Origin of the sequence: Ensifer adhaerens (assembly GCF_013283195.1) — a bacterium.
Taxonomy (GTDB): domain Bacteria; phylum Pseudomonadota; class Alphaproteobacteria; order Rhizobiales; family Rhizobiaceae; genus Ensifer; species Ensifer adhaerens_G.
Genome location: NZ_JABEKT010000001.1, coordinates 2376955 through 2490231 on the forward strand (window position 1 = coordinate 2376955; position 113277 = coordinate 2490231).

102 protein-coding genes and 1 riboswitch (2 of these 103 cut by a window edge) are annotated in these 113277 nt (G+C 61.5%); of the genes, 54 read left to right on the plus strand and 48 right to left on the minus strand.

Translation table 11 applies throughout. The features are described from left to right. From LPJGGPFB_RS11335 to LPJGGPFB_RS11345, 3 genes are all read right to left on the minus strand, one after another. Positions 1-885: the 5' portion of a glycosyltransferase gene (locus LPJGGPFB_RS11335; RefSeq protein WP_173419998.1), read on the minus strand. It extends 138 nt beyond the left edge of the window; 885 of the gene's 1023 nt are visible here — the first part of the coding sequence; its start codon is at positions 883-885; its stop codon lies off the left edge, out of view. Positions 886-892: 7 nt separating this feature from the next. Beyond that, positions 893-1714 carry a glycosyltransferase family 2 protein gene (locus tag LPJGGPFB_RS11340; protein WP_173419999.1) on the minus strand — a complete coding sequence of 274 codons (822 nt, stop codon included), beginning with the start codon at positions 1712-1714 and terminating at the stop codon, positions 893-895. A gap of 83 nt (positions 1715-1797) precedes the next feature. Beyond that, positions 1798-2268 (minus strand): Lrp/AsnC family transcriptional regulator, encoded by a 471-nt coding sequence (locus LPJGGPFB_RS11345; RefSeq protein ID WP_053247447.1) that lies wholly within the window; start codon positions 2266-2268, stop codon positions 1798-1800. 904 nt (positions 2269-3172) lie between these two features. Between LPJGGPFB_RS11345 and LPJGGPFB_RS11350 the strand changes: the two genes are divergently transcribed. Further along, positions 3173-3766 carry a methyltransferase domain-containing protein gene (locus tag LPJGGPFB_RS11350; protein WP_173420000.1) on the plus strand — a complete coding sequence of 198 codons (594 nt, stop codon included), beginning with the start codon at positions 3173-3175 and terminating at the stop codon, positions 3764-3766. An 11-nt stretch (positions 3767-3777) separates the two neighbouring features. On the opposite strand, the gene LPJGGPFB_RS11355 is transcribed toward LPJGGPFB_RS11350, so the two are convergent. Continuing rightward, positions 3778-4602 (minus strand): polysaccharide pyruvyl transferase family protein, encoded by an 825-nt coding sequence (locus LPJGGPFB_RS11355; RefSeq protein ID WP_345791007.1) that lies wholly within the window; start codon positions 4600-4602, stop codon positions 3778-3780. A 376-nt stretch (positions 4603-4978) separates the two neighbouring features. Here LPJGGPFB_RS11355 and trxB point away from each other — a divergent pair, with 376 nt between their 5' ends. The 4 genes from trxB to LPJGGPFB_RS11375 all read left to right on the plus strand — a co-directional run bounded on the left by trxB (position 4979) and on the right by LPJGGPFB_RS11375 (position 9040). Continuing rightward, positions 4979-5953, plus strand: coding sequence for a thioredoxin-disulfide reductase (trxB, locus tag LPJGGPFB_RS11360; protein WP_173420002.1), 975 nt, complete (start codon positions 4979-4981; stop codon positions 5951-5953). Positions 5954-6069: 116 nt separating this feature from the next. Then, positions 6070-6966: a LysR family transcriptional regulator VtlR gene (locus tag LPJGGPFB_RS11365; protein ID WP_038577011.1), complete on the plus strand. Its 897-nt coding sequence runs from the start codon at positions 6070-6072 to the stop codon at positions 6964-6966. A 618-nt stretch (positions 6967-7584) separates the two neighbouring features. Beyond that, a complete protein-coding gene (locus tag LPJGGPFB_RS11370; protein WP_173420003.1) occupies positions 7585-7875 on the plus strand; it encodes an ArsR/SmtB family transcription factor in 291 nt (96 codons plus the stop codon). Positions 7876-7918: 43 nt separating this feature from the next. Further along, positions 7919-9040, plus strand: a complete 1122-nt coding sequence (locus LPJGGPFB_RS11375) for an alkene reductase (RefSeq protein ID WP_173420004.1) — start codon at positions 7919-7921, stop codon at positions 9038-9040. Between the two features lie 149 nt (positions 9041-9189). Here the strand turns inward: LPJGGPFB_RS11375 and LPJGGPFB_RS11380 are convergent, their stop codons facing one another. After that, the gene (locus tag LPJGGPFB_RS11380; protein WP_173421018.1) at positions 9190-9759 is read right to left on the minus strand and encodes a helix-turn-helix domain-containing protein; all 570 of its coding nucleotides are present in this window, start codon (positions 9757-9759) and stop codon (positions 9190-9192) included. A gap of 36 nt (positions 9760-9795) precedes the next feature. Between LPJGGPFB_RS11380 and LPJGGPFB_RS11385 the strand changes: the two genes are divergently transcribed. Beyond that, the gene (locus tag LPJGGPFB_RS11385) at positions 9796-10305 is read left to right on the plus strand and encodes a GNAT family N-acetyltransferase (RefSeq protein WP_173420005.1); all 510 of its coding nucleotides are present in this window, start codon (positions 9796-9798) and stop codon (positions 10303-10305) included. 139 nt (positions 10306-10444) lie between these two features. Further along, positions 10445-11338, plus strand: coding sequence for a lytic transglycosylase domain-containing protein (locus tag LPJGGPFB_RS11390; RefSeq protein ID WP_234902795.1), 894 nt, complete (start codon positions 10445-10447; stop codon positions 11336-11338). Here LPJGGPFB_RS11390 and LPJGGPFB_RS11395 read toward each other — a convergent pair. Beyond that, on the minus strand, positions 11328-12362 hold the full coding sequence (locus LPJGGPFB_RS11395; protein ID WP_173420007.1) for an SDR family NAD(P)-dependent oxidoreductase: 1035 nt from the start codon (positions 12360-12362) through the stop codon (positions 11328-11330). The two genes, LPJGGPFB_RS11390 and LPJGGPFB_RS11395, sit on opposite strands and share 11 nt — an antisense overlap. A gap of 93 nt (positions 12363-12455) precedes the next feature. On the opposite strand from LPJGGPFB_RS11395, the gene LPJGGPFB_RS11400 reads away from it, so the two are divergent. Next, complete coding sequence (locus tag LPJGGPFB_RS11400; protein ID WP_173420008.1) at positions 12456-13352, plus strand: LysR family transcriptional regulator; 897 nt, start codon at positions 12456-12458, stop codon at positions 13350-13352. Positions 13353-13416: 64 nt separating this feature from the next. Here the strand turns inward: LPJGGPFB_RS11400 and gyrA are convergent, their stop codons facing one another. Further along, positions 13417-16194, minus strand: coding sequence for a DNA gyrase subunit A (gyrA, locus tag LPJGGPFB_RS11405; protein WP_173420009.1), 2778 nt, complete (start codon positions 16192-16194; stop codon positions 13417-13419). Between the two features lie 324 nt (positions 16195-16518). Between gyrA and LPJGGPFB_RS11410 the strand changes: the two genes are divergently transcribed. After that, positions 16519-17148: a MarC family protein gene (locus LPJGGPFB_RS11410; RefSeq protein WP_173420010.1), complete on the plus strand. Its 630-nt coding sequence runs from the start codon at positions 16519-16521 to the stop codon at positions 17146-17148. Between the two features lie 196 nt (positions 17149-17344). Here LPJGGPFB_RS11410 and LPJGGPFB_RS11415 read toward each other — a convergent pair whose 3' ends face one another. Continuing rightward, positions 17345-17896, minus strand: coding sequence for a single-stranded DNA-binding protein (locus tag LPJGGPFB_RS11415; RefSeq protein WP_077503570.1), 552 nt, complete (start codon positions 17894-17896; stop codon positions 17345-17347). Between the two features lie 280 nt (positions 17897-18176). On the opposite strand from LPJGGPFB_RS11415, the gene uvrA reads away from it, so the two are divergent. The 5 genes from uvrA to LPJGGPFB_RS11440 all read left to right on the plus strand — a co-directional run bounded on the left by uvrA (position 18177) and on the right by LPJGGPFB_RS11440 (position 27519). Further along, a complete protein-coding gene (gene uvrA / locus LPJGGPFB_RS11420; protein WP_173420011.1) occupies positions 18177-21098 on the plus strand; it encodes an excinuclease ABC subunit UvrA in 2922 nt (973 codons plus the stop codon). 44 nt (positions 21099-21142) lie between these two features. After that, complete coding sequence (locus LPJGGPFB_RS11425; RefSeq protein ID WP_173421019.1) at positions 21143-21610, plus strand: GNAT family N-acetyltransferase; 468 nt, start codon at positions 21143-21145, stop codon at positions 21608-21610. Between the two features lie 41 nt (positions 21611-21651). After that, entirely contained in the window at positions 21652-22455 is an 804-nt protein-coding gene (locus LPJGGPFB_RS11430; RefSeq protein WP_173420012.1) for a DUF72 domain-containing protein, read from the plus strand. A gap of 746 nt (positions 22456-23201) precedes the next feature. Then, positions 23202-27005, plus strand: coding sequence for a vitamin B12-dependent ribonucleotide reductase (locus LPJGGPFB_RS11435; RefSeq protein ID WP_173420013.1), 3804 nt, complete (start codon positions 23202-23204; stop codon positions 27003-27005). A 187-nt stretch (positions 27006-27192) separates the two neighbouring features. Continuing rightward, entirely contained in the window at positions 27193-27519 is a 327-nt protein-coding gene (locus LPJGGPFB_RS11440) for a GNAT family N-acetyltransferase (RefSeq protein ID WP_173420014.1), read from the plus strand. 194 nt (positions 27520-27713) lie between these two features. Here LPJGGPFB_RS11440 and LPJGGPFB_RS11445 read toward each other — a convergent pair whose 3' ends face one another. Continuing rightward, on the minus strand, positions 27714-28883 hold the full coding sequence (locus LPJGGPFB_RS11445) for an extracellular catalytic domain type 1 short-chain-length polyhydroxyalkanoate depolymerase (protein ID WP_173420015.1): 1170 nt from the start codon (positions 28881-28883) through the stop codon (positions 27714-27716). A 421-nt stretch (positions 28884-29304) separates the two neighbouring features. Here LPJGGPFB_RS11445 and LPJGGPFB_RS11450 point away from each other — a divergent pair, with 421 nt between their 5' ends. Continuing rightward, a complete protein-coding gene (locus LPJGGPFB_RS11450; protein ID WP_173420016.1) occupies positions 29305-31404 on the plus strand; it encodes a catalase in 2100 nt (699 codons plus the stop codon). Positions 31405-31623: 219 nt separating this feature from the next. Here LPJGGPFB_RS11450 and LPJGGPFB_RS33445 read toward each other — a convergent pair whose 3' ends face one another. Both LPJGGPFB_RS33445 and LPJGGPFB_RS11455 read right to left on the minus strand, forming a co-directional pair. Continuing rightward, positions 31624-31752 (minus strand): hypothetical protein, encoded by a 129-nt coding sequence (locus LPJGGPFB_RS33445; RefSeq protein ID WP_268833758.1) that lies wholly within the window; start codon positions 31750-31752, stop codon positions 31624-31626. 297 nt (positions 31753-32049) lie between these two features. Continuing rightward, complete coding sequence (locus LPJGGPFB_RS11455) at positions 32050-32292, minus strand: hypothetical protein (RefSeq protein ID WP_173420017.1); 243 nt, start codon at positions 32290-32292, stop codon at positions 32050-32052. A 254-nt stretch (positions 32293-32546) separates the two neighbouring features. On the opposite strand from LPJGGPFB_RS11455, the gene LPJGGPFB_RS11460 reads away from it, so the two are divergent. From LPJGGPFB_RS11460 to LPJGGPFB_RS11470, 3 genes are all read left to right on the plus strand, one after another. After that, positions 32547-33467, plus strand: a complete 921-nt coding sequence (locus LPJGGPFB_RS11460; protein ID WP_173420018.1) for a DnaJ C-terminal domain-containing protein — start codon at positions 32547-32549, stop codon at positions 33465-33467. After that, positions 33464-33778, plus strand: coding sequence for a chaperone modulator CbpM (locus LPJGGPFB_RS11465; protein ID WP_173420019.1), 315 nt, complete (start codon positions 33464-33466; stop codon positions 33776-33778). Before LPJGGPFB_RS11460 ends, LPJGGPFB_RS11465 begins: the two co-directional genes overlap by 4 nt. A gap of 411 nt (positions 33779-34189) precedes the next feature. After that, a complete protein-coding gene (locus tag LPJGGPFB_RS11470) occupies positions 34190-34549 on the plus strand; it encodes a hypothetical protein (RefSeq protein WP_173420020.1) in 360 nt (119 codons plus the stop codon). Positions 34550-34577: 28 nt separating this feature from the next. Here the strand turns inward: LPJGGPFB_RS11470 and LPJGGPFB_RS11475 are convergent, their stop codons facing one another. Further along, positions 34578-35555, minus strand: coding sequence for a DUF1775 domain-containing protein (locus tag LPJGGPFB_RS11475; RefSeq protein WP_173420021.1), 978 nt, complete (start codon positions 35553-35555; stop codon positions 34578-34580). A gap of 94 nt (positions 35556-35649) precedes the next feature. Continuing rightward, positions 35650-36039, minus strand: coding sequence for a hypothetical protein (locus LPJGGPFB_RS11480; protein ID WP_173420022.1), 390 nt, complete (start codon positions 36037-36039; stop codon positions 35650-35652). A 161-nt stretch (positions 36040-36200) separates the two neighbouring features. After that, positions 36201-36288: riboswitch (glycine riboswitch) on the plus strand. A gap of 145 nt (positions 36289-36433) precedes the next feature. Here LPJGGPFB_RS11480 and gcvT point away from each other — a divergent pair. The 3 genes from gcvT to gcvP are packed head-to-tail and all read left to right on the plus strand — an operon-like array spanning position 36434 to position 40816. Beyond that, a complete protein-coding gene (gcvT, locus tag LPJGGPFB_RS11485; protein WP_173420023.1) occupies positions 36434-37573 on the plus strand; it encodes a glycine cleavage system aminomethyltransferase GcvT in 1140 nt (379 codons plus the stop codon). 16 nt (positions 37574-37589) lie between these two features. Beyond that, positions 37590-37952 (plus strand): glycine cleavage system protein GcvH, encoded by a 363-nt coding sequence (gene gcvH / locus LPJGGPFB_RS11490; RefSeq protein WP_025427112.1) that lies wholly within the window; start codon positions 37590-37592, stop codon positions 37950-37952. Beyond that, positions 37952-40816, plus strand: coding sequence for an aminomethyl-transferring glycine dehydrogenase (gene gcvP / locus LPJGGPFB_RS11495; protein WP_173420024.1), 2865 nt, complete (start codon positions 37952-37954; stop codon positions 40814-40816). The genes gcvH and gcvP overlap by 1 nt, the downstream gene beginning before the upstream one ends. Before the next feature lie 47 nt (positions 40817-40863). Here gcvP and LPJGGPFB_RS11500 read toward each other — a convergent pair whose 3' ends face one another. From LPJGGPFB_RS11500 to LPJGGPFB_RS11540, 9 genes are all read right to left on the minus strand, one after another. After that, positions 40864-41292: a response regulator gene (locus tag LPJGGPFB_RS11500; RefSeq protein ID WP_173420025.1), complete on the minus strand. Its 429-nt coding sequence runs from the start codon at positions 41290-41292 to the stop codon at positions 40864-40866. Positions 41293-41302: 10 nt separating this feature from the next. Beyond that, positions 41303-42808, minus strand: a complete 1506-nt coding sequence (locus LPJGGPFB_RS11505) for an ATP-binding protein (RefSeq protein WP_173420026.1) — start codon at positions 42806-42808, stop codon at positions 41303-41305. Between the two features lie 92 nt (positions 42809-42900). Beyond that, entirely contained in the window at positions 42901-43293 is a 393-nt protein-coding gene (gene sufA / locus LPJGGPFB_RS11510) for a Fe-S cluster assembly scaffold SufA (protein WP_173420027.1), read from the minus strand. Positions 43294-43391: 98 nt separating this feature from the next. Further along, positions 43392-43772, minus strand: coding sequence for an SUF system Fe-S cluster assembly protein (locus tag LPJGGPFB_RS11515; RefSeq protein ID WP_173420028.1), 381 nt, complete (start codon positions 43770-43772; stop codon positions 43392-43394). Between the two features lie 71 nt (positions 43773-43843). Then, positions 43844-45085 carry a cysteine desulfurase gene (locus tag LPJGGPFB_RS11520; RefSeq protein ID WP_173420029.1) on the minus strand — a complete coding sequence of 414 codons (1242 nt, stop codon included), beginning with the start codon at positions 45083-45085 and terminating at the stop codon, positions 43844-43846. A 27-nt stretch (positions 45086-45112) separates the two neighbouring features. Next, entirely contained in the window at positions 45113-46390 is a 1278-nt protein-coding gene (sufD, locus tag LPJGGPFB_RS11525) for a Fe-S cluster assembly protein SufD (RefSeq protein ID WP_173420030.1), read from the minus strand. A 22-nt stretch (positions 46391-46412) separates the two neighbouring features. Beyond that, entirely contained in the window at positions 46413-47168 is a 756-nt protein-coding gene (gene sufC / locus LPJGGPFB_RS11530) for a Fe-S cluster assembly ATPase SufC (RefSeq protein WP_112804995.1), read from the minus strand. A gap of 77 nt (positions 47169-47245) precedes the next feature. Beyond that, the gene (sufB, locus tag LPJGGPFB_RS11535; protein WP_173420031.1) at positions 47246-48715 is read right to left on the minus strand and encodes a Fe-S cluster assembly protein SufB; all 1470 of its coding nucleotides are present in this window, start codon (positions 48713-48715) and stop codon (positions 47246-47248) included. Positions 48716-48867: 152 nt separating this feature from the next. After that, positions 48868-50034 (minus strand): cysteine desulfurase family protein, encoded by a 1167-nt coding sequence (locus tag LPJGGPFB_RS11540; protein ID WP_173420032.1) that lies wholly within the window; start codon positions 50032-50034, stop codon positions 48868-48870. 222 nt (positions 50035-50256) lie between these two features. Here LPJGGPFB_RS11540 and LPJGGPFB_RS11545 point away from each other — a divergent pair, with 222 nt between their 5' ends. Further along, positions 50257-50934, plus strand: coding sequence for an alpha/beta hydrolase (locus tag LPJGGPFB_RS11545; protein WP_025427123.1), 678 nt, complete (start codon positions 50257-50259; stop codon positions 50932-50934). Positions 50935-50952: 18 nt separating this feature from the next. On the opposite strand, the gene LPJGGPFB_RS11550 is transcribed toward LPJGGPFB_RS11545, so the two are convergent. Beyond that, entirely contained in the window at positions 50953-52152 is a 1200-nt protein-coding gene (locus LPJGGPFB_RS11550) for a GGDEF domain-containing protein (RefSeq protein WP_173420033.1), read from the minus strand. 136 nt (positions 52153-52288) lie between these two features. Next, positions 52289-53425, minus strand: coding sequence for an anhydro-N-acetylmuramic acid kinase (locus tag LPJGGPFB_RS11555; RefSeq protein ID WP_173420034.1), 1137 nt, complete (start codon positions 53423-53425; stop codon positions 52289-52291). A 124-nt stretch (positions 53426-53549) separates the two neighbouring features. Here LPJGGPFB_RS11555 and tyrS point away from each other — a divergent pair, with 124 nt between their 5' ends. Further along, complete coding sequence (gene tyrS, locus LPJGGPFB_RS11560; protein ID WP_173420035.1) at positions 53550-54803, plus strand: tyrosine--tRNA ligase; 1254 nt, start codon at positions 53550-53552, stop codon at positions 54801-54803. A 50-nt stretch (positions 54804-54853) separates the two neighbouring features. Here the strand turns inward: tyrS and LPJGGPFB_RS11565 are convergent, their stop codons facing one another. Then, positions 54854-58255, minus strand: a complete 3402-nt coding sequence (locus LPJGGPFB_RS11565) for a YhdP family protein (RefSeq protein ID WP_173420036.1) — start codon at positions 58253-58255, stop codon at positions 54854-54856. A gap of 324 nt (positions 58256-58579) precedes the next feature. Between LPJGGPFB_RS11565 and LPJGGPFB_RS11570 the strand changes: the two genes are divergently transcribed. From LPJGGPFB_RS11570 to LPJGGPFB_RS11590, 5 genes are all read left to right on the plus strand, one after another. Then, positions 58580-59047 carry a peroxiredoxin gene (locus LPJGGPFB_RS11570; protein WP_173420037.1) on the plus strand — a complete coding sequence of 156 codons (468 nt, stop codon included), beginning with the start codon at positions 58580-58582 and terminating at the stop codon, positions 59045-59047. 20 nt (positions 59048-59067) lie between these two features. Beyond that, positions 59068-59898 carry a ferritin-like domain-containing protein gene (locus tag LPJGGPFB_RS11575; RefSeq protein WP_173420038.1) on the plus strand — a complete coding sequence of 277 codons (831 nt, stop codon included), beginning with the start codon at positions 59068-59070 and terminating at the stop codon, positions 59896-59898. Between the two features lie 88 nt (positions 59899-59986). Further along, positions 59987-61318 (plus strand): peptidoglycan DD-metalloendopeptidase family protein, encoded by a 1332-nt coding sequence (locus tag LPJGGPFB_RS11580; RefSeq protein ID WP_173420039.1) that lies wholly within the window; start codon positions 59987-59989, stop codon positions 61316-61318. Between the two features lie 198 nt (positions 61319-61516). Then, the gene (locus LPJGGPFB_RS11585) at positions 61517-63025 is read left to right on the plus strand and encodes a DEAD/DEAH box helicase (RefSeq protein WP_173420040.1); all 1509 of its coding nucleotides are present in this window, start codon (positions 61517-61519) and stop codon (positions 63023-63025) included. Between the two features lie 7 nt (positions 63026-63032). Further along, positions 63033-63470 (plus strand): NUDIX hydrolase, encoded by a 438-nt coding sequence (locus tag LPJGGPFB_RS11590; protein WP_173420041.1) that lies wholly within the window; start codon positions 63033-63035, stop codon positions 63468-63470. 93 nt (positions 63471-63563) lie between these two features. On the opposite strand, the gene LPJGGPFB_RS11595 is transcribed toward LPJGGPFB_RS11590, so the two are convergent. The 7 genes from LPJGGPFB_RS11595 to LPJGGPFB_RS11625 all read right to left on the minus strand — a co-directional run bounded on the left by LPJGGPFB_RS11595 (position 63564) and on the right by LPJGGPFB_RS11625 (position 69337). After that, on the minus strand, positions 63564-63881 hold the full coding sequence (locus LPJGGPFB_RS11595) for a TfoX/Sxy family protein (RefSeq protein WP_173420042.1): 318 nt from the start codon (positions 63879-63881) through the stop codon (positions 63564-63566). A 4-nt stretch (positions 63882-63885) separates the two neighbouring features. Next, positions 63886-65502, minus strand: coding sequence for an NTP transferase domain-containing protein (locus LPJGGPFB_RS11600; protein ID WP_173420043.1), 1617 nt, complete (start codon positions 65500-65502; stop codon positions 63886-63888). Then, complete coding sequence (locus tag LPJGGPFB_RS11605; protein ID WP_173420044.1) at positions 65499-66206, minus strand: XdhC family protein; 708 nt, start codon at positions 66204-66206, stop codon at positions 65499-65501. Before LPJGGPFB_RS11605 ends, LPJGGPFB_RS11600 begins: the two co-directional genes overlap by 4 nt. A 3-nt stretch (positions 66207-66209) precedes the next feature. Then, positions 66210-66542: an XdhC family protein gene (locus LPJGGPFB_RS11610; protein ID WP_173420045.1), complete on the minus strand. Its 333-nt coding sequence runs from the start codon at positions 66540-66542 to the stop codon at positions 66210-66212. Between the two features lies 1 nt (position 66543). Continuing rightward, positions 66544-67833 carry a vWA domain-containing protein gene (locus LPJGGPFB_RS11615; protein WP_173420046.1) on the minus strand — a complete coding sequence of 430 codons (1290 nt, stop codon included), beginning with the start codon at positions 67831-67833 and terminating at the stop codon, positions 66544-66546. 2 nt (positions 67834-67835) lie between these two features. Beyond that, the gene (locus LPJGGPFB_RS11620; protein ID WP_173420047.1) at positions 67836-68765 is read right to left on the minus strand and encodes an AAA family ATPase; all 930 of its coding nucleotides are present in this window, start codon (positions 68763-68765) and stop codon (positions 67836-67838) included. Between the two features lie 122 nt (positions 68766-68887). Next, positions 68888-69337 (minus strand): flavin reductase family protein, encoded by a 450-nt coding sequence (locus LPJGGPFB_RS11625; protein ID WP_173421020.1) that lies wholly within the window; start codon positions 69335-69337, stop codon positions 68888-68890. 337 nt (positions 69338-69674) lie between these two features. Between LPJGGPFB_RS11625 and LPJGGPFB_RS11630 the strand changes: the two genes are divergently transcribed. The 7 genes from LPJGGPFB_RS11630 (at position 69675) to LPJGGPFB_RS11660 (ending at position 75716) form a co-directional block, all read left to right on the plus strand. After that, positions 69675-70763 (plus strand): branched-chain amino acid ABC transporter substrate-binding protein, encoded by a 1089-nt coding sequence (locus LPJGGPFB_RS11630; RefSeq protein ID WP_173420048.1) that lies wholly within the window; start codon positions 69675-69677, stop codon positions 70761-70763. Then, positions 70760-71767 (plus strand): P1 family peptidase, encoded by a 1008-nt coding sequence (locus LPJGGPFB_RS11635; protein WP_427857933.1) that lies wholly within the window; start codon positions 70760-70762, stop codon positions 71765-71767. Before LPJGGPFB_RS11630 ends, LPJGGPFB_RS11635 begins: the two co-directional genes overlap by 4 nt. 74 nt (positions 71768-71841) lie before the next feature. Further along, positions 71842-72516 (plus strand): ribulose-phosphate 3-epimerase, encoded by a 675-nt coding sequence (gene rpe / locus LPJGGPFB_RS11640; protein WP_053247497.1) that lies wholly within the window; start codon positions 71842-71844, stop codon positions 72514-72516. Then, positions 72516-73259: a DUF2259 domain-containing protein gene (locus tag LPJGGPFB_RS11645; RefSeq protein ID WP_173420050.1), complete on the plus strand. Its 744-nt coding sequence runs from the start codon at positions 72516-72518 to the stop codon at positions 73257-73259. The genes rpe and LPJGGPFB_RS11645 overlap by 1 nt, the downstream gene beginning before the upstream one ends. Continuing rightward, positions 73256-73816 carry a hypothetical protein gene (locus LPJGGPFB_RS11650; protein ID WP_234902796.1) on the plus strand — a complete coding sequence of 187 codons (561 nt, stop codon included), beginning with the start codon at positions 73256-73258 and terminating at the stop codon, positions 73814-73816. The genes LPJGGPFB_RS11645 and LPJGGPFB_RS11650 overlap by 4 nt, the downstream gene beginning before the upstream one ends. Before the next feature lie 63 nt (positions 73817-73879). Next, complete coding sequence (purB, locus tag LPJGGPFB_RS11655) at positions 73880-75181, plus strand: adenylosuccinate lyase (protein ID WP_173420051.1); 1302 nt, start codon at positions 73880-73882, stop codon at positions 75179-75181. Positions 75182-75410: 229 nt separating this feature from the next. Next, positions 75411-75716, plus strand: a complete 306-nt coding sequence (locus LPJGGPFB_RS11660; RefSeq protein WP_173420052.1) for a PilZ domain-containing protein — start codon at positions 75411-75413, stop codon at positions 75714-75716. Positions 75717-75772: 56 nt separating this feature from the next. Here LPJGGPFB_RS11660 and LPJGGPFB_RS11665 read toward each other — a convergent pair whose 3' ends face one another. After that, positions 75773-76588, minus strand: coding sequence for a DUF2189 domain-containing protein (locus LPJGGPFB_RS11665; protein WP_173420053.1), 816 nt, complete (start codon positions 76586-76588; stop codon positions 75773-75775). Positions 76589-76749: 161 nt separating this feature from the next. On the opposite strand from LPJGGPFB_RS11665, the gene LPJGGPFB_RS11670 reads away from it, so the two are divergent. Further along, positions 76750-77304 carry an RBBP9/YdeN family alpha/beta hydrolase gene (locus LPJGGPFB_RS11670; protein ID WP_173420054.1) on the plus strand — a complete coding sequence of 185 codons (555 nt, stop codon included), beginning with the start codon at positions 76750-76752 and terminating at the stop codon, positions 77302-77304. Between the two features lie 91 nt (positions 77305-77395). Then, the gene (locus LPJGGPFB_RS11675) at positions 77396-79948 is read left to right on the plus strand and encodes an EAL domain-containing protein (RefSeq protein ID WP_173420055.1); all 2553 of its coding nucleotides are present in this window, start codon (positions 77396-77398) and stop codon (positions 79946-79948) included. A gap of 58 nt (positions 79949-80006) precedes the next feature. Here LPJGGPFB_RS11675 and LPJGGPFB_RS11680 read toward each other — a convergent pair whose 3' ends face one another. Next, a complete protein-coding gene (locus LPJGGPFB_RS11680; protein ID WP_173420056.1) occupies positions 80007-80324 on the minus strand; it encodes a DUF1476 domain-containing protein in 318 nt (105 codons plus the stop codon). Positions 80325-80656: 332 nt separating this feature from the next. On the opposite strand from LPJGGPFB_RS11680, the gene purC reads away from it, so the two are divergent. From purC to LPJGGPFB_RS11700, 4 genes are all read left to right on the plus strand, one after another. Continuing rightward, positions 80657-81421: a phosphoribosylaminoimidazolesuccinocarboxamide synthase gene (gene purC / locus LPJGGPFB_RS11685; protein WP_025427151.1), complete on the plus strand. Its 765-nt coding sequence runs from the start codon at positions 80657-80659 to the stop codon at positions 81419-81421. A 31-nt stretch (positions 81422-81452) separates the two neighbouring features. After that, positions 81453-81695, plus strand: a complete 243-nt coding sequence (gene purS, locus LPJGGPFB_RS11690; RefSeq protein ID WP_173420057.1) for a phosphoribosylformylglycinamidine synthase subunit PurS — start codon at positions 81453-81455, stop codon at positions 81693-81695. A 262-nt stretch (positions 81696-81957) separates the two neighbouring features. After that, complete coding sequence (gene purQ, locus LPJGGPFB_RS11695; protein ID WP_173421022.1) at positions 81958-82629, plus strand: phosphoribosylformylglycinamidine synthase subunit PurQ; 672 nt, start codon at positions 81958-81960, stop codon at positions 82627-82629. Between the two features lie 55 nt (positions 82630-82684). After that, entirely contained in the window at positions 82685-83092 is a 408-nt protein-coding gene (locus LPJGGPFB_RS11700) for a hypothetical protein (RefSeq protein ID WP_173420058.1), read from the plus strand. A gap of 106 nt (positions 83093-83198) precedes the next feature. Here the strand turns inward: LPJGGPFB_RS11700 and LPJGGPFB_RS11705 are convergent, their stop codons facing one another. Beyond that, entirely contained in the window at positions 83199-83453 is a 255-nt protein-coding gene (locus LPJGGPFB_RS11705) for a DUF1127 domain-containing protein (RefSeq protein ID WP_173421023.1), read from the minus strand. A gap of 82 nt (positions 83454-83535) precedes the next feature. Between LPJGGPFB_RS11705 and LPJGGPFB_RS11710 the strand changes: the two genes are divergently transcribed. The 8 genes from LPJGGPFB_RS11710 to LPJGGPFB_RS11745 all read left to right on the plus strand — a co-directional run bounded on the left by LPJGGPFB_RS11710 (position 83536) and on the right by LPJGGPFB_RS11745 (position 92035). Next, on the plus strand, positions 83536-84954 hold the full coding sequence (locus LPJGGPFB_RS11710; protein WP_173420059.1) for an aminotransferase-like domain-containing protein: 1419 nt from the start codon (positions 83536-83538) through the stop codon (positions 84952-84954). Between the two features lie 179 nt (positions 84955-85133). Further along, positions 85134-85649 carry an acyloxyacyl hydrolase gene (locus LPJGGPFB_RS11715; protein WP_234902884.1) on the plus strand — a complete coding sequence of 172 codons (516 nt, stop codon included), beginning with the start codon at positions 85134-85136 and terminating at the stop codon, positions 85647-85649. Between the two features lie 195 nt (positions 85650-85844). Further along, on the plus strand, positions 85845-88085 hold the full coding sequence (gene purL, locus LPJGGPFB_RS11720; RefSeq protein WP_173420061.1) for a phosphoribosylformylglycinamidine synthase subunit PurL: 2241 nt from the start codon (positions 85845-85847) through the stop codon (positions 88083-88085). 19 nt (positions 88086-88104) lie between these two features. Then, positions 88105-88338, plus strand: a complete 234-nt coding sequence (locus LPJGGPFB_RS11725) for a BolA/IbaG family iron-sulfur metabolism protein (protein ID WP_053247510.1) — start codon at positions 88105-88107, stop codon at positions 88336-88338. A 7-nt stretch (positions 88339-88345) separates the two neighbouring features. Then, complete coding sequence (locus LPJGGPFB_RS11730; RefSeq protein ID WP_173420062.1) at positions 88346-88588, plus strand: hypothetical protein; 243 nt, start codon at positions 88346-88348, stop codon at positions 88586-88588. A 134-nt stretch (positions 88589-88722) separates the two neighbouring features. Next, positions 88723-89061 (plus strand): Grx4 family monothiol glutaredoxin, encoded by a 339-nt coding sequence (gene grxD, locus LPJGGPFB_RS11735; RefSeq protein WP_173420063.1) that lies wholly within the window; start codon positions 88723-88725, stop codon positions 89059-89061. Positions 89062-89452: 391 nt separating this feature from the next. Then, positions 89453-90688, plus strand: a complete 1236-nt coding sequence (locus LPJGGPFB_RS11740; protein ID WP_173420064.1) for a multidrug effflux MFS transporter — start codon at positions 89453-89455, stop codon at positions 90686-90688. 54 nt (positions 90689-90742) lie between these two features. Beyond that, on the plus strand, positions 90743-92035 hold the full coding sequence (locus LPJGGPFB_RS11745; RefSeq protein WP_173420065.1) for a multidrug effflux MFS transporter: 1293 nt from the start codon (positions 90743-90745) through the stop codon (positions 92033-92035). Positions 92036-92107: 72 nt separating this feature from the next. On the opposite strand, the gene LPJGGPFB_RS11750 is transcribed toward LPJGGPFB_RS11745, so the two are convergent. The 5 genes from LPJGGPFB_RS11750 to LPJGGPFB_RS11770 form a co-directional block, all read right to left on the minus strand. Next, on the minus strand, positions 92108-92932 hold the full coding sequence (locus LPJGGPFB_RS11750; RefSeq protein ID WP_112804919.1) for an inositol monophosphatase family protein: 825 nt from the start codon (positions 92930-92932) through the stop codon (positions 92108-92110). Next, positions 92929-93813 (minus strand): tRNA 2-thiocytidine(32) synthetase TtcA, encoded by an 885-nt coding sequence (gene ttcA / locus LPJGGPFB_RS11755; protein ID WP_173420066.1) that lies wholly within the window; start codon positions 93811-93813, stop codon positions 92929-92931. Before ttcA ends, LPJGGPFB_RS11750 begins: the two co-directional genes overlap by 4 nt. 111 nt (positions 93814-93924) lie before the next feature. Then, entirely contained in the window at positions 93925-94872 is a 948-nt protein-coding gene (locus tag LPJGGPFB_RS11760; protein ID WP_173420067.1) for a glutaminase, read from the minus strand. 158 nt (positions 94873-95030) lie between these two features. Further along, the gene (gene rpsD, locus LPJGGPFB_RS11765; RefSeq protein ID WP_173420068.1) at positions 95031-95648 is read right to left on the minus strand and encodes a 30S ribosomal protein S4; all 618 of its coding nucleotides are present in this window, start codon (positions 95646-95648) and stop codon (positions 95031-95033) included. Between the two features lie 175 nt (positions 95649-95823). Continuing rightward, positions 95824-96402, minus strand: a complete 579-nt coding sequence (locus LPJGGPFB_RS11770) for a MarR family winged helix-turn-helix transcriptional regulator (protein ID WP_173420069.1) — start codon at positions 96400-96402, stop codon at positions 95824-95826. Positions 96403-96514: 112 nt separating this feature from the next. On the opposite strand from LPJGGPFB_RS11770, the gene LPJGGPFB_RS11775 reads away from it, so the two are divergent. After that, a complete protein-coding gene (locus LPJGGPFB_RS11775) occupies positions 96515-96850 on the plus strand; it encodes a cupin domain-containing protein (RefSeq protein ID WP_173420070.1) in 336 nt (111 codons plus the stop codon). A gap of 86 nt (positions 96851-96936) precedes the next feature. On the opposite strand, the gene LPJGGPFB_RS11780 is transcribed toward LPJGGPFB_RS11775, so the two are convergent. From LPJGGPFB_RS11780 to LPJGGPFB_RS11795, 4 genes are all read right to left on the minus strand, one after another. Beyond that, positions 96937-98451, minus strand: a complete 1515-nt coding sequence (locus LPJGGPFB_RS11780; RefSeq protein WP_173420071.1) for a helicase HerA domain-containing protein — start codon at positions 98449-98451, stop codon at positions 96937-96939. Positions 98452-98669: 218 nt separating this feature from the next. Then, complete coding sequence (gene murI / locus LPJGGPFB_RS11785) at positions 98670-99467, minus strand: glutamate racemase (protein WP_173420072.1); 798 nt, start codon at positions 99465-99467, stop codon at positions 98670-98672. Next, positions 99454-100299 carry an RNA methyltransferase gene (locus LPJGGPFB_RS11790; protein WP_173420073.1) on the minus strand — a complete coding sequence of 282 codons (846 nt, stop codon included), beginning with the start codon at positions 100297-100299 and terminating at the stop codon, positions 99454-99456. The genes murI and LPJGGPFB_RS11790 overlap by 14 nt, the downstream gene beginning before the upstream one ends. A 78-nt stretch (positions 100300-100377) precedes the next feature. Continuing rightward, positions 100378-102360 carry an FUSC family protein gene (locus LPJGGPFB_RS11795; protein ID WP_173420074.1) on the minus strand — a complete coding sequence of 661 codons (1983 nt, stop codon included), beginning with the start codon at positions 102358-102360 and terminating at the stop codon, positions 100378-100380. A 274-nt stretch (positions 102361-102634) separates the two neighbouring features. On the opposite strand from LPJGGPFB_RS11795, the gene LPJGGPFB_RS11800 reads away from it, so the two are divergent. Together LPJGGPFB_RS11800 and LPJGGPFB_RS11805 are read left to right on the plus strand one after the other, a co-directional pair. Beyond that, positions 102635-103849, plus strand: coding sequence for an NADP-dependent isocitrate dehydrogenase (locus tag LPJGGPFB_RS11800; RefSeq protein WP_173420075.1), 1215 nt, complete (start codon positions 102635-102637; stop codon positions 103847-103849). A gap of 17 nt (positions 103850-103866) precedes the next feature. Continuing rightward, positions 103867-104451, plus strand: a complete 585-nt coding sequence (locus tag LPJGGPFB_RS11805) for a demethoxyubiquinone hydroxylase family protein (protein WP_173420076.1) — start codon at positions 103867-103869, stop codon at positions 104449-104451. Here the strand turns inward: LPJGGPFB_RS11805 and LPJGGPFB_RS11810 are convergent. The 3 genes from LPJGGPFB_RS11810 to recA all read right to left on the minus strand — a co-directional run bounded on the left by LPJGGPFB_RS11810 (position 104444) and on the right by recA (position 109446). Then, positions 104444-105295 carry an AraC family transcriptional regulator gene (locus tag LPJGGPFB_RS11810; RefSeq protein WP_173420077.1) on the minus strand — a complete coding sequence of 284 codons (852 nt, stop codon included), beginning with the start codon at positions 105293-105295 and terminating at the stop codon, positions 104444-104446. The genes LPJGGPFB_RS11805 and LPJGGPFB_RS11810 overlap by 8 nt on opposite strands. Before the next feature lie 169 nt (positions 105296-105464). Beyond that, complete coding sequence (gene alaS / locus LPJGGPFB_RS11815; RefSeq protein WP_173420078.1) at positions 105465-108128, minus strand: alanine--tRNA ligase; 2664 nt, start codon at positions 108126-108128, stop codon at positions 105465-105467. Between the two features lie 229 nt (positions 108129-108357). Beyond that, positions 108358-109446 carry a recombinase RecA gene (gene recA / locus LPJGGPFB_RS11820; RefSeq protein WP_077503639.1) on the minus strand — a complete coding sequence of 363 codons (1089 nt, stop codon included), beginning with the start codon at positions 109444-109446 and terminating at the stop codon, positions 108358-108360. A gap of 239 nt (positions 109447-109685) precedes the next feature. Here recA and LPJGGPFB_RS11825 point away from each other — a divergent pair, with 239 nt between their 5' ends. Together LPJGGPFB_RS11825 and LPJGGPFB_RS11830 are read left to right on the plus strand one after the other, a co-directional pair. Beyond that, on the plus strand, positions 109686-110633 hold the full coding sequence (locus LPJGGPFB_RS11825; RefSeq protein WP_173420079.1) for a carbohydrate kinase family protein: 948 nt from the start codon (positions 109686-109688) through the stop codon (positions 110631-110633). Between the two features lie 31 nt (positions 110634-110664). Beyond that, on the plus strand, positions 110665-111594 hold the full coding sequence (locus tag LPJGGPFB_RS11830; RefSeq protein ID WP_173420080.1) for a pseudouridine-5'-phosphate glycosidase: 930 nt from the start codon (positions 110665-110667) through the stop codon (positions 111592-111594). A gap of 139 nt (positions 111595-111733) precedes the next feature. Here the strand turns inward: LPJGGPFB_RS11830 and cckA are convergent, their stop codons facing one another. After that, positions 111734-113277: the 3' portion of a cell cycle histidine kinase CckA gene (gene cckA, locus LPJGGPFB_RS11835; protein WP_173420081.1), read on the minus strand. 1078 nt of this gene lie beyond the right edge of the window; only the last 1544 of its 2622 coding nucleotides appear in the window; its start codon lies off the right edge, out of view — the gene reads right to left on this strand; its stop codon occupies positions 111734-111736.

A 113277-nucleotide genomic window follows, 5' to 3' on the forward strand; every position in this document is an offset into this window, starting at 1 on the left:
GCTGAAGCCCTCGGCATCGCCGATATCGACCATCAGGCCGTTTTCACCGTCGCGCATGAACCATTGCGGACCTTCGGAGCGGCTGGAAACAACCGGCGTACCCTGGGCCCAGGCTTCGAGAACGACGTTGCCAAGCGGTTCGTGGCTCGACGCCATGACAAAGATGTCGGCGGCGGCAAGGAACGGACGGACATCTTTCTGCCACCCGGCGAAACGAACACGGTTTGCAACACCAAGGTCGGCGGCAAGCTTTTCCAGGTTTTCGCGCTGCTCGCCATCGCCGATCAGCCAGAGATGCACATCCGGCACCCTTGCGATCGCCTCGATCAAGGTATGGAAACCTTTGCGCGGAACGAAACGCCCCATCGACATCACCACCGGAACATTCTCCGGCGTGTCGAGGGTCGCGCGGTCGACGGCGGCGACACGTTCGGTGTTGGTGAAGTTGGAGATCACCTCGACATCGCGCTTCCAACCGATGTTGCGCACATGTTCGGCGATACCCGGCGTGTTGCAGACGAGGCAGTCGGTGTTGCGGAAATAGTCGAGACGGAGCGGATAGTCGCCGAGCCGCGAGATCTTGATGCATCCCTTGTAGTTCGGCATCAGCCGGCTCGCACGCGGCATCCACGCGAACAATGCGTCCGGTTTCTCGCGCCGCGCCATGCTGCTGACCTTCATCGGCAGCAGGATGCGGTCGAGCGAGAGGTTGCGGAAATTGCTTTCGACAATGCGGGTCGCACTTTCGATGTCCTTGCGCCAGCTCCGCCCAGGACGAATGACCGCAGTCTGCTCGACGCCGCGCTCAGCCAGGGAGTTGACGAGGTGGACGAAAAAGCGCTCAGCGCCGCCGTCCTTACCGAAGTGGTAGTGCATAACTTTCATGGGAACCTCACGGCTGCCGGCGCTGCCGATCCATGTCGTCATGGTTCGGATGGCGCTTCAGCGCGTGCCTCTGATAAATCTTGGCGGCGGTCAAAAATGCGTAGACGGCGCCGGTCATGGCCTCGATGAAGCCGGGGAATCCACAGCGCCAAAGCCCGTTGCGGAAATAAAGACGATAGAAATAGAGCGGTGGGCTTGCCAGCATCTTGTAGGGTCGCGGCGGTTTGCCCGCCGCAAACTGCTGGTCTGCCTTCAGAGTCGAATATTTGTTTTCCTTCAGGATCTGCTCGTCGATGACGAGCGGACGGTAGTGGAGCAGGCTGCCCTTGCGCGCGACGCCCACCTGGCCATCCGGCACGATACCCTCGTGAACCTTCTGGTTGAGATCATAGCGTCCCCTGCCCTTGCGGATCAGACGCAAATTGCGCCGCTCATGCACACGCTCTGGTGTGTATCCGTAGCCGATCAGGTATGGGCGGCGCGCCACGCGCCAGCCGACCGTCTCAGGCGCGGCATCGAGAAGCGAGGGCAGAAGCGCCTTCAGCGGTTCGTCGAGACGCTCGTCTGAATCGATGTTGAAGCACCAGGGCTGCGTGCACTGATCGAGCGCGAACTGCTTCTGGCCCGCATAACCTCGCCACGACTCGTGCATGAAGCGTATCGGCCAGCCCCTGTCGATGAAGGATTGCACGAGGGCGGCGGTGCCATCCGTCGACCCCGAGTCGACGATGACGATCTCGGCACACTGCTCGAGGCTCTCGATGCAATTGCCGAGATAGGCTTCTTCATTCTGGCAGATGATGAAGGCGGAAAGCGGAAGTTTGCTCATGGATGACGCCACTCAACTCCGGTCGTGTCTGCGTTCTCCAAGGGAGCCTCGCTGCCGTTGCGGATCCTCAAGTCTTCCGGATCCTAGATCTGGACCAGCCCGATATCCTTGACCTGACGAATGGTCAACATCGTGCGCACCGTATCGACCCGCTCGTTGGCCGTCAAAACTTCAATGACGAAATCCTGGAACGCCGTCAGGTTCTCCGCGACGCAATGGAGCAGAAAGTCACTTTCCCCCGAGACGGTCCATGCCTGGCGCACGATCTGCCATTCGGCTGTTGCCGCGGCGAACGCCTTGAGGTCCGCCTCCGACTGCCTCTTCAGGCCGACCATGCAGAACGCTACGAGATCGAAGCCGAGCGCCGGCGCGTTCAGAAGCGCGTGATAGCCCTTGATGACGCCGGTTTCCTCAAGTTTGCGCACCCGTCGCAGACAGGGCGGCGCCGAAATGCCGACACGTTGCGCGAGGTCCACATTGGTCATCCTGCCGTCACGCTGGAGCTCGCGAAGGATCTTGAGATCGATTGCGTCGAGCTCGACTTGTTTCGTCATGAAGGTTCGTCCTTTTCACACGGCGACTTTTGCGCACAAGGCTAAGTCGAAACAGGAGTATTCTTGTCTTTGCGCCCGGCGCATCGTCGCCGCCGAGCCTATGATTTCAGGATGGGCAGATGGCCGATTGGCCGGAGACCGCCTGCCCCACCGACAGGTTGTGGCCGGTGCCGCGTCTGCTTCCTGGCTCAGCCTGCGCGAGCCCGGCGCTTTCGCACCGCAATTTTGCAGAAATGGGGGCATGCATATGCGATCCGGCGCTCACATCTGGGAGAAGCCTATTCTCCGATCGTGAACTGCCGCATGCGGCGAGTTCGCGGTCGAGCCAAACGCGGCTTGCATTCAACCCCATATGCCTCTCCAGCAAAGTGAATCCGCGTGAAATATCGCCAAACAGGTCCGACAACAAGCATCAGCACCCACTATTCGCGGGAAAACCAGCGTTTAGCTAGGGTCGGGCCGGCTTAACCGCGTTTCGCCAGCACGCGTAGAGAAAAACCGCCTGCGATCCGGAGCCGCGCGTCGCTCACAGTCTTTCCGTCTCGTACATGAAGGAGTACTGATTTTTGATTGGCGGCGTCGCTCGGCGGAGCTGTCTCGGCCGACATGATCTGCAGGAATTGGGGGGTGGCAGGTGTCGATAATCGACCACATCGACGGCAAGGCCTTCGAGCGAACCGAAACGGTTCCTTGTTTGCTGTGCGGTCGCTCCCACCCGTCACGGGTTATCCGCGCGCGTTTCGGAATGACCGCAATGGTCGCTGAGTGCATCGACTGTCGCCTCGCCTACCAGACGCCGCGCCCATCGCAGGAAGCTTGCATCGCCTATATGGATTGGCGGTGGTCTTCTGCGGGCGGCTACGTCACCGACAATGCCCAGAAGCGTGACGTTGCATGCAGCCAGATGGCGATTGTTTCGGCCTGGCATCCTTCGCCCGGGCGTTTGCTGGACTTCGGCGCCGGATCGGGGACCTTCGTCAAGGCAGCGCTTGACGCCGGCTGGCAAGCCGCGGGGGTCGAACACAGCCCAGTCGCCGTGCAGAAGGCCAGCGATTATTATGGCGTGAACCTCTCGATGGATATTCCGGACGGTAGCTTCGACGTCATAACCCTCTGGGACGTTGTCGAGCACCTCAAGGATCCGCTCCCGCTCCTCGCGCGCCTCAACGGCTGCCTGAATCCGGGCGGTACGTTGATCGTTGAGACCGGAAACTACGAAAGCTGGATGCGAATCGCTCAGGGCGACCAATGGGGGCTGTATCTGCTCGACCACCATTATTACTTTTCACCAGCGAGCCTTGAGGAGACGCTTCTTCGCGCCGGTTTCGCGGATTTTCAGCTGCTGCCGGCAAAGTCCATCAGGCCGAGATGGCGGGGTCTTCTTCGTCGGCCGCTGAAAGCCGTCCGTTCGTGGCGCATCTGGAAGGAAGCGAGACGGACCTGGCCCGACCATGCCGGCATGCATGAGATGATTGCCGCGGTGAAGAGACCGCACTGAGTTCTTGGCCGTCAAGCGAACGGGAACGCCTTGAGCAGCTTGTCGAGCGTTTCCGTGGAAGGCACTGCCGGCACGTGGTCCGCCTCTTGCAGCACGGCCTCGGGAGAGGCGACAAAGTCCCTGAAGTCGATCGGACCTACAAGGTCGCGACCGCGGAAACTGGAATAATCCGCGAATTTGAAACCATCGCCCTTGATGTCGCCATGCGGCTCCATCCAGCACGACGGAACGCCATAGGCGTCGGCAACGATCAAGCCGTGGAGGCTGCTTGAGACGACAAGGTCGGACGCTGATATCTCATTCGCAATCGTCTCGGGATCGCCAAGCAGATTGAGAATGCTCCAATGTCGCGGAAGACAGTTTGCGAATTCATCGACGAAGGCTTGATGGGTTGCAAAATGAGGAATGACCGTCACGCGGTGGCGGGCCTGCATCTTCGGCCACATCAGCGGCAACAGGATTGCCGGATCGCCGAGAGCGATGTCGTCGTCCGGCGCCACTTTCGCCTGGCTCAGCTTGCCGCGCACCGCATCGAACTTGAGCCGCTGCGGCCAGAGCGCCGGCGCATCCGAGTTCATGAAACCAGAACCCCAAACATGCAATGTCCGCCACGGCTTCCTTCGCAGGAACGTATACCGCCCCGTCCGGTGCCTGCGGTAATAGGCATCGATGATGCTTCCGATCCCGATGAGTTCCGCGGACGAAGGCTTCACGTATTCGGGTTCTATCGCGAAGAATTGACGGAGTATGTCCGTCATGAGGTTGTCGCCGAAGTTCTCCGTTGACTGCCCGAATTGTCCTGTGACCGAGGCCGAGAACACCTTGATCTTACGCACTGCCCTTTTCCTTGCACACCTGTTGACGCAGCGCCCGTCAGGGGGGCGTTGAAGCCGACAACGACGATCGGTTTCGGCGTCACTCGCCCGGAAAATTGCGCTCGTTCAATTGGAGAAGTGTAACATTGTCCATCGCCAGATCCGGCCATTGCCTGGGGCCATCACGTGCTTGTGACTTGTGCGGTTGCGGTGCAAGCGGTGCAAAAATGCCCGATCTGGTGTCAAATCGGTTCAACGGGCTCAAGCACTTGTGTGTATTGCCTCTGCCGCCCTTGAAACTCCCCGGGGGGAATCCCTAAAGTATGGAACTATTTCCCTATGATGAAACGGAACCGGATATGGCCCCTCGGCCGCCCGGCGAGCGAAGGACAAGACCATGACTGCCCGCCATGTAAAAGTGCTGATCATCGGCTCCGGCCCCGCCGGCTACACCGCTGCCATCTACACGGCGCGTGCGATGTTGGAACCGGTCCTGATCGCCGGCATGGAACAGGGCGGCCAGTTGATGATCACCACCGACGTGGAGAACTATCCTGGTTATGCCGATCCGGTCCAGGGTCCCTGGATGATGGAGCAGATGCTGAAGCAGGCGACCCATGTCGGTGCCGAGATCGTCAACGATCTGGTGACTGACGTCGACCTTTCCGTTCGTCCGTTCCGGGTCAAGACCGACAGCGGCAACGACTGGACGGCCGACGCGCTCATCATCGCCACCGGCGCCAAGGCGAAGTGGCTCGGCATCGAAACCGAGCCGACCTTCATGGGCTTCGGCGTTTCGGCCTGCGCCACCTGCGACGGGTTCTTCTATCGCAACAAGGACGTGATCGTCGTCGGCGGCGGCAATTCGGCGGTCGAAGAGGCGCTCTACCTCTCCAACCTTGCAAAGACGGTGACGGTCGTCCATCGCCGCGATTCGTTCCGTGCCGAAAAGATCCTGCAGGAGCGCCTGTTCGCAAAGCCCAACGTCAAGATCATCTGGGATCACGAAGTCGTCGAGTATCTGGGCGCTGCCCCCAAGCCGCCGATGCCGGCATCGGTCAACGGCGTCAAGCTGCGCAACACCAAGACGGGCGAAACGAGCGACATGGTGACCGACGGCGTCTTCGTGGCGATCGGTCACGCGCCTGCCGTCGAATTGTTCAAGGGCAAGCTTCGGCAAAAGTCGAACGGCTATCTCTGGACGGCAGCTGATTCGACGGCAACGGACGTGCCCGGCGTTTTTGCCGCAGGCGACGTCACGGACGATATCTATCGTCAGGCGGTGACCGCTGCCGGCATGGGCTGCATGGCAGCGCTCGAGGCCGAGAAATACCTGGCGGGTCATATGCCCGTCGCAATTGCAGCCGAATAGAAGCTGCGAATCGGGGGGTATCCCGCAAGGAGCCTTTCCCGTGTGGGAACAGATACATCAGCCGCACCCGGAGGACATGATCCCGTCCCCCGGGGTGGTTTCATATGGGGGACTTCATGTCGCTGGATTGGGACAAACTGCGCATTTTTCACGCGGCGGCCGAGGCTGGGTCGTTCACGCATGCGGCAGACAAGCTCCATCTCTCTCAGTCGGCGATCAGCCGTCAGGTGAGTTCGCTCGAACAGGATGTCGGCATCAAGCTGTTCCATCGGCATGCACGTGGCCTGATCCTGACCGAACAGGGCGAGATCCTCTACCGCACCGCGCACGAAGTGCTGATGAAGCTCGAGAGCGTCAAGGTGCAGCTGAGCGAAACGACGGACAAGCCGAGCGGCAAGCTGCGCATCACGACGACGGTCGGCCTCGGCCAGGGATGGCTCACCGACAAGATCCAGGAGTTCATGTCGCTGCATCCGGACGTGCAGGTTCAGCTGATCCTCGACAACGAGGAGCTGGATGTGAACATGCGGCATGCCGATTGCGCCATTCGCCTGCGCCAGCCGCAGCAGTCCGACCTGATCCAGCGCAAGCTCTTCACCGTGCACATGCACGTCTACGCAGCGCCCTCCTACATCAACAAGCACGGCGAACCGCAGTCGCTCGACGACTTGGACAACCACCGCATCATTACCTTCGGTGAGCCCGCGCCGAACTACCTTCTTGATGTCAACTGGCTCGAAATCGCCGGTCGCGATTCCGACAACCCGCGGACGTCGCATCTGCAGATCAACAGCCAGACCTCGATCAAGCGTGCCTGCCTTCTCGGCATCGGCATCGCGATGCTGCCCGACTACATTGTCGGCCGCGACCCGGGCCTCATACAACTTCCGATTAGTGCCGATATCCCGTCTTTCGACACGTATTTCTGCTATCCGGACGAGATGAAGAATGCCGCCAAGCTCAAAGTCTTCCGCGATTACATCGTGGCAAAAGCCAGGAACTGGAGCTTTTGACGCCGATTGCGGCATTGCTCATTTTGTGAGCGTTTGCCAAGTGTAAGTGTATCTATCTGAATTTTCGATGTATTTTCTATGGTGCGGCGCATTCTGTGTGCCGCACTTTGCTTTTTCGATGCAGAATTGGGCAGTGATGCGCACATGACATGGCTGACATGCATATTAAATGATTGCTGCCCGCTCAAAAAAGCAGCATACCACACTCAGCTGATGCATCTTTGGTGGCTTCTCCTCCCAGTGCCACCGCAGCAGCTGTTCCCCTCTGGAGGTTTAATTACCTTCACAACTATAAGGGCCCAAGTCATCTTGTGGCCCTCTTTTTTTGTCTACTGTAAGGACACGGGCGATCCGTGACGAAATTCACAGCCGGCTATTGAAAGCTGGTACTTCGCTTCCCATATCAAAATGCAGCTGATGCATTCTTGGTGGCTTTCTCCTCCCCCGCCACCGCAGCAGCTGTTCCCCTCTGGAGGTTTTAATTACCTTCACAACTACAAGGGCCCAAGTTTTCTTGAGGCCCTCTTTTTTTGCCCTTTTCCCTGTTCACGGTCTTGTGATTTGTATATCGATCATTGCCGATACACTTATCGATAAACCACGATATGGCGATGTACGATGGATCGAGACGAAATCTTCAAGGCCCTGGCGCACCCAGCAAGAGTGAACATCCTTGCCTGGTTGAAAGAGCCGCAGGCGCATTTCCCGACGCAGGAGCATCCGTTCGAAATGGGCGTTTGCGCCGGTCAGTTCGAGCGCTGCGGCCTGTCGCAATCCACCGTATCCTCGCATCTCGCGATCCTTCAGCGCGCCGGCCTGGTGACGACCAAGCGTCTCGGCCAGTGGGTCTTCTACAAGCGCAACGAAGAAACAATTGCCGAGTTCCTCAAGGATATCGGCAGCCTGTGACTATCTCCTCCCAAAGACCAAACTGAAACCGAAAGGACCTGCAATGGCTACCCTCTTCGATCCTATTACCGTCGGCGACATCGCCTTGAAGAATCGCATCGTCATGGCGCCGCTGACGCGCAATCGTTCGCCGAAGGCCGTGCCCAACACGCTCAACGCCACCTATTACGAACAGCGCGCATCGGCAGGCCTGTTGATCACGGAGGCAACCGCGATTACCCAGCAGGGCCAAGGCTATGCCGACGTGCCCGGCCTCTACACGCCGGAAGCGCTGGATGGCTGGCGCAAGGTCACTGATGCGGTGCATGCCAAGGGTGGTCGCATCGTCGTGCAGATGTGGCACGTCGGTCGCATCTCGCATGACACGCTGCAGCCGGGCGGCGGCAAGCCGGTGGCGCCTTCGGCGATCCGCGCAAAGTCGAAGACGTACCTGATCAATGCTGACGGGACCGGCTCGTTTGCTGAAACCTCGGAGCCACGTGCGCTCGAAATCACCGAGCTTGATGGGATCGTCGAGGACTACCGCAAGGCGGCCCGGGCAGCCATCGATGCCGGCTTCGACGGCGTCGAAATCCACGCCGCCAATGGCTATCTCATCGACCAGTTCCTGCGTTCCGGCTCGAACGAGCGCACCGACGCCTATGGCGGCTCGATCGAGAACCGTGCCCGCTTCCTTTTCCAGGTCGTCGACGCCATCACGTCGGAAATCGGGGCTGGTCGTGTGGGTATCCGGCTTTCGCCGGTGACGCCCGCCAACGATGCCTTCGATCCGGAGCCGCAGCCGCTGTTCAGCTATGTCGTCAAGAACCTGGCCCGCTATCCCCTCGCCTATATCCACATCATCGAGGGTGCGACCGGCGGCCCGCGCGACCATCAGCAGGGTGAACGTCCGTTCGATTATGACGCGCTGCGTGCCGTCTACGCTGCCGCCGGCGGCAAGGCCGCTTGGATGACGAACAACGGCTATGACCGCGAACTCGCGGCAGAAGCGGTCAAAAACGGCGAGGCCGATCTGGTCGCCTTCGGTAAGCCGTTCATTGCCAATCCGGACCTCGTCGAGCGGCTGAAGGAGAATGCTCCCCTGAACACGCCGGACCAGGCGACGTTCTACGGTGGTGGCGCCAAGGGGTATACCGACTACCCCGCCCTTGAACAGGTTGCCTGACACCGCCGCATCCCCCAAGCCCCGCCGCCCGGCGGGGCTTGTCTTGCAATGCGCGTTCTCACCGGTTCGCTCGCGGCCTCCCAAAGGATCGCAACAGCTGGACGGCTACCGGATTGCGAAAAGATCGTGCCAAACCCTTTTGGCTGCCGTCAGCGGCGCTTAATCAGGATCACCGCATAGACGCATGGCACCTCGCCTCCGTTGCGGAAAATACAGTCCGTTGGCGGTCCGAGCTCAAGGCAGTCGCCGGGTGCCAGCATATGCGTCTCCTCACCTTCGATGAAGGTCAAGGCGCCCTCCTTCACCCAGATCAATTGGCGGAACATGGCGTACGCAGCCGCTGGCATGGGCACGTCTGCGCCCACAGGCAGTTCGACCTCGATCAGTTCCAGCGGAAGGTCGGAGTTGGGCGAGACGTGCCGCCTGATGTATCCGCTTTGCGGATCCTTCCAGACGGGCTGATGCGCGCGGCGCGAAAGGCGGCCGTCCTGAATTTCGGCGCGGGCAATCAGCGTCGACATGGTCAGACCGAAAGCCCCCGAAAGCCGTGCAAGCAATGTTGCGGTCGGGCTGCTGTCTGCGCGCTCGATCTTGTGGATCATCGTGCGGGAGACGCCGGAGCGCTCGGCCAGCTCGCTCAGAGACCAGCCGCGGATTTCCCGTTCGAGGCGAATGCGATCACTGATGCGTCGATCGAGGCTGTACACTTTAGTATCCATCGCGTAGTCATATAGTGTACGTACATGCGGGGCAACATGCTGATCAGGCAAGCAAGGGAAGATGATCTCCCGGTCATCTGCGACATCTACAACGACGCGGTGGCCAACACGACCGCCATCTGGAACGAGACGATTGTCGACGTTGCCAATCGATCTGCATGGTTCAAGGCGCGACGCGAAGCCGGATACCCTGTGCTGGCGGCAGTATCCGATGCTGGCGACATCGTCGGCTACGCCTCCTTCGGCGACTGGCGGGCGTTTGACGGCTACCGACACACGGTCGAGCATTCCGTCTATGTCCATCGCGACAGCCGTGGCGGCGGCATCGGCCGTAAGTTGATGGTCGCCTTGATTGCAGAGGCCGAACGCCTGGACAAGCATGTGATGGTGGCGGGGATAGAATCGGAGAATGCCGCATCGATACGGCTTCACCAACAGCTGGGCTTCACCGAAACCGGTCGAATGCGCGAGGTCGGGACGAAGTTCGGACGCTGGCTGGATCTGACCTTCATGCAGCTGGTGCTGACGACCGGTTCACCCGCCTGACGCGCCTGTTTTTCCGAGCCCCACAAGATGCTATGTAGGAAGCTTGGCAGTTTCGGCGAGGCGTTGCGGGCGACACGATATGGGGAACGGCAGCTCAGAAGGTGTTGCGTATGCTGTCAGAGGTCTGCTCGCGCTGCTGATGACGGTGAGTATTGGGCGCCCGGATGCTGCCCATGCCCGCATCGACGAGTTGCCGGTGCGCGCCAAATGTATCTATGTCGGTCGGTCCGCCACGGACCCTGCCAAATCGCTGTGCGTCAGCAAGGAGCGCTTCGAGCGCGACGTTTGCGGCGTCATCGATCACTACGCCACTGCCAATGACCTGCCACCGGCGTTCTTCGCGCGCCTGATCTGGCGCGAAAGCCTGTTTCGGCCGAATGCGGTCAGCCCGAAAGGGGCCGAGGGCATCGCGCAATTCATGCCGGGTACAGCAAAAATGCGTGGCCTTGCCAACAGCTTCGACGTCGTTGCCGCCCTGGGCAAGTCTGCCGAGTATCTCGGCGAACTGAAGACGCGCTACGGCAATCTGGGTTTTGCTGCCGCCGCCTACAATGCCGGCGAGAACGGGCTCGAGCGTTTTCTCGAGGTGGATTGGCTGCCGGCCGAGACGCGCAACTATGTGCTGGCGATCACCGCCTATAGCGTCGAGGACTGGCGGGACAATCCGCCCAAGACCCTCGATCTGACGCTCGACAAGAACAAGAATTTCCTCGAAGGCTGCGTGGCGCTGGCAAGCACGCGCCAGCTGCGCGAGATCGACGTGATCGACGAGGCCGAGTGGGCGCCCTGGGGCGTGCAGCTCGCAGCCCATTTCCAGAAGTCGATTGCGCAGCGACTGTTCGTCAACGCCGTCAAGCGGTTGCCGGATCCCATCCGCAGCGAGAAGGCGCTGCTGCTGCGTGAGCGCAACGCCAGTTTCGGTCGCCGTATTCGATATGCCGCCCGCATCGGCCGCGACAGCCAGGCGGAAGCCAATGCGCTTTGCGCCACCATCCGAAAGAATGGTGGCGCCTGTCTCGTTTTCAGGAACTGACTGCCATCGTGGCAGGCGCTAACGCCTCGTCGGCTCCGACGCGTCCCGCAGCCTGCGGCAGGCAGCCAAGCGACTTCAGGGTTTTGGCCACGGCTTCATCGATCGGCGTATGCGGCTCCTCACCGAGTAGGGCCAGCAGCCGGTCGTTCGGCATTTGCAGCGGCTGACCCCAGAGGTAGCGCATCTTGCGCAACTCGCGAAACAGCGGCACGACGGGAGACGCCAAAGTCACCAGCCACCATGGAAAAGCGCGTGCCGGAAGGTTTGTCGATCCCGCAGCCCGCGCGATGGCGGCAACCATCTTCGTGCCGTCGTCGTCGACGAAACCGCGCATGTGGTAGACGGCAAAGGCCGGCAGATCCTTTGCGCGCTCGACCAGGCGGATCATCGTCTCGGCCACGTCGGGCAAATAGGCCCATTGATGCGCAATTCCCTTCTTTCCGGGGTAGCTGACAGCGCTCAGTGGTTTTCCAGGCTTCACCAGCCCTTGCGAGAACCAGTTGTTGGCGGCGTCGGGCCCGAAGAAATCCCCTGCCCGCAGGATGATCACGCCGACACCGGCGTCCGACGCAGCCTTGAGCCGAAGCTCCATCTCCTTGCGGATCATGCCCTTGTCCGTGTGTGGGCTCTGCGGGCTGTTCTCGCTCAGGACTGGAAAAGCATCGGGGCCGAAATTGTAGATCGTGCCCGGCAGGAGAATGCGAGCACCTTCCGCTTTTGCAGCGGCAATGGTGTTGTCAAGCATCGGCAGGACCAGCTGACCCCAGTTGCGGTAGCCGGGTGGATTGACGGCATGCACGATCAGTTGGACGCCTTCGGCGGCGGCGCGTACGTCCAGTCGCTTCATCGCGTCACCCTCGATCCAATCGTACGCGGGTGCCATCTGGGCGGCCTTGGCGAGATTGCGGTTGAGTGCGCGCACTTTCCATCCGCGCTGGCTGAGGCCGCGAGCAACGGCACTACCGATGCCACCGGTCGCGCCCAATACCAGGACTGTTCTTGCCTCTTCCAGATTGTCGATCATTGCGTGTCTCCATCGGTTTTGATGGCGACACTGTCCTGCAATGCACTGATAAACGGAATTGTCGTTTTCTGTTTCGTTGTTATACTTTTATGTATGAGCGAAATCGAACCCAGCTGGGACTTATACCGGACATTCCTGATGGTGCTGAAGGAGGGCTCGCTGTCGGCGGCCGCACGCGAGCTCGGCCTGACGCAGCCGACGGTCGGGCGCCATGTCGATGCGATGGAGGAGATGCTCGGGTTTCCGCTCTTCACTCGCTCGCCCCAGGGCCTGATGCCGACCGATGCCGCCCGCGCGCTGCAACCCTATGCGGAAACGCTGGCGGCGACGTCAGCCGCCCTGCTTCGTGCCGCCTCCGGCCAGCAGGACACCGTCAGCGGAACGGTGCGCATCAGCGCCAGCGAGGTCATCGGTATCGAGGTGCTGCCGCCGATCCTTGCCGAGCTGCACGCGCAATATCCGGACCTGATCATCGAGCTGTCGGCGTCCGATGCGATCGAGGATATTCTGCGACAGGAAGCGGACATTGCGGTGCGCATGGCGGTGCCCAGCCAGGATGCGCTGGTGGCGCTTCACGTCGGTGCGGTGCCACTCGGTTTTCACGCCCACCGGCGCTATCTCGACCGGCGCGGGATGCCGGAGACGCTTGCCGATCTGAGTGGGCACAGCCTGATCGGCTACGACCGTGAGACGGCGGCAATCCGCGCCATCATCGCCCGCACACCTGAGTTGCCCGACGTGCGCTTTGCGCTGAAGGCTGACAGCAACCTCGCGCAGCTTGCCGCCATTCGCGCCGGTTTCGGCATCGGCATCTGTCAGAACGCGCTTGCCGCCCGCGATCCCGATATTCTTCCGGTTCTGGCGGGCAGTTTTGCAATGAAGCTCGAGACCTGGCTCGTCATGCATGAAAACTTGAAGACCGCGCCGCGTTGCCGCGTGGTCTTCGATGCGTTGGCCAAGGGCCTGAGAACCTATATCCGCCAGCCGTGACGTGTCGTGCTTCAATAGAAAAGCCCGCCAATTGGCGGGCTTTTCAGTCGATTGAAGCAGTCTATCAGGCTTCGGTTTCAGGTGTTTCCGGTGCGCCGCTTTCTGCCGCCACCAGCTCCTCACCCTCTTCGTCACCTTCCGGTTCGCTGATGCGCTCGACCGAGACGACCTTTTCGTCCTTGGCCGTCGAGAAGATCGTCACGCCCTTGGTGGCGCGGCTCGCAAGCCGGACGCCATTGATCGGCACGCGGATCAGCTGGCCACCGTCTGAAACGAGCATGATCTGGTCGTTGTCTTCGATCGGGAAGGTCGCGACCAGTTGGCCGATCTCTGCCGTCTTCGAGGTGTCGGTGGCGCGGATGCCCTTGCCGCCGCGACCCGAGGTGCGGAAATCGTAGGAGGACGAACGCTTGCCGAAGCCCTTCTCCGAAACCGTCAGCACGAACTGCTCGCGTGCCTTCAGCTCTTCGTAGCGCTCATTGCTGAGTTCGCCACCTTCGGTGACTTCTTCACCGACCAATGCGATTTCTTCCTCATCGCCATTCGTCGCGCGCCGCTCGGCGGCTGCACGTTTCAGATAGGCCGCCCGTTCCCATGGCTCGGCATCGACATGGCCGAGGATCGCCATCGAGATGATACGGTCGCCATCGCCGAGGTTGATGCCGCGAACGCCGATCGAGTTACGGCCCGCAAAGACGCGCACGTCGTCGACGGGGAAGCGGATGCACTGGCCCAGCGCCGTCGTCAGCATGACGTCGTCATGCTCGGTGCAGGTATCGACAGAGAGGATCTCGTCGCCATCTTCCTCGAGCTTCATCGCAATCTTGCCGTTGCGGTTGACCTGAACGAAGTCGGACAGCTTGTTGCGACGAACCGTGCCGCGGGTCGTCGAGAACATGACGTCGAGGTTTTCCCACGTCGTTTCATCCTCGGGCAGCGGCATGATCGTGGTGATGCGTTCGCCAGGCTCCAGAGGCAGCATGTTGATCAGTGCCTTGCCGCGCGACTGCGGCGTGCCGATCGGCAGACGCCAGACCTTCTCCTTGTAGACGATGCCACGCGAAGAGAAGAACAGAATTGGCGTGTGCGTGTTGGCAACGAATAGCCGGGTAACGAAATCCTCGTCTCTCGTCGCCATGCCGGAGCGGCCCTTGCCGCCGCGACGCTGCGCACGATAGGTCGTCAGCGGCACGCGCTTGATGTAGCCAAGATGCGAGACGGTCACGACCATGTCTTCACGGGCGATCAGGTCCTCGTCGTCCATGTCGGGACCGCCTTCGGCGATCTCGCTGCGGCGCGGCGTGCCGAACTCCTGGCTGATGGCCGTGAGTTCGTCCTTGACGATGGTCATGATGCGCAGGCGCGACGACAGGATATCGAGGTAATCCTTGATTTCCTCGCCGATCTTGTTGAGTTCGTCGCCGATTTCGTCGCGACCGAGTGCGGTCAGGCGCTGCAGACGCAGGTCGAGAATGGCGCGCGCCTGCTCTTCCGAGAGGTTGTAGGTGTTGTCTTCGTTGATCCGGTGACGCGGATCGTCGATCAGCCGGATGAGGCTGTCGACGTCGTGCGCCGGCCAGCGACGTTCCATCAACTGCTCGCGCGCGGTCTGCGGATCGGGCGCCTGCCGGATCAGCTTGATCACTTCGTCGATGTTGGCAACCGCAATGGCTAGACCAACGAGCACGTGGGCGCGGTCGCGCGCCTTGCGCAGCAGGTACTTCGTTCTCCGGCTAACGACTTCCTCGCGGAAGGAGACGAAAGCCCTGAGCATGTCGAGCAGCGTCATCTGTTCCGGCTTGCCGCCGTTGAGCGCCACCATGTTGCAGCCGAAGGACGACTGCAGCGGCGTGTAACGGTAGAGCTGGTTCAGGATGACGTCGGCATTGGCGTCGCGCTTGAGCTCGACGACGACACGGTAGCCCTGACGGTCGGATTCGTCGCGCAGGTCCGAGATGCCCTCGATGCGCTTGTCGCGCACAAGTTCGGCCATCTTCTCGATCATCGTTGCCTTGTTCACCTGGAAAGGGATCTCGGTGATGATGATCTGCTCGCGGTCTCCGCGCATCGGCTCGATGTGGGCGCGGCCGCGCATGATGACCGAGCCGCGGCCGGTCTCGTAGGCCGAGCGGATGCCCGAACGGCCGAGAATGAGCGCACCGGTCGGGAAGTCCGGCCCCGGGATGATTTCCATCAGTTCCGGCAGTTCGATCGCCGGATTGTCGATCAGCGCCATACAGCCTTTGATGACTTCGACGAGGTTGTGCGGCGGAATGTTGGTTGCCATGCCGACCGCGATGCCGCCGGCGCCGTTGACGAGCAGGTTCGGGAACTTCGCGGGCACAACCACCGGCTCGCTCAGCGTGCCGTCGTAGTTGTCGCGGAAATCGACCGTTTCCTTGTCGAGGTCGTCGAGCAGCGAGTGCGCGGCCTTTTGCAGGCGGCATTCGGTGTAGCGTTCTGCCGCCGGCGGGTCGCCGTCGACGGAGCCGAAGTTGCCCTGACCGTCGATCAGAGGCAGCCGCAGTGACCAGTCCTGCGCCATGCGCGCCAGCGCGTCGTAGATCGCCGAGTTGCCGTGCGGGTGGTACTTACCCATCACGTCCCCGGTCACGCGGGCGCATTTGACGTACTTCTTGTTCCAGTCGATGCCGAGCTCGCTCATCCCGTAGAGGATGCGGCGGTGAACGGGTTTCAGACCGTCACGCACGTCTGGAAGCGCGCGGCTGACGATGACGCTCATGGCGTAATCGAGATAGGACCGCTGCATTTCCTCGATGATGGAAATCGGCTCGATGCCTGGCGGAGTCTTTCCGCCGCCGGGAGTGCTTTGCTCAGTCAATTGTGATCACGATCTTTGTTCAGAATCAGTCGGATATTTATAGCGGAATGCGCCTGGAAGCGCCAATTTTGGCCCGTGGTTGTGAACAGTCTTTTGCCGTCGGAATAGGCTTTTCTAGGGCATTGCAGCGGAAATCGGAAGTGCTGGCGACAAAGTCGGCTGCCGGGCCTGAACGGCTGTGAAAAGGTTCCGTCACATCCTCATTAAGCTATTGCTCAAGCTTTGGCCACCGCCCCCTTCCCAAGCCCGCCCTGCTTGCCTAACAATGCTGTCCTGCCACCGAGAAAACTCGGGGCGCGCATGATAATCCGGAAGGGGAAACGGATGTTCAATGTCGACCTCTTGGTCAACGCACTCACCACGCTGCTCGTTACGCTCGATCCGCCGGGTCTTGCTCCGATCTTTCTGAGCCTCACGGTCGGCCTCAGCCGGCAGGAGCGCTTTCAGGTGGCCACGCGCGGCTCGCTGATCGCCTTCTTCATCCTTGCCGCCTTCGCCGTCTTCGGTAACGGCATTCTCGGATTGCTCGGGATCTCTATCGGCGCGTTCCGCATCGCCGGCGGCCTGCTCTTGTTCTGGATCGCCTTCGAGATGATCTTCGAAAAGCGTCAGGAGCGGAAGGAAAAGACCGGTGAGAACGCCACGGTGAAAGATCACATCCATAACATTGCCGTGTTTCCTCTGGCTCTGCCATTGATTGCCGGACCGGGCGCGATCTCCGCGACGATCCTGCTCGCGGGTTCGTTCCCGACCGCGATCGAGCGCACGCAGCTCTTGATCGTCATCGCGCTGTCGATGTTCAGCCTGTTCCTGGCGCTTGTCATCGCCGAACGCATCGACCGCTTTCTCGGCGTCACCGGCCGAGCGATCCTCACCCGCCTGCTTGGGGTCATTCTGGCGGCACTTGCGGTCCAGTTCGTCGTTGACGGCGTGAAATCGGCGATGGCGATCTGAGACGATCGTGATGTTCCAGCGCTTCCGCCTTGGAGAGCATCGCGGCAGTGTTCCATCTCATTGCCTTATGCACTCACACGCAACAAGGGCCGGTTTCCCGGCCCTTGTTGCGTGTGATGATATAGCCTGCAGATGGCTGCTCGGACCGGTTACGGTCGCCAAGGGCACCCGTAGGTCGCTGCGCCCGAGGCGTGGCTCAGAACGGGATGTCGTCGTCGAGATCGCGCGAGAAGTTGCCACCGCCCTGGCTGCCCTGACCACCCTGGCCGCCGCCGGAGCGACCGCCGCCGGAGGACTGGCGCGGCTGCTGGTCGTAATCGTCGTAACCACCACCACTGCTGGCGCCACCGAAGTCGCTACCGCCGCCACGGCTGACGCCACCACCACCGCCCTCGCCGCGACCATCAAGCATGGTCAGCGTGGAGTTGAAGCCTTGCAGCACGATTTCCGTCGAGTAGCGGTCGTTGCCGGTCTGGTCCTGCCATTTGCGGGTCTGCAGCGCACCTTCGATATAGAGCTTGGCGCCCTTCTTGACGTATTGCTCGACGACCTTGCACAGGCCCTCGTTGAAGACGACGACGGTGTGCCATTCGGTCTTTTCCTTGCGCTCGCCGCTGTTGCGGTCGCGCCAGGTTTCCGATGTAGCAATGCGCAGGTTGGCGATCGGCCGGCCATCCTGCGTGCGCCGGATTTCCGGGTCTGCCCCGACGTTTCCGACCAAGATCACCTTGTTGACGCTACCAGCCATATTGCTTTTCCCGTGGTTTTGCCGCGCCACCGGCGCTGCTTTCGAATTTCAAGAGCGCGCATCTTAGCGGTCTGTTGCGGCGGATACGCCCCGCATCATGCATAATCCACAACAGATTTAGTCGATTTGCACGATGTTTGTTCTTTCTTTGTTCTAGTATTTCCCTATGATCCTGTCAACCGAATCGAAATGGCCACCAGTTTTGCCGATTGCGCCTCGACATGGGCGTTAGCGTCATTACATAGGGGGCTTTCAACAGACATGCAAAAGCTGGCTTCCGATGAGCGAACTCAAGACCATCTCCATTCGTGGCGCGCGCGAGCACAATCTCAAGGGCATCGATCTCGATCTGCCGCGCAACAAGCTGATCGTGATGACGGGGCTTTCCGGCTCCGGCAAGTCGTCGCTCGCCTTCGATACCATTTATGCCGAAGGCCAGCGTCGCTACGTCGAGAGCCTCTCGGCCTATGCGCGCCAGTTCCTCGAGATGATGCAGAAGCCGGACGTCGACCAGATCGACGGCCTGTCGCCGGCGATTTCGATCGAACAGAAGACGACCTCGCGCAACCCGCGCTCGACGGTCGGCACGGTCACCGAGATCTACGACTACATGCGTCTGCTGTTCGCGCGTGTCGGCGTGCCCTATTCGCCGGCGACCGGGCTTCCGATCGAAAGCCAGACTGTCAGCCAGATGGTCGATCGGGTTCTCGCCTTCGGTGAAGGCACCCGCCTTTATATCCTCGCGCCGCTCGTGCGCGGCCGCAAGGGCGAGTACAAGAAGGAACTCGCCGAGCTGATGAAGAAGGGCTTTCAGCGCGTCAAGGTCGACGGCACCTTCTACGAAATCGCCGAGGTGCCTGCCCTCGACAAGAAGTACAAGCACGACATCGACGTCGTCGTCGACCGCGTCGTCGTTCGGCCGGATCTTGCCTCGCGCCTCGCCGACAGCCTGGAGACCTGCCTGACGCTCGCCGACGGTCTGGCTGTTGCCGAATTTGCCGACAAGCCGCTGCCGCCGGAAGAGACCGCTGCCGGAGGTTCGGCCAACAAGTCGCTGAACGAAACGCACGAGCGCGTGCTGTTTTCGGAAAAATTCGCCTGCCCCGTCTCGGGTTTCACCATTTCCGAGATCGAGCCGCGGCTGTTCTCGTTCAACAATCCCTTCGGCGCCTGCCCGACCTGCGACGGTCTCGGCAGCCAGCAGAAGATCGACACGGCGCTGATCGTGCCGGAGGAGCACCGGACGCTGCGCGACGGTGCCATCGCTCCATGGGCCAAGTCGTCGTCGCCTTATTACAACCAGACGCTGGAAGCGCTCGGCAAGGTTTTCGGCTTCAAGCTCGGCAACCGCTGGAACGAGCTGTCAGCCGATGCGCAGAAGGCTATTCTGCATGGCACGGAAGAAAAGATCGTCTTTCATTATGAAGACGGTGCGCGCTCCTACAACACCACCAAGAATTTCGAGGGCATCGTGCCCAACCTCGAGCGCCGCTGGAAGGAAACCGACAGTGCCTGGGCGCGCGAGGAGATCGAGCGCTATATGTCGGCAGCACCCTGCCCGGCCTGCGCCGGCTTCCGCCTGAAGCCGGAAGCGCTCGCCGTCAAGATCGACACGCTGCATATCGGCCAGATCACCGAGATGTCGATCCGCGTCGCCCGTGACTGGTTCGAGGTGCTGCCTTCGCACCTCAACACCAAGCAGAACGAGATCGCAGTTCGCATCCTCAAGGAGATCCGCGACCGCCTGCGCTTCCTCAACGATGTCGGTCTCGAATATCTGAGCCTGTCGCGCAACTCCGGTACGCTGTCGGGCGGTGAAAGCCAGCGCATCCGGCTGGCGTCGCAGATCGGTTCCGGTCTGACGGGCGTGCTCTACGTGCTCGACGAACCATCGATCGGCCTGCATCAGCGCGACAACGCCCGCCTGCTCGAGACGCTGCGCCATCTGCGTGACATCGGCAACACGGTGATCGTGGTCGAGCACGACGAGGACGCCATTCTGACGGCCGACTATGTCGTCGACATCGGCCCGGCCGCCGGCATCCATGGTGGCGAAGTGATCGCGCAGGGCTCGCCCGCCGACGTCATGTCCAATCCGAAGTCGCTGACCGGCAAGTATCTCTCCGGCGAGCTGTCGGTTGCCGTTCCGAGCGAGCGCCGCAAGCCGAAGAAGAAAAAGGAAATCACGGTCGTCGGTGCCCGCGCCAACAACCTGAAGAATGTCACGGCGTCCATTCCGCTTGGCATTTTCACGGCGGTGACGGGTGTGTCCGGCGGTGGCAAGTCCACCTTCCTGATCGAGACGCTCTATAAGGCTGCTGCCCGCCGCATCATGGGCGCGCGTGAAAACCCGGCTGAACACGATCGTATCGACGGTTTCGAGCATATCGACAAGGTGATCGACATCGACCAGTCGCCGATCGGACGCACGCCGCGCTCGAACCCGGCGACCTACACAGGTGCCTTCACTCCGATCCGCGACTGGTTCGCCGGACTGCCGGAAGCAAAGGCCCGCGGTTACCAGCCCGGTCGCTTCTCGTTCAACGTCAAGGGCGGGCGCTGCGAAGCCTGCCAGGGCGACGGCGTCATCAAGATCGAGATGCACTTCCTGCCGGATGTCTACGTCACCTGCGACGTCTGCCACGGCAAGCGCTACAATCGCGAGACGCTGGATGTGCACTTCAAGGGCAAGTCGATCGCCGACGTGCTCGACATGACCGTCGAGGAAGGTGTGGAGTTCTTTGCCGCCGTTCCGGCCGTGCGCGACAAGCTGGTGACGCTGAACCAGGTGGGCCTCGGCTATATCAAGGTCGGCCAGCAGGCAAATACGTTGTCAGGCGGCGAAGCCCAGCGCGTCAAGCTCGCCAAGGAATTGTCGAAGCGTTCGACAGGGCGCACGCTTTATATCCTCGACGAGCCGACAACTGGCTTGCATTTCCACGACGTGGCCAAGCTTCTTGAAGTTCTGCATGAACTCGTCAACCAGGGTAACTCGGTCGTGGTCATCGAGCACAATCTCGAAGTCATCAAGACCGCAGACTGGGTCATCGACTTTGGTCCCGAAGGCGGCGACGGCGGCGGCGAGGTCATTGCCAAGGGAACACCGGAGGACGTTGTTAAGGAGCCGCGTTCCTATACCGGCCAATTCCTGAAGGAACTCTTGGAGCGTCGTCCGATGAAAAAGGTTGAGGCGGCTGAGTGAGCGTATCGGGCAACGCTGGTAAGAACGCTGTCGCCGGCTTCGCAATGATGCGTCCGGCGACGACCGACGACCTGCCCGTTGTACGGGACATCACCTTTGCAGCTTACGCGCCCTACACTGAGCTGCTCGGCGGGCCGCCCTTGCCTGTGACCGAGGATTATGGACCTCGCATTGAGCGCGAAGAGGTATGGCTTCGCGACGATGATGGCGTGATGTCGGCCCTTGCGGTTTTCGAACGTCACGAAGATCACCTCCTGATCTTTAGTCTTGCGGTCGCGCCCCCTTTCCAACGTCAGGGTCTCGGGATTGAGCTATTGCGGTTTGTGGATGCGCAAGCCGTCGAATGGGGCGTGCCGGAGGTCCGGCTCTATACCAATGCGCGGATGGAGCGAAACATCGCACTCTACCGAGCCTATGGTTTCCAAGAAACGGGTCGCCGGCCGAACCCCTATCGACCAGGGTGGATGCTGGTGGATATGGCCAAGCCCGCGGGGCAGATGGCGTCCGAGTAAATTGACATGCGGCCTGACTGTGCCGCCATGAGGAGGATGGGATGACGAATTCCGGAAAGATCCGCGTTGGTATCGGCGGTTGGACGTTCGAGCCATGGGAGGGCTCGTTCTATCCCGAGACCCTGTCGAAGAAGCGCCAGCTCGAATTTGCGGGCAAGGAACTGCGTGCGATCGAGGTCAACGGCACCTATTATTCGTCGCAGAAGCCCGAGACCTTCGCCCGGTGGGCTTCCGAAGTGCCGGAGGATTTTGTCTTCTCGCTGAAGGCCAGCCGCTTCGTCACCAACCGCAAGGTTTTGGCCGAGGCCGGTGAATCCATGCAGAAATTCCTGACGCAGGGGCTGACGGAGCTCGGCCCCCATCTCGGGCCGATCCTGTGGCAGTTCGCGCCGACCAAGAAGTTCGAGCCGGAGGATTTCGAAGGCTTCCTCAAGCTCCTGCCGGTAAAGCAGGACGGCCTGCCGCTTCGTCACGTCGTCGAGGTGCGCAACCCGACGTTCCAGGCGCCTGACTTCGTGGAGCTGCTTGAAAAATACAAGGTTGCCGTCGTGCTGGCAGAACACGCCGACTATCCGATGATCGCCGATGTTACCGCCGATTTCGTCTATCTGCGCCTGCAAAAGGGCAGCGACGATATCAAGACCTGCTACGCCCCGGAACAACTCGACCTCTGGGCGGATCGCGCCAGGACGTTTGCCGCCGGGGGAGAGCCGGAGGGACTTGCCAAGAGTGCGCCCGATCGCAAGGCCAAGAAGGAGCCGCGTGATGTCTTTGCCTTCTTCATCACCGAAGGCAAGGTGAACGCACCGAACGGTGCGCGCGAGTTGCAGAAGCGCGTCGACTAAACCGCGCCGCACAAGAAGTGCGGCGCGGTTTGGCGGTAGCCTTGCGCCCGACCGCAACACGCGATTCACGGCAAGTGGGGTCAAGGCTTGCCACGCTGTTTGGGCCATCGTTTCAGGTGCGGGGACAGCCCCGCGCCTCCCCGACAAGGCGCTATATGGGCGCCTCCATATCGGCAAACGAATCAATTTGCGCTGCCCGTCACATCGCCGCCGCTTGTGCAACCGCGACTGCCCCTGGGGGTACCATTTATATGCTTTTTTACCCTTCAAAATTTTGATTTTTCGCCTGCCGCTGCGGCAGCGTCGCAGGCAAACTGCCGAAGTGCCTGATTTTCAAGGCATTGGCCGCTTTCCCCGTTTTCCACAGTCGATCCACACAACATCTAGCGCTCAAACTTCCGTCACAAACCACCCCTTGACGCCCTAGGACGATTCACGGTTAATGGATTTCACGTTGCGACGGCGGCGGACCGGAATGTTTTGAGCCCGGTTCATTTCTCGAAATCGTCGGTTCTGACATGCGGCAAGCGCGGGTTCCCCGCTTGAGCAACATTTGGCTGGCATCAGGAAGCTGTTAATACTATATTTAGTGCTTGCAGCCAGCCTATCTCACAAGATACAGGGTCACCCAAATCTGGGTTTCCCTTCAAGAACGGAAGCTGAGACTGGCTGCGGAATGGCTCCGCGGCCGGGCGGGGACAATTGCGCCTGTGGCGGGCGCATGGCAACACGAAGGACACGGGACAATGCTGATCGAACGTCGTTTCACCAAGGCCGGGCAATCCGCCTATGCGGAGATAGAGTTCCGTAAAGCTACGAGTGAAATCAAGAATCCCGACGGCTCGATCGTCTTCCGTCTCGCAGATATCGATGTGCCGGCGCAGTTCAGCCAGGTTGCCGCCGATATTCTCGCCCAGAAGTATTTCCGCAAGGCTGGCGTGCCAGCGAAGCTGAAGCGCGTCGAGGAGAACGATGTCCCCTCCTTCCTCTGGCGCTCGGTTCCCGACACAGAAGCGCTGAAGGCGCTGCCGAAGGACGAACAGTACGGTTCCGAAACCGATGCCCGCCAGGTTTTCGATCGCCTGGCCGGCACCTGGGCCTACTGGGGCTGGAAGGGCGGCTATTTCGCCAGCGAAGAAGACGCCTCCGCCTTCCGTGACGAACTTGCCTACATGCTCGCCACCCAGCGCGTTGCGCCTAACTCGCCGCAATGGTTCAACACCGGCCTGCATTGGGCCTATGGCATCGATGGCCCCGGCCAGGGCCACTTCTACGTCGACCCCTTCACCGGCAAGCTGACCAAGTCCAAGTCCGCCTACGAGCACCCGCAGCCGCACGCCTGCTTCATCCAGTCGGTTGCCGACGACCTCGTTAACGAGGGCGGCATCATGGATCTGTGGGTGCGTGAAGCGCGCCTGTTCAAGTATGGTTCCGGCACCGGCTCCAACTTCTCGCACCTGCGCAGCGAAGGCGAAAAGCTTTCGGGCGGCGGCAAGTCTTCGGGCCTGATGTCGTTCCTGAAGATCGGCGACCGCGCAGCCGGCGCCATCAAGTCGGGCGGCACCACCCGTCGCGCCGCCAAGATGGTCGTCGTCGATATCGATCACCCGGATATCGAGGAATACATCAACTGGAAGGTCAAGGAAGAGCAGAAGGTTGCAGCGCTCGTCACCGGCTCGAAGGTCGTCGCCAAGCATCTGAAGGCGATCATGAAGGCCTGCGTCAACTGCGACGGCACCGACGACGCCTGCTACGACCCGAAGCAGAACCCGGCGCTCAAGCGCGAGATCCGCGCTGCCAAGCAGTCGCTGGTTCCTGAAAACTACGTCCAGCGCGTCATCCAGTTTGCCAGGCAGGGCTACAAGGACCTCGAGTTCAAGACCTACGACACCGACTGGGATTCGGAAGCCTACCTCACGGTTTCGGGCCAGAACTCCAACAACTCTGTCTCGATCAAGGACGACTTCCTGCGCGCCGTGGAAGCCGATGGCGACTGGCACCTGACCGCCCGCAAGGACGGCCGCGTGATGAAGACGCTGAAGGCGCGCGATCTGTGGGAATCGATCTCCTACGCCGCCTGGGCGTCGGCCGATCCGGGTCTGCACTTCAACACGACGATGAACGACTGGCACACCAGCCCCGCCGCCGGCCCGATCCGCGCGTCGAACCCGTGCTCGGAATACATGTTCCTCGACGACACCGCCTGCAACCTCGCTTCGCTGAACCTGATGATGTTCAAGGATGCCGCGACGAAGCGCATCAACATCGCCGACTACGAACACGCCGTGCGGCTGTGGACCGTCGTTCTCGAAGTCTCGGTGATGATGGCGCAGTTCCCGTCCCGCGAGATCGCGGAACTCTCCTACGAATACCGCACGCTCGGCCTTGGCTATGCCAATATCGGCGGCCTCCTGATGTCGTCGGGGATTCCCTATGACTCCACCGAAGGCCGCGCCATTGCCGGCGCGCTGACGGCGATCATGACCGGCGTTTCCTATGCCACCTCGGCGGAAATGGCCGCCAAGCTTGGGCCGTTCCCGGGCTTTGCCCCGAACCGCGACAACATGCTGCGCGTCATCCGCAACCATCGCCGCGCCGCTTACGGTGAGACGACGGGCTATGAGGGCCTCTCGGTCAACCCGGTCGCGCTCATCCACAGCGAAAATCCCGACCAGGACCTCGTCATCCACGCCATGAGTGCTTGGGACAAGGCGCTGGAACTCGGCGAGAAGCACGGCTACCGCAACGCCCAGTCGACCGTCATCGCGCCGACCGGCACGATCGGCCTTGTCATGGACTGCGACACCACCGGCATCGAGCCTGACTTCGCGCTGGTCAAGTTCAAGAAGCTCGCCGGTGGCGGTTACTTCAAGATCATCAACCGCGCCGTTCCGGAAGCCCTGCGCTCGCTTGGCTACTCCGAAAGCCAGCTTGCCGAGATGGAAGCCTATGCCGTCGGCCATGGCAACCTCAACCAGGCACCGGCCGTCAACCCCTCGACGCTGAAGGCCAAGGGCTTCACCGACGAGAAGATCGAGGCTGTCAACGCTGCCCTGAAGTCGGCCTTCGACATCAAGTTCGTCTTCAACCAGTGGACGCTGGGTGCTGACTTCCTGAAGGGCGCCCTGAAGGTCACGGACGAGCAGCTCGCGCAGATGGATTTCAACCTGCTCGAGCACATGGGCTTCTCGAAGAAGGACATCGAAGCGGCCAACATCCACGTCTGCGGTGCGATGACGCTCGAAGGTGCGCCGTTCCTCAAGAACGAACACCTGCCGGTCTTCGATTGCGCCAACCCGTGCGGCAAGATCGGCAAGCGTTACCTCTCGGTCGAAAGCCACATCCGCATGATGGCTGCCGCCCAGCCGTTCATCTCGGGCGCCATCTCCAAGACGATCAACATGCCGAACGAGGCGACCGTCGAGGACTGCAAGAACGCCTACATGCTGTCCTGGAAGCTGGCGCTGAAGGCCAACGCCCTTTATCGCGATGGTTCGAAGCTCTCGCAGCCGCTGAACGCCTCGCTGATCGAAGACGAGAACGATGAGGATGCGCTGGAGGATCTGATCCAGGCACCGGCCGCAGCCCAGGCCGTGACCATCACCGAGAAGATCGTCGAGCGCGTCATCGAGAAGGTGATCCGCGCCCGCGAAAAGCTGCCGAACCGTCGCCAGGGTTACACCCAGAAGGCTGTCGTCGGCGGCCACAAGGTCTACCTGCGCACCGGCGAATTCGGTGATGGCCGTCTCGGCGAGATCTTCATCGACATGCACAAGGAAGGCGCCGCCTTCCGTGCGATGATGAACAACTTCGCCATCGCCATCTCGCTCGGCCTGCAATACGGCGTGCCGCTGGAAGAATATGTGGAGGCCTTCACCTTCACCAAGTTCGAACCGGCCGGCATGGTCCAGGGCAATGACGCGATCAAGAACGCGACGTCGATCCTCGATTACGTCTTCCGTGAACTGGCCGTATCCTACCTCGGCCGTCATGATCTGGCCCATGTCGACACGTCCGACTTCAGCAACACGGCGCTCGGCAAGGGTATCCAGGAAGGCAAGACCAACCTGATCTCCACCGGCTGGACCCGCGGTTACAAGCCGACCATCGTCGGTGGCACGGCCGACCGCGCCGGGGAGCCGAAGGGATCGGCGACATCAGCCCCTGCCCGCGCCTCGTCCGGTGCAACGGTCACCTCGATCGCCGGCAACACGGTCCGCAAGATCGAGCAGACGACGTCGATTGCAACCTCCGAAATCGTCGCCTTCAAGCGCGATTATGAGGAGCGTGCGGCGGAACTTGCCGAAGAGATCGCCGAGGAAACGACCGAGACGGTCACGGAAGTGACGGCCCTTTTCTCCGACAAGGCCGCGGCCGAAGCGGCATCGGCGAAGTCGGATGCCAAGAAGCTCGAAGCCGAACGCCGCGCCCGCTCGATCATGCAGGGCTACACCGGCAATATGTGCTCCGAGTGCCAGAACTTCACCATGGTGCGCAACGGCACCTGCGAGAAGTGCGACACCTGCGGCGCGACCAGCGGCTGCAGCTGATCATTGCTGCACTCATAGCTTGAATTTGCGTGCGTGCAGTGCAAGACTAGAAACGAAAGGCGCCCTTTTGCTTGGGCGCCTTTCGCGTTCCGTAGGGCACCGGATCTTCGTCTAACCTGATTGCCCCAGACGCGACGTAAGTGCGATAGTCGCGACGCTCGATGCCTATAACGATGCGCATAGCGGTATGGTCGACCAGCCGGGCTTTGCGGTCCTCATCCGCAATCCCGAAACGAAAGCGGCTATCGGCGGGCTCTATGCGACGGATGGCTATGGTTGGGCCTTCATCCGCTATCTCGCAATACCGGAAAACCTGCGCGGCCAGGGCTTGGGGCAACGGGTGATCGCGGAGGCGGAGAAGGTCGCGCGGGACCGCGGCTACATCGGCCTTTGGCTCGATACGTTCGAGTTTCAGGCGCGGCCCTTTTACGAGAAGCTGGGCTTTGAGGTTTTCGGTCAGTTGGAAGGCGGGCCCGGTGCAATACCGCGTTACTTCCTGAAGAAACGGTTTTAGCTTCGACACCCGCATGCAGATGGCATGCGTCTCGCGACGCAGACATGGCGCTAACGGTTGGCGATTGGATCGTGTTGGCTGCTGCCAGTGGGACTGAAGAGCCGGCTCGGCCATGCCAGACAGTTGATTGACGCCATACGATTTGCTGCCGGCGGCGCCCGGATTTGAGTTGTCGCCCGGACGCCGTAGCGGGTCTATTTCATCAGCCCCGCGGCGCGCAAAGCGTCTTCGATGATCTTCTGGACGCCGGAGGGGGGTACCTTCCCCGCTCCGGTCTGACGCCGTCTCGCCTGCTCCTCTTCATTCTCGCTGACGAGCGTGCCCGGCATAAGGATGTCACCCGTATGGACGAAACCCTCCGACTTCGCGTCCTTCTCATCGTTTGGCCGATGATCAGCAGCAAGGGTCACAAGCCCCCAGAAGCTGGCAATCCGTAACGTGGAGGATATGCCGGTTTCCAGCATATAGGGGCCCACCTTGCCATAACCATCCGGACCGGCTGTCGCCAACGGCGTGCCGTGGCCCATCCCTTGGATGGCATAGGTTTCGATGACCTGTCGTCCATCGGCGTCGCGCCAGACCCGGCGTAGGTAACCTTTTTCAGGCTCGCTGGTGAAGTCGGTCGTTTTGACACCGTGAAGCCCCGTCCATTGCCGAACGATCGCCTCCATGTTCGACACGTCGACCGTGCCATCGGCGGTGCCGTGCCAGACCGATATCGTCGGCCAGCGTCCCTTGTGGGGCGATGCCCTGCGAATCAGCGTCTGAAGCTGGGTTTCGCCGGGACCACCATGCCCCCGCATACGGTCGAACGCTTCCGGAATGGATGTTGCCGTGCCAAAGGGCAATCCTGCGATGATCGCTCCGCCCGCGAAAACCTCGGGGTAGCTCGCCAGCATCACCGATGACATCGCGCCGCCGGCCGAAAGGCCGACAATGAAGATGCGGCTTCGGTCCAAATTGTAGGTCGAAACCATGGTCTCGATCATCTCGTGGATCGAGCGGGCTTCACCGGCGTCGCGTCGCGCATCGCCAGGTTCAAACCAGTTGAAGCAGAGGTTGGCATTGTTGACGCGCTGCTGTTCCGGGAAAAGAAGCGCAAAATCGTATCGATCGGCCAGATTCGACCACCCCGAGCCCTCGTCATAGGCGGCTGCGTTCTGGGTGCAGCCGTGCAGGACGACCACCAATGGAGCACCCACGGCAAGGTTTTGTGGAACGAACATCCGGGCTTTGAGCGCTCCAGGGTTGGCGCCCGCTATGGCAAAATCCTTCAGGCGGTCACGGGTGGAATGCGCGTTCACCTGACCGTAGGCGGCTTTGAGTGCGGCAAGGCGGGCAATGGTGTCCTGCAGATTTCTCATTTCAGGCATCCCTCATGGTGCAACGGCCAAAACGGCGCTAACACCTCCCAACGCATTCACCACGGATTGGTTGCTGCACTGCACAAAATATTGCCAGCTGACATTAGAATACCAGGAGAACACCTGGCAGCTTTCTATCCGGAACCTTGAAAGCGTTTATTTCAGACGTCGGGGAACTATCCGTCCGCCGGTGGGTTGCGTCTTCGTGTTCCCGACAACAGCAGATGGAGCTTCGGTGCTCATGCCGGTCGCAGCTTTCGATGCAGAATTCGGCGGCACGCTCTAACCAATAACGTGTACGCCGGATTTTCACATCAGCGATGCTTGAGATGGGTCGGCGATCTCGCCGCACAAGCCGAATTCTAAACTTGGCTGTTGCGGGCCGCGGCGAGACATTACGCGCAAGCAAGGATGAAACCTCATGGCAAAGAATACCTTTGAAACTCGCAAGGGCGAAGGCGGAGAAACACATCAGCAGGTCTCCGAACACAACGAGGATACGGCGGATGCGGCCCATCTGACGACAAATCAAGGCATCCGCATCAGCGATAACCAGAACAGCCTTCGGTCGGGAGACCGTGGCCCGACGCTTCTGGAGGACTTCGTTCTACGGGAGAAGATCTTTCATTTTGACCACGAGCGCATTCCCGAGCGCATCGTTCATGCCCGAGGATCCGGTGCTCACGGGTATTTCGAGCTTTTCGAATCCCTCGCCGATATAACCAAAGCTGACCTATTTCAGCGGGCGGGCGAGAAAACACCGCTGTTTGCCCGCTTTTCGACGGTGGCTGGCGGCGCAGGGTCGGTCGACACGCCAAGAGATGTTCGCGGCTTTGCGGTGAAGTTCTACACCCGGGAAGGCAATTGGGATCTGGTCGGTAACAACATCCCCGTCTTTTTCATCCAGGACGCTGTCAAGTTTCCCGATCTTGTTCATGCCGTCAAAATGGAATCCGACCGCGCCTTCCCTCAAGCCGGCAGCGCTCACGACACCTTTTGGGACTGGGCGTCCCTGATGCCGGAAACGACCCACATGCTGATGTGGGCTATGTCCGACCGTACCATTCCGCGCTCATTGCGCATGATGGAAGGTTTCGGAATCCATACCTTCCGTCTGGTCAGCGCCGAAGGCAAATCGACTTTCGTCAAGTTCCACTGGAAGCCGAAGCTCGGCATTCAATCGACCGTGTGGGATGAGGCCCTGAAGCTGCAGGCTGCTGACAACGACTATCATCGCCGCGACCTTTGGGAAGCCATTGCGACCGGCAACTTTCCCGAATGGGAACTCGGGTTGCAGCTGTTCGACCAGGAATTTGCCGACGCTCAGCCCTATGACGTGCTCGATGCGACAAAGCTCATTCCAGAAGAGCTGATCCCGATCCGGATTGTCGGTCGCATGGTTCTGGACCGAAACCCCGACAACTTCTTCGCAGAGACCGAGCAGGTCGCTTTCTGCCCAGCCAACATCGTGCCGGGGGTGGATTTTTCCAACGATCCTCTCCTGCAGGGTCGCTTGTTCAGTTATCTCGACACGCAGAAATCCAGGCTTGGAACGGCGAATTTTCATCAGATCCCGATCAATGCGCCCAAATGTCCCGTAATGAATTTTCAGCGCGACGGACAGATGCAGATGAACGTCCCGAAGGGGCGCGCGAACTATGAGCCCAACAGTCTTGCCGAGCACGGCGAAGCTGGTGGCCCGCGCGAGTGCCCGAGGACGGGGTTCAGCACATCGGAAGGCCGAGTCGACCTGCACGAACAGGGGGGCAAGTTACGCGCACGCGGTGAGCTTTTTGCCGATCATTACAGCCAGGCCCGATTGTTCTGGATATCGCAACAGCCGACCGAGCAGGCCCATATCGCCTCGTCATTCGTTTTTGAGTTGTCCAAGGTCCAACTTGCGCAAGTTCCTCCACGCATGCTCGCCAACCTGCGCAATGTCGACGAGGATCTGGCCATGCGTGTGGCCGATGGTCTCGGTCTGGTGCTGCCGGACAAGAGCCCCACAGCGCGGGAACCTTTCGCCATGGAGCCTTCACCGGCGCTGAGTATCCATGCGAACATGAAGGCTCTCCTCACCGGCCGTAAAGTCGGAATCCTGATCGCTGATGGCACAGATGCAGCAGAGTTGAAGGAGATTGTGGCGGCGGTCGAGAAAGCGGGAGGCACTGCCTTCCTTGTTTCACCGAGGATAGGTGGAGCCAGGCTCTCCGATGAGAACATCATGAAGGCGGACGGGCAATTGGCTGGATCCCCGTCGCAGCTCTTCGACGCTGTTGCCCTCGTCCTCTCGAATGCTTCTGCCATCGATCTCGCCAAGCAGGCAGCTGCAGTTCAATGGGTTATGGATGCATTTGGCCACTTGAAGGCAATAGGCTCAAGCGAAACATCGAAGCCTCTGCTGGATAAGGCGGGCGTGGCGCCGGATGCTGGCATTGTTGGATTGGTGGGCACGAGTTTTGTCGAGGCCGCAGCGACGCGGTATTGGGATCGTGAGCCGAAGGTCCGCGCGCTGGCGTAGCTTCTAACGCCATCAGCCGTTCTCTTGGGCCGGACCAATCATCGGCCTTCCCGGTTGCCAAAGCCCCCGCTCGTGTCGCCATGCGGGTGCTTTGTTCTTCAACGACTGCCGCCGGCATCACCGGTTCGGTTGATCGGAGCGTGGGAGATCGCACCCGTGCAACCGAAGCCGTTTTGGCGAAATGCCCATTTCTATGGCATTTCCGTCTGCTTCGCCGGATTACTTCGGTGCGACGATGCCCTGGTAATAGTCGCCGTCGCCGCCCACATAACCCACACCCAGACTACCCGTGGTTTGCGCACAGGCAGACAGGGTGGTGAGAACGAGTAGCAACATCGCGGTTTTCATAGGCTTTTGCTCCTTCAGCGTCGTTTGACATTCGGCCGTGCGCTACCGCCGAAGCGACGCATGACGATTTGACCCAGCAATTCTATGATACTCCATGGAGTATCTATCAAGGGCGTTGATTGTTAAAAGCTAATTTGTGCCTGTCTGTGATGTTTTCAACGCCTGCGCGTACTGCAATGGCACATTTTTGGGCGCGGCTCGGTGTCACAGCTCTTGCTGAAGGGCGCACGATACAAACGATACGCTGTCTCTGGCCGTTAGAGTTAAGCCAGCCCCCGGAGAGACCGAGACGAAATCTCACGTCGACAGATGCTTGCCCGATTGCTCCCGCTCTCGCCAGTAGCGCAGCCTGAGGCGTGGCGCCATCAGCCAGGCGATGAAGGGCGTCAGGATGAAACACGTGACGACCACGACAGGCAGAGCGTATTTGGCGTTGTCGGCCAGCGCCGGGATGGAGAGAACGATTACAACACCGATGCCGAAGAGCACCGCGTTGATCATCAGCCCAACCATGATGGCAAGCTGCAGGCGTACGGACATGTCGGCCTCCGTTTAAAACCACCGAGCGAGAACGCTGACTTTTTCGAATGGTTCTGAAATCGGGATTGTAGCAGAAACCGTCCACGCGCGAAATGAGAGCACAAACCGGTCGCCGTTCGCTTTCGGCCTGTCGTTTCGGCGCGGCTGCCCTATGCTTGTCCTCAAGCGACCGACTACCCAAATGGATTGGGACATGTGAGCTGTATGGCCCCACCCTGATCCGCTGCCGATCGCTTCAGTCTGAAGGAGTCCGCATGCCGAGCAACCCATACGAAACCCTTGGTGTCAGCCGGGACGCCACGCAGAAAGACATTCAGAGCGCCTACCGCAAGCTCGCCAAGAAACTTCATCCTGATCTCAATCCCGGAGACAAGGGAGCGGAGGAGCGTTTCAAGGCGGTATCGGCTGCCTATGCGCTTTTGAGCGACGAGGAGAAGCGCGGCAAGTTCGATCGCGGCGAGATCGACGAGACCGGCGCGGAGACGGCGCCGCGCAACTTCTACCGCGACTTTGCCGGCGCCGGCGGCACCGCCGGGCGTTATGAAAGCGCCCACGGATTTCAGGATTTCGGCGACAAGGACGATATCTTCTCCAGCTTCTTTTCTCGTCGTGGTCGGGGTCAGCAATCCATGCGCGGGCAGGATTTACATTTTTCCATGGAGATCGATCTGCTTGAGGCGGTCAATGGCGCCAAGAAGCAGATCAGCCTGCCGGGTGGCGGGCCGGCCCTTGATCTGACGATCCCGCCGGGCACGCGCGATGGGCAGACGCTGCGCCTGCGTGGCAAGGGTGAGCCTGGCCACAACGGCGCCGCCGCCGGCGACGCGCTGATCGACATCCGTGTGCGGCCGCATCCGCTGTTCCAGGTGGACGGTGAGGATGTCCGCTACGATATCCCTATTTCGCTCAGCGAAGCGGTGCTTGGCGGCAAGATCCGCGTTCCAACGATGGATGGGGCTGTCAATGTCACCATCCCGCCGCACTCCAATACCGGCAAGGTCTTGCGGCTGAAGGGCAAGGGCATGCGCAAGCCGGGTGGCGGCCACGGCGATGCCTATGTGACGCTGAAGATCACGCTTGCGCCGCATGCCGATCCGTCGCTCGCTGCCTTCGTTGAAGGATGGGCAGCCGGCAAGGCAGAGGATCCCCGCAAGAACCTGGGAGGCAACGCATGAACGATAGCGAGTTTTGCGAACACCTCGAAATCGAGGTCACGGTGCTCCAAGTCTGGGTCGAACAGCGTTGGCTGGTGCCGCGCCGGGAAGACAGCGGCTGGATCTTCGAAGAGGATGATCTTGCCCGCGCCCGCCTGATCCAGGACCTGACCGGCCCCATGGGGGTCAACAACGACGGCGTCGACGTCGCCATGCAACTTCTCGATCAGATCCACGGCCTGCGCGGCCGATTGCGCGCTTTGATGACGGCGATCCGCAGTCAGGATCCTGATGTTCAGAGGCTTATCCTGTCTCGCGTGGACGACGAATAATCGACTGCGACCACCGGAATTGCGGCAATTCCAAAGCTTTCGCCAGAAGCAGGGTGTTGGCGAACTCGAGCAGTCGTAGTCGTTGCGCATCATGGCGCCCATGGCTTGCATCCGTTTGACAAACTGCGACGCATCCGGCGCAAACGGTCTTGTTCGCAACGGACATCGGTGTCCCTTCACCTTTACGGCCATGCCGGCGTCCGCCGCCTTCTGTATTACCACTATCTCCGGATTAAAATCCGCATTGGCATCGTGTGCGGTCACGATCACCAGTCGCCTGGCCACATATGGCGCTGCCATTTCCGGCAATCGTTAGGATTTGACTAAAAGGCGGCTGCCAGTTTTCACCGGGCTTCAAGTGAAATCGCGCAAAACGGAAAGGATTGACAACAACGAAGGCAGGTGAAGACCTTGGTACAGGTCGTTACGGTATCCGCGACTACAGCGGCCTATGCGGCAGAAGCCGTCAAGCCGAAGGCGCGCGTGTCCGGCGATGGCCCGGCGGACGAGGCGATCACCTTGCTTTCGCCTCGCCGTTCCAGTGAGCCGGCGATCACGCCTGCTTCCGTCCCGAAGATGAAGGGTGCGCTTCCGCTATCGTTGATGCTGATGAGCGCCGATGGCCGTCTGCCTCAGCAGACCGAGGCCGAAACCTTGCGTCGTTATCTCGAATACATGCGCGAGGACGACGACGCGTCGCAAGACCACGAAAGCGAAAGCCGGCAGGAGGACCCTGCCGGCGATGACGATGAGAGCGGCGCCGCCGCCTGAGGCAACGCAGTTCGTCTTGTCGGGTCGTTCAGTGGTGCGAGTGACCGCCGGTTGCGGCAGCACCACCGCCCGCCGTTCCCACGGCAAGCTTGGCATCGACCTTGCCGGCCTTCTCGAAGACCAGTGTCACCGGCACCGTTTCGCCTTCGGCAAACGGTTTCGACACCTGCATGAACATCAGATGCAGGCCGCCAGCCTTGAGTTCGACCGTTTCGCCAGCGGGGATGACGACACCGTCGTCGAGTTTGCGCATCTTCATCACATCGTTTTCCATCGCCATTTCATGGATTTCGACACGGCCCGCGACCGGGCTTTCGACTGCCACGAGGCGATCATCGGCACCGCCACCGTTCTTGATCGTCAGGAAGCCACCGCCGACCTTGGCGCCGGGCAGCATCGCCTTGGCTGCGCCGCCTGAAATTTCGAGGTCGCCCAGCTTGATTGGCCCGTCAGCGGCCATATGGCCGGCGTGCTCGTCGCCGCCAGTGGTCAACTTCACCGTCACTGTAGGAGCTGGGCTCTTCAGATCGTGTGCACTCTGCCCCTCAGCCGCAACCTGGTCCCAGACCACCTTGCCGTCCGTGCCGCACAACTGCACGGTCGGGAAAGCAAGCACCGTTTCCTTGTCAAAGCCCGAGACCTTACCCTTGACCACGAAGGTGTCGTAGAATTCGTCGGGCAGATTGCCACCCTTCCAGCGGATTTCGACCGGGCCGGACGAAACCTTGTCACCGTGATTGTCATAGGTTTTCTTGTAGTCGCCCTTGATGATTTCCAGCTCCCAGCCGGGCTTCGGCTGTGGCTTGGCGAAGACGAAGCCTTCGGGCAGCTTCACCTGCACTTCTGTCGTTGCCTTGCCGTCGCAGCCATGCGGGACTTGCAGCACCGCCTTGAAGCTCTTTTCGGCTTGGGCGGTGTCGTTTTCAAATGTCGCGTGGGCGTGAGCGATGCCGGCGGTCGTGAGCGCGAGGCCGAGGGTAAGCACAGTCAGTCTGGTCGTGTTCATGTCGTAATCTCCTGACCACGGGCCGGTGGGAGCCCGGTCCTGCCGTGGTCGATGCCGCCAACGCGGCGCATTGAATTGAATGCGTTTGGAAGCGTTACGACTGTTGAGGAGGTCCGCGCGGCGGCGGCAGGAGGCGGACCTGCTTGATGGCGACATCGTCGTGCGCCTGCTTCGAGCCGGCGAGCCAATTGCCGGTCTCGGCGCGTTCGCTTTGCTGTGGCGGCGTCGGCAGGAGGGCCGCGCCTGCGAGCCGGCAAGCTTCGCAGACTGGCGCCATGGATTGCGACTTGCCGCTATCGTGGTCGACGCCATCCGTTCCGAAGCAGATTTCGGCGATGGTTCCATCGGGGAGCTGGTAAGCTGCAATCTCACCGGGCGGCAGGCTTTTCGCCATCGCCGGCTTATGGGCGAAGGACAGGAACACAAGCGCGAGAGCGGCGACAATGCGCACAGCAATCGGCAAATGTCCCTTACACCTAGTCATTGTCGTCCCCGGTATCGATCCTGAGTTATCCTCAAGCAGAGGAGAATGCAAAGGCAGAATTGACGCACCCGTTTGTCGCGCCGGAAAATCGCTGCGACAAAAATGTGTTTGACCGCGACACCGCCCCCTTGCCAAGTTCACAGGTTCGCCGTTATTTGGAGGCGATCTTGTTGGGAGAAACCGGTTCGTTCCGGTGCCGAAGGAGCAACCGCCCCGGAAACTCTCAGGCCAAAGGACCAGCAAGGTGCCGGTAGGACTCTGGAGAGAAGCGTTTTTGACGCTCGCCGAAGGGATAACAATCTCAGGCAAAGGGACAGAGGGGGCTCGAATTTGACGGCGTCTGACGCCGGAAGTGTGAGCCGGCGCGTGCGCGCGCCAGACCTGGAGGCCGGAGTTGGAAGACATTTCCCATTTGAAACATACGCCGTTGCGTGCGCTGCACCTTTCGCTGGGTGCCCGCATGGTGCCCTTTGCCGGCTACGAGATGCCGGTTCAATACCCTGATGGCGTGATGAAGGAGCACCTGCATACGCGCACTGCGGCAGGCCTTTTCGACGTCTCGCACATGGGCCAGGTCATCGTCCGGCCGAAGTCCGGCAAGATCGAGGACGCGGCTCTGGCGCTGGAAAAGCTGGTGCCGGTCGACGTGCTCGGCCTTGGCGAAGGCCGTCAGCGCTATGCGATCTTCACCAATGCCGAAGGCGGCATTCTGGACGATCTGATGATCGCCAACCGGGGCGACCACCTCTTCCTCGTCGTCAACGCCGCCTGCAAGGATGCGGATTTCGAACACCTGAAGAAAGGTCTCTCCGACAGCTGCGAAGTCACGATGCTCGATGACCGGGCGCTGATTGCGCTGCAGGGTCCCCACGCAGAGGCGGTCCTTGGTGAATTGTGGGCCGATGTCTCGGCCATGCGCTTCATGGATGTCGCCGAAGCCGATCTGCATGACGTGACCTGCATCATCTCGCGTTCCGGCTACACCGGCGAAGACGGGTTTGAAATTTCGATTCCCTCGATCTCGGCCGCCGATGTGACCCAGCGTCTGCTCGAACACCCTGATGTCAAGCCGATCGGCCTTGGCGCGCGCGATGCGCTGCGTCTGGAAGCCGGCCTTTGTCTCTACGGCAACGATATCGACACCACCACGACGCCGGTCGAAGGCGCGATCGAGTGGGCGATGCAGAAGGCGCGCCGCGCCGGTGGCGCTCGCGAGGGCGGCTTTCCCGGCGCCGATCGCATTCTTGGCCAGTTCGCTCAAGGCGCGTCACGCCGCCGCGTTGGCCTGAAGCCCGAGGGCCGGGCACCCGTGCGCGGTGGTGCCAATCTGTTTGCCGACACCGAGGGCAAGACGCTCGTCGGCAAGGTGACTTCAGGCGGCTTCGGCCCCACCGTCGATGGCCCTATTGCCATGGGCTACGTCGACGCCACCCATACCGACAACGGCACGGCCGTCTATGCGGAGGTGCGCGGCAAGTATCTGCCTGTCGTCGTCACCGCCCTGCCCTTTGTCAAACAAACCTACAAACGCTGATCAGGAGAGAGCGCAAATGTTGAAGTTCACCGACGAACACGAGTGGCTGAAGGTCGAAGCTGGCGTAGCAACGGTTGGAATCACAGAACACGCGGCCGGCCAGCTCGGCGATCTCGTCTTTGTGGAACTGCCGGAAACCGGCTCCACCTTCGCAAAGGGCGACACGGCCGCGACTGTCGAATCCGTCAAGGCAGCATCCGACGTCTATTGTCCACTTGATGGCGAAATCGTCGAAGTCAACCAGGCGATCGTCGACGACCCGTCGCTGGTCAACAGCGACCCGCAGGGCGCTGCTTGGTTCTTCAAGCTGAAACTCGCCGATCCGAACGCAGCCGACGCCCTTCTCGACGAAGCGGCCTACAAGGAGCTCGTCGCCTGATGAGCATGCCCAAGGACTTCACCTTTACCGACTACAAGCCGTATGACTTCGCCAACCGGCGTCATATCGGCCCGTCGCCGGCGGAAATGGATGAGATGCTGAAGGTCGTCGGTTATCCGTCGCTCGACGCGCTCATCGACGACACCGTGCCGCCGTCGATCCGTCAGAAGACACCGCTCGCCTGGGGCGCGCCGATGACCGAGCGCGAAGCGCTCGACAAGATGCGCGAAACGGCCAACCGCAACCAGAAGCTCGTGTCGCTGATCGGCCAGGGCTATTACGGCACGATCACGCCGCCGGTCATCCAGCGCAACATCCTGGAAAATCCAGCCTGGTACACGGCCTACACGCCCTACCAGCCGGAAATCAGCCAGGGCCGCCTGGAAGCGCTGCTCAACTACCAGACCATGGTCTGCGACCTCACGGGCCTCGACGTCGCCAACGCCTCGCTGCTCGACGAAGCGACGGCTGCCGCCGAAGCGATGGCCATGGCCGAACGCGTCTCGAAGTCCAAGGCGAAGGCCTTCTTCGTCGACGAGAATTGCCATCCGCAGACGATCGCGCTTCTGAAGACCCGTGCCGAGCCGCTCGGCTGGCAGATCATCATCGGTAATCCCTTCACCGATCTCGATCCGGTCGACGTCTTCGGCGCCATCTTCCAGTATCCGGGAACCTACGGCCAGGTGAACGACTTCACCGGCCTGATCGCGCGCCTGCACCAGACCGGTGCTATCGCAACGGTCGCTGCCGACCCGCTGGCACTGGCGCTGCTGAAGTCGCCGGGCGAAATGGGCGCCGATATCGCCATCGGTTGCACCCAGCGCTTCGGCGTTCCGGTCGGTTATGGCGGTCCGCACGCCGCCTACATGGCCGTCAAGGACGCGCACAAGCGCTCGATGCCGGGCCGCCTCGTCGGCGTCTCCGTCGATGCCCGCGGCAACCGCGCCTATCGCCTGTCGCTTCAGACCCGCGAACAGCATATCCGCCGCGAAAAGGCGACGTCGAACATCTGCACCGCGCAGGTGCTTCTGGCTGTCATGGCCTCGATGTATGCTGTCTTCCATGGACCGAAGGGCATCAAGGCGATCGCCCAGAGCGTTCACCAGAAGACCGTTCGTCTCGCCATGGGCCTCGAAAAGCTCGGCTACACCGTCGAGCCGGACGTGTTCTTCGACACGATCACCGTCGATGTCGGCAAGCTGCAGGGCATCATCCTCAAGACTGCCGTCGCCGAGGAAGTGAACCTGCGCAAGATCGGCGAGACCAAGATCGGCATCAGCCTCGACGAGCGCTCGCGCCCCGTCACGCTCGAAGCCGTCTGGCGCGCCTTTGGCGGCGACTTCAAGGTGGAAGAGTTCGAGCCCGGCTACCGTCTGCCGCAGCCGCTCCTGCGCACCAGCGAGTACCTGACGCATCCGATCTTCCACATGAACCGGGCCGAGAGCGAAATGACGCGGTACATCCGCCGTCTTTCCGACCGCGACCTCGCGCTCGACCGGGCGATGATCCCGCTCGGTTCCTGCACGATGAAGCTCAACGCCACGGCCGAGATGCTTCCGATCACCTGGCCGGAATTTGCCGAAATCCATCCTTTCGTTCCCAAGGATCAGGCAGCCGGCTACCAGCACATGATCGAAGATCTGTCGGAAAAGCTCTGCGCCGTCACCGGCTATGATGCGATTTCCATGCAGCCGAACTCCGGCGCGCAAGGCGAATATGCCGGTCTCCTTACGATCCGCGCCTACCACCTGGCGCAGGGTAACGATCACCGCGACGTCTGCCTGATCCCGACCTCGGCGCACGGCACCAATCCGGCCTCCGCCCAGATGGCTGGCATGAAGGTTGTCGTCATCAAGGTGAGCGAAAACGGCGACATCGACATGGACGATTTCCGTGCGAAAGCCGAGCAGTACGCGGAAAACCTCTCGTGCTGCATGATCACCTACCCCTCGACGCACGGCGTGTTCGAGGAGAACGTTCGCGAGGTCTGCGAGATCGTGCACAAGCATGGTGGCCAGGTTTACCTGGACGGCGCCAACATGAACGCCATGGTCGGTCTTGCCCGCCCTGGCGACATCGGCTCCGACGTCAGCCACCTGAACCTGCATAAGACCTTCTGCATCCCGCACGGCGGCGGCGGTCCCGGCATGGGCCCGATCGGCGTCAAGGCGCATCTGGCGCCCTACCTGCCCGGTCACCCGGAAACGGATGGCAATGACGGTGCGGTTTCGGCGGCCCCCTTCGGCTCGGCTTCGATCCTGCCGATCTCCTGGAGCTATTGCCTGATGATGGGCGGCGAAGGACTGACCCAGGCGACGAAGGTGGCGATCCTCAACGCCAACTACATCGCTGCCCGGCTGAAGGGCGCGTATGAGGTGCTCTACAAGTCGTCCAAGGGCCGTGTGGCGCATGAGTGCATCATCGACACCCGTCCGCTGGTCGAAAGCGCGGGCGTGACTGTTGACGACGTTGCCAAGCGCCTGATCGACTGCGGCTTCCACGCTCCGACCATGAGCTGGCCGGTTGCCGGCACCCTGATGATCGAGCCGACCGAATCGGAAACCAAGGCCGAGATCGATCGTTTCTGCGATGCGATGCTGGCAATCCGCGAGGAAGCCCGCGCCATCGAGGAAGGCCGGATGGACAAGCTGAACAATCCGCTGAAGAACGCACCGCACACGGTCGAAGACCTGGTCGGCGATTGGGATCGTCCCTATTCGCGCGAACAGGCTTGCTACCCGCCGGGCGCATTCCGGGTTGACAAGTACTGGTCGCCGGTCAATCGCGTCGACAACGTCTTCGGTGATCGCAACCTCGTCTGCACCTGCCCGCCGCTGGAAAGCTACGCGGAAGCAGCGGAGTAAGCTTGCGAACAGCGGGGCGCGCCACGACGGCGCGCCCCGTTTTCACTCTATTGCTGAAGGATGGAGCCGCCAGGCGGCAAGGTGTTCTCTATCCAGAAGCGAACGAAAGCCTCGGCGAATTGCCGGTAGCCTGAAAGCGACGACGGCTTGGCCGCGTAGGCGTTTGCTCCGGCCTTGTAGGATCTGACGACGTCACTCGGATTGGTAGACGAGGTCAGCACGATCACCGGCAGCACCGATGTGCCCTCATTGGAGCGTATGCGCTCCAGCAATTCCATCCCGTCGATCCCGGGCATCTTGATATCCAGAAGCACATAATCGAAGTGCTCGCGCGCGAGCCGCTGGACGGCCTCGTCGGCGTGGGTGACATGGACGATGTCCAGCGTGTCGTCCGTCTGCGAAAGCGCGCGCGTGACGAAACGCGCGTCGTGCGCGTTGTCTTCCACCACAAGCAATCGCTTCGGTGACTTGGCCAAGCCTGTCGCCTTATCTGGTCTTCCGCATCCGTTTTGGAAGGGTCACCACAAACCGTGCGCCTTCGACAAAGCCGATGTCAAGATGGATCGATCCGTTGTGGCTTTCAGCGATCCGCTTGGCGAGCGCAAGGCCGATGCCGGTGCCGCCATAGGTGTTCTCGTCGTGATGGAGGCGCTGGAACACTTCGAAGATGCGTGTGGCGAAGCGCGGGTCGATGCCGATGCCGTTGTCCTCAACCACAAACTCGACCTGCTGATCGGCGATGCGACCATTGATGCGCACGACCGGCCGGCGGTCCGGGTGGCGATACTTGATGGCATTGCCGACCAGATTCTGAACGAGCCGGCGCAACAGTTCCGGGTCACCTTGCACCCTCGGCAGCGAGCCGACCTCGAAGCTGACGTTCGCCTCACAGGCGTAGCCGTCGAGCACACTGAGTGTGTCGGCGACGATATCGTTGAGGTCAACGTCTGACCACGTGCTGATCTGATAGGCGATCTGCGAATAATCGAGCAGGCTGTCGATAACCCGGTTCATCCGTTTGGCGCTGTCGCGCAGGTGGCGGGCGCTGGCTGAAACTTCATGCTGGTTGCCGGCAGCCAACTCGTCTTCGATCATCTCGGAGAACATCGAGATGTGCCGCAAAGGCGCCTTCAGATCGTGAGACACGGTTGCCGTGAACTGATCGAGCGCCACGTTCTTGTGCTCAAGCTCCTGTCGCTGGCGTTCGAGCGCCAGCTCTGCGCGCTTGAGTTCGGTCACGTCGACCCGCAGGACGACGGTGTTTCCGTCCTTGGTCTTGATGTTTTCCACCCGCAGCCACCGGTCGCCGGCGTAACTGTAGATCTTCGGCTGGTTGTCCGGTTGACGAAAGTCCTGCAGACGGTGCGCCACCCAGGCCGGCCACTCCGGGTTGCCGGGCAAGGCTTCAGGATAGTGACCTGCTCTCTGTGCAAGCAGAAGTATCTCTTCGGCCGTGATACCGGGGCGCAGCAAAGGGCCGGCCGGGCCGCAGATCGTTACATAGGCGCGATTGTAGACCAGCAGCCTTTCCTCCGCATCGAAGATCGCAAAACCTTCGGGCATGACGTCGAGCGCCGCGTCAAGCATGTCCGACGCCCGCTGCCGCTCCTGCACGGCCTTGGCGAGGTCCGAGACATCGCGAATGATGCCGATCAGGGCCAGTTCCCGCCCGCCGGCATCGACAAGCGGTGTCGTGCGCAAATGACCCGAGAATGTCGAGCCATCGCGCCGGACGTAGCTATAAGTCGAGGTGCGCGCGATCCTTTCATCGACGTTCGCCGCGCGATTGTGCAGGCGCCTCGCATATTCGCTGTCGTCGGCATAGATCAGGCGCGCTGGTTGGCCGATGAACGCATCCGCTGCATAACCGAATTGCGCCAGCGCCGCCGGGTTGGCCGAGCGAATAATGCGCGACGCATCAAGGATGATCACCGGATCCGGAAAGGTCTCATAGAGCGCCTTGAAGACAAGCTCCTCGTCGAACGCCGTCACGCCCTTCTCCCCCCGTCACCCGGCCGCATATCAGCAGAAAAAAGGCCCGGCGAAAAGCCGGGCCTACCATCTCTCTACGCGGAAAGAGCGTATCAGCTAGCGGGCACGACGGCGTCGCCGCGCGCCGCAAGCGCTGCCAGGTCGGCTGGCTTCAGCTCGACCGATTCGCCGCAGCCACAGGCGGATGTCTGGTTGGGATTGTTGAAGGTGAAACCGGAGCGAAGCGTCGTTACCTCGAAATCCATCTGCGTGCCGAGCAGGTAAAGCACCGCTTCGGGCGCGACCCAGACCTTGGCGCCATCGCGCTCGATCAGATCGTCTTTCGCATTGGGTTCGGTAACGAGGTCAACGGCATATTCCATGCCTGCGCAGCCGCCCTTCTTGATGCCGACACGAATGCCCAAGGCATCGGCACCGGCATTTTCCACGATCGACCGGACGCGGCTGGCGGCAGCATCGGTCAAGCTCATCACGGCAAAGCCCATCGGCCTTATCTCCTTGTCGCCACCGGGGTTAAGGCCCGGCGCCTTCCAGAATCAAATGTAGTGTCCGCAGCTTAACGGATCAATATGGCGCCTTGCGGTCAGTACCAGCCGATCGCCACTTGGGCCTCTTCCGACATGCGGTCCGGCGTCCACGGCGGGTCGAAGGTCATCGCCACTTCGACGCCCGACACGCCCTCAACGGCGCCAACCGCATTTTCGACCCAGCCGGGCATCTCGCCGGCAACGGGGCAACCGGGTGCCGTCAGCGTCATGTCGATCTTGACCATGCGGTCGTCTTCGATGTCGATCTTGTAAATCAGCCCGAGTTCGAAGATGTCAGCCGGGATTTCCGGGTCGTAGACGGTCTTCAGCGCGCTGATGATATCGTCGCTCAGCCGTGCCAGTTCTTCGGCCGGGATTGCCGAATGCACGATGCCCTCGCGGACGTCGATTTTGTCTTGCGTTGCATCCAGGCTCATATCGGCCTCCTAGACTTTCTCTTTTGGTTCAGATGCTTGAATTGCCAGCCTGAACCATTTTCCAAACTCGATCAGGCGAAGAACTTACGCGCATGGTCCAGCGCGTCCGCCAACGCGTCCACTTCGGCCCGTGTGTTGTAGAGGCCGAAGGATGCGCGGCATGTGGAGGTGACGCCGAAGCGTTTCAAGAGCGGCTGCGCACAATGGGTGCCGGCACGCACTGCAACACCGGCGCGGTCGATCACCGTCGAAATATCATGGGCGTGAACGCCCGCAATCTCGAAGGAGAAGATGCTGCCTTTGCCGGGTGCGTCGCCGAACACTTTCAGCGAATTGATCCTCGACAGGCGCTCGCGGGCATAGGCCGTCAGGTCAGCTTCGTGTTGTGTGATCGCCGCCCGGCCGATCTTTTCCATGTAGTCGAGCGCATAGCCGAGCCCGATCGCCTGGACGATCGGCGGTGTGCCGGCTTCGAAACGGTGCGGCGGATCGTTGTAGGTGATGCGGTCTTCGGTCACTTCCTCGATCATTTCGCCGCCACCCATGAAAGGGCGCATTTCCTTTAGGCGGTCCATCTTGCCGTAAAGCACGCCAATGCCCGAGGGGCCGTAGAGCTTGTGACCGGTCATCACGTACCAGTCGCAATCGATGTCCTGCACGTCGACAGGCATATGAACAGCGCCCTGGCTGCCGTCGACCAGCACCGGGATCCCCCGCTCGCGGGCGATGCGGCAAATTTCCTTGACCGGAACCACGGTGCCCAGCGCATTCGACATATGGGTAATGGCGATGAGCTTGGTGCGCTCCGTCAGGCATTTTACGAAATCTTCGATGTGGAAGGCGCCGTCGTCGTCGATCGGCGCCCAGACCAGCTTGGCGCCCTGGCGTTCCCTGATGAAATGCCATGGTACGATGTTGGAGTGGTGCTCCATGATCGACAGCACGATCTCGTCGCCCTCGCCGAGCTTCGGCATGCCGTAACCATAGGCGACCGTATTGATCGCCTCGGTGGAGGATTTCGTGAAGATGATGTTGTCGGCAGAGGGCGCATTCAGGAAGCGGCGCACCTTCTCGCGCGACGCTTCATAGGCCTCCGTGGCAGCGTTCGAGAGAAAATGCAGCCCGCGATGCACGTTGGCGTATTCATTGGAGTAGGCATGGCTCACCGCGTCGATGACGACCTGCGGCTTCTGCGCCGATGCACCGTTGTCGAGATAGACAAGCGGTTTGCCATAGACGGTTCGCGACAGGATCGGAAAATCCCTGCGGATCGCTTCGACGTCGTAGGCGGGCACCGGCACAGTGTGTTCCATGTCATTCAATCCAATCAGACGCGCCGTTTAGGCGTGCTTTTCGAGCCAGGCCGAGATCACGCTTTCCAGCGCTTCGACCAGCGGTTCGTCGTCGAGTTCCTCGACGATCTCGGCAACGAAGGCATTGACGAGCATCGCCCGCGCCTTGTTCTCCGGGATGCCACGCGCCATGAGGTAGAAGAGCTGCGTGTGGTCGATGTCGGCAACGGTGGCGCCGTGGCCGCACTGCACGTCGTCGGCGAAGATTTCAAGCTCGGGCTTTGCCGACAGATCGGCATCGTCCGAAAGCAACAGCGTGTTGCACGCCATCTTCGCATCGGTCTTCTGCGCGTCCTTGGCGACCAGGATCTTGCCCTGGAACACGCCCTTGGCGCGGTCGAACACGACGTTGCGGATGATCTCCGTCGACGTCGTGTGCGGCACGTTGTGGCCGAGCGTGAAGGTCACGTCCGTGTGGCTTTCGCCGCCGAGCAGGTTGATGCCCCGCAGCTTGAAATCGGCGCCCTCGCCGCTCGTCTTGCCGTGGATCTCCTGGCGCACCAGCTTGCCGCCGGCATTGATGAGAAACAGATGCAGCTTGGCATCCTTGGCGAGATCGAAGCGGATCTGGCCGAGATGGGTATCGGCCGCACCCTGCTGCTGCAGGACGATCCAGGTGATCTCAGCGCCTTCGCCGACCGTTATGTCGCTGACCGACGAGATCAGGCTCTCGGCGGCATTGGTCGACAGATGACGCTCGATGACGGTCGCCTTCGTGTTCGCACCAAAGGAGACCGGGAAGCGCGTATGCGCCTGGCCGAGGCTCTGAACCAGCTGGATTTCCAACGGATCTTCCAGCTCGGTACCATCTGCGATCACAAGCTCCAGGCCACCGCGCACGAGCCCGCCATTGATGCGGCCGATGGCATCGTCCGTGCCGAGCACGGCAAGGCCGGCAGCGGCAGAGCCGTCGAGCAGGCTGTCGGTGTAGGAGCGGATCGTCACGCCCTCGGGCGCATTGCCCTTGAGGTCGGCATGGCCGTTGCGCACCGAAAGCACGGTCGCGCCGGCGACAAGTGCCTCGACACGATCGGCGAACGCCGTCGGGTCAGCGGTCGGCACGGCCCGCAGCAGCGTGCGAAGGTCGGTATAGTGCCAGGATTCGACGCGTCGCGTCGGCAGGCCCGCTGTCTTCAGTTCGTGCACCAAGGTGTCACGCACCGACAGCACCGAGCCGTCGCCCGGCAGATCGCCGATCTGCGCGGTATAGGCATCGACGAGCGCCGTTTCAGCGGCCGTCATCTTGATTGCCTGTTGCATATTCATTCGAACACTCCTTCAACAGGCCCTAGGCTGCAGCTTCGATGATGTCAGCGTAGCCGTTGGCTTCGAGTTCGTGTGCAAGCGTCTTGTCGCCCGACTTGATGACCTGGCCCTTGTAGAGAACGTGGACGGTATCCGGAACGATATAGTCGAGCAGGCGCTGGTAGTGGGTGATGACGATCACGGCACGGTCGGGCGAACGCAGCGCGTTGACGCCGTCGGCGACGATCTTCAGCGCATCGATGTCGAGACCGGAGTCGGTTTCGTCGAGCACGCAAAGCTTCGGCTCGAGCAGCGCCATCTGCAGGATCTCGGCGCGCTTCTTCTCGCCGCCGGAGAAGCCGACGTTGAGCGGACGACGCAGCATTTCCGGCGCGATCTTGAGTTCGGCGGCGGCTTCCTTGACGCGGCGCATGAATTCCGGCGTCGTCAGTTCGTCTTCGCCGCGGTACTTGCGCTGCTCGTTCATCGCCACTTTGAGGAACTGCATGGTGGCAACGCCGGGGATTTCGACCGGGTACTGGAAGGCGAGGAAGATGCCCTTGGCAGCCCGCTCGGAAGCTTCTAGCTCAAGGATGTTCTCGCCGTTGTAAAGGATTTCGCCTTCAGTGACTTCATAGTCCTCGCGACCCGACAGGATGTAGGACAGCGTCGACTTGCCTGAGCCGTTCGGGCCCATGATGGCGGCGACTTCGCCGGCCTTCACGGTCAGGTTCAGGCCACGGATGATTTCGGTGCCGTCTTCGGCGATGCGGGCGTGCAGGTTCTTGATTTCAAGCATTTCTATCGTCCTCTTGGGAAACGAACGTCTGTTCGCGCGCAAGGCAATGCGCGCCATTCAATAATCAGTTCAGGGCGTCAGCCGACCGAGCCTTCGAGCGAGATGCCGATCAGCTTCTGCGCTTCGACGGCGAATTCCATCGGCAGCTCCTGGATGACTTCCTTGACGAAGCCGTTGACGATCAGCGCGATCGCCGCCTCTGTCGGGATGCCGCGCTGCAGGCAGTAGAACAGCTGGTCCTCGGAAATCTTCGACGTTGTTGCTTCATGCTCGAACTGTGCCGTCGAGTTCTTGGCCTCGATGTAGGGCACGGTGTGTGCACCGCACTTGTCGCCGATCAGCAGCGAATCGCACTGGGTAAAGTTGCGGGCGTTCTCGGCCTTGCGGTGGGCCGAGACCTGGCCGCGATAGGTGTTTTCCGAAACGCCGGCAGCGATGCCCTTGGAGACGATGCGGCTCGACGTGTTCTTGCCGAGGTGGATCATCTTGGTGCCCGAGTCGATCTGCTGATGGCCGTTCGAAACCGCGATCGAGTAGAACTCGCCGCGCGAACCGTCGCCACGCAGGATGCAGGACGGATACTTCCAGGTGATCGCCGAACCGGTTTCCACCTGGGTCCAGGAGATCTTGGAGTTCTTGCCGCGGCAATCGCCACGCTTGGTGACGAAGTTGTAGATGCCGCCCTTGCCATGCTTGTCGCCGGGATACCAGTTCTGGACCGTCGAATACTTGATCTCGGCCTCATCCAGAGCAATCAGCTCGACGACAGCCGCATGCAGCTGGTTTTCATCGCGCTGGGGCGCCGTGCAGCCTTCGAGATAGGAAACGTAGGCGTTGTCTTCGGCGATGATCAGCGTGCGTTCGAACTGACCGGTGTTCTTCTCGTTGATGCGGAAGTAGGTCGACAGCTCCATCGGGCAACGAACGCCCTTCGGCACGAAGACGAACGAGCCATCGGTAAAGACGGCGGAGTTGAGCGTCGCGTAGTAGTTGTCGGTCGTCGGCACGACGGTCCCGAGATACTTCTTCACGAGATCGGGGTGTTCGCGGATGGCTTCGGAGATCGACATGAAGATCACGCCGGCCTTCTTCAGCTCTTCCTTGAAGGTCGTGACGACGGATACGCTGTCAAAGACGGCGTCGACGGCGATCTTGGACTTCTGTACGCCGGCCAGCATTTCCTGTTCCTTCAGGGGAATGCCGAGCTTTTCGTAGACCTTCAGAAGTTCGGGGTCGACTTCGTCGAGCGACTTCGGACCCGTCGTGCCCTTCGGCGCGGCGTAGTAATAGATGTCGTTGAAGTCGATCTTCGGATAGTTGACGCGCGCCCATGTGGGCTCATCCATCGTCAGCCAGCGGCGATAGGCGTCAAGGCGCCATTCGAGCATCCATTCCGGCTCGCTCTTCTTGGCAGAGATGAAACGGATGATGTCTTCGGAAAGGCCCTTCGGCGCCTTTTCGACTTCGATGGTGGTTTCGAATCCGTATTTGTACTGGTCCACGTCGATCTGACGGACCTGATCAATGGTCTCCTGCACGGCAGGCATGTCGTTCTCCAATCTTTCCGGATCCAAGGTCCGGTAGCTTGTCAACACGATGCGAACTTGGCGCACCGCTTATGTAATGGCTAAAAGGCGCTTTTCACCCCATTTGCCAAGCGGAAAATTGCTTTTCCGCAATTTCGTTCAACCGCACGTTCTCATGCGGCCTGACCTGTGGTTCGGCGCCTTGCGGCAACCTTGGCGAAGACCGCCGCGCAGCGCTCGATCTCGACTTCGGTCGTTGCCGGTCCGATCGAGATGCGCAGAGCCCCCTGGCGCGGGTCGTATCCCATTGCCGTCAGCACGTGGCTCTGGCCGACCTTGCCGGACGAGCAGGCCGAGCCGGCCGAAAGCGCCACCCCCTCGAGGTCGAAGGCGATCTGCCCGGTTTCCGCCTTCATGCCAGGAAGCGTGAAGAAGATGGTGTTGCCAACGCGCGAAACGTCGCGGCCATGGATGACCACATCCGGCGCCGATATCCGCATGTCCTGCTCCAGCCGGTCGCGAAGCGAGGAAATCGATCTCATTCGTTCCGTCAGGCTTTCGGCCGCCTTGCGAGCGGCTGCGGCGAAGCCTGCGATCGCGACTGCGTTCTCGGTTCCCGAGCGGTGACCCTTCTCCTGGCCGCCGCCCCGGATCAACGGCGCCGGCATCATGATCTCGCCGCGGGCGACAAGCGCGCCGGCGCCCTTCGGGCCGCCGATCTTGTGCGACGAGAGGATCAGAAAGTCCGCGCCGAGCTCTTCGATCGAAAGCGGCAACCGGCCGGCAGCCTGGACTGCATCGACGACCAGTATACCACCATGACCACGAACGATCTCAGCAATCTCGGCAATCGGCTGAACGACGCCGGTTTCATTGTTGACCAGCATCACCGCAACCATCGGCAGCCCGCTCTCGCGGTCGTGGTTGGCGAGGAGCGTACGCAGGGCCTCGAGGTCGACGATACCTGCAGCGGTCACCGGGATCTCCGACACGGCCTCGCGCCCAAAACGCCCGCCTTCACGCACCGCCGGGTGCTCGATCGCAGAGGCATAGAGCCTGCCGATCTTAAGCGGCGTGCGACCCATGCGGAAATCGGGCGTCAGCACCATGTTGGCCGCCTCGGTGGCACCGCTGGTAAAGATCACGCTGGCCGCCTTTGCACTGCAAAGCGCTGCCACGTCGCGGCGGGCATTTTCGATCAGCGTGCGGACCGTTCTGCCCTCGCCATGGACCGAGGAAGGGTTGCCGACCAGGTCAAGCGCGGACAGGCACGCATCGCGCGCTTCGGCAAGAAGCGGCGCTGTGGCATTCCAGTCCATATAGATGCGCGAGGTCGACATAATTTCCTTCGCTAGAACAATAGGCTCATCGCAGACAACCACTGACGATGCATTTTCCTTGAATTTTCCGCACCGCTTGCCTTATGAGACGAAACACGGCGGAATGCCCGCACAGAAGTTTTGAACGGTTCTAAACTAGGTTTTAGAAAAGCTGAGTGCTTGCGTCAAGACTCATCGCGATCCGAAACCAAGATTCGAACCAGGAACACCCCCGGAGAGCCAATGCCCGAAATTATCTTCAACGGACCTGCCGGCCGCCTCGAAGGCCGCTATCAGCCTTCGAAGCAGAAGAGCGCCCCGATCGCCATCATCCTGCACCCGCACCCGCAGTTCGGCGGCACGATGAACAACCAGATCGTCTACCAGCTTTTCTACATGTTCCAGAAGCGCGGCTTTACGACGCTGCGTTTCAATTTCCGGGGCATCGGCCGTAGCCAGGGCGAGTTCGACCACGGCGCCGGCGAGCTTTCGGATGCCGCATCGGCGCTCGACTGGGTGCAGAGCCTGCATCCCGATTCGAAGAGCTGTTGGGTTGCCGGTTATTCCTTCGGCGCCTGGATCGGCATGCAGCTCCTGATGCGTCGTCCTGAGATCGAAGGCTTCATGGCCGTAGCACCTCAGCCCAACACCTATGATTTCTCGTTCCTGGCGCCGTGCCCGTCTTCCGGTCTCATCATCAACGGTGATTCGGACAAGGTGGCACCCGAGAAGGACGTCAACGGACTGGTGGAAAAGCTGAAGGCTCAGAAGGGTATCCTCATCACCCACAAGACCGTGCCTGGCGCCAACCACTTCTTCAACGGCCAGGTCGAGGGTCTGATGGCGGAATGCGAGGACTACCTCGACCGTCGCCTCAACGGCGAACTGACGCCGGAACCGGCTGCCAAGCGCATTCGCTGATCAAGATCCGGGCGGCTCTTACGGCCGCCCGATCCATTGTGGGACCTGTGGATTGACCACCGTCTGCGGCGCTGCGGCGCATTCCACGCGGTTGCGCCCGTTTTCCTTCGCCGCATAGAGAGCCTTGTCGGCCCGCTGCATCGCCAGTTCGAGCGGCTCATCCTTTGCAATGGCCGCCACACCAAAGCTTGCCGTCACCCTCGCCTGCTCCGCCAGGCCATCGATCTGCTGCGACATCATCGCGGCGCGCATTCCGTGCGCCACCACCCGTGCCTCCTCCAGCTCCGTCGACGGCAGGAACACGGCAAACTCTTCGCCGCCGAGACGACCGGCAACCGCGTGGTTCGGCATGACATCCTTTAGAACTCGCGCGAATTGGCGGATGACCTCGTCACCGGCGTGGTGGCCGTAGCTGTCGTTCACCAGCTTGAAACGGTCCAGGTCAGCCAGGATCAAAGTGCCCGGCAGGCGGCCTTCGCGACGTTGAAGCATGGGGGCGACCCGTTCGGTAAACCCACGCCTGTTGAAGAGCCCGGAAAGCAGGTCGATTTCGGATCGTGCGCGTGCGTCGTCGACGATTTCCATGACCATCACGCCAAGCATGGCAAGACCGGTGCCGACGATGAGGACCGCACCGAGCGCTTGGGAAATCAGCGCGAATGGGCTGGAAACATAGTCCTGCGCCGTTGCCCCCGAGCCGGCGACCACAGCCACAAAGACCTTCAGCACGTAGTAGCCGGCGGTCAGAGCCAGCAGTGACAGCAATACTCGGTCCGCCGCCGAGCGTCGCTTGGAGCGGATGACGACGGATGCTGACCACGCCTGAATGATGAAGAACGGCAACTGATAAAGGGAGGAGTGCTGCAGCGTTCCTCTCGGCCATTGATAGATGACCAGATCAAGCGCGACCGAAGCCAGGAAAAACGCGGCAAGCACCAGCCAGTTGGCCGGTACGCGATAAAAGACACCCAGGCCGAACCGCAGCAGGCAGAAACCGGCGAGAACGCTCGCAAACGCACCTATGGCGAAAAGACGTGGAGTGGATGTAAACGGCACGACGGTTTCGAACACCGCCGCAAGCGATGCAATGGCGAAGCCGCCGGCGCAATAGAGTGCGGCCCGTCTGGACCGGCTCTTTGCCGCTATAACAAGAAATGCTGCAGTGAAAATCTGGGCGATGACGAAGTTCACAGCCAGCAGAGAAATCGCACCACCCATCGACGAACCTGAATTGTCTGTTGCTGCGGCAGAGCCGCTTCGTGCCACCTCATTTGGCAGCGCCGGACGATACTAAGAGCGGCAGGCGAAAATTTGATTAACCGGTCAAATGCAAACGTGGCGGACAAAGCCTCTGTCAGCGCGCGCCATGCAATGCGTACTTCCCGCCGGTAACCGGTTGGCGTACTCCGGTTGTGCCGGGATAGGTGAGTGGCAATCCCTCCCGCGCCCGAACAGCGAGATAGGCCCAGGCCTCCGCCTCCATCGAATCGCCGTTGAATCCCACCGCCTCGGCTGACAGCACGTTTGCGCCGTGGGTTTTTGCCTGCGACCCGAGATCCCCCATGATCACCGGATTGAGCCGGCCGCCGCCGCACACGATGTAGGTCCGGGGCGTTGTAGGCAGGTGACCGGCCGATTTGACGATAGCGGCTGCCGTCACATAGGCGAGCGTGCGTGCACCGTCTTCGAGACTGGCGTCTTTTCCCTCTGGCGGTGCAAAATCGTTGCGATCGAGCGAACGACGCCTGTCCGCCGAGAAGAAGGGATTGAGCAGATAGCGTTCGGCGAGTTCCGGCAGCACGCTGCCTTCGCTGGCAATCATGCCGCCCTGGTCATAGGGAATGCCGGCATGTGCCTCGACCCATTGATCGATCAGCGTGTTACCGGGGCCGCTGTCGTAGGCAATCAGCCCGTCATCCGCGCCGATGTATGTCAAGTTGGAGATGCCGCCGACGTTGACGAAAGCAACAGGCGCTTCCAACTTGCCATCCGCTGTGGCGTTGCGGGCAAGCGCCGCATGATAGACGGGAATGAGCGGCGCGCCCTGGCCGCCATGCTCCATGTCGTTTGCGCGCATGTCGTAGAGAACATCGATGCCCGTTTCGCGGGCGAGCAGCGCACCGTCGCCAATCTGCACGGTCAAGGCGTCGTCGGGGCGGTGAAGAACCGTTTGTCCATGAAAGCCAATGATATCAACAGCATCTGATTTAATATTGTTGTTCCGCATAAAGGTTTGAACGGCTTCGGCGTGCCTCAGAGTCAGCTCCCGCTCGAGTTCGGCCAGGCTACCTGGCCGTTGCTCGCGGCTTGTGATCGACTTTGCTTCTTCGAGGCCCTGTTTCAGCCGGTCGCGGAAACGCGGATCGTAGGCGTAGCCGGCAGAAGGGCCCCGCTCGACAAACGCGTCGCCATCGGTGCGCAGCAGCGCCACGTCGATTCCGTCCATGCTCGTCCCGCTCATCAAGCCGATCGCTGTCATGATCTTGCCCATGCATTCCTCCAAGGCGTTGCTTGTCTACATAGCAAAAACATCGCCCAAGCAAAGACGTGCACTTTTGCCCAAACAATGCTAAACGCCGCGCGCAGACGTTCTACCCAGCCGAAAGAGACAGGTCATGTCCGAGTTCAAGTCCGATTTCCTCCACACCCTCAGCGAGCGCGGTTTCATTCATCAGAGTTCCGATGATGCCGGTCTCGACCAGCTGTTCCGGACGGAGACCGTGACTGCCTATATCGGCTTTGACCCGACGGCCCCGAGCCTTCACGCCGGCGGCCTCATCCAGATCATGATGCTGCACTGGCTGCAGGCGACCGGCCACCGACCGATCTCGCTGATGGGCGGCGGCACTGGCATGGTTGGCGACCCCTCCTTCAAGGACGAGGCGCGCCAACTGATGACGCCGGCGACCATCGACGCCAACATCGCCAGCATCAAGACGGTGTTTTCGAACTACCTGAGCTATGGCGATGGCCCCAAGGACGCGTTGATGATCAACAACGCCGACTGGCTGCTTGGCATCAACTACCTCGAATTCCTGCGCGACGTCGGCCGTCACTTCTCGGTAAACCGCATGCTGTCGTTCGATAGCGTCAAGACGCGGCTTGAGCGCGAGCAATCGTTGTCGTTCCTCGAGTTCAACTACATGATCCTGCAGGCCTACGATTTCGTCGAACTGCACAAGCGCACCGGCTGCCGTCTGCAGATGGGCGGCTCGGATCAGTGGGGCAATATCGTCAACGGTATCGACCTCGGCCACCGCATGGGCACGACTCAGCTTTACGCCCTCACCTCGCCGCTTTTGACGACGTCGTCGGGCGCGAAGATGGGCAAGTCGGTCAACGGCGCGATCTGGCTCAACCCGGATATGCTGTCGGCCTACGACTTCTGGCAGTACTGGCGCAACACCGAGGATGCCGACGTAACGCGCTTCCTGAAGCTCTACACCACGCTGCCGATGGTCGAGATTGAGCGGCTTTCGAAGCTCGGCGGTTCGGAGATCAACGAGGTCAAGAAGATCCTCGCGACCGAAATCACCGCCATGCTGCACGGCCGCGCCGCTGCAGAACAGGCGGCCGAGACGGCCCGCAAGACCTTCGAAGAAGGTGCGGTGTCGGAAAACCTGCCGTCGGTCGATGTGCCTGCGTCCGAGCTTGACGCCGGTATCGGCCTGTTGTCGCTGGTTGTTCGCGCTGGACTTGCCGCATCCAACGGCGAAGCCCGCCGCCACGTTCAAGGTGGCGCCGTGCGCATCAACGACCAGGCAATCAGTGACGAACGCCGGCTGATCGGCAGCGGTGACGTGACTTCGGATGGCATCGTTAAGCTGTCGCTCGGCAAGAAGAAGCACATCCTGGTTCGCCCCGCCTGAGTTGAGCGAACATCAGATCAAATCGAAGGCCGGCCGTTGCGCCGGCCTTTTTATTGGAACTCGAAGATGCTGCGGAAGACGCCGGGAGCGATGATCGAAAGCGGATTGATCGTCAGATTCGGTTGGTTGAACGGGCCATTGAGCTTGAAGGTGATGCCGAGCAAGCCGCGATCGCGGCCATTGCCGAGCAGAACGCCGATCAACGGCAATTCCCCGAAAATGCGGTTCAAGCCGTAGGCAGGCATGAAGGTGCCAGTCATGTCCATGATGCCGTTGCCGTCACGCACGGTTCCCTGGAAGGTTGCGCCGACATCGGTTCCCCTGAGAACGCCGCCATCGACGCGAATGGCGCTGCGATCGAGCGCCAGTTGGGCAAAACCGCGTTCGAAGCGCGCGGTGCTGACGTCAATGTCGCGTTTTACCGCCTGGTTGAGGCTTCGCCCGTCCTGGCCTGCCGGGGTTGACACCATCGACTGCAGGCGCTGCTCGCCGATCAGCGAAAACTTGCGGATGTCGATCGAGCCGCGCCATGATCGGCCGCCGCGATCACGCAGCTTCAGGTTCAACAGGCCGCCGCGCATGTTGCTGTAGATGTCGGCAAAGCGGGCAAGCGCACCGGCATCGCCGGTCGTCAGTTCAAGGATGTTGTCGGCGCCGGATTTGGCGAGCTTGGCCACGAGCGCCTGGCCGCTACTGGTCACCGCCGACAGATTGATGTCCTCGATCTGTTGGCCGCGCTCCGAATAGGTCAGGTTGACGTTCGACAACACTTCGCCGTTGAAGCCGGAGACGCGACCGAGCTGCCCCTGGATCGTGATGTCATCGCCGCTGCCACCGTTGCCACCCGAGCCGCTCTTCATCTGGGCAAGGATCGGACGGATATCGGCTGCCGATCCGCTCAATGTCACGACGTGGACGCCCTTGCGGCGGTCGATGGCAACGTTGAAATCGTCGCCCTGCGCCAGACGGACATTGGTGAGCTTGGCGGCGACGACGCCGGCGCCGTCGACCTGCAGACTGCCGCGTGCGCCGAAACCATCGCCGGCGATCGCGAAGTCCTTGATCGTTGTGACGCTGTCGCTGATGTCGGATGTGAAGCGCACCTCCGCGGGGATGCCAGCGCCCTTGTTCCAGCCGATCCAAGGCAGAGATAGCCTGGCCTTGGTCAGATCGATGGTGACATGCTGCATATCAGACTCGTCGATCACCAGATCGACGACCATCGGACCAAAGATAATCTTCGACAGCCCGGGCGTCAGCTTCTCCCGAGCTGCCGCATCGAGCGTCCCGCTGATTTCGCGTCTGCGCTTGACCTTCGATTTGCTGTCGACAGGCTCTGTGAGCGCAATCCTGACCTTTGCACCTTCCACCACCGCATCGGCATCGAGAACCGCTTGCTGGTTGTCGACACGGAACGTGCCGGAAAGGTTGGAAATCTCACGACCGGCGATCGGGCGCGTGACAGTGACGTTCTCTAGCTGCATTTCCACTTGCCAGAGCGGCGGCGGAGGGTGCTGGTCGGTGACAAGGCCGAACCGCGCACCGACCTGCGCGGTCAGCGGGCCGGTAAAGTCGCCGGGAACGAAGGGCGTCTTTTGCAGCGCCTGTATCGGCTTGTAGGTGACGAGCTCGGCAATCGCATCCGCCTCACCACCGACCTCGATTTTCATCTCGGCAATCAAGGGTTTGGTGTAGACATCGGGAATGATGAAGTCGCCGCCGTTGAGCGCGACCGATCGCCCGGAGGGGAAATAGGCCGCCCCTTGTTTCACGCCGACCTCCATGCGCTTGCCGCTGAGCTTGAACGTGCCGGATGTGTCGCGCAGCGGCGGTATCTCGCCGGCGATGTTGATGCGTGTACCGTCGATGTTGAACGCGATGTTCAGTTCTTTTTCGTCAAGCTTCAGCTCGCCTTCGTTGGCGGCGATCCGCCCCTCCGCCACCGATACCTCGATGCGCGCATCTGTAACCGTGCCGCCGAAGAGATTGCGGATCGCCCAGCGGCGGGCGCCCTTGGCGAGCCACCACGGCCAGAGCTGCTTGACGGCCGTCGGCTGCATGCGATCGCTGATGGCGGCAAAGCTCACCTGCGGCGAGGTCTTGCCGAAGGCGATCGACAGCGACCCGAACATCGAGCCGAGCGGGCTGGAAACGGCGAGCTGATCAAAGATCAGGCGGTGACGCGCGTCGGATGTGAAGCGGCCGCTCGCCTTGGCGTCAAAGATCAAGGGGCGTTCCGCAATATCCTCCGGTGCCGAGCTTGCATTCTTGAACAGGAGATCGATGGCAAAACCCTGGTCGGTTGCGCCTGCGATCCGATCAAGATCTTTCACAGCGCCGGTAAAGGGGAAAACAGAGCGACCGACATTGACGGTGGATGGCAGGATTTCGACAGAAGCCCGCTCGAAATCATAGGCGATATCCATCTGGGAGGGATTGATCGTCGAGACGAGCCCGCCAGCGTGGAACGCGCCTTCGGACGTCCTGACAGCCACGCGAAGATCTGGCTTGGCGCCCGCAGCGGCGCGCTTCGCGGTGAGCGTCAGCCCCGCCGTTGCGTCGATGCCGAAGGCTGCCTCTTTTCCGAAGGGGCCGTGATAGAAGAATGGTTTCAATGGAACGTTGGAGATCGACGCTTCGAAACCAGCGACATGATTCTGTGCGCCAAGAGCGTTAGCGTTGGCGTTCAGATCGACATCGACACCGTCGACGGTGAGGCTGCCTTTGACATGCATCGAGCCATCGACGTCACGATTGAACTCCAGTTCCTTCGCATCGACAGGCACGATGTAATCACGCGCACCGGCAACCGTGAAGGAAAAATTGGAAAGCAGGACCGTCTGGTCGCCGCGCCCCGCTGCCATCTGTGACATGCGATCGACGTGCGCAAAAAGCGTCTCCAGCGCCACGCCGACATCCGCGATCTTGATCTTCGTCAGATCGATCGGCTCGCCGCGTGGTAGCAGGCCGGTGTCGAAGTCACCGCCTTCCGCTTCCAGGCGCGAAACCGCAATCCGGCCCGTCAGCAACGCGATAGGGTCGAGCGCAATGGATATTGAACTCAATTTTGCGACCGGCTGACCGGATGTGGTTTCGCTCAGCGCCACCTCCCGCGCCTTCAGTGCCAGTGCCCCATTTGAGGTCATGCGTACGACGGTGCTGCCAACCTCGGCGCGATAGGCTCCGCCGAGTGCGGCGTTCAGCGCCGTGCGCGCGCGCGCGTTGAGTGTACTGTCGATTGCGCCGCTCTCAACGACGGCGATCAGGCCGGCTGCGATGATGAAGGTGAACAGAAAACCGCAAAGAGCTATCTTGCTGAGAAGGCGCAGCAGCCCGCGCTTGTGTGGTGCATGCACGATAACGGGTTCGTGTGCCTGCGCCGAGGGCAACGCATGCAACGCGACGATGTCTTTCTTGCGAAAGCCGACTTTTTCGCCGCGGATTTCACTCATCGGCGCGGACGCCCTCCAATTCAAGACGGGAAAGTCCGCCTCTCCCATCGGCGCATCATGCGGCTATGGGGCGACGGGTCATTATCACCGTCACGTAGACCACATCTGTCCAGACGGTGTCACCACACCGCGCCGACCATGCTGTGGAAAGCATTCACACATCCGTGGGTTTCGTGTCAGCGAATGCCGGGCAAAGGGTCCTATCGGCCCAACCCGTCCGGAACCTGTCAAATCTAGCACAAATCCGCTGGACGCAGGTTGTCGAATTTCGATATGCCCTAGCCGGCGATTGTTCACAAATCTTGGCGCAAGGAAGGTTTATTCATGGCAGGACTCAACCCCGGAGATCTCGCTCCTGATTTCACGCTCCCTCGTGACGGTGGCGGTTCACTTTCTCTCTCGGCGTTTCGCGGTCGCCCAGTCGTGCTGTTCTTCTATCCGAAGGACGACACCAAGAGTTGCACTCTGGAAGCGATCTCGTTCACTGAACTTGCTCCTGACTTTGCTGCCGCAGGCGTCGAGCTGATCGGCATCTCTCCTGATTCGGTGAAGCGTCACGACCGTTTCGCCAAAAAACACGGCCTGACGGTTACGCTTGCTGCCGACGAGGAAAAGACCGCCATCAACGCCTATGGGCTCTGGGTGGAAAAGAGCCTCTACGGGCGCAAATACATGGGCGTCGAACGCAGCACGTTCCTGATTGCCGCCGATGGACGGATCGCTCGCGTCTGGGAAAAGGTCAAGGTCAACGGCCATGCCCAAGAGGTACTCCAGGCCGCCAAGGCACTCTGAGTGCGAACGACGAGGCCAAGATGACGAGACTTCCCACCTTTCACAGTCTGCGCGGTGCGGCCGTCGAGGCGATCAGTGCGGCCGATCTCGACGTCAAGACGGAGCTTGCGCAGGAAGCAGCGCGCCGCTGGCAGCGCCGGGCGCTGTCATTGCGCTCACCGCTTGACCGGCCTGTTCCGCTCAGGCCGGGTCGACCGGAAAAGCCTCTTCTGACACCGCCAACCCAGGTGAAGAAGCGATCGCTGGGTTCGCTCAAGGGGCGGATCGCGCTTCTGCATTCGATCGCCCATATCGAACTCAATGCCGTCGATCTCGCGCTCGATATTGTTGCGCGTTTTGCGTCCGAATCAGTGCCGAATTCGTTCTTCGATGGGTGGATGAAGGTCGCGTTCGAGGAGGCCAAGCACTTCCGCATGGTCCGCCAGCGGCTGAACGACCTCGGCGCGGACTACGGCGACCTGCCGGCCCATGACGGACTTTGGCAGGCCGCGCACGCGACCCGAAACGATCTGACCGCCAGGCTTGCCGTTGTTCCGCTCATACTGGAGGCGCGCGGGCTGGACGTGACGCCGGCGCTCCAGGCACGGATGCGTGAGACCGGAGACTTCGAGACCGCCGCCGTCCTCGACGTCATCTACGAGGATGAGAAAGGCCATGTGGCCGTCGGCGCCAAATGGTTCCGCTTCCTCTGCGCGCGGGAAAGGAAGGATCCCGCGGCGACCTTCCAGCAACTCGTTCGCGCTAATTTTCGCGGTCCGCTCAAAGCGCCGTTCAACGACATCGCCCGTGCCGAAGCCGGGCTGACGCCGTCCTTCTACCGCTCGATGACGGCTTCCACCAACCTCTCGTAGTGCAGGCGCTCAACCAAATATTAACCCTAACGAAGTGTAATGCCCGTCAAGCAATGCGAGACAATTCGCAGACGGCGGGAGTGGTGGAGTGTCTGAACGTTCGGCAAATCGCACCTTCGGAAAGCGCGCGCAAAACCATGTTCTGATCCTGGCGAGCGGCGACAAGGTCCGCCATATGACGGTGCGTCCGTGGATGGCCGCCTTTGCCGTTTCGGCAGTGGGCGTCTTCGGTATCGGCTACCTTGCTGCCACCTCCTATCTCGTCCTTCGCGACGATCTGATCGGTGGGACGATCGCCCGTCAGGCGCGCATGCAGCACGAATACGAAGACCGAATCACCGCGCTGCGGGCACAGGTCGATCGCGTTACGAGCCGACAGCTGCTCGATCAGCAAGTCGTCGAAGAAAAGGTCGAGAAGCTGCTTCAGCAGCAGCAGGCGCTTTCGTCTCGCAACGGCAAGCTCGGCGCGCTGATCGAGCGGGCGGAAAATTCCGGCCTGTCGACCGACTTCACCCAGCCGGCACCGGTCGAACCCCTCGCCTACGAAAAACGCGCCGATGTCACCGGTGGTGTGCAGGCAATCGAAAAGCTGATGGGGCTGAGCGGTGGGCAAACGGCAGCACCTGCCCGTGTCGCCGCCCTTGCCTACGCTCGGCCTTCGCCAAGTGAAAGCACCTCCGATCGCGCCGATCGGCTTTTTTCGAAGGTGACGCTCTCGCTGAAGGATGTGGAACGTGACCAGATGCAAAGGCTTGAGCAACTGACCGATGGCGCTGCCAGAACGTCGCAGGCGATCCGCAAGATCGTCGGCCGCACAGGTGTTGCCCTGCCGGAAAATGATGTCGCCGAGCTGGCGCCCTCGGATGAAACCACGGGCTCCACGGACGCCGCGATCGGCGGCCCTTTCGTTGAGCCGGTTAACGACGACGGATTCGGCCAGTCGCTTGCAGCGCTCGATTCGGCCCTTGTCGAGCTTGAACGCACGCGTTCGCAGGTCCGGGAACTGCCCTTCGGCAACCCGTCTCCGGCAAGCGATATCACCAGCGACTTCGGCAACAGGCTTGATCCATTTCTCGGTCGTCTGGCGCTGCACGCAGGTATCGACTTTCGCGCCACGGTTGGCACCCGCATCCGCGCGACAGCCCCGGGCACCGTTACCAATGCCGGCCAGACGGGCGGCTACGGAAACATGGTCGAGATCGATCATGGCAACGGCGTTGCCAGCCGCTATGCCCACCTCTCGACGGTCCTGGTCAAGGTTGGCGACCGGATCAAGGCTGGTGATGTCGTCGCGAAGTCCGGCAACACCGGCCGTTCGACAGGTCCGCACCTGCACTACGAGATCCGGCTGAACGGTCAGGCGGTCGATCCCATGCGGTTTCTCAACGCCGGGACCAAGCTTGCTAGCTACATGAAATGAGCAGGATACCGACGCGTTCTGCGCTCGCCACTTGACAAGAAACACAACAGATTCGTTGCCATCAACCTTTTCCCGCTTCAACGTGCTGGATTTCTTGACTTTCGACCGTATTCGGCTTAAGAGCCCGGCCACGCGGTGGTGTGTTTTCCACCGATCGAGCAGTGTTCTTATCGAACCGGAACGGAAACAGATTTCCCTTTGACCAATTTTGCTGACCTTGGCCTTAGCCAAAAAGTTCTCTCCGCAGTTACCGATGCGGGCTACACAATCCCGACCCCGATCCAGACCGGCGCCATTCCTCCGGCGTTGCAGCGTCGCGACATCCTCGGCATCGCGCAGACGGGAACCGGCAAGACGGCCTCGTTCGTGTTGCCGATGCTGACCCTGCTCGAAAAGGGTCGTGCACGTGCGCGCATGCCGCGCACGCTGATTCTGGAGCCGACACGCGAACTGGCTGCCCAGGTTGCTGAGAACTTCGACAAGTACGGCAAGAACCACAAGCTCAACATCGCGCTTCTGATCGGAGGCGTCTCGTTCGACGAACAGGATCGCAAGCTGGAGCGCGGCGCCGATGTGCTGATCTGCACGCCCGGCCGCCTGCTCGACCATTTCGAGCGCGGCAAGCTCTTGATGAGCGGCGTCGAGATTCTGGTCATCGACGAAGCCGACCGCATGCTCGACATGGGCTTCATCCCGGATATCGAGCGCATCGCCAAGATGATCCCGTTCACGCGCCAGACTCTGTTCTTCTCGGCCACAATGCCGCCGGAGATCCAGAAGCTTGCCGATCGCTTCCTGCAGAACCCGGAGCGCGTCGAAGTTGCCCGTCCGGCATCGACGGCGCAGACGGTTACGCAGCGCTTCGTCGCCACGCACGGGAAGGATTACGAGAAGCGCGCCGTTCTGCGCGATCTGATCCGCGCCCAGGACGACCTGAAGAACGCCATCATCTTCTGCAACCGCAAGAAGGATGTTGCCGACCTCTTCCGTTCGCTCGAGCGTCACGGCTTCTCGGTCGGTGCCCTGCATGGTGACATGGACCAGCGCTCGCGCATGGCCATGCTTGCCGGGTTCAAAGACAACCATATCACGTTGCTCGTTGCCTCCGACGTGGCGGCCCGCGGTCTCGACATCCCTGATGTCAGCCACGTCTTCAATTTCGACGTACCGATCCATGCGGAAGATTATGTCCACCGCATCGGCCGCACCGGTCGTGCCGGTCGCTCCGGGGCGTCCTTTACGCTGGTCACCAAGCGCGACACGAAGTTCTCCGAGGCCATCGAAAAGCTGATCGGCCAGAAGGTCGAATGGTTGAACGGTGACCTGGCGAACCTTCCCGAGCCGATGGAAAGCCACGACACCGGTCGTCGTGACCGCGGTCGCGATGGTCGCAAGGACCGTAAAAAAGATGGGGACCGTGCACCGCGTGGCCGTTCCGATCACAAAACCGATACGGTTCGTGCCGATAGTGAGGCAGAAATTGAAGCAGTCGTCGAAAGGGTGGAAGCGGTGAAACCGGCACGCAACGCAGAGACAAAGCAGAGCAACGGCCACCGCCCGGAACGTCCGGTTCGCGCGGCAAATCCTGCCAACGACGACAATCGTGATCGCCGCAATCGCCACCGTCGTGACCATGACGACGGCCCGACGCCTGTTGGCTTCGGTGACGAAATCCCCGCATTCATGCTGATCGCCGGCAAGGCCTGATCCAGAAATGGGTCGGCCGGGAATCGACTTTCCGGGCTTCGGCTGCGGACTGGCGATCATGCGCGACGGCAAGCTGCTGCTGTGCAAGCGTTTGAAGGCGCCCGAGGCTGGCCACTGGAACATTGTGGGCGGCAAGGTCGATCACATGGAGGGCAGCGAACTTGCCGCGCGCCGTGAAGCGGAAGAGGAAAGCGGCCTGTCGATCCGTTCGACCCGCTTTCTCTGCCTCAGCGAGCAATTGATCGAAGCCGATCGTCAGCACTGGATCTCGATGATCTACGTCACCGACGATTTTGCGGGCGAACCGCAACTGACCGAGCCGGACAAGCTGTCCGACATCGGCTGGTACGATCTCGATGCACTACCCCAACCACTTTCGCGGTTTGCCGCTGACGCCGTCCGTGCCATCAGGGCGCAAACGAAGGCGCTCGCTGACGCTTACTGAGCGAAGCGGCTTCCCGCCAGGAATGCGCAGACAAACAGATAGAGCGTTTCCGTGGTTCTGTCCGAACCGGAAACGAGATCAGTATCTGCCGGCCTATTTCTTGGCCCGCAACGCCGCCTCGTAGGCTAGTCTGACCCATCGCGCCATTTCATCCGGATCGTCGTAGGCCTCTTCCGGGATGCTCCAATAGGGCATCTTCACCGGCTTTCCCTTGCCGTCATAGGCCCATCGCCGGGATCCGGCCTCCTCGAAAGTCGGGCCCGTCCTGTCGTCACCCTTCAGGAGAATTTCTCCATCGACTTCGAGCGCGAAGATGACGCCTTCGAAATAGACGCCCTTGCCGCCGAACATGCGTTTGATGGTCACGGGCCCGAGCGTTTCGAACATTTCCTCGATTGCAGCATTGTCCAAGCGTCTATTCCTCCAAAGTTCCGCCGGCAGCGATGATTTGCTCAGGCGTGTCGAGGTCGAGACGGGCGGCAGCGCCTAACTCGACATCGATGACCGGCAGTCCGCATCTCTCGATGATATGCCGTGCGCCAACGTCGCCAAGCAATTGGCCGACGGCGGAAAATGTCTGGCGCGGCAGGACGACCGGGTTGCCGCGCTGACCTTCAGCCGTCGCGCGGATCACTGCACGCCCCCCTTCAGCATTGAACGCATCGGCGATCCGGCGCAGGTCGCCCGCCGTTATCCCCGGCATGTCTGCCAACATCACCAGCATGCCCCCGGCTGCGTGATCGAGCGCGGCAAGGCCAGCCGTCAGCGACGACGCCATGCCGGACAGGTAATCCGGATTGGAGACGAGGACGACTGGCAGATCGCCGAGCGCGGCCCGGATTTCGGGCTCGCGATGTCCGGTGACGACGATCACTCGGCCGATATCGGCTGCGAGGGCACTGAGGACGGTGCGGCGTATGAGCGGAACGCCATCGAAGGTCGCCAGCAGCTTGTGGCCACCCTCGGGACCCATACGGCTGGCGCGACCTGCCGCCAGCACGACGGTTTCCACCGGCCCCAAAGCCATCGGCGCGACGGGCTCGCGCGGCTGTGGTCGGGTGGGTATCTCCTTCAGCAAGCCACCGACGCCGAGCCCGGTGATGTCATGCGCGCTTGGCCACTCGCCGGCGAGAATGCGATCGAGCACCCAGTCGAAACCGTTCTCGCGCGGGCTGCGGGCGCAGCCTGGCGCTCCGATCACCGGCACCGTTCCGACGCGGCCGAGCACGATGAGATTGCCGGGATCGACCGGCATGCCGACGTGATCGACAATGCCGCCTGCCCTGCGGATTGCGGCAGGAATGACGTCGTGCGAATCGGCAACTGCCGACGCGCCGAAGACGATGAGGAGGTCGTGGTCGGCCTTCAGGTCACTGATGGCCGCAGCTACAGCGTCTTCCGTATGCGCAACGCGCCGCTCCGTCGCCAACGCGCTTGCGGATTGCCGCAGGCGCGCGGCGAGCACCGCATGGGTCTTGTCCATGACCTGGCGTTTCAATGAAGGCAACTCAGTTGCTATCAGTGCGGCATTGCGCGCGGAAAAGGGTTTTACCTCGAAGGCCGTGGCATCTCGAAGCAACATCTCCGCTCGCTCCACGAGCGATCCTGCCACTGCCAGAGGTATGATCTTGATCGTCGCCACCATGTCGCCAGGCTGCACCGGCACATGGTCGGCGAGGCAGGCGAGCGTGATAGCCGGCTCAATGCGGTTCAGCCGGTCGACGGTTTCGCGGGTGGCGACGAACAGCCCGTGTACCTGGGAATAGATATTGACGCGTCCGGTTGCCGCCGAGGAAAACCGCAGATGGTCGGGAGCAATCGCCGCGGCGATCCGCGCCGCCGCTTCATCTTCCAGCAAATCACCCCGATCCGGTTGGGCGACGATAATCTCGTCGATCCCCGCCTGCATCAGCGCGGCAAGATCGGTTGAGGTGAGCACGTGCCCTTTCGGAAAGCGGAGATCGCCGGCTTTGACGGCATGCGCGAGCACGGCGCCTTCAGCCGTGGAAAGCTTGGTGGACCCAAATCTCATCGATGCGCCTCGCTGCCGGACAGGATATCCCGCCGCCTGAGCGCTTCGATGATTTCGGCGAGAATCGCAACCGCGATCTCCGCCGGGCTCGCCGCGCCGATGTCGATCCCGATCGGCGCCTTGATCTGGGCGAGCGCGTCGTCGGAGACCCCGAACCGCCGCAGGCGCTCGACGCGGCTTGCATGCGTCTTTCTGCTGCCAAGAGCGCCGACATAGAAGCAGCCTGCGGCAAGGGCTGCCCGGATCGGTTCGTCATCGATCTTCGGGTCGTGTGTGACGGCGACCACCGCCGTGAACCGATCAAGCGGCCGGGCCTTGAGGACGTCTTCCGGCCACTCCGCTATCAGCTCGACGCCGGAAAAGCGTTCGGCCGTCGCAAACGCGGTTCGCGGGTCGACGATGGTGAGGTCGAAGCCTGCGACAGCCGCCATCCGCGCAAGCGCTTGCGAGATGTGGACGGCGCCGACAACGAGGATGCGCGGCGGCGGCAGGTACACATTGAGGAATAGGGACCGCCCGCCGGCCATGATCATTCCGGGTTTGCCAGACCGAAGTGCCGCCGTCATCGCGTCGATCCATTCGTCCGCACAGCGTTCACCCTCGACGCAGAGCACGCTTCGGTCGGTCTCGAGGTCGGTAAAGACGACGGCGGCTCGCCTGCCCGCGCGCGCTGCATTCAAGGCTTGAAGGGTTGCGAGATCCATGGTTCAGCCGTCAACCCGCTCGACAAGCACACGGATCCGGCCGCCGCAGGAAAGACCGACACGCCATGCGGTCTCGTCGGCTACGCCGAATTCAAGGATCTTTGCCTTGCCGGTCTCCAGAATATCCGCCGCTTCGCTGATCACCGCACCCTCGACGCATCCGCCGGAAACCGAACCTTCGAAATTGCCGGCCCCGTCGATCACCAGATGGCTGCCGACCGGGCGCGGTGCGGACCCCCAGGTTTCGATCACCGTTGCAATTGCCACCTGGCGGCCGTCGCCAACCCAGGCTTCGGCAACCGCGAGTGGATCGAGAGTGTCGACCAATACCTGCATGTCACGTCCTCCCAGCCCGGCCACCCAGCACGGTGCGATGCTCGTCCATGAACCGTCGAGGGTCGGCCTCCCCGGACCTCTGGCCCGACAGCGATTTGACGAGCTCGCCCACGGACTCAAGATTGTGCACGGCTCGGAATTCGTCAACATGCGGCAGCATCGCTTTGACGCCGCGGGCCCGTGCCTCGAAGCCGTCGAATCGCAACAGCGGATTGAGCCAGATCAGTCGGCGACAGGAGCGGTGCAGGCGATCCATCTCCCGCTCCAGATCCAGCGTGTCGTCCCGCTCGAGCCCGTCGGTGATCAAAAGCACGATGGCGCCCTGTCCCAGCACCCGCCGCGACCAGAGTCGGTTGAACTCATGCAGGGTTTCGCCGATGCGCGTGCCACCGGACCAATCCTTGACCGCAGAGATGCATTCGTCGAGCGCGACATCCGGGTCGCGGTTTCGCATCGGCCTCGAAACATTGGTCAGCCGTGTACCGAAGAGGAAGGTGTGAACGCGCTGGCGTTTTTCACTGAGGGCATGGAGGAAATGCAGGAAGATGCGGGTGTATTGGCTCATCGATCCCGAAATGTCGGCAAGCACCACCAGCGGCGGATGAACGAGGCGCCGTTCGCGAAAGCGCGGCAGGATCAGTTCGCCGCCGAAGCGCATGGCGTCGCGCATCGTCGCGCGCGGATCGATGCGGATCTGCCGCGAGGAAGGCTGGTAGCGGCGCGTGCGCACCTGGTCGAGCGGCAACACCAACGACGACAGCGCTCGCCTCGCCTCGGTGATCTCGGCAGCGGTCATCTGGGCGAAGTCCGCCTTGCGGAAAAGCTCCCGGCCCGAAACCGTGTAGCGGGCGTCGATCTCGATCTCGGGTTCCTCGCGCGGCGGCCGGGCATCATCATGACCGGACATCAAGGCATCGCTGACACGCGTCTCGCCCGCTCGTCGCCGCTGCCGCTCGCTGTCGCGTTCCGGTGCGAGCGGAGACATCATCGCGATCATCTTCTCGACAAGGCCACGCGACCGCCAGAACAGCCGAAAAGCCTCGTCGAACACCGGCTGGTCCTCGTGGCGCTTGACGAAAATGCACTGAAGGGCCGCGTAGAATTCGTCGCGGGCGCCGATGCCGATCAGCGTGACCGCGTCGATGGCGTCGGCCACTGCCCCAGGCCCGACCTTCATCCCGGCGCGCCTGAGGGCGCGGGCAAAGTACACGATGTTGTCGGCCAGCTTGCCGTCGCCGGGCGGGATCGGCGGGAGAATGGCACCATCAGGCGGATGTTCTCCCGGCTCCATTGTCAACCTGCCGCCAGCAGTTCGGCCTTGACCTCGGCGAGCAGCTTGCGCCCCTCGGCTCCGTCGATCCTGGCGATGTCGTCCTGGTACTTGAGCAAGGTGCCGAGCGTGCCGGCTATCGTTTCAGGGTCGAGTGCAAGCCGGTCAAGCTCGGTCAGAGCCGTTGCCCAGTCGATCGTCTCGGCGACGCCGGGGTTCTTGAAAAGATCGATCGTGCGGAGCCGCTGCACGTAGGCGATGATTTCGCGCGACAGGGCGGCGTTGCAGCCTGGTACCTTACGACGGATGATTTCGAGTTCCTGTGCTGCCTTGGGATAGTCGACCCAATGATAGAGGCAGCGCCGCTTCAAGGCGTCGTGGATCTCACGCGTGCGATTGGTGGTGATGATGACAACGGGCGGCTCAGTGGCGCGGATTGTGCCGAGTTCCGGAATGGTGACCTGGAAATCCGACAGAACCTCGAGCAGGAAGGCTTCGAAGGCTTCGTCGGTGCGGTCGAGCTCGTCGATCAGAAACACCGGTGCCCGTCCGTTCTCGGCCGAGATTGCCTGAAGGACAGGACGTCGGATGAGGAAACGTTCGGAAAAGATGTCGCTTTCAACCCTGCCCCGGTCGACTTTACCGGCCGCTTCCGACAGGCGGATCTCCAGCATTTGCGCCGGGTAGTTCCACTCGTAGACGGCGGAGGCGACATCGAGCCCTTCGTAACACTGCAGGCGGATCAGGGGTCGATCAAGGGCGCGGGCCAACACCTTGGCAATCTCGGTCTTGCCGACGCCGGCCTCGCCTTCGAGAAAGAGCGGGCGCTTCATCCTGAGCGCCAGAAATAGCACCGTCGCCAATGCCGTGCCGGCGAGATAATCCTGTGCCTCCAGCATCGCCATCGTTTCATCGATGGATTGGGGCAATACGCCTGTCGCCGGTGCCGCCATGCATCCTCCGCCACGGCCAGTTTCAGTCACTAGGAGTCTTGGTCGATATTATATTTTAGATCATGTACTTACAGGACTGTTCTCATGTTTTGATAGAGGAAGTTTTATCCTCTCCTGAAAACCTACAGCGAGTGATATCCGCGGTCCACATAAATGAGTGGCGGACGCGTCGGGCCGAGCGCGACGTCGACAACCTCGCCAAACAGCACGAGATGGGTTGCGATAGTCTTGACCTCGATCAGCCGGCAATCGAACGCGGCCGTCGCATTGACGAGGATCGGCGAACCGGTTGCCAGTTGCGTCCATTGCCCAAGCGCGAAGCGGCGGTCCATATCGAGCTGATCACGGCCGGAAAAGGCATGCGCGAGCGCACGATGCTCGTCGCCGAGCAGGTTCAGCGCAAAGCTGTCGCCTCGCACGAAGATGTCGTTGCGTGGGTTGGCGCCGTTCAGGCAGACGAGAACGGTCGGCGGACTGTCGGAAACCGAGCAGGAAGCCGTGACCGTGACGCCGCGGCGCTCGCCGCCATTGGCGGCGGTGACGAGCTGCACGTGGCCAGCCAGGTGGCTCATCGCGTCGCGATAGCTTATCGGGTCCAGTCTGGTTCTCTCCAACACATCTCTCTCCAGGCGATGTCAGGCACATATAGCCGCTGGAGGAAAATATGAAACCCGCCGGCCGGAGATTCTTGCAGATATGCGACACAGCTATGGCGTGGATCGGATGTCCGTTGTTTCCACTTGCATCTTTTCCTTTGACGCCGGTGGCCACATCCTTAAAACATTCGGCAATTACAGCGCCGCGGGTGACGAAGGTCATGCCGGGGATGCCGTAGCCTTTTTAGACTCGCTGCATAATTTCTTCTTGAAACCATTCCGGGCCCGGAATTATGCAGCAGCGGGGAATTGCATGCGTCGATCGATTGTCTTGAGCCTCATCGTAGCGGGAATGGCGCAAGCCACACCTGCCGCCGCTGCCGGCGTCAAGGTCGCGGTTGTCGCTCCGGTCGAAGGACCGTTCGCCCTGCTCGGCAAACAGATCATCGATGGCGCCTCCTTCCAGGCGGGTGATCGCGGCAGCGAAATCGTCGTCATCCCGGAAACATGTGATGCGGCTGGTGCTGAGGACCTGACGAAGGCTCTTCTGGCGGCAGGCGTCGAAGCGGCCATCGGCTTTCTCTGCACCGAGAGCCTCGAGGCGACACTGCCGGCACTCGCCGAGGCCAACATCCCTGCGATGACCCTGAGTGTGCGCTCCGACATCCTGATGGAGGACGTGCTCAAGAAGAACTGGCCGCTGTTTCGCCTGGCGCCCAGCGGCAAGGCGGAATCGGCAAGCATCGTTGCCGCCATTACCGCGCTTTGGAAGGACAAGCCGATCGCCTTGATCGACGACGGCACCATCCATAGCCGCGAACTGGTTGAGAGCGTTCGCGTAGCGCTTGGTGAAATAGGGCTGACGCCGGTCTTCACGGATGCCTATCGCCCCGCCCAGGAGCAACAGGTCAGCCTCGTCCGCCGCCTCACCAAGAGCGGCGCCACCCATGTCTTCACTGGCGGCGACCGGCAGGATACCGCCGTGATCGCGCGCGATGCGCAGGAGGAAGGCGCAAACCTGACCCTGCTCGGCGGCGATACGTTGAACGCAGCGGACGTCAGCGTGCCGCTCGCCGATGGCGTTCTGGCTCTCACTTTGCCCGATGCGGCACAGTCCGCCGAAGGCAAGCCGGTCGCCGAGGCCATGCGTGCGGCCGGCATTGAGCCCGAAGGTTACGTACTGCCGGCATTCGGCGCCATGTCTGTGCTTGAACAGGCCAAGGATCAGGCTGAGAAGGACGAAAAACCGTTGGTGGAAGCCTTGCTCAAAGGACCTTTCCAGACCGTGCTGGGGCCGATTGCTTTCGATGCCGGACATGAGCGCGCCGACAATCCCTTTCGGTTGATGCAGTGGCAGTCCGGTCGCTTCGTGCCCGTTGCGGACGCTGCCGGAGCGCAATGATGCTGCCGGGCCCGCACAACCTGATCACCGATGTCGCCGGCCTTTCCGTCGGCAACGCCGAAGACCATCGTTTGAAATCCGGCGTCACTGCCATCGTTTGCGATCCGCAGGCAACGGCTGCCGTTCAAGTGCTCGGCGGCGCGCCCGGCACGCGCGAAACGGATTTGCTCGAACCGCACAACACCGTACAGACGGTCGATGCGATCATTCTGTCAGGTGGTTCGGCCTTCGGGCTGGACGCCGCCTCCGGCGCGCAGGCAGCCCTCAGGGAGATGGGGCGGGGATTTGCCGTCGGGCCGCACCGCGTGCCGATCGTACCGTCGGCAATTCTCTTCGACCTGATCAATGGCGGTGAAAAAGATTGGGGCAGGTTTCCGCCCTATCGCGACCTTGGCTATGAGGCCGTGCGCAAGGCCGGCCTGGGCTTTTCGACGGGTTCGGCTGGCGCCGGCACCGGTGCCCTGACCGCGACCTTCAAGGGTGGTCTCGGCTCCGCCTCGATCGTGCTGCCGAACGGGATCACCGTCGGCGCGCTCGTTGCCGTCAACGCACTCGGCTCGGCGACCGTCGGCGGCACCCGGCATTTCTGGGCTGCTCCCTTCGAGAAACTCGAGGAATTCGGCGGGCTCGGTCTGCCCCATCCCCTGCCGGCGGATGCATCCGATATTCGCACGAAACTGCGCCCCAACCTGTCGGCAGCTGCCAACACGACGATCGCGGTCATCGCGACCGACGCTGTTTTGACAAAAGCTGAGGCCAAGCGGCTGGCCATCGCTGCGCATGACGGTTTCTCCCGGGCATTGTGGCCGGCGCACACGCCGCTTGACGGTGACTTGGTCTTCGCGCTCGCGACCGGTGCCAGCGGCAGGACATTAGAGCTCGAGGATTTCATCGACCTCGGCGCTGCTGCGGCGGCGACCATGGCGCGCGCGATCGCCCGCGGTGTTCATGACGCGACACCTGCGGAAAACGATCCGTTGCCGTGCTGGTCTAGCCACCGCTAAAGTGCGATTGCCAGCGCACGTGTTGTTTGCGCGGCTGCGGAGTGCTATTGCGCGGGAAACAGCCGGAGCTTGTCATGACCCATCCCATCCGCATTGCACCGTCGATCCTGGCGGCCGATTTCTCGAAGCTCGGACAGGAAGTCCGCGATGTCGTCGATGCCGGCGCGGACTGGATTCATCTCGATGTCATGGACGGCCACTTCGTGCCCAACATCACCTTTGGGCCCGACGTGATCAAGTCGCTGCGCCGCTACACCGAGGCGACCTTCGATTGCCACCTGATGATCTCGCCTGCTGACGGTTTCCTCGAAGCCTTTGCCAAGGCGGGTTGCGATATCCTGACGGTTCATGCCGAAGCCGGACCGCACCTGCACCGCTCGCTGCAGACCGTTCGCTCGCTCGGCAAGAAGGCGGGCGTCTCGCTCAATCCCGCAACGCCGGAAAGCGCCATCGAATATGTGCTCGACACCGTCGACCTGGTGCTGGTGATGACGGTCAACCCCGGTTTCGGCGGCCAGAAGTTCATCGATGCGACGGCAGAGAAGATCCGCCGGATCAAGGCGATGATCGGCGACCGGCCGATCGAGATCGAAGTCGACGGCGGCATCGCACCGGAAACGGCAGCGATCGCGGCTGGCGCCGGCGCAAACGTGCTCGTCGCCGGTTCTGCGATCTTCAAGGGCGGTTCGGTCGATGCCTATCGCTCGGCCATCCAGGCGATCCGCGCCCCCGCTGAAAAGGCCCGCTGATGATAACGCGCCTAGCGACGTCGGGCCTGCTTCTTGGGGCGGTTGCGCTTGCGGCGTCGCAGGCCTCGGCTGGTGACTACGCAGCCTTCCAGCCAATCGGTTTTTCCTCCGACGGGAATGTCTTTGCGTTCGAGGAATACGGCGTTCAGGACGGTTCGGGTTTTCCCTATTCGACCATCTACGTCATCGATACGCGCAACGACACGTTTCTTCCAGGCGCGCCCGTGCGCGCCGTCGGCCGCGAGGACGGCGCACCCTTGCACCGGACCAGGCACGAGGCCCATCGCCGCGCAGCGCCCCTGATCGATGCCTATCGGCTCGCCGACCAGCCGGGGTTGCTCGTCGCCTACAATCCGATTACCGAGGCCAACGCAACGCCGCTCGCGCTGACATACGACGCCTTTGCAGCTGACGAAGCTTTCCGCGAGACCTATAGCCTTGCACTCGAAGAAAAGAGCTTCGAGCCGGGCGGGTTGTGCAAGGATTTCCTGAAGGAGGTCAAAGGTTTCCGCCTGTCGATGACGATGAAGGCCGGAAAGCCGGCAACCGACGTGCTTCAGGATGACACGCGTGTACCGGAAAGCCGGCGTTGCCCGACGGGTTACCGCATCGGCGGCGCGATGACCCATATGAATGACGACGGCACGCAGACCCATGTCGTGATGGTGCTCGTCAAGTCACTCGGGTTCGAGGGTACGACCGACGGACGATGGATTGCGGTTCCGACACGGATCGTAAAATGAATGAGACGGGCGCCAGGGCCGAGGCAAAATCAGCCTATGCTTCTGCGGCGGCCCTGAAGCGCTCACGGTTCCTGCGGGCGTTGCCGTCGGCGACTGAAGTTGTCGTTGGCACGCCGGCCTGGGGGCTGCTGATGGTCGCGTCTGCCTGGGTTGCGCTCTGGCTGCGCGAGGGCGCCTTGACCTTCCATCTGGCGGAACTCCTGGTGATGTACGGTCTGGGCGGGATGCTTGCCTGGCCGCTTGCCGTTTTTCTGGCGCGTTTCGCAACGCTTGGCCGTCCTGCCGAGACCCGGTTCGCTGCCTATCTGTTGTGTCTGTCGCTCGGCACGATCGCAGTGACGGCGATGCTGTTTGCGCTCGACTATCGCGTCTTTTACGCGCGCTGGCATGCCGATACCGGTACCCGGACCTGGCTCTACCAGTTCGCGTTCACGTCGCTTGTCGCCTTCTACCAGTTTCTGGTGCTCGGCGTTCGGCTCTATCTTCCCGTCGGCGGCGCCGCACTTCTTGCTGTTAGCCTGTGGCTTGCGGGCTCGCAACGGCGTCAACAACGTTGAGCTTGCCGGGCATCTTTGCTAGAGGCACAGCCATCCTCCACTGATGACGAAAGCTGAGAGCCCATGATCCCCCGTTATTCCCGACCGGAAATGGTGGCCATCTGGTCGCCGGAAACCAAGTTCCGCATCTGGTTCGAGATCGAGGCCCATGCCTGCGATGCGCTGGCCGAAATCGGCGTGATCCCGAAAGATGCTGCAAAGACGATCTGGGAAAAGGGCGGCGCCGCCACGTTCGACGTCGATCGCATCGACGAGATCGAAGCCGTCACCAAGCACGACGTGATCGCGTTCCTGACGCATCTGGCAGAGTTCGTCGGTCCGGACAGCCGTTTCATCCACCAGGGCATGACGTCTTCCGACGTGCTCGACACCTGCTTCAACGTCCAGCTCGTGCGCGCGACCGACCTGCTGCTGGCCGATATGGACAAGCTGCTGGAAGCCCTGAAGCGCCGTGCCTTCGAACACAAGGATACGGTCACGATCGGCCGCTCGCACGGCATCCATGCCGAGCCGACGACCTTCGGCGTCAAGCTGGCGCTCGCCTATGCCGAGTTCGATCGCTGCAAGCAGCGCTTGATCGCCGCCCGTGAAGAAATCGCGACCTGCGCCATTTCCGGCGCTGTCGGCACCTTCGCCAATATCGACCCACGCGTCGAGGAACATGTCGCCAAGGCGCTTGGCCTGAAGCCGGAGCCGGTCTCAACCCAGGTCATTCCGCGTGACCGCCATGCGATGTACTTTGCCACCCTCGGCGTCGTCGCCTCGTCGATCGAGCGCCTGGCAACCGAAATCCGCCACCTGCAACGCACCGAAGTCCTGGAAGCGGAAGAGTATTTCTCGCCGGGCCAGAAGGGCTCTTCGGCGATGCCGCACAAGCGCAACCCGGTGCTCACGGAAAACCTGACGGGTCTTGCCCGCATGGTCCGCGCATTCGCCATTCCGGCCATGGAAAACGTGGCCCTCTGGCACGAACGCGATATCTCCCATTCTTCGGTCGAGCGCATGATCGGACCCGATGCGACGGTGACGCTCGACTTCGCGCTGGCTCGCCTGACCAACGTCATCGACAAGCTGCTCGTCTACCCGGACAACATGACGAAGAACATGAACAAGTTCCGCGGTCTCGTTCACTCGCAGCGCGTCCTGCTCGCCCTGACGCAGGCCGGCGTGTCGCGTGAGGATGCCTATCGCCTCGTTCAGCGCAATGCGATGAAGGTCTGGGAACAGGGCAAGGACTTCCTCGAGGAACTGCTTGCCGACGCCGAGGTTCGCGCGGCCCTGTCGGAAGCTGACATCCGTGAAAAGTTCGACCTCGGTTACCACACCAAGCATGTCGACACGATCTTCAGCCGGGTGTTTGGCTGAGACATGCCGCGCAATGCTGCGCTGCGGCTTTGCGACAACGACAGACGCATGACAGAAGAGCCGGGCGCCAAAGCCGCCCGGTTGGTGCAGAACGAAGCACGTTTCTGTTGTAGTCCGTGATTGTGCCCGCATTTGATGCAGTTCGCTCGAATGCGGGCATTTTTGTTAGCAAGGAATTCAATCTTTGCGTGAGATGATCGAGGCTGATCAATCCAGATCGAGGTTTGACATGCCCTACAAGGACAGTGTTCAGCGCACGGCAGTGCGCACGCAGACGAAGATTACCGGGACAGTCACCGTCAAGACTGGCGCGAGCAACGGCATCGTCACGGATCTTTCCGCCGAAGGGATCTGCTTTCAGCTCTATTTCGACATCAATGCACGAACCGGACAGGAAGTGACGATCCGCAGCGAAGAGCTCGGATTCCTGACCGGAATGGTGCGCTGGTATCGCGGCGACAAGATCGGCATCAAGCTCAATCTCTCGTCGAACACCGCCGCCCAGATTTCCTCCTACTACAAGCATTTCAAGTAGGTCGAGCGATCCTTGCGCGAGAAAGGGCCAGCCTTCCGTGGGCTGGCCCTTTGTTGTTAACGCGCCCGGCTGCGAACTTGCGGCTCGACCATCTTGCGATACATGTGCCACGTCGCATGACCGAGGATCGGCATGATCACTGCGAGGCCGACAAAGACCGGGATTGAGCCGATCAGGAGGCCAGCCGCAACGATCAGGCCCCAGAAGGCAACCGGGATGGGGTTGACGAGGGTTGCGCGGATCGAAGTCTCGACGGCAGCCACGGCGCCGACGTCGCGATCGATCAGCATCGGGAACGACACGACGCTGATCGACAGCACGATGACGGCAAAGACGAACCCGACGGCGTTGCCGACCAGGATCAGATTCCAGCCCTGTTCGGTGCTGACGATGCCGTTCCAGAAGGCTGCGAGCGATGCCGGCGGTTCGGCACCGAAGATCCTGACATAGAGCGCTTGTGCGACCAGCAGCCAGGCGATGAAGATGACAAAAAGCATCGCCGCGACGGCGATGATGGATGGCAGCGCCGGAGAACGATGCAGACGCAAAGCATGAGGCCAGGACGTGTCCATGCCGAGTTCGCGCCGCCTGCTGATTTCATAGAGCCCGATCGCGGCGACCGGCCCGATGAGGGCAAAGCCCGACGCAAGCGGATAGAGCAGCGGCAGCATGTTAGCACCCGCGCTCCATGTCATGAGCACGGCGCCGGCGATGGGGTAGATCAAGCAGAGAAAAACATAGTGAGACGGCTTTTCGCGAAAGTCGTTGAACCCGAGGCGCAACGCGTCCATCACGTCCGCCACGCCGATCTTTCTTATTCCGGGATGGGCGACATTGGCGTCCGCTCCCGACAGAACATGGAATGTTGTCATGGCTCACACTCCTCAACCACCACAGGGCGGCCACGGACCAGCGACAACGGCAAAACTCGAGCCGCATCGACCGCGACCTGCATTGTCGATTATACATAAAATGCAGCCTCTGTCGCCTACGCCTTGACTTCGACGATTTTCGACGCCACATCGCGGCCATTATGAAACTTTCCGACGCCCATATCCTGATCGTTCCCGGTTACACCAACTCTGGCCCTGACCATTGGCAGTCCCGCTGGGAGCGAAAAATGTCCACCGCACGCCGCGTCGAGCAGGCCGAGTGGGCAAAGCCCGTCCGCGAGGATTGGGTGGCGCGAATGGTCGAAGAGGTCAATGCCGCCGAGAAGCCGGTGGTCATCGTCGCCCATTCGCTCGGCGTCGCCACTGCGGTTCACGCCCTGCCCCACATCGAGAAAAAGATCGCCGGCGCCTTCCTGGTGGCTCCGCCTGACGTGGCGAATGCCGGGATCCGGCCGAAGCACCTGATGACCTTCGGCCCCTACCCGCGCGATCCGTTGCCTTTCCCGTCGCTGATGGTCGCAAGTCGCAACGATCCGTTCGGTTCCTATGAGCATGCGGACGATATCGCCAAGTCCTGGGGTTCGCTGTTGGTCGATGCGGGAGAATCCGGCCATCTCAACACCGAGTCAGGCCACGGTCCCTGGCCGGAAGGCACGATGGTCTTTGCGCAGTTCCTCAGCCGTCTTCAGCCCTGATCCTTACTGCGAATAAGACGACTCGGCATTAATCCGAAGTTCATGGTCCGCGATCATGATCTGCCGGCAACAATGCTGGATCGTGGGACACGTGACCGGACCGAAAGATCCCATCAAGGGCGAACGCCGCGTGCCGGCGAAGCCGAAAACTGTGACACAGTCGGCGCTGGACCAGCTGCCGATGGCGGTACTCGTCGTCGACGAAAAAGGGGAAATCGTTTCCGCGAACCCCTATCTCCGTGACATTCTGCGCCTGCCGCTCTCAGAGTTGCTCAACCGGCATGTGCATGACCTCGTTCATGCCGACGACCATCACCTGTTGGCCTCAGCGGCGATGTCGCAAGCGTCCGCGTCCGCCCAGACAATCCGCTTGCATGGCGCAGACGACACCGTTTCGGTGGTCTGCACGTCTTCTGCAGTTGCAAACAACCGTTTGCTGCTGATGCTCCCGGTCGACCACCTGATCGGCGAGATTGCCGGGCTTCGCAACGACGAGACGCGCTGGAAATATGCGCTGGAGAGTGCGCTCGAAGGCGTCTGGGACCACGATTTTTCGACCGGAAACCTTTTCTATTCCGCGACATGGAAGCGTCTTCGCGGCATGGCGGAAGATGCCGTCGTCGACGGCTCGCTCGATATGTGGATCGAGAACGTGCATCCGGACGACCGAGCCCACGTCCTGGCGTCGATCGAGCGACAGGACACCGGGCAGGTTACCTACAACACCTTCCAGTACCGCGAACGCCATGCGGACGGTCACTGGGTGTGGATCGAAAGCCGAGGCGCGTCCGTCGCATACGGGCCTGACGGCAAGCCCAGTCGCATCATCGGCACCGATACGGATATTACCCCTCGAAAGGAGGCCGAAGCGCGGCTCGAGGAAATCTCGCGGCGCCTGCGGCTTGCACTCGACGTCTCGAAAATCGGCGTGTTCGACCACAATCTCGAAACCCAGGAGACCATCTGGGATGAACGTATCCTGGCCATCTACGGCCTCAATCCTGATGACGGCGCACCGAGCGGCCGCAGCTGGGAGGATATGCTGCATCCCGACGACCGCGAAATGGCGATCGCCCGCGTCAACCACGGGGTCGCGGCGGGGGCGCCCTTCACCAATGCGTTCCGCATCATCCTGGCGAATGGTGAAATCCGGCACATCCGTGCCAACACGGCATTTTACGTCGACCGTGACGGCACCCGCAAACTGATTGGGGCCAATTGGGACGTGACCGAAGACATCGCGCTGCAGGAGGAACTGCGCAAGGCCAAGGCGGCAACCGAGGCCCGCAACCGCGAGTTAGAGGAAGCGCGCATCCGCATCGAATACAACGCACTGCATGATTACCTGACGGATCTGCCGAACCGGCGTTATCTCGACCAGATTCTGGCTGACGACCCGACGCTCAACGCCATCCTTCATCTCGACCTCGATCGTTTCAAGCAGATCAACGACACACTGGGGCATCAGGCCGGCGATGCGATGTTGACCCATGCGGCCGCGATCCTGCGGTCTCATGCCGACCAGGACGATTTCATCGCCCGCATCGGCGGCGACGAATTCGTCATTCTTTGCCGGCGCGGCCGCAGCCTCGACGAGCTCGGCGATCTCGCTGCCCGCATCGTACACGCCTTCCGGCGACCCATCCCCTATGACGGCCAGCTTTGCCGGCTTGGCGCCAGCATCGGCATCGCCTGGAGGGGCGAGAGCGACACGGATCCCAAACAATTGCTGATGAATGCCGATATCGCGCTTTATCGAGCCAAGAGCCTCGGGCGCGATCGATTCGAGGCGTTCTCCGAGCAGATCCAGAACCAGATCCTCAGCGCCAAGCGAACCGGCGACGATATCCGCCAGGCGATCGAGGAAGGGCAGTTCGTGCCCTACTACCAGCCGCAATTCGACGCCCGCTCACTGGAGCTTACCGGCGTCGAGACGCTGGTGCGATGGGACCATCCAGAGCGCGGCATCCTCGCTCCGATCCATTTCCTGAAGGTCGCCGAAGAGATCAACGCCCTGCCCGCGATCGACAAGAACATCGTCGAGATGGCCTATGCCGATTTTGAAGCCTGGCGCCGGGCCGGTCTGGTGGTGCCGAAGATTTCGGTCAACGTCTCCTCGCGGCGGCTGCGTGACCAGAGCCTGATCTCCGACCTTCGCGCCATGCGCATTCCGCCCGGCGTCATGTCGTTCGAACTGCTGGAATCCATCTTCCTCGACGATCTCGAGGACGAGATTGCCGAGACGATCGCCGCGTTGAACGCGCTCGGCATCGAGGTCGAGATCGACGACTTCGGCACCGGTCACGCCTCGATCATCGGCCTGCTTAACCTCAACCCTGCCCGCCTGAAGATCGACCGGGCGCTGGTGGGACCGATCACCGAAGGCGCCAAACAAGCCAAACTCGTCCGTGCCATCATCGACATCGGCCATTCGCTCAACATCAAGGTGGTGGCGGAGGGGGTCGAGACCTGGGAGCATGCGGCGATACTGAGGGATCTCGGCTGCGACATTCTGCAGGGCTACGCGCTGGCAAAGCCGATGAGCCGTCAGGATTTCGAAGATCGTCTCAAAAGCGGCTGGAAACCCTCGCCGCAGGGCGATGCGACGGCGCAGAAGCGGCCGCGCATGAGGGCCGCAAAATAAAAAAGCCGCCCGGCCTTTCGGCGGAGCGGCGATGTCAGGGGCTTTTGTCTGCCCGAAATTACTTGTTCTGGATCTGCTCGATCGCTTCACCCAGAAGCTCGAGCATGCGCACGCGGATCTGCTCCTCGGTCTGCGCCACGCCGGCTGCGTCGAAGTCTGCCTTGATCTTGCGCACGACGTCCTCGTGGCCGGCTTCCTCGAAATCAGCGGCGACGACTTCCTTGGCGTAGGCTTCCGCATCGGACTTACCGAGCAATCCGGCAGCCCAGAGGCCGAGCAGCTTGTTGCGGCGTGCTTCCGACTTGAATCTCAGTTCCTCGTCCAGCGCAAACTTCGCTTCGAAGGCCTTTTCGCGATCCTGCATACCAGTCATCAATTGATCTCCCGTGAGAATTTCATGCCGTAAAGAGTTATGGCCATAAACCAAAACAGTGGTCAAAGTGCAATGCGAAGTTTTCTTGTTTGGCGACTTTCGTGGTACCGTAAGTGTGTCGCGGATAAGCGCGCAGCGGTTTTGAGATAACCGCATGCGACAAAGCAAGGATCTAGGGCGCGAGGAGCGAATCTGGAAGGTCGTGACACGCTTTAGGTAAATCAGGGGATCGGAAGATGCACCGATTGTTAAATCTGTTCATTTCAGCTATGGACCCCCGGAGAAGACTCCACTAGCGCGACCCAAGAGCGCCAACAACCACAGAGACAACATCCATGAATCGTCGCCGCCGTATCTACGAGGGCAAGGCAAAGATCCTTTATGAGGGTCCCGAGCCGGGCACGCTGATCCAGTTTTTCAAGGACGACGCGACCGCCTTCAATAAGAAAAAGCATGACGTCATCGACGGCAAGGGTGTGCTGAACAACCGGATTTCCGAGTATATCTTCACGCATCTGAACCGTATCGGCATTCCGACGCACTTCATCCGCCGTCTCAACATGCGCGAGCAGTTGATCAAGGAAGTCGAGATCATCCCGCTTGAGATCGTTGTGCGCAATGTTGCTGCCGGATCGTTGGCTAAGCGTCTCGGTATCGAGGAAGGCACCGTCCTTCCCCGCTCGATCATCGAGTTCTATTACAAGGCCGATGCGCTCGACGACCCGATGGTCTCCGAAGAACACATCACCGCATTCGGCTGGGCAAGCCCGCAGGAACTCGATGACGTCATGGCGCTGGCCATCCGCATCAACGACTTCCTGACCGGCCTGTTCCTCGGCGTCGGCATCCAGCTCGTCGATTTCAAGATCGAGTGTGGCCGGCTGTTCGAAGGCGACATGATGCGCATCATCCTGGCGGATGAAATCTCGCCGGACAGCTGCCGTCTGTGGGACATCGAGACCAAGGAAAAGCTCGACAAGGACCGCTTCCGCCGCGATCTGGGTGGTCTTGTTGAAGCCTACCAGGAAGTGGCCCGCCGTCTCGGCATCATGAACGAGAACGAGCCTGTGCGTGGCACCGGCCCGGTTCTGGTCAAGTAATTCTGATCAAGTTAGTTCGGGGAAATCGAAAGTGATCAAGGCACGTGTAACCGTGACGCTGAAGAATGGCGTTCTCGATCCGCAGGGCAAGGCAATCGAAGGCGCACTCGGGGCGCTCGGATTCGACGGCATCGGCCAGGTCCGCCAGGGCAAGGTGTTCGATCTGCAGATCGAGACCGCCGACAAGGCCAAGGCCGAAGCCGACCTCAAGGCGATGTGCGAAAAGCTGCTCGCCAACACGGTGATCGAAAACTACAGCATCTCTTTCGCCTAACGGTGGAGAACGCTGCGGATCGCTCAATGTGTGGCTTGGTTGATCTCTGAGTTTTGAGCGGGCCGTCGTGGGCCGCTCAAGTAGATCGGGCCAAGCCCCATTTGATGGGAATGTTGCCTCCGCGGCTCGATAGTTTCGAAGTAGCAGGATGCGTATTGCATCGTATATCGGCCCAATCGCGTAGAATTGCGCTTTGGCCGCATCGGAAACCGCCTCGAATTGCATGAGCTTCAAGAGGCGCAGGCAGGGTTTGAACCGCACCATGAAGTCAGCCGTCGTCCAGCTTCCAGGCCTCAACCGCGATCGTGACATGATCGCTGCCCTCACCAAAATCTCCGGCAAGGCGCCCGTGACCGTCTGGCAGACGGAAACGGAACTTCCCGATGTCGACCTGATCGTCATCCCCGGCGGCTTCTCCTACGGTGATTATCTGCGCTGCGGCGCGATTGCCGCGCGCATGCCGGTCATGCAGGCGATCAAGGCCAAGGCCGAACAGGGCGTCAAGGTTCTCGGCGTTTGCAACGGCTTCCAGATCCTGGTCGAGGCCGGTCTGCTGCCGGGCGCACTGATGCGCAATGCCTCGCTCAAGTTCGTCTGCCGCGAGGTCAAGCTCGAAGTCGTCAACGCCGATACCGATTTCACCCGCGCCTATGCAAAGGGTCAGATCATCCGCAGCCCGGTCGCCCACCACGACGGCAACTATTTTGCCGACGCCGAGACGCTGAAGTCGATCGAAGGCAACGGCCAGGTCGTCTTCCGCTACGCCGAAGGCACCAATCCGAACGGTTCGATGGGCGATATTGCCGGTGTGATGAACAAGGCCGGCAACGTGCTCGGCATGATGCCGCACCCGGAGAACCTGATCGAGGCGGCCCATGGCGGCTCCGACGGTCGCGGTATCTTCGCTTCGGCTCTCGAAGTAATCGCAGCTTAACCCTGCCGCTGATAGAAGGCATCCGACCATCCCCTTAACGCAAGCGAGACCGTCGATGCCTTCACTCTTCACCGGACGCCTGATCGGCCCTGCTTGCGCGGCTTTCGCCGCAGCGTTTTTGGCGTCTTGCCAGTCGCCGCGCCCGCCGGCGCCGACCGCAAACTCGGCAGCGCTGCCGACGATGGAACGCGTCGCACTCGGCGCCAACAGCTGCTGGTTCAAGTCAGGCGATGCGGCCTTCAAGAACTACCGGCTCGCGCCTGAACTCAACTCGTTCTCGGGCCGTCCCCGCATCCTGATCGTGCCGCGCAAGTCACCCGAAGCTCGGCCCTTGGCCGTTGTTCAGGCGGAAGGTCAGCCAGCGCGGCTGCAGGCATTCGGGCCTCTCATGAGTGAACCTGTCGGCACGCGCATGAGCGCGGATATCCGCCGTTGGGCCGCCGGCGGCCAGGGCTGCAAGTAATCAGAGTACTGATACAACGGGCGCTGCAGGTTTGATATCTGCGGCGCCCATTTGTTTGCGTGCTTAGATTGCCGAGAGTTTGCCGCGGATCATCTCGGAAAAAGCCCTACCGCCAGAACGGCACCGACGATTCCCGCCGTGCATCCCTCTCGTTGACACCGATATCGCTGAGTTGCCAGTCGCTCATCTCTTCAAGAGCGATGCGGCTGCGCCTTTTGGCGGCGAGAAGGCAATAGAGCCGCCAGAGGTGCTGAAGCGTGTTCTTTGCACGGCCAGAGAATTCGACGTCAAATCCGGCCCTGCGGCGCGCGCGCGGGGCCTCGTCTACGGTTGACGAGCAAATTGTATCAATTGCACTCATTGTACGTTCCAATGCATCGATTGACATCATTGCATTGGTGATAATTGACATAATTCGCGGTGTAATCTAGATAATTGTCACTATGACAAATTGGCTCCCGGACATTCAGCAGGGTCATGGTCCGCTTTATGCGCGGATCGCCGACCAGATCGAACAGGCAATCGGCGACGGCGCCCTGCCCGTTGGCGCAAAATTGCCGCCGCAGCGCAACCTCGCCTATGACATTGGTGTCACCATTGGCACCATCGGACGCGCCTACAATATGGTGCGTGAACGTGGGCTCGTCAGCGGTGAGGTCGGGCGCGGAACCTATGTGCTCGATCACCAGGAGAGCCGCCCGCCGGAGCAGGCTGACCCGCTGACCACGTCCTTGGCCGGCACTCGGCCGCTGATTGCGCCCGCTGGCAAGTTGCGCTTTGACAGCACCGCAGCGCCGGATATCGGCCAAGGCTTTGTCCTCAGCGAACTCTTGAGCGAAATCAGCCGCGATCACCACGCAGACATAGCCAGCTACGCCCGCAACTTCCCGGATCACTGGTTCGAGGCTGGGTGCCAATGGCTGGCGCGCGGCGGCTTTCGCCCCTCGCCGGAAACGATTGTCCCGACATTGGGCGCGCACGCCGCTGTCATTGCGGTGATTGCGGCAGTCACCTCGCCCGGTGACCGCATTGCCTTCGAGACCTTGACCTATTCCCAGGTCAGCCGCAGCGCCGGCCTGATCGGGCGGCGCACGACGCTGATGGAATCGGATGAGTTCGGCCTGATCCCAGAGGATTTCGAGCGGGTCTGCGCACAGCAGCATCCCAAGCTCGCCTTCCTGATGCCCAGTGCCCAGAACCCGACGGTGGCCGTCATGCCGCTAGCCCGGCGGCAGGCAATTGCCGACATCGCCCGCAAGTATGGCGTCTGGCTGGTCGAGGACGATCTTTATGGGGCCATGACCGGCGATCCAACGCCGCCCTTGGCTGAGTTGGCGCCGGAGCGGACGTTCCTTGTCGGTGGTCTCTCGAAATCTGTTGCCGCCGGTGTTCGCGGCGGCTGGGTTGCCTGCCCGCCGCATTTCAGCCAGCGCATCCGCATCGCGCACAAGATGGTCAGCGGCGGGCTGCCGTTCATCCTGGCGGAGCTTTGCGCCCGCCTCGTCCTTTCCGGTTCGGCTAACATTCTGCGCGCCAAGGGCATCGAAGAGATAAGGGCGCGCGAGGCGATCGCCCGCGAAGTGTTCGATGGCATCGACTTCAGCTCGCACCCAAGCGTTCCCTTCCTCTGGATGAAGCTGCCGGAACCGTGGCTCTCCGGCACGTTCAAGCAGGCGGCCCTGCAGGAAGGCGTGCTCGTCGACGACGAGGACGAGTTCAAGGCCGGTCGCGCGGATCGCGTATTTCACCGCATCCGTATCGGCTTCTCCTCTCCTGCCGATCGCGCCGAAGTGCGCCGTGGCTTCCAGACATTGAGGCGTCTGCTCGACAGCGGGCGGGCGGGCTACGATAGTTTCGAGTGATAACCCGATCTACTGGGTGACTTTCGCGCAAGGCTGAGCATCATGTGTTTTAGCAGTTTTGCGTAGATCGATTCGCTTCGGGAACTCGGCATGCCATCATTGCTTTTGGGCTCATCGCTCTGCCTCACGACATCGTCGCTCTTTCTCGTCGCTCTTTCTCGTCGCTCTTTCTCGTCGGTCTGTTATCGCCAGCTCCGGCCATTGCCGGCGACGGCAGCTTCGATGAGATGCGCTTCGCAGCGACCGCCTCGATCAGCAACGGCGATAAGCGCGAAGACGGGGTCTTTCCCTCTATCACCGTCTTCCTTGATCCGCTCGACGCGGACAGTGCCAAGGATCTTGGCGAAAAGCTGCTGCGACCCCGCATCCATGCGGGGGCTGCCGTCGCAACGTCCTCCGAAGGAGCCAACCAAGTCTATGGCGGTTTGAGCTGGACCTTCGATGTGACGAAGCGCTTCTTCGTCGAGCTTGGCGCTGGCGGAACCGTGCATGACGGCGATCTCAAAGCCGACGGCACATCCGGACCGAAGCTCGGCTGCCGCCTGCTCTTTCGCGAATACGCCGCGGCCGGCGTCAGATTCGACGATCATTGGAACCTGTCGGCGACGGTGGAGCATGCCTCGCACGCCGAACTTTGTGATGGTCCCAACGACGGCTTGACCCGGGCCGGCCTCGCGCTCGGCTACACGTTCTGACGGGTAAGCGTCGGCGAGGCGCATGGGCGCCTCGAAAAACGCCGCAACCGCTGTTGATCGCCCGTATTTTTCTGTCGCGCCGCGCCGCAGCATACGCTAAAGAAGCCGCAAAGCGCCCCCTGTGTCTGTTGCGGTTCGCACGCGCCATATCCCGTGGAAGGATTGCGCGCCGCCCGAAGGATTTGACGGTCGACGATGACGATTTCCAACACCCGCCCCATCACCCCGGAACTCATCGCCTCGCACGGGCTCAAGCCCGACGAATACGAGCGCATTCTCGGCCTGATCGGTCGCGAGCCGACCTTCACCGAGCTCGGCATCTTCTCGGCGATGTGGAACGAGCACTGCTCCTACAAGTCTTCGAAGAAGTGGCTGCGCACGCTGCCGACCAAGGGCCCGCGCGTCATCCAGGGTCCGGGCGAAAATGCCGGCGTTGTCGACATCGATGACGGCGACTGCGTCGTCTTCAAGATGGAGAGCCACAACCACCCGTCCTACATCGAGCCTTACCAGGGGGCCGCGACCGGCGTCGGCGGCATCCTGCGCGACGTCTTCACCATGGGCGCCCGCCCGGTCGCAGCGATGAACGCCCTGCGCTTCGGCGCGCCGGACCATCCGAAGACCCGCCACCTCGTTTCCGGCGTCGTTGCCGGCGTCGGCGGCTACGGCAATTCCTTCGGTGTTCCGACTGTTGGTGGCGAAGTCGAGTTCGACGCGCGCTACAACGGCAACATCCTCGTCAACGCCTTTGCCGCCGGCCTCGCCAAGAGCGATGCGATCTTCTACTCCAAGGCCGAAGGTGTGGGCCTGCCCGTCGTCTACCTTGGTGCCAAGACCGGCCGCGACGGCGTCGGCGGCGCGACCATGGCATCGGCCGAGTTCGACGAATCGATCGAGGAAAAGCGCCCGACCGTGCAGGTTGGCGACCCCTTCACCGAAAAGTGCCTGCTGGAAGCCTGCCTTGAGCTGATGCAGACCGGCGCCGTCATCGCCATCCAGGACATGGGTGCCGCCGGCCTTACCTGCTCGGCCGTCGAAATGGGCGCCAAGGGCGACCTCGGCATCGAGCTCAACCTCGACACCGTGCCGGTGCGCGAAGAGCGCATGACGGCCTACGAGATGATGCTGTCCGAGAGCCAGGAGCGCATGCTCATGGTGCTGGAGCCGGCAAAGGAAGAAGTCGCCAAGGCGATCTTCGTCAAGTGGGGCCTCGACTTCGCCATCGTCGGCAAGACCACCGACGACCTGCGCTTCCGCATCCTGCATCAGGGTGAAGAGGTCGCGAACCTGCCGATCAAGGAGCTGGGCGACGAAGCGCCGGAGTATGACCGTCCCTGGACGCCGGCCAAGGTCCCGACAGCACTTGCGACCAACGACATCCCGCAGACGGATGTCGCCGACGCGCTGGTGCAGTTGGTCGGTTCGGCCAACAATTCTTCGCGCCGCTGGGTCTACGAGCAGTACGATACGCTGATCCAGGGCAACTCGCTGCAGCTGCCGGGGGGTGACGCTGGCGTCGTGCGCGTCGAGGGCCACCAGACGAAGGCGCTCGCCTTCTCCTCCGACGTGACGCCGCGTTATGTCGAGGCGGATCCGTTCGAAGGTGGCAAGCAGGCGGTTGCTGAATGCTGGCGCAACCTGACGGCAACCGGCGCGCTGCCGCTGGCGGCCACCGACAACCTCAACTTCGGCAATCCGGAGCGCCCCGAAATCATGAGCCAGCTGGTTCATGCCATCAAGGGCATCGGCGAGGCCTGCACGGCGCTCGATTTCCCGATCGTTTCCGGCAACGTATCGCTCTACAACGAGACCAACGGCCAGGGCATCCTGCCGACCCCGACCATCGGCGGCGTCGGCCTGATCAAGGACTGGTCGAAGATGGCGCGCATCCGTTTTGCCGCTGCCGGCGAAACGATCCTGCTTGCCGGTGCGCCCGAGGGCCTCGGTTCGCATATCGCCCAGTCGGTCTATATGCGCGACGTCCATGGCCGTACCGACGGTCCGGCGCCGCATGTCGATCTGGCTCACGAGCGCAAGGTGGGTGACTTCGTCCGCAGCCTGATCGTCGACGGTTTGGTGACATCGGTTCACGACTGCTCGTCCGGCGGTCTGGCCCTCGCCGTTGCCGAAATGGCGATGGCGTCCGATATCGGCGCAACGGTCGATGCGGTCGAAGGTCATGATCCGATTGCTGTTTTCTACGGCGAAGACCAGGGCCGCTACGTGCTGACGGTCGCCGACGCCAACGTCGCCGCCGTTCGGGCCCGCGCGGAAAAGGCCGGCGTTGCTCTTCCCGAAATTGGCAAGACAGGCGGTGATGCCGTCAAGCTCGGCGCTGCTCGCGCCGTGGCAATTCAGCAATTGCGCTCCGCCCATGAATCGTGGTTCCCTGACTTCATGGACGGCTCCAGCAACGCTGCTGCCGCCGCAGAATAATAAAGGGAGTAGGCGTATCATGCCCATGGCACCAGGCGACATCGAAGACATGATCAAGGCAGGAATTCCCGGCGCCAAGGTCACGATCCGCGATCTGGCCGGTGACGGCGACCATTATGCCGCCGAAGTCGTGGCCGAAGCGTTTCGCGGCAAGACCCGCGTGCAGCAGCACCAGATGGTCTATAACGCGCTGAAGGGCAACATGGGCGGTGTTCTGCACGCGCTCGCCCTTCAGACCAGCGCGCCGGAGTAAGCTTGAGATGGCCGACCTGATCAAGGAACTGGTCAGTGGCGTCGTCGACAGCGCGCTGAAGGAAATCCTGAAGAAGACCGGCGTCAAGCGGACCGCGACGAAACGGACCAAGCGCCGGACGCGCAAGGCTGCGTCGGGCGGCATTCTCGGCGATATCCTGGAAGCCGCCATCGGCAAGCCGGCCAAGAAGCAGGTGAGCCGGCGGCGAACCGCCAGCGCACGCAGCAAGACACGCAGACGCTCGGCCTGATGAGTTGTATTAAAACCACATCTTGAGGCCCATCAATATTTGTTGCACTTGGGTGGTGAAAATCACCGATATGCATGCTATCTAAGGCCAAACGGATATCCGGTCCTTGAAACCGGCGCAGGAAGGATGAAAAGATGAGCGGAATTCACGAATTCATCGCGAACGAAGTCAAGACCAACGATGTGGTGCTCTTCATGAAGGGCACGCCGCAGTTCCCCCAGTGTGGCTTCTCCGGTCAGGTGGTTCAGATTCTCGATTACATCGGCGTCGACTACAAGGGCATCAATGTCCTTGCCGACGCGGATCTGCGCCAGGGCATCAAGGATTACTCGAGCTGGCCGACCATCCCGCAGCTTTATGTAAAGGGTGAATTCCTCGGCGGTTGCGACATTGTCCGCGAAATGTTCCAGGCTGGCGAACTCCAGTCACACCTGCAGGAACAGGGAATTTCGGTCAAGGGTGCTGCCGCCTAAGTCAGGCCGCCAACTCCGATCTTGTCGGAAAAGGCGGGCGACCGCCTTTTTTGATTCCGGAGATAGATCCGGATCATCTAATTTTCGTTGTTCTTTTCTAGGTTGAACGCACTCTCGTTCTGTCATGTAGCGGTCGCGATAACTCGGCATAAGCAGCTTGAAAGGGCGTTTGCCCGTCCCACGCTCCGGCTTGGCCCGGCTGCCGTCGTCGAAAGTCCCTTTCGCTTCACATCGGATGCCGCTTGCACCGCTTTGCCGGACCGGGCCCGTCCCCTCAAACGACACTCGACATGCCGACCGGCATTTTGCCAGCCGACGTCGCCTCTTTCCGGAACAAACTCCGGTCTTGACCTATTTCGGTTGCGCCCGGCGCGCCGCAAGGATTTTGCCTATGACGAGCACGACAGACGAAGCGGCCGCTCCCGGCCTGAGCAAATTTCAGTTCATCGCGTTGATGGCGATGTTGATGGCCGTCAATGCGATCTCGATCGACATCATGCTACCGGGCCTGCAGCAGATCGGCGCCAGCCTCGGCGTGACCGACGAAAACCATCGGCAGTATGTCATCACCGCCTATCTCATCGGCATGGGTGTGGCACAGCTGTTCTTCGGCCCGTTGTCGGATCGCTTCGGCCGCAAGGCACCGCTGCTTGCCGGCCTCGGCATCTACGGTCTCTGTGCGGTCGCCATCGCCATCGTGCCGACCTTCAGCGCCCTGCTTGCTCTTCGCTTCGTCCAGGGCATCGGCGCAGCTGCCACCCGCGTCATCACCGTTTCGATCGTTCGCGACGTCTATGGTGGTCGGCGCATGGCCGAGGTGATGTCGCTGATCATGATGGTGTTCATGATCGTGCCGGTCGTCGCACCGAGCATCGGGCAGCTGATCATGATCTTTGCCGAGTGGCACATGATCTTCGTCGTCATAGCGGTCTTTGCCTTTACGATGGCCACGCTCGTCGTGTTCCGGCTTCAGGAGACGCTGAACCCGGATCATCGTCGCGCGTTCACGCCTTCGGTTATCCTCAGCGGCTTCAAGATCGTTCTGACCAACCGGTTGTCGCTTTTCTATACGCTGGCGACATCGGTCATCCTTGGTGCTCTCTTCGGCTTCATCAACTCGGCGCAGCAGATCTTTGTCGGGGTCTATGGGCTTGGATTGTGGTTTCCGGTCGTATTTGCGGCATTTGCCGGCATGATGGCGGTGGCGTCCTTCACCAACTCGCAGCTCGTGCGGCGTTTCGGCATGCGGGCGCTGTCGCACTCCGCTCTGCTCGGATTCATGTTCGCCAGCTTCCTCTGGATGGCGGCGTCGCTCTACGGGCCGGTGCCCTTCCCGCTCTTCGTGGTCCTCTATGGTGCTGCGATGTTCCAATTCGGGTTGATCGCGTCGAACTTCAACGCGATGGCGATGGAGCCGCTCGGCCATGTCGCCGGCACGGCCTCCTCGGTGCTTGGCTTTACGCAGACCATTGGCGGCGGCGTCATCGGCGCCTTCATCGGGCAGGCCTTCGACGGAACGACGACACCGCTGGCGACCGGCTATTTCACCGTCGCGGCGATCGCTGTCGTCTTCGTTCTGATCGCCGAACGCGGAAAGCTGTTCAAGGCACACAATCCGGCGGGCTGATTTGAGCCCGCCAGCAGTTACTCCTCCCAGATCCGCTCTTTACGGGTACGCACAATGACCACGATCACCACTCAATCAGACCATGTCGACGGGGTTTCAGGCGCCGCGCGCCTGAACATGGGCCTCCTCGAATTCATCATCACCATCGCCGTCATGACAGCGAGCGTGGCGATCGCCATCGACAGCATGCTGCCGGCATTGCCCAGCATCGGCCAGTCGTTGAACGTCGCCAACTCCAACGACACCCAGCTCGTCATCGGCGTCTTCTTCCTCGGCTTTGGCCTGTCGCAGATCTTCTTCGGCAGCCTTTCCGATACGTTCGGAAGGCGCGCCGTGTTGCTCGGTGGCCTTGCTTTCTTCACCGTGTCGATGTTTGCAGCCGCCCTCACCCAGAGCTTCGAAATGCTGCTCGTCCTGCGCTTCGTCCAGGGTATCGGGGCAGCTGCCGTGCGGATCACCACCATGGCGATCGTGCGCGACTGCTTCGGCGGCCGCGAGATGGCGCGGGTGATGTCCTACGTCATGATCGTCTTCATGGTCGTTCCGATCGTCGCGCCGTCGATCGGCCAGTTGGTCATTCTCTATGCGAACTGGCATTGGATCTTCATCCTAATCGGTATCATCGGCGCCATCCTCTTCGTTTGGGCGCTGACCCGCATGAAGGAGTCGCTGCCGAAGGAAGAGCGCCTGCCGCTGTCCGTCAAGTCGGTCGCATCCGGCTTCAAGACGGTGCTGACCAACCGCATCACCTGCGGTTACATGATCGGCATGACCATGTTCACCGCCGTCATCTGCGCTTACATCGTCACCGTCCAGCAGATCTTCGGCGAGGTATATGGCCTCGGTGAATGGCTCCCGATCGCTTTTGCCGGCACCGCCGGCGGCATTGCCGTTGCCAATTTCGCCAACGGCTTTTTCGTGCGCAGCTTCGGTATGCGCCGCATCTCGCACGTGTCGATGATCCTGTTCACGCTGATTTCCATCGTCGGCTTTGCGATGGCGCTTTCGGGCACGCCGGCCTTCGTCGTCAGCTATCTGATGTTCTCGGTGCTGTTGATGTTTTTCGCAGTCATCGCCACCAACTTCACGGCGATCAGCCTGGAGCCGATGGGACACCTCGCCGGCACCGCGACGGCGATCACCGGCTTCGTCTCGACGACAGGCGGCGCACTGATCGGCGGTGCTGTCGGCCAGCTGTTCAACGGCACGCTGCAGCCGCTGCTCGGGGGCTTTGCCCTCTTTGGTATCGTGACGATCCTGGCAACCCTTTGGGCCGAGAAGGGCAAGCTCTTCACCCATCCCGGCGACAAGGACGTCTCGCTCGACCATGGCGGCGGCCATATGTGATTATCTCCTGCCAACAAAAAGCCCGCCTGGAGCGATCCAGGCGGGCTTTTTTCATTGCATGATCTCGTCCTGTCAGACGGTGAAAACTTCGCGACGCAGCGTTTCCCAGCTGTCCTTGTCGGTGGCGAGCAGCAGGCCACCATTGAGATGGGCAGGCAGGTAGGGCGAACCGTCGAAGCGCGCGGCATAGGCGCCCGCTTCCTGCGCGATCAGCGTACCGGCCAGATGATCCCAGGGCATCAGCTTCTGGTACATCAGGAAGTGGATGTGGCCGCCGGCAAGGATGCGGTATTCGTGTGCAGCACACCGGTAGCTCGTAGCAATTCGCACCTTCGCCATGTTGGCCATGACTTCGCGCCGGGCCTCTTGCTTGTAGAAGCCCGTCGAGGCGCCGCCGACCATGGCCTCGAGCGGAACGCCTGCCGTCACCGCCATGCGCTCCTGCGAACCGTCGGGGCGGCACATCCAGGCACCCGAGCCCTTCTCGGCAATCACCCAGTCGTTCCCCAGCGGATCATAGATGATGCCGGCAACCGTCTCGCCCTTGGAAACGACGCTCGCCATGACGCCGAAGAGCGGCAGGCCGGCTGCGAAGTTGAAGGTGCCGTCGATCGGGTCGACGACGACGGCGAGATCGGCATCGGCCAGCTTGTCGAGCAGGGCCGGATCGGCGGCAACCGATTCTTCGCCGATGAACACCGCACCCGGAGCGATCTCGTCCATGCGTGCCTTGATCAGGCGCTCGGCCGCCTCGTCACCTTCGGTGACGAGATCGATCGCTTCCGACTTCATCCGCACATCGCCCGCGCCGAGATTGCGAAACCGCGGCAGGATTTCTTTGACCGCGGCCTCCTGCAAGAGATTGGCAAGGGCGGCGATGTCGACGGAATGGCTCATTCTTTGGGCTCCGGTGTGAGGGACTGGAAGTCGAATAGCTTGGGGTCGAGCAGATGCGACGGGTTCACATGGCCAAGTGCGCGCAGCATCGTATCCTTGCGGCCGGGCATGCGTCGCTCGAGATCGGCGAGCATCGCCTTCATCGCGTTGCGCTCCAGCCCGTCCTGCGATCCGCAGAGGTCGCAAGGAATGATCGGGAACTCCATGGCTGCCGCGAACTTCGCCAGGTCGTCCTCGGCGGCATAGGCGAGCGGCCGCAGCAGCATCAGGTCGCCTTCATCGTTCAACAGCTTTGCCGGCATCGAGGCGAGCCTGCCGCCGTGGAAGAAGTTCATGAAGAAGGTTTCGAGAATGTCTTCCCGGTGATGGCCGAGGACCAGCGCATCGCAGCCCTCTTCGCGCGCGATCCGGTAGAGATTGCCGCGGCGCAGCCGCGAACAGAGCGAGCAGTAGGTGGCACCCGTCGGCACCTTTTCCTTTACGATCGAATAGGTGTCGCGATATTCGATCCGGTGCTTGACGCCGATCGAGGCCAGATATTCCGGCAGGATGTGCTTCGGAAAGTTCGGCTGGCCCTGGTCGAGATTGCAGGCGACGAGCTCGACCGGAAGCAGCCCGCGCCATTGCAGGTCCATCAGCAAGGCCAGCAGGCTGTAGCTGTCCTTGCCGCCGGAGATCCCGATGAGCCAACGCTTGGCGCCTTTCAGCATGCCGAAATCGTCCATCGCCTGTCGCGTCTGCCGCAACAGCCGCTTGCGCAGCTTGTTGAACGAGACCGACGACGGCATGCGTTCGAAGATCGGGTGAAGGCCCGTTTCGATCTCGCCGTCTTCAACGGCATTGTCGATTGCGTCAGGCGAAAGGGCTGGCGAATGATCCATGGCAACGATCCTGGAATGGCGGGCGCAGGGAAAAAGGCGCGCGGTGCGTCACGGCCAGCACTTGCCTCGTTCCTCCTGCAAGATCAAGGGAAAACGGCCCTTCGGCCGAAATCAGGAGCCAAACACCGACCAGCCGGTACGCGCGGCAAGCATCTCGAGCGCGAGAGACCCCAGAAGCGAATTGCCGTTGTGGTTCAGCCCCGGCGACCAGACGGCGACGGAAGCCTTGCCGGGCGCGACGGCGAGAATGCCGCCGCCGACGCCGCTCTTGCCGGGCAGACCGACCCGGTAGGCGAAATCGCCCGAACCATCATAGTGGCCGCAGGTCAGCATCAGCGCGTTGATGCGCCGGGCGCGCTGGCGCGACACGACCGAATGCCCGGACAAGGGATTGGTGCCGCCGGCCGCCAGGAACAGACCGGCCTTGGCGAGCTGGCTGCATGTCATCGATAGCGCGCAGTGATGGAAGTAGACGCCGAGCACATGCTCGACCGGGTGATCGAGCCGCCCGAAGGAGCGCATGAAGTTTGCAAGCGCGAAATTGCGGAAGCCCGTTGCCGTTTCGGAGCGGGCGACCTCATGATCGATGACGATGGCGTCGTCGTCGGCGAGGTAGCGGACGAACTGCACGATCTCGCCGATCAGTTCGCGCGGCGTGTGGCCAGCAAGGATCAGGTCGCTGATGGTGATTGCGCCGGCATTGATGAAGGGATTGCGTGGCTTGCCACCTTCCTGCTCGAGCTGGACGATCGAGTTGAAGGCCGAGCCTGAAGGTTCGCGACCGACGCGATGCCAGATGTTTTCGCCGTGTTTGCCGAGCGCCAGTGTCAGCGTGAACACCTTGGAGACACTCTGGATGGAGAACGGCACCTCGGCGTCGCCGACCCGGTGCACCTGCCCATCCGTGGTGACGATCGCCATGCCGAAGTGCTCGGGATTAACGCGCGCGAGCTGCGGGATGTAGTCCGCGACCTTGCCCTCGCCGAGCCGTGGTGTCAGCTCGCGGTGGATATCCTCGATGATCGCCTGCAGATCCTGCGGCGTCTTCTGCTCCGGCATGCGATTTCCCCTTCCGCCGCGCACATCAGCGCTTTGTCCGTGACAAGGGCGATGCGCGACAGATCAAAACGCCACGATATCTGAAGAGATCTGAAGAGACAAAAAAACCGCCCGTTTCCGGGCGGTTTTCGAAACGTTCACAAGGCCAAGGCCCCGGATTAACGCGAGTAGAATTCGACGACGAGGTGCGGTTCCATGACGACGGCGTAAGGCACGTCGGAGAGAACCGGAACGCGGACGAAGGTTGCTACCATCTTGTTGTGGTCGACTTCGATGTAGTCAGGAACGTCACGCTCAGCGAGCTGAACCGATTCGAGAACGGTCACGAGCTGCTTGGACTTTTCCTTGACTTCGATGACGTCGCCCGGCTTGCAACGGTAGGAACCGATGTTGACGCGAACGCCGTTAACCTTGACGTGGCCATGGTTGACGAACTGGCGTGCAGCGAAAACGGTCGGAACGAACTTTGCGCGGTAGACGATCGCGTCGAGGCGCGATTCGAGCAGGCCGATCAGGTTCTCCGGGGTGTCACCCTTGCGGCGGTCAGCTTCGGCGAAGATCGCACGGAACTGCTTTTCGCGGATGTCGCCGTAGTAGCCCTTCAGCTTCTGCTTGGCGCGCAGCTGCACACCGAAGTCCGAAAGCTTGGACTTGCGGCGCTGGCCGTGCTGGCCCGGGCCGTATTCGCGGCGGTTAACCGGCGACTTCGGACGGCCCCAGATGTTTTCGCCCATACGGCGGTCAATTTTGTACTTGGACGATTCGCGCTTGCTCATCGCATTTCCTTTCAGTCTGTTACACCGGTCTGTTGCCAAACCGGATCAAGGAAACACGCCCTCCTCTGAACCCATTTTGAGAGTTCTGACAGGATTCTCACGATCACGATGCCGGAGAAACCACGGGACATGTCAAATGAAACACCGGACATTTCTGCCCGGCGTTGGGGCGGCTTTAGGGCTTCCGATCGGCATTGTCAAACAAAATCGCCGTATTAGGGGCCATTTCAGGCGGGGTCGCCGGCTGCTGGCTTTCCAGCGAAACAAGCAGCTTCTTCAGAAGCGCTGCCAGTGCGACACGTTCCTCTGGCCCAAGACCTCCGAGATAGCGCGCCTCGCTCGCCATGTCAGCCCGAAATGCGGCTTCTGCGAGCGCTACGCCCTTCTCCGTCAACCCAACCACGCTGCTGCGTCCATCCGATGCCGAACGCTCGCGCAGGATCAGCCCTGCCTTCTGCAACCGATCAAGCCGATGTGTCAGTCCGCCCGACGAAATCATCAGCAATGTATAGAGGTCGGTCGGCGTCTGGCGATACGGAGGGCCGGAGCGCCTGAGCGTCGAGATCACGTCGAATTCGCCGCGGTCGAGACCGAAGGAGGCAAAGGTCTCCTCGATCGACGGACGCACCAGATTCGAAAGCCGGTAGGCGCGCCCGAGAATGGTCATTGGCTCCGTATCGAGGTCCGGCAATTCGCGATCCCATTGCGCCCGCAACCGGTCGACGTGGTCCCTCTTCACTTGCTCATCCTGCATCGTCTACTCCGCGGCCTCCAGCAATATATCTTGACGAGAAGATATTTTGGCATAATATCTTCTCATCAAGATAACTCATTCGAACCAGCAAACCAACCCGATGGAGATCAGCATGTTTCATGTCATTCCGCGCGCAGAGCAGAAGCAGAGCCCTAACCGGACGATCCTGTTCGAGGGCGGACAATACGGCACGCCGGTTTCACTCTTCTTGATGAATGCGGAGCCTGGCCAAGGTCCGGCGCTTCACCTCCACCCCTATCCGGAGACCTGGCTCATTCATTCCGGCGAGGCGGAGTTCACGGTCGGCGAAGAGACGCTTATCGGCAAGGCCGGCGACATCATCGTCGTCGATCCCGGCACGCCGCACCGTTTCGTCAACAGCGGCGACACTCGGCTGGAGATGACCTGCATCCATGCGTCCGACCGTGTGATTCAGGAATGGCTTTGACGCCACGCACGCGACAGGCGGGGGCGTGTATCGCGGCCGTCTCGTCATTAAGCAACCGGAACTGAAGCCTCGAACGGAGGTCGCGCCTATTCAGCTGCAGCCGCGGACGGATCCATGGCATCCGGCCCGTTCGCGTCGCCCGGAGCGGTTTCGCAGCCAAGGTCGGGAAAGGCGACGATTCGCTTGCCGCTGAAATCGGCATGGACGACGATCAGCCCATTTTCCTCGAAATAGCCGAGCAGCCGCCGGGCGCGACGGGCGGAATGGGTGCCGTAGGCCCGTGCGATCATTGCGTCCGACGGGCATGCAAGGCCGCGCACGGCGGCCTGCGCCATCATCAGGAAAACGCCTTGCAGGTCCTCGGTGACGCGATCGGCTAGCCGGAGGGCAGATGCCCAGGCGTCCGTGGCTGCGGTCTCCGCATCGACGCCCGAGCGCGCGATTGCCATCTTGCGCCGGAAGGCGCTCAGCGACAGGGCTGCACCCGGAACGCGCCGGATTCGACAACGCACGAGAAAGTCCTGGAACAGCTCGGCATCAGGCCGGAATGCGGCATCGGGATTGGCAAGAATCTCGGCAAGCAGGCTGTCGAGCAGCGCGCCACGCTCTTCCGACGACATTTCCGGCTGAGCAGGTTTCACCTCGATCGGCGCCATAGGCTCCGGACGCGGACGCGACAGTTCGGCGAGAATATCTGTGGCCGGGCGCGGCGGTGGTGCGGCACGACGCACAAGCGGCCGGGTCAGTTCGTCGGCGTCGGGCGTAAAGATCAGGTCTTCCACATCCTGCGGCGCTTCCGGCAATGGCATCAGCTTGGGGCTCGTCGAGCGTGCCGAGGTCTCGACGGCGCCGATGGTCACCTTCAGCGGACGACGCGACAGCGCCGGGCCGAGGGCGACGAAGGAGCCGCGCTTCAGATCGCGGAACATTTCCGCGGTCCGGCGATCCATGCCGAGCAGATCGGCGGCACGCAGCATGTCGATATCGAGGAAGGTCCGGCCCATCAGGAAGTTGGACGCTTCTGCCGCAACGTTCTTGGCAAGCTTTGCCAGGCGCTGGGTGGCGATGACGCCGGCAAGCCCACGCTTACGTCCACGACACATGAGATTGGTCATGGCGCCGAGCGAAATCTTGCGGACTTCTTCGGTGACATCGCCGGCAACCGACGGCGCAAACATCTGCGCTTCGTCGACGACCACGAGCACGGGGTACCAGTATTCCCGGTCCGCATCGAACATGGCGTTGAGGAACACGCCGGCGCTGCGCATCTGCTGGTCGATATCGAGCCCTTCGAGCGACAGAACGCAGGAAACACGATGCTGGCGAATGCGGGTGGCAATGCCGATCAATTCAGCGTCGGTGCGCTCGCCCTCGACCACCACATGGCCGAACTTGTCGGCGAGCGTGACGAAATCGCCCTCGGGGTCGATGATGCATTGCTGCACCCAAGGGGCGGATTGCTCGAGCAGACGACGCAAGAGGTGCGACTTGCCGGAGCCGGAATTGCCCTGCACCAAAAGACGGGTCGCCAGAAGCTCCTCGATATCGAGAGAAGCCGAAGTCCCTTCGGACGTCGCTCCCATGTCGATGCCGACTTTCATCTGTACCTCATCCTGCCTTTAGGGCGTTCGTCGTTTGGGCAGAGCAGCAGATGCGCTCTACCTCTGTTTTACGCATTTCCTGACGGAAAACCGCTTCGCATTTTCCTGGACATGCTCTGGCTGATGTCGGGCGCGCGCCCGCAAGCCCTGAGGCTTAGCACCCTTCCCCGCAGTTTTCCCGGTTCAAAGCGAGAAACCCACAGATAAGAAGACTTCGTTTACCGCACTGTCAGTCCGAAGCCCTGCATCAGCCGGCGGGTCGAAAAATCCGGCTTTCCTGAGGTGAAGATTGCCGGGTCCTCGCCGTTCAACGGTGCGAAGCCATTGGGCAGTGGCACCAGCGAGCGTGCGCGCCGCGCAATCGCCTCGGCCGGATCCAGCCAGTCGACCGGCCATGGCGCGAGCTTGCGGAACAGGTTGGCCATGAACGGATAATGCGTGCAGGCGAGAACGACGATATCGGTCTTGCGGCTGTCCATCTCGATGAAGCACGGCTCGATTTCGGCCAGCACCTCGGCGTCGTCGAGCTTCTCGCCACGAATATAGGCCTCTGCCATCCTGGCGAGGTTTTCGGAGCCGACCAGGCGGACATGACATTGGCTGGCAAAGGACTGGATCAGGTCGCGCGTATAGGCGCGCTTGACCGTGCCCGGCGTCGCCAGAACGGAAACGAGTCCGGAGCGCGTCCGCTCGGCCGCCGGCTTGATCGCCGGCACGGTGCCAACGAAGGTCATCTGAGGAAAAGCGGCGCGCAGATCGGCACCGACCAGCGTGAAGGCAGTGTTGCAGGCAATGACGCAGATTTCGGGGTCGTGCTCGGTCAAAAGGCGACCGAAGAGCGCGATGACATGTGCCCGCAGCGCCTCCTCCTCCCAGCCCCCATAGGGGAAGCCGGCATCGTCGGCGATATAGATGAAATGCCGCTCCGGCATCAGCACCCGCGCCTCGCGCAGGACCGTCAGTCCTCCGATGCCGCTGTCGAAGACGAGGATGGGTTTCAGGTCAGTCGCTGTCACCGCTGTCTGATGCCTTCTTGTTTGCCTCCGCCCTGCTGCTATCGGCAGGAGCGCCGGAACCCCGGGGATGTTCGCGCGAAAACCGGTCGAGCGACGAGATAACGCCGCGCAGCACCCGGATTTCCGTTTCGGTAAAGGATGGTCTGGTCAGAACGGTTCGCAGATTTTCCACCAATTTCGGCTTTTTGTCGGCGGAGCGGAAATAGTTGCGCGCTTCGAGCGCATCTTCCAGATGATCAAACAGCCCCTGCAGATCGTCCTTCTTCGCCGGACGCTGCTCCAGCGCCTGGAAGGACGTCTGGTCTTCGCTTTCCATGCCGGTTTTCAGCCACTCATAGGACATGAGCAGCACGGCCTGGGCAAGGTTGAGCGAGGCAAAGGCCGGGTTCACGGGAAAAGTGACGATCTCGTCGGCAAGCGCCACCTCCTCGTTGGTGAGGCCTGTGCGCTCGCGACCGAAGATGATGCCGGTCGCCTCGCCGGCGGTGAAGCGTTGCCTCAGCGTACGCGCCGCCACGATCGGCGAGCGCACCGGCTTGTAGCCGTAGCGGTCGCGCGCCGTCGTCGCATAGACGAAGTTGAGGTCGGCGATCGCCTCTTCCAGCGTGTCATAGAGCTTGGCGCCCTCGATGACGTGGTCGGCGCGGCTGGCGGCAGATTGCGCCTTTTCGTTCGGCCAGCCGTCGCGCGGGTTGACGAGGCGCAATTCCGACAGGCCGAAATTGGCCATGGCGCGGGCAACCATGCCGATGTTCTCGCCGAGCTGCGGATAGGCGAGAATGATCGCCGGCCCTTCGGTCAGGAGTTCTCGTTCGCTGTTCGTGCCTGCCATGTCTTTCGCCTTCGTCTTCTGTTCGGCGCTTCCCTCGCACAAAAGCCCGGAAAGTTAAAGTCCAGGCATCGGTGGAGGTCAGCCCACCGCTGGATGCAGGCGGTTGAGCGAGATGCCGATCATCTCGAGCCCCAGCCCGGCATCGTCCTTCGATATCGGCAGGTGGCGGTCGACCGGTCCGGAGACGCGGCCGACATCGTAGAAGTAGCCCGCTCCCTTTTCCTCGATCGAACGAACGAGCGCGAGGTTTTCGTCGATGTCGCTGAGGAATGTCGGGTCAACGGCTTCGTCGGCGACGCGTCGGGCAAATACGCGCGCCCAATAGGTGCAGCCCATGAAGATCGCCAGCGTCTGTCGGACATGCCCCGGACGCGTGACCAGCTGCCAGGACACGCCGAGCGGCTTTGCGGCGGCCGCAAGATCGCGGTAGGCGCGATCCAGCGCCTGCGACCGCACGATCAGCGCCATGCCCGAGGCACCCTCCTTGGCCGCTTGCAGCAGGCCCGTCAGTTCGCCGCACCAGGATTTGATGGCCAGATCGAGGGACGTTCGCGTTCGTGTCGGAAAGACGACGAAGGCAACCGCAGCACCGGCGATCGAGCCGATCAGGGTTTCCTCCAGGCGCAGCTGCAGCAACTCAGGCGTAAGCACACCCATCAGGCTGTAGAGCAGCGACAGGACGACGGAGACGAAGAACGTCATTGTCGCATAGGAAACCGCAAGGAAGTAGAAGGCAAGAAAGACGCAAAGCGCACTGAGCGGCAGCACGAGATAGATATTGCCGGCGACCAGGGTGCCGGCGACGATGCCAACCACGATCCCGAACAGCGTACCGGCCGAGCGCTGCAGCGCCTTGACCGCCGTGTCGCCGCGCGACCGCGTGTTGGTGAAGACGAGGAAGGCGGCCAGCACCGCCCAGAACCAGCGATCGCGCGACAGCATCAGCCCGAAGACCATGGCGATCCCTGCGGCAAGCGTGATCTGGATTGCGGACTTAAGCGCCGGATTGTCGAACGACAGGTTCAGCCGCGTTGCAGCCCGGCCGCTTTCGGGTTCGCTGGGGTCATCGAGGTCATGCTCGTCGAGCTTTGACAGGCTGCCCGCCAGCCGCTGCCGGACATTTCGCAGCCATGAGAGCGCCTTAACCGTTTCGGCGAGCCGCTCGTTTGTTCTGTCGATGCGTGCAGTCTCCGCTTCGATTTCGGCGGAGTTGCGTGCAAGCATCGCTTCGATCAAGGCCACGGGCGGCATGGCCTGAAGGCTGAGGACGATCACACTCTCTGCTGCCAGATGCAGGTCGAAGAGGTTGATCACCACATCCGACGAGGCCAAGCCCGGCTCGGGCTCCGGGCGTCGGTTCTCCGTCGGGATGAAACTTTCCGCCATCAACACCGCCTCCTTGAGGCGTTCTTCCCTGCGGTGAAGCCGGGTGCGGTCGGTTTCGAGCAGCATCGGTTTGCGCGCGACGTCGAGCAATTCCTCCAGCATTTGGTCGACGCGCTGCTGGACGCTGGCTGCAGCGCGCATGAGATCGCGGTAGCGGTTGTCGGGCAAAAGGACGGTGCGGACGAGATGTGCAACCGTCGCCGAGACCGCAGCGCCAAGAAACAGCGCCGGCAACTGATCGGCGGTCGGGCGCAGATATGCACCGATGAAATAGGACATGAAGGCGAACATGCCGACGGCGAACCAACGCGCTCCGAACGATCTGCCATAAACCGCCAGGAAGATGATCAGCAGGAAGACGACATCAGAGACATAGCGATGACTCTCGAGCAGCGAGGCCAGTGCCACCATCGAGACGCCGGCGACGACGGCGATCACGCGGGTTACCAGCTGTTCGCCATGGGTGCGATCGCGCACGGCAAGGCCGCCCTCGATAGACAGAGAAACGGCAAGGCCATAGGCGGCCGATGGCAGTGGCGCTACGAGATAATGGAAAGCCATCAGCAGCAGAACCGACGAAACGATCGTCGCGGTGATGCGCGTTGCCTGCCGCAGCCGCGAAAAGGCGGGGTCGTTGGCGAGAAGCCAATCGCGCACGCGGGAACGAATTTCCATCGGTTGCCTTTGCCTGCCGCGGCGGCCAACGAGCGGCGCCGCTTCGCTGCTCTCTTCTGATTAACGTCGCCTCCGATCTTTTCAAGGCATGAGACAGATTAAAACCCCTCGAAAATGCCGTCCGTCCCCCTGCCTTGAGGTCGTTTGAACCTCCACCCAAAGTTTCAGTCAAGCATGCTTTGCCTTGCCGTTTCACAATGCTATAGGGCACTGGATTTTTCTAAAGAGGAAGGGACATCGCTCCCGCTGTCCCGCTAAACTACGAGGCATTTTCATGGCAAAGATCAAGGTCGCCAATCCGGTCGTCGAACTCGACGGCGACGAGATGACCCGCATCATCTGGCAGTTCATCAAGGACAAGCTGATCCATCCCTACCTCGACATCGACCTCGAGTATTATGACCTCGGCATGGAAAACCGCGACGCCACCGACGACCAGGTGACGATCGATGCTGCCAACGCCATCAAGAAGCACGGCGTCGGCGTCAAGTGCGCCACGATCACCCCGGACGAAGCCCGCGTCGAAGAGTTCAAGCTCAAGAAGATGTGGAAGTCGCCGAACGGCACGATCCGCAACATCCTCGGCGGCGTCATCTTCCGCGAGCCGATCATCTGCAAGAACGTTCCCCGCCTGGTTCCCGGCTGGACCAAGCCGATCATCGTCGGCCGTCACGCCTTCGGTGACCAGTACCGCGCCACCGACTTCAAGTTCCCGGGCAAGGGCAAGCTGACGATGAAGTTCGTCGGCGAAGACGGCAAGGAAATCGAATACGACGTCTTCGACGCACCGTCGGCCGGCGTTGCCATGGGCATGTACAACCTCGACGACTCGATCACCGAATTCGCTCGCGCTTCGCTGAACTACGGCATCCAGCGCAAGGTTCCGGTCTACCTGTCGACCAAGAACACCATCCTCAAGGTCTATGACGGCCGCTTCAAGGACATCTTCCAGAAGGTGTTCGACGAAGAATTCGCCGACAAGTTCAAGGAACTGAAGATCTGGTACGAACACCGCCTGATCGACGACATGGTCGCATCGGCACTGAAGTGGTCCGGCGGCTACGTCTGGGCGTGCAAGAACTACGACGGCGACGTGCAGTCCGACATCGTTGCCCAGGGCTTTGGTTCGCTCGGCCTGATGACTTCGGTCCTGATGACGCCGGATGGCCAGACGGTCGAAGCAGAAGCCGCACACGGCACCGTGACCCGCCACTACCGCCAGCACCAGAAGGGCGAGGAAACCTCGACCAACTCGATCGCCTCGATCTTCGCCTGGACCCGTGGCCTTGCCCACCGTGCCAAGCTCGACGGCAATGCCGAACTCGCGCGCTTCTCCGAAACGCTCGAAAAGGTCTGCGTCGACACGGTCGAATCGGGCTTCATGACCAAGGACCTGGCGCTGCTCATCGGCCCCGACCAGCCGTGGCTCTCGACCACCGGCTTCCTCGACAAGATCGACGAGAACCTGCGTAAGGCAATGGCTGCCTAATAGGGCACCAGCGTCGAATGGACGCGCGCCCTTCTCCGCGCACTGCCCTGACGATCGCTCGGATCGTCAGGGTCAACCACGCCGGTGAATTTGGCGCCATCCGCATTTACTCCGCGCAGATTGCCGTTGCGCGGAGACTATTTCCCGACTGTGTTCCCATGCTCTCTGAGATGTTGAGGGACGAAATTGAGCACTGCTCGCTTTTCCGGGGCGCCATGCCGGCGCGAAACTCCCGCCCCTGTCGCGTCATGCAGTTTTGGAGTTTGGGCGGCTGGCTTCTCGGCTTCTCGACGGCACTGATGGGGCGACGCGGCATATGGGCGTGCACGGCCGCAGTCGAAGCCGCCGTGCATCGCCATCTCGACGACCAACTCCACTTTCTGTCAGGCAAGGATGAGGAGCTGCACGCCCTCATCCTGTCAATTCGGGAGGAGGAACTGGCGCATCTCCAGCATGCTGAAGCTCAATTGATCCGCGAGGACATGCGCGTGAGGGCGCTTCGCGCCCTCATCTCTCTTTGCACTAATGTCCTGATCTGGCTTTCAACCTGGGGCGATTCCGTCCGTATGGCCAAGGCTTTGCGCCATGCGAGCGTTATTTGAGCGGCAGATAGATCTCGGTCAAAAGCTCTGTCGGCGGCACGTCGCGCGGATTGTTGAGATATTTCTCGAACATCAGGCTGTCGCGCACCTCTCGGCCGGACTGCGGCAGCCACGTGCCGTAGAGCCATTGATAGGCCAAGGGCATGTCCGCATACGGCCCCTTGTGACGCAGGACGGCGTAACGTCCACCATCGAGTGTCTGCGGCGTCAGCGGTGCATCCGAGGGCAAATCCCCTTTGGCCGACACGCAGGCGAAGGAACGCAGCTTGTCTGTCGGCACCAGTTCCGGATCATCCAGGTAGATGCCAATCATCTCCATGTCGGGCCTAAACAGGTTGCGCGAAAACAGCGTGCCGTAGAGGGTCTCGAACGCCTTGCCGATGCCCATGTAGGACCCGGTGTGGGCGACGCCGACGACGCCAAAACTATCGATTTCCTTGAGAGTGACTTCATACATGTCCGCAATTCCTTCCGATGAAGCGGTTTCGAAGGTTTTGTGGCTGCCCTCCCTCCGGTATCGCGCCGGCGGCAGTCCGTAGACTGCCTTGAAGGTGCGGTTGAAGGATTGAATATTGGGGTAGCCAGAGCGCTGCGCGATCGCATCGACAGGAAGATCGGTTTGTACGAGATCGGCGGCGGCCTTCTGCAGCCGTAGCCGCTTGACCGTTGCCGCCAGTGTCTCGCCGTGAACGGCCCGGTAGATCCGGTGCCAGTGGTGCGGCGACAGGCAGGCGATCTCAGCGAGCCGATCTAGATCGAGCTCTTCATTGAGATGGCCGTAAATATAGTCGCTCACCCTGTGCAGACGTCTCTCATAGGTCGCCCAGCTTGCCTGCTCGTCCATGCCGAACCTTTCGCGTTTTGCTCACGGATCGGTAGACCATAGCCGAGTTTGACAAATCCTGCGGAGTTTTACGGCGAGCGAATGCCGTTGGACCGACGGCCAGTCGCCACCACAAAAAAAGGCGCCCGAACCGGACGCCTTTTTCAAATTCCTGTGTGTGCGCCTGGTCTTAACCGGCCAGCGCCACAGCAACAGCCTCGATCGCTTCGGCTGCCTTCTCGCCGTCAGGGCCGCCAGCCTGCGCCATATCGGCGCGACCGCCGCCGCCCTTGCCGCCGAGAGCGGCGGAGGCGACACGCACCAGATCGACGGCGCTGACCTTGGAGGTCAGGTCGTCGGTCACAGCCACGACGGCACTTGCCTTTCCGTCACCGGAAACGCCGACAAAGGCGACGACGCCGGAGCCGAGGCTCTTCTTGCCGTCGTCCGCCAGGCTCTTCAGGTCCTTGGGCTCAACACCGGAAACCACCTTGCCGAGGAAGCGCATGCCGGCGATGTCGCGGGCGGCATCGCTCGATCCCGCCTGACCGCCGCCACCGAGTGCCAGCTTCTTCTTGGCTTCGGTAAGCTCGCGCTCCAGCTTGCGGCGCTCGTCGAGAAGTGCCTCGACGCGACCGAGCACGTCGCCCGGCTGAACCTTGAGCGTGTTGGCAAGCGTCTTGACCCGCTCGTCCTGTTCGTTGAGGTAGGCACGGGCCGCCTCGCCCGTCAGCGCCTCGACGCGGCGTACGCCGGCGCCGACGGCGCTTTCGGAAACGACGCGCACGAGGCCGATGTCACCGGTGGCCGACACGTGCGTGCCGCCGCAGAGTTCGACGGAATAGGGACGATTGGCCTTGGAGCCGTGGATGCCCTGGCCCATGGAGACGACACGCACTTCGTCGCCGTATTTTTCGCCGAACAGCGCCATCGCACCTTCGGCAATGGCATCGTCGACGCTCATCAGGCGGGTGGTGACCGGCGTGTTCTGGACGATGATCTCGTTTGCCATCTCCTCGACGATCTTCAGTTCCTCGGCCGACATCGGCTTCGGGTGCGAGACGTCGAAGCGCAGGCGCTCAGGTGCGACTAGCGAACCCTTCTGTGCCACATGAGTGCCGAGCACTTCGCGAAGCGCCTCATGCAGCAAATGGGTGGCGGAATGGTTGGCGCGCAGGCGCGAACGGCGGGCGTGGTCGACTTCGAGCTGCGCCGCATCGCCAGTCTTGATCGTGCCTTCGGCAACGACGCCGAAATGGACGAACAGCCCCTCGCCGCGCTTCTGCGTGTCGGTCACGGTTACCTTGCCGCCGTCGGTGGTGATCGTACCGGTGTCGCCCATCTGGCCGCCCGATTCGCCGTAGAACGGCGTCTGGTTGAGGACGATCTGGACGGTTTCACCCTTGGCGGCCGACTGTGCGACAGCGCCATCGCGCACGATCGCCTGGATCACGCCTTCGGCAATCTCTGTGTCGTAGCCGAGGAACTCGGTCGAGCCATGCTTTTCGCGCAGCTCGAACCAGATGGTTTCGGTTGCCGCTTCACCGGACCCCGACCAGCTCGCACGGGCCTCGGCCTTCTGGCGCTGCATGGCGGTCGTGAAGGCGTCGGTATCGACGGAAATGCCCTTGGCGCGCAGGGCGTCCTGGGTCAGGTCGAGCGGGAAGCCATAGGTGTCGTAGAGCTTGAAGGCGGTTTCGCCGTTGAACTGGTCGCCTTCGGAAAGGTCGGCCGAGGCTTCGGAAAGCAGGTTCAGGCCGCGCTCCAACGTCTTGCGGAAGCGCGTTTCCTCGAGCTTCAGCGTCTCGGAAATCAGCGCTTCGGCGCGCATCAGTTCCGGATAGGCACGGCCCATCTGGCCGACCAGCGCCGGCAGCAGCTTCCACATCAGGGGATCGCGGGCGCCGAGCAACTGCGCATGGCGCATGGCGCGGCGCATGATGCGGCGAAGAACGTAGCCGCGGCCCTCGTTCGACGGCAGAACGCCGTCGGCGATCAGGAACGCGGACGAACGCAGATGGTCGGCAATGACGCGGTGGCTGGCGCGCTGGTCGCCCTCTGCCTTGACGCCTGTTGCCTCTTCGGAGGCTGCGATCAGCGCGCGGAAGAGATCGATGTCGTAATTGTCGTGCTGGCCCTGCAGGACGGCTGCCAGGCGCTCAAGCCCCATGCCGGTGTCGATCGACGGACGCGGCAGGTTGACCCGCTCTTCCTTGGTGATCTGCTCGTACTGCATGAAGACGAGGTTCCAGATCTCGATGAAGCGGTCACCGTCCTCATCGGCAGAGCCAGGAGGTCCGCCCCAGATCTTGTCGCCGTGGTCGTAGAAGATTTCAGAACAGGGACCGCACGGGCCGGTATCGCCCATGGCCCAGAAATTGTCGCTGGTCGGAATGCGGATGATGCGGTCTTCGGTGAGGCCGGCGATCTTCTTCCAGAGGTCAAAGGCCTCGTCGTCGGTGTGATAGACCGTCACCAGCAGGCGCTTGGCGTCGAGGCCGTACTCCTTGGTGATCAGGTTCCAGGCAAGCTCGATGGCGTTCTCCTTGAAGTAATCGCCAAAGGAGAAGTTGCCGAGCATTTCGAAGAAGGTGTGGTGGCGGGCCGTATATCCGACATTGTCGAGGTCGTTGTGCTTGCCGCCGGCACGCACGCATTTCTGCGCGGTCACGGCCGTCGAATAGGGACGCTGCTCCAGCCCGGTGAAGACGTTCTTGAACTGCACCATGCCGGCATTGGTGAACATCAGTGTCGGGTCGTTGCGCGGCACCAACGGGCTCGACGACACCACCTCGTGACCATTCCTGCGGAAATAGTCGAGAAACGTCGACCGGATTTCATTCACGCCGCTCATCTTGCGTCCTATCTGTGCACCAATTCAGGCCCAAGCCCCGGCATTTGCCGTGCCCCTTGCCGTTGTCCTTCAACCCCACAGCCATCGTCGACGGCTGCGCCCTCCAACGCCCTCGGTCGCCGGAACCACAGGCTTTTATCGTTCGCGTATCATGCTGTCCAGACGGCAACAAAAAACCGGCCGCCAATGATGGCGACCGGTTTTGAATGTATGAAGCCTGGCTTGCCGATTATGCTTCGGCAGCGTCGTCGCCGTCATCAGGTTCCGGACCGCCATTCTCCAGGAAACGGTCGGCGATCAGGCCGGCGTTCTGGCGCAGAGCCGTCTCGATCTCGCGCGAAAGATCCGGGTTGTCCCTGAGGAACGACTTGGCATTCTCGCGGCCCTGCCCGAGGCGCTGGCTGTTATAGGAGAACCAGGCGCCGGACTTCTCGACGATGCCGGCCTTGACGCCGAGGTCGACGAGTTCGCCGGTCTTGGACACGCCTTCGCCATACATGATGTCGAATTCGACCTGCTTGAAGGGAGGCGCCATCTTGTTCTTGACGACCTTGACGCGCGTCTGGTTGCCGACGACCTCTTCGCGCTCCTTGACGGAGCCGATGCGGCGGATGTCAAGTCGAACCGAGGCGTAGAACTTCAGCGCGTTACCGCCCGTCGTCGTTTCCGGAGAACCGAACATGACGCCGATCTTCATGCGGATCTGGTTGATGAAGACGACCATGCAGTTCGACTTCGAAATCGAAGCCGTCAGCTTGCGCAGAGCCTGGCTCATCAGGCGGGCCTGCATGCCCGGCAGGCTGTCGCCCATTTCGCCCTCGATTTCCGCGCGCGGCACGAGCGCTGCAACGGAGTCGATGACGAGAACGTCGATCGCACCGGAGCGCACCAGCGTATCGGTGATTTCGAGTGCCTGTTCGCCGGTATCGGGCTGTGAGATCAGGAGGTTTTCGAGGTCAACACCCAGCTTGCGCGCATAAACCGGGTCGAGTGCATGTTCAGCGTCGACGAAAGCGCAGATGCCACCCTTCTTCTGTGCTTCGGCGATCGTCTGCAATGCGAGCGTCGTCTTGCCCGAGCTTTCCGGGCCATAGATTTCAATGATACGGCCCTTCGGCAGGCCGCCAATGCCGAGCGCGATGTCCAGGCTGAGAGAGCCGGTCGAAACCGTCTCGATCTCGATGATGCTGTCCTTCCCACCGAGCTTCATGATCGATCCCTTGCCGAACGACCGTTCGATCTGGGAAAGTGCCGCTTCAAGTGCCTTGCTTTTGTCCACCGATTTGTCCTCTACGAGCCGCAAAGAGTTTTGTGCCATTTGGTCCACCTTTAGGTTATTGAAGCTACCGAGGCAATGAAGCCGCCGCACGAGTTTTTGTACATGTTTTGTTCCTCTTTTGCAAGGGCGGGTCAAGACGTTGAAAAATAGGAATTATTCGGATTGTGTTCGATTCATGTTCACGCTTTGAGGTGTAATTTTCCCGGCAAGACCTGGAACACCTTGAGATGATGAACGCTCCCGATCCGATTCGCCTGAGAGACAGCAGAGGAACATTCATGACGGAAGGCGAAATCGCGGTCTTTGGCGGCGCCCATATCGACAGGCGCGGCAGAATTAGTGGCGCGACCGCACCGGGCTCGAGCAATCCGGGCACCTGGTTCGAAGAGGCCGGCGGTGGTGGCTTCAACGCTGCCCGCAATCTGGCGCGCCTGGGCCATAGTGTGAGAATGGTCAGCACCCGCGGCGGTGACGCCGCCGGGGAGATGGTCACGGCAGCGGCCGCTGCTGCCGGCGTCATCGACACGCCCCTCACCTTTCTCGACCGCCAGACGCCGAGCTACACAGCGATCATCGAGAATGACGGCAACCTGGTGATCGCGCTTGCCGACATGGATCTCTACCGGCTGTTCTCGCCGCGCCAATTGCAGCGGCGCGCCTTGCGCGACGCGATCGCTGACAGCCGGCTGGTGCTGACAGATGCGAACCTGCCGGAAGAAACGATTGCCGCTCTCGTTGAGACGGCTTCGGCCGACGGGCGGATCGTGGCCGGCATTGCCGTATCGCCGGCAAAAGTGGTTCGCTTCCTGCCTGCTCTCTCCAACCTCGGATTCCTGTTCATGAACGAGGCCGAGGCGCGGGCGCTGACCGGAAAGGATTGCCCGGATGCCGAGGGCTGGCCGCCGCTCCTGCGCGCTGCCGGGCTCAACGGTGGTGTCGTTACCCGCGGCGGTCGGGCGGTCGTTGCCTTCGATCGCAATTCTGTCTGTGTCGCGACGCCACCGGCCTTGCCTGCACTTGCCGATGTCACCGGCGCCGGCGATGCCCTGGCGTCGGGTTTCCTCGCGGCGCGCTTGGCTGGCCACGGGCTCGATGAATGCCTCAGGCACGGCATGGCCGCTGCCGGCATTACCCTGCTCTCGCCTCTGGCCGCGTCGGAACAAATGTCGCAGGCCAATCTTGAACAGGCGCTTGCCCTTGTGCCGGCACCTCAAATGCTGGCATGAACGCCGCCAGCCGAACTCCCAAGGAAAAACCATGACCAAACCCGCTTCCCCCTCCCTGCCGATGCAATATTCCGACGAGGTTGCAGCCGCCAAGGCGCGTGGCGCGCCGATTGTGGCACTGGAATCGACCATCATCACCCATGGCATGCCCTACCCGGGCAACCTCAACATGGCTCGCAGCGTCGAAGCGATCATTCGCGAGCAGGGCGCCGTCCCGGCAACCATCGCCGTGATCCATGGCGTTCTGCATATCGGCCTTGATGATGCCAAGCTCGTTGAACTGGCACAAACGGAAGGCGCGATGAAGGTCTCGCGCGCCGATCTCGCCTTTGCGATCGCCGAGCGTCGTACCGGCGCGACCACCGTTGCCGCCACAATGATTGCCGCTGCCCGCGCCGGCATCCACGTCTTTGCGACCGGCGGCATCGGCGGCGTGCACCGTGGCGCCGAGCTGAGCTTCGACATTTCCGCCGACCTCGAAGAACTGGCCCGCACGGCCGTGATCGTCGTTTGCGCCGGAGCCAAGGCCATCCTCGACATTCCAAAGACGCTTGAAGTGCTGGAAACCCGCGGCGTGCCGGTCGTCACTTACGACAGCGACGTCTTCCCGGCCTTCTGGTCGCGCGATTCTGGCCTCAAGAGCCCGCTGATGCTGAACAGCCCGGCGGCGATCGCCAACTTCCAGAACATGCGCGAGCAGCTCGGCGTCGATGGCGGCATGTTGATTGCCAACCCGGTTCCCGCTGAAAGCGAGATCCCGCGTGAGGAGATGGAAATCTATATCGCCCGCGCGATCGACAACGCCGAACGCGACGACGTCACCGGCAAGGCCGTGACCCCCTACCTGCTCGACAATCTCTTCCACCTGACCGAGGGCCGCAGCCTCGAAACCAACATCGCGTTGGTCGAGAACAATGCCCGCCTCGCCGGTGAAATCGCTGTGGCGCTCACCGCGAAGTAAGAGCGCTATTCGGGTTGGAGCGCCGCCGCTCCAACCGGGATCGCAGAAGCGCTATTTCCTGGAAATGCTCTCGACGACAAAAAGAAAGCCCGGCGCGGAAACGTCGGGCTTTTTGCTGGAGCACAGGCCGGCAACGACCTCAGGAATCGAGCATCTCGCGCACGGCCACCGCCAGTTGCTTCAGCGAGAACGGCTTCGGCAGGAAGCCGAACTTGGCATCAGCCGGCAGATTGCGGGCGAAAGCGTCTTCGGCGTAGCCCGAGACGAAGATGAATTTCAAGTCCGGGTACTTCTTGCGCAGTTCGGTCAGCAGCGTCGGCCCATCCATTTCCGGCATCACCACGTCGGAAACGACGATATCGACCGCGCCATCGAGCTCGTCCATGATATCGAGTGCTTCGACGCCGGAGCCGGCCTCATGGACGGTATAGCCGCGTGTCTCGAGCATGCGCTTGCCGCCGCGGCGAACAGCCTCTTCATCCTCGACGAGCAGGACAACGGCCGAATCGCCGGTGAGATCGGTCGGTTCCTCGGTCTTGGCGACCGGCTTGGCAACCGTTTCGACCGGCGGCGCCGCCGTGCCGACGGAACCACCCTGCGCCTGCTCGCCCGCGACTTCGGGAATGTCGATATGGCGCGGCAAGAGGATGCGGAAAGTGGTTCCCTTGCCGACTTCCGATTCCGGATAGATGTAGCCGCCGGATTGTTTGACGATGCCATAGACCATCGAAAGCCCCAGGCCCGTGCCCTTGCCGACTTCCTTGGTGGTGAAGAAAGGCTCGAAGATCTTGTCGAGAATTTCTGGCGGAATGCCTGTTCCCTGGTCGGAAACCTCCACCATGACGAAATCTTCTTCCGGCAATTCCCGACGGCCGATAGCTGCAATCTCGCTTGACGGCAGATTGCGGGTGCGAAGCGTGATGATGCCGCCTGAGGGCATCGCGTCGCGCGCGTTGACTGCAAGGTTGAGCAGCACCTGCTCAAACTGACCGAGGTCTGTGCGCACCGGCCAGAGATCGCGCCCGTAGTCGACTTCGACCTTGACGTTGGTTCCGGTCATGCGATCGACCAGCATGCGCAGATCGCCGATGACATCGGTCATGCTCAGCACTGTGGGCCGCATTGTCTGCTTGCGCGAGAAGGCGAGCAACTGCCGAACCAGCACTGCCGCCCGGTTGGCGTTGCGCTTGATCTCCATCAGGTCGGCGAAGCTTGCATCCGCCGGGCGGGCCGACAGAAGCAGGTGGTCGGACGAAAGCAGGATCGCCGTCAGAACGTTGTTGAAGTCGTGCGCGATGCCGCCCGCAAGCGTACCGACCGCATTCATCTTCTGGGTCTGCGCCATCTGGTTTTCGAGCGCCTTCTGCTCGGTGATTTCAAGCGCATAGATGATCGCCGCTTCTTCCGGAGCCTGATCGCTCTGGTCGATGACGGCATTGATATAGAAGCGGAAGTGGCGTTCGCCATCGGCCGGGTGCAAGGCGTCGATCGGTGCGATGTCGCCCTGGCGGTCCTTGGCAGCGGCAAGCGCCTCGTGCAGGCGCCCCTTTTCTGTCGGGTGTACGACCGTTTCGATCAGCGCGCCGCGCTCGACGTCGTCCTGGGAGACGAGGCCCGAGAACAGCTTGAGGAACGGGGCATTGGTGCGCAGGATGCGACCGTTGCCGTCGACGGATGCGATGG

Excerpts from the sequence above, each read along its gene's own strand:
- LPJGGPFB_RS11340 (WP_173419999.1), bottom strand. The coding sequence starts at position 1,714 with ATGAGCAAACTTCCGCTTTCCGCCTTCATCATCTGCCAGAATGAAGAA.
- LPJGGPFB_RS11345 (WP_053247447.1), bottom strand. The coding sequence starts at position 2,268 with ATGACGAAACAAGTCGAGCTCGACGCAATCGATCTCAAGATCCTTCGC.
- LPJGGPFB_RS11350 (WP_173420000.1), top strand. The coding sequence starts at position 3,173 with ATGGCGATTGTTTCGGCCTGGCATCCTTCGCCCGGGCGTTTGCTGGAC.
- trxB (WP_173420002.1), top strand. The coding sequence starts at position 4,979 with ATGACTGCCCGCCATGTAAAAGTGCTGATCATCGGCTCCGGCCCCGCC.
- LPJGGPFB_RS11365 (WP_038577011.1), top strand. The coding sequence starts at position 6,070 with ATGTCGCTGGATTGGGACAAACTGCGCATTTTTCACGCGGCGGCCGAG.
- LPJGGPFB_RS11370 (WP_173420003.1), top strand. The coding sequence starts at position 7,585 with ATGGATCGAGACGAAATCTTCAAGGCCCTGGCGCACCCAGCAAGAGTG.
- LPJGGPFB_RS11375 (WP_173420004.1), top strand. The coding sequence starts at position 7,919 with ATGGCTACCCTCTTCGATCCTATTACCGTCGGCGACATCGCCTTGAAG.
- LPJGGPFB_RS11380 (WP_173421018.1), bottom strand. The coding sequence starts at position 9,759 with ATGGATACTAAAGTGTACAGCCTCGATCGACGCATCAGTGATCGCATT.
- LPJGGPFB_RS11385 (WP_173420005.1), top strand. The coding sequence starts at position 9,796 with ATGCTGATCAGGCAAGCAAGGGAAGATGATCTCCCGGTCATCTGCGAC.
- LPJGGPFB_RS11390 (WP_234902795.1), top strand. The coding sequence starts at position 10,445 with ATGACGGTGAGTATTGGGCGCCCGGATGCTGCCCATGCCCGCATCGAC.
- LPJGGPFB_RS11395 (WP_173420007.1), bottom strand. The coding sequence starts at position 12,362 with ATGATCGACAATCTGGAAGAGGCAAGAACAGTCCTGGTATTGGGCGCG.
- LPJGGPFB_RS11400 (WP_173420008.1), top strand. The coding sequence starts at position 12,456 with ATGAGCGAAATCGAACCCAGCTGGGACTTATACCGGACATTCCTGATG.
- LPJGGPFB_RS11410 (WP_173420010.1), top strand. The coding sequence starts at position 16,519 with ATGTTCAATGTCGACCTCTTGGTCAACGCACTCACCACGCTGCTCGTT.
- LPJGGPFB_RS11415 (WP_077503570.1), bottom strand. The coding sequence starts at position 17,896 with ATGGCTGGTAGCGTCAACAAGGTGATCTTGGTCGGAAACGTCGGGGCA.
- uvrA (WP_173420011.1), top strand. The coding sequence starts at position 18,177 with ATGAGCGAACTCAAGACCATCTCCATTCGTGGCGCGCGCGAGCACAAT.
- LPJGGPFB_RS11425 (WP_173421019.1), top strand. The coding sequence starts at position 21,143 with ATGATGCGTCCGGCGACGACCGACGACCTGCCCGTTGTACGGGACATC.
- LPJGGPFB_RS11430 (WP_173420012.1), top strand. The coding sequence starts at position 21,652 with ATGACGAATTCCGGAAAGATCCGCGTTGGTATCGGCGGTTGGACGTTC.
- LPJGGPFB_RS11435 (WP_173420013.1), top strand. The coding sequence starts at position 23,202 with ATGCTGATCGAACGTCGTTTCACCAAGGCCGGGCAATCCGCCTATGCG.
- LPJGGPFB_RS11440 (WP_173420014.1), top strand. The coding sequence starts at position 27,193 with ATGGTCGACCAGCCGGGCTTTGCGGTCCTCATCCGCAATCCCGAAACG.
- LPJGGPFB_RS11445 (WP_173420015.1), bottom strand. The coding sequence starts at position 28,883 with ATGAGAAATCTGCAGGACACCATTGCCCGCCTTGCCGCACTCAAAGCC.
- LPJGGPFB_RS11450 (WP_173420016.1), top strand. The coding sequence starts at position 29,305 with ATGGCAAAGAATACCTTTGAAACTCGCAAGGGCGAAGGCGGAGAAACA.
- LPJGGPFB_RS33445 (WP_268833758.1), bottom strand. The coding sequence starts at position 31,752 with ATGAAAACCGCGATGTTGCTACTCGTTCTCACCACCCTGTCTGCCTGT.
- LPJGGPFB_RS11455 (WP_173420017.1), bottom strand. The coding sequence starts at position 32,292 with ATGTCCGTACGCCTGCAGCTTGCCATCATGGTTGGGCTGATGATCAAC.
- LPJGGPFB_RS11460 (WP_173420018.1), top strand. The coding sequence starts at position 32,547 with ATGCCGAGCAACCCATACGAAACCCTTGGTGTCAGCCGGGACGCCACG.
- LPJGGPFB_RS11465 (WP_173420019.1), top strand. The coding sequence starts at position 33,464 with ATGAACGATAGCGAGTTTTGCGAACACCTCGAAATCGAGGTCACGGTG.
- LPJGGPFB_RS11475 (WP_173420021.1), bottom strand. The coding sequence starts at position 35,555 with ATGAACACGACCAGACTGACTGTGCTTACCCTCGGCCTCGCGCTCACG.
- LPJGGPFB_RS11480 (WP_173420022.1), bottom strand. The coding sequence starts at position 36,039 with ATGACTAGGTGTAAGGGACATTTGCCGATTGCTGTGCGCATTGTCGCC.
- gcvH (WP_025427112.1), top strand. The coding sequence starts at position 37,590 with ATGTTGAAGTTCACCGACGAACACGAGTGGCTGAAGGTCGAAGCTGGC.
- gcvP (WP_173420024.1), top strand. The coding sequence starts at position 37,952 with ATGAGCATGCCCAAGGACTTCACCTTTACCGACTACAAGCCGTATGAC.
- sufA (WP_173420027.1), bottom strand. The coding sequence starts at position 43,293 with ATGGGCTTTGCCGTGATGAGCTTGACCGATGCTGCCGCCAGCCGCGTC.
- LPJGGPFB_RS11515 (WP_173420028.1), bottom strand. The coding sequence starts at position 43,772 with ATGAGCCTGGATGCAACGCAAGACAAAATCGACGTCCGCGAGGGCATC.
- LPJGGPFB_RS11520 (WP_173420029.1), bottom strand. The coding sequence starts at position 45,085 with ATGGAACACACTGTGCCGGTGCCCGCCTACGACGTCGAAGCGATCCGC.
- sufD (WP_173420030.1), bottom strand. The coding sequence starts at position 46,390 with ATGAATATGCAACAGGCAATCAAGATGACGGCCGCTGAAACGGCGCTC.
- sufC (WP_112804995.1), bottom strand. The coding sequence starts at position 47,168 with ATGCTTGAAATCAAGAACCTGCACGCCCGCATCGCCGAAGACGGCACC.
- sufB (WP_173420031.1), bottom strand. The coding sequence starts at position 48,715 with ATGCCTGCCGTGCAGGAGACCATTGATCAGGTCCGTCAGATCGACGTG.
- LPJGGPFB_RS11540 (WP_173420032.1), bottom strand. The coding sequence starts at position 50,034 with ATGTCGACCTCGCGCATCTATATGGACTGGAATGCCACAGCGCCGCTT.
- LPJGGPFB_RS11545 (WP_025427123.1), top strand. The coding sequence starts at position 50,257 with ATGCCCGAAATTATCTTCAACGGACCTGCCGGCCGCCTCGAAGGCCGC.
- LPJGGPFB_RS11550 (WP_173420033.1), bottom strand. The coding sequence starts at position 52,152 with ATGGGTGGTGCGATTTCTCTGCTGGCTGTGAACTTCGTCATCGCCCAG.
- LPJGGPFB_RS11555 (WP_173420034.1), bottom strand. The coding sequence starts at position 53,425 with ATGGGCAAGATCATGACAGCGATCGGCTTGATGAGCGGGACGAGCATG.
- tyrS (WP_173420035.1), top strand. The coding sequence starts at position 53,550 with ATGTCCGAGTTCAAGTCCGATTTCCTCCACACCCTCAGCGAGCGCGGT.
- LPJGGPFB_RS11565 (WP_173420036.1), bottom strand. The coding sequence starts at position 58,255 with ATGAGTGAAATCCGCGGCGAAAAAGTCGGCTTTCGCAAGAAAGACATC.
- LPJGGPFB_RS11570 (WP_173420037.1), top strand. The coding sequence starts at position 58,580 with ATGGCAGGACTCAACCCCGGAGATCTCGCTCCTGATTTCACGCTCCCT.
- LPJGGPFB_RS11575 (WP_173420038.1), top strand. The coding sequence starts at position 59,068 with ATGACGAGACTTCCCACCTTTCACAGTCTGCGCGGTGCGGCCGTCGAG.
- LPJGGPFB_RS11590 (WP_173420041.1), top strand. The coding sequence starts at position 63,033 with ATGGGTCGGCCGGGAATCGACTTTCCGGGCTTCGGCTGCGGACTGGCG.
- LPJGGPFB_RS11600 (WP_173420043.1), bottom strand. The coding sequence starts at position 65,502 with ATGAGATTTGGGTCCACCAAGCTTTCCACGGCTGAAGGCGCCGTGCTC.
- LPJGGPFB_RS11605 (WP_173420044.1), bottom strand. The coding sequence starts at position 66,206 with ATGGATCTCGCAACCCTTCAAGCCTTGAATGCAGCGCGCGCGGGCAGG.
- LPJGGPFB_RS11610 (WP_173420045.1), bottom strand. The coding sequence starts at position 66,542 with ATGCAGGTATTGGTCGACACTCTCGATCCACTCGCGGTTGCCGAAGCC.
- LPJGGPFB_RS11615 (WP_173420046.1), bottom strand. The coding sequence starts at position 67,833 with ATGGAGCCGGGAGAACATCCGCCTGATGGTGCCATTCTCCCGCCGATC.
- LPJGGPFB_RS11620 (WP_173420047.1), bottom strand. The coding sequence starts at position 68,765 with ATGGCGGCACCGGCGACAGGCGTATTGCCCCAATCCATCGATGAAACG.
- LPJGGPFB_RS11625 (WP_173421020.1), bottom strand. The coding sequence starts at position 69,337 with ATGAGCCACCTGGCTGGCCACGTGCAGCTCGTCACCGCCGCCAATGGC.
- LPJGGPFB_RS11630 (WP_173420048.1), top strand. The coding sequence starts at position 69,675 with ATGCGTCGATCGATTGTCTTGAGCCTCATCGTAGCGGGAATGGCGCAA.
- LPJGGPFB_RS11635 (WP_427857933.1), top strand. The coding sequence starts at position 70,760 with ATGATGCTGCCGGGCCCGCACAACCTGATCACCGATGTCGCCGGCCTT.
- rpe (WP_053247497.1), top strand. The coding sequence starts at position 71,842 with ATGACCCATCCCATCCGCATTGCACCGTCGATCCTGGCGGCCGATTTC.
- LPJGGPFB_RS11645 (WP_173420050.1), top strand. The coding sequence starts at position 72,516 with ATGATAACGCGCCTAGCGACGTCGGGCCTGCTTCTTGGGGCGGTTGCG.
- LPJGGPFB_RS11650 (WP_234902796.1), top strand. The coding sequence starts at position 73,256 with ATGAATGAGACGGGCGCCAGGGCCGAGGCAAAATCAGCCTATGCTTCT.
- purB (WP_173420051.1), top strand. The coding sequence starts at position 73,880 with ATGATCCCCCGTTATTCCCGACCGGAAATGGTGGCCATCTGGTCGCCG.
- LPJGGPFB_RS11660 (WP_173420052.1), top strand. The coding sequence starts at position 75,411 with ATGCCCTACAAGGACAGTGTTCAGCGCACGGCAGTGCGCACGCAGACG.
- LPJGGPFB_RS11665 (WP_173420053.1), bottom strand. The coding sequence starts at position 76,588 with ATGACAACATTCCATGTTCTGTCGGGAGCGGACGCCAATGTCGCCCAT.
- LPJGGPFB_RS11670 (WP_173420054.1), top strand. The coding sequence starts at position 76,750 with ATGAAACTTTCCGACGCCCATATCCTGATCGTTCCCGGTTACACCAAC.
- purC (WP_025427151.1), top strand. The coding sequence starts at position 80,657 with ATGAATCGTCGCCGCCGTATCTACGAGGGCAAGGCAAAGATCCTTTAT.
- purQ (WP_173421022.1), top strand. The coding sequence starts at position 81,958 with ATGAAGTCAGCCGTCGTCCAGCTTCCAGGCCTCAACCGCGATCGTGAC.
- LPJGGPFB_RS11700 (WP_173420058.1), top strand. The coding sequence starts at position 82,685 with ATGCCTTCACTCTTCACCGGACGCCTGATCGGCCCTGCTTGCGCGGCT.
- LPJGGPFB_RS11705 (WP_173421023.1), bottom strand. The coding sequence starts at position 83,453 with ATGAGTGCAATTGATACAATTTGCTCGTCAACCGTAGACGAGGCCCCG.
- LPJGGPFB_RS11710 (WP_173420059.1), top strand. The coding sequence starts at position 83,536 with ATGACAAATTGGCTCCCGGACATTCAGCAGGGTCATGGTCCGCTTTAT.
- purL (WP_173420061.1), top strand. The coding sequence starts at position 85,845 with ATGACGATTTCCAACACCCGCCCCATCACCCCGGAACTCATCGCCTCG.
- LPJGGPFB_RS11725 (WP_053247510.1), top strand. The coding sequence starts at position 88,105 with ATGCCCATGGCACCAGGCGACATCGAAGACATGATCAAGGCAGGAATT.
- LPJGGPFB_RS11730 (WP_173420062.1), top strand. The coding sequence starts at position 88,346 with ATGGCCGACCTGATCAAGGAACTGGTCAGTGGCGTCGTCGACAGCGCG.
- grxD (WP_173420063.1), top strand. The coding sequence starts at position 88,723 with ATGAGCGGAATTCACGAATTCATCGCGAACGAAGTCAAGACCAACGAT.
- LPJGGPFB_RS11740 (WP_173420064.1), top strand. The coding sequence starts at position 89,453 with ATGACGAGCACGACAGACGAAGCGGCCGCTCCCGGCCTGAGCAAATTT.
- LPJGGPFB_RS11745 (WP_173420065.1), top strand. The coding sequence starts at position 90,743 with ATGACCACGATCACCACTCAATCAGACCATGTCGACGGGGTTTCAGGC.
- LPJGGPFB_RS11750 (WP_112804919.1), bottom strand. The coding sequence starts at position 92,932 with ATGAGCCATTCCGTCGACATCGCCGCCCTTGCCAATCTCTTGCAGGAG.
- ttcA (WP_173420066.1), bottom strand. The coding sequence starts at position 93,813 with ATGGATCATTCGCCAGCCCTTTCGCCTGACGCAATCGACAATGCCGTT.
- LPJGGPFB_RS11760 (WP_173420067.1), bottom strand. The coding sequence starts at position 94,872 with ATGCCGGAGCAGAAGACGCCGCAGGATCTGCAGGCGATCATCGAGGAT.
- rpsD (WP_173420068.1), bottom strand. The coding sequence starts at position 95,648 with ATGAGCAAGCGCGAATCGTCCAAGTACAAAATTGACCGCCGTATGGGC.
- LPJGGPFB_RS11770 (WP_173420069.1), bottom strand. The coding sequence starts at position 96,402 with ATGCAGGATGAGCAAGTGAAGAGGGACCACGTCGACCGGTTGCGGGCG.
- LPJGGPFB_RS11775 (WP_173420070.1), top strand. The coding sequence starts at position 96,515 with ATGTTTCATGTCATTCCGCGCGCAGAGCAGAAGCAGAGCCCTAACCGG.
- LPJGGPFB_RS11780 (WP_173420071.1), bottom strand. The coding sequence starts at position 98,451 with ATGAAAGTCGGCATCGACATGGGAGCGACGTCCGAAGGGACTTCGGCT.
- LPJGGPFB_RS11790 (WP_173420073.1), bottom strand. The coding sequence starts at position 100,299 with ATGGCAGGCACGAACAGCGAACGAGAACTCCTGACCGAAGGGCCGGCG.
- LPJGGPFB_RS11795 (WP_173420074.1), bottom strand. The coding sequence starts at position 102,360 with ATGGAAATTCGTTCCCGCGTGCGCGATTGGCTTCTCGCCAACGACCCC.
- LPJGGPFB_RS11800 (WP_173420075.1), top strand. The coding sequence starts at position 102,635 with ATGGCAAAGATCAAGGTCGCCAATCCGGTCGTCGAACTCGACGGCGAC.
- LPJGGPFB_RS11805 (WP_173420076.1), top strand. The coding sequence starts at position 103,867 with ATGGACGCGCGCCCTTCTCCGCGCACTGCCCTGACGATCGCTCGGATC.
- LPJGGPFB_RS11810 (WP_173420077.1), bottom strand. The coding sequence starts at position 105,295 with ATGGACGAGCAGGCAAGCTGGGCGACCTATGAGAGACGTCTGCACAGG.
- alaS (WP_173420078.1), bottom strand. The coding sequence starts at position 108,128 with ATGAGCGGCGTGAATGAAATCCGGTCGACGTTTCTCGACTATTTCCGC.
- recA (WP_077503639.1), bottom strand. The coding sequence starts at position 109,446 with ATGGCACAAAACTCTTTGCGGCTCGTAGAGGACAAATCGGTGGACAAA.
- LPJGGPFB_RS11825 (WP_173420079.1), top strand. The coding sequence starts at position 109,686 with ATGACGGAAGGCGAAATCGCGGTCTTTGGCGGCGCCCATATCGACAGG.
- LPJGGPFB_RS11830 (WP_173420080.1), top strand. The coding sequence starts at position 110,665 with ATGACCAAACCCGCTTCCCCCTCCCTGCCGATGCAATATTCCGACGAG.